The organism is Enterobacter sp. ENT03, assembly GCF_019218745.1.
Taxonomy (GTDB): Bacteria; Pseudomonadota; Gammaproteobacteria; order Enterobacterales; family Enterobacteriaceae; genus Enterobacter_D.
Genome location: NZ_JAHUXA010000001.1, coordinates 516,240 through 631,582 on the forward strand (window position 1 = coordinate 516,240; position 115,343 = coordinate 631,582).

A 115,343-nucleotide genomic window follows, 5' to 3' on the forward strand; every position below is an offset into this window, starting at 1 on the left:
GCGATGGCGCACCAGCGAAAAATCGCTACGCGGCAGAAAACACGCTTCGTGGGCCCAGTACTCCATGAGCTCACCCGCACGTAAGGCATCATCCAGCCAGTGCTGCGGATAGGTGCCGAGACGGCTGAACAGCACCAGATACGGGCTGCGCGCTACGATGTTAATGGTGTCAATTTGCAGCAGAGACATCTGCCGAATGGTGGGGAGAATGTCAGAGGGACGGGCGCGGCGGCGCGGTTTTTTCAGCAGGCCCTGCGCGGCGAGATGCAAACGGCGGGCGGCAGACAGCGAAAGGTGCGCAACGGACATGAGGATCCCTGAGGTAAGCAGCGCGTCCGGTTCAGGCCTGACCTTTCTGCGCCAGCGTAAGCAGTTCCCGGAGAAGATGTTCAGGCATCTCGCCTGACAACTGTGCATCTACCGGCAGATACCACCAGTGATCTTCAGCAAATGCACGACACTTCACCGCGTCTTTTTCGGTCATCACCAGCGTCTGACCGGGTGTAGTAAAAGCACTGACCTGAGCATGGCTCAGCGCCTGGTGATCGGCAAGCGCAATACGTTTTTCAGGCTCAACGCCGCAATCGACAAGGGTGGCAAAGAAACGCGGCGGATGGCCGATGCCCGCCATGGCGACAATATGCGGCAAATCGCGCACGTCCCGACGCTCACCGCTTTTCAGGTTAATCGCCTGGCCGGGCTGCAGGCGCATCGGAATTTCGCCCTCTCGTGCTTCACCGCCGTTGACGATCACTGCATCCACACTGCGCAGCCTCGATGCCCGCTCGCGCATTGGCCCGGCTGGCAGCCACCAGCCGTTGCCAAAACGACGCACACCGTCGATCACCACAATCTCTTTATCTCTGGCGAGGCGATAGTGCTGTAATCCATCGTCAGTGACGATCAGCTGCACCGGATAACGGGCGAGGATCGCCTGTACCGCATCGGATCGCACCGGGGATACGGCGACTGGCGCGCCGGTGCGCTGGAAAATCAACACCGGCTCATCGCCCGCTTCCTGTGTCCTGGTTTCCGGGGTCAGCAGCAGCGGATAGTGGGCGGCTTTTCCGCCGTAACCGCGCGAGACGACACCCACGCGCACGCCCCGCTGTTGCAGTTGCTCGACCAGCCAAATCACCACCGGCGTCTTGCCATTGCCGCCAGCGGTAAGGTTTCCCACCACCACCACCGGCACAGGTGCGCGCCAGGATTTTTTCAGCCCTGTACGATAGATCAGGCGGATGGCACCGCTCACCAGGCCATACAGCCAGGAGAGCGGCAGCAACAGTCGCCATAGCGGCGACTCACCTGACCAAAGGCGGGCAATCATTCGCCAAACTGCATCTTATGAAGCTGAGCATAGACGCCGCGCTGGGCAAGCAAATCGGCATGGCTGCCGCGCTCCACAATACGCCCGTCTTCCACCACCACAATTTCATCCGCCTTTTCGATAGTCGAGAGGCGGTGCGCGATAACCATTGAGGTGCGGTTTTTCTGCAGTTCATCGAGCGCCGCCTGGATCGCACGCTCAGATTCGGTATCCAGTGCCGATGTCGCTTCATCAAGGATAAGAACCGGGCTGTCGCGCAGCAGGGCTCGGGCGATGGCGATACGCTGACGCTGGCCGCCTGAAAGCAGGACGCCATTTTCACCAATGATGGTATCCAGACCGTTATCCATCTTATTGATAAAGTCCAGCGCATAGGCCATGCGAGCGGCGTTTTCAATCTGCTCACGGCTGTATTCTTCGGTACGCGCATAGGCAATATTGTTTGCCACAGTGTCGTTGAAGAGATGGACGTTCTGCGAGACCAGCGCCACCTGATTACGCAGCGAGGCCAGGGTGTATTCGCGCAGATCGTGTCCGTCGAGCAGAATCTCCCCTTCATCGATGTCGTAAAAACGGGTGAGCATACTTGCCATGGTCGATTTACCCGACCCGGAACGCCCTACCAGTGCCACAGTTTTACCTGCCGGAATAGTCAGGTTGATATTACGCAGCGCAGGGGTTTCGCGGCCCGGATAGGTGAAAGTGACGTTACGGAATTCAATGTCGCCTTTCGCGCGTTCGATCTGGCGCGTACCTTCATCTTTTTCCTGCTCGCTATCGAGAATAGAGAACAGCGTCTGGCAGGCGGCCATGCCGCGCTGGAACTGGGCGTTGACGTTGGTCAGGGATTTCAACGGACGCATCAGGGCGATCATGGAGGAAAACACCACGGTGATGGTACCGGCCGTGAGGGTTTCCATGACGCTCGGGAAGCTGGCTGCATAAAGCACAAATGCCAGCGCCAGTGAGGCGATGAGCTGAATAATCGGATCTGAAATTGACGAGGCAGAGACCATTTTCATGCCCTGCAGACGCATCTTGTTGCTGACCTTATCGAAGCGTTTGGCTTCCACGTCCTGACCACCAAAAATCAGCACTTCTTTATGCCCTTTCAGCATCTGTTCAGCGCTGGTGGTAACCTGCCCCATAGTGTTCTGCATGTTCTTACTGATATTACGAAAACGCTTTGACACGACGCGGATCGCAATGGAAACAACCGGTGCCAGCACGATCAAAATGATGGACAGCTGCCAGCTGTAATAAAACATCAGCACAAACAGGCCGATAATTGATGCGCCTTCACGTACAACGGTAATCAGCGCCCCGGAAGAAGAGGAGGCAACCTGTTCAGAGTCATAAGTAATACGAGACAGCAGCGTCCCGGTAGACTGCTTATCAAAGAAGGCAACCGGCATCCCCATCATGTGGCCGAACAAACGGCGACGCATGGTCATTACTACTTTGCCTGACACCCAGGAAATACAGTAACTCGACACATAACTGGTGAGTCCGCGTACGATCATCAGTCCAATGACCACCAGCGGCATCCACAGCAGCACCGAGCGATCTGTTTTACCAAAGCCTTCGTCCAGTAAAGGTTTGAGGAGCGATAGCATAAAGGTATCGCTGGCTGCGTTGAGGATTAACGCTACACCCGCCACGAGCAGCCCCGTTTTGAAAGGTGCAATCATTGGCCAGAGACGGCGGAATGTTTGCCACGTGGAGAGATCTTTGTCGTTATGCATTCAAAAAACCAGCACTTGTTGAAATAGCCGCATATTCTACCTGTTATCTACTGGGACGCCAAACCACTGATGATACCAACGCGGGAAAAGTTGATCCCGTAAGCCTAAGATTTCCCATCCTTCTGCGGAAAAATGGATGCTTATCTGCCCCTGATGAGGGGTATCGAACCATTCATATCCCTGATGCCTGTAACGACGAATTACCTTTTCAGAGGGCAGTCGCCAGGCATTAAAGCGTGAGGCGGAAGCCAGTGCCGCATGCCCTCCTGCCCGTTGTAACAACGGCAGCGAGGAAGAGGTACTGCTGCCGTGATGTGGCACCTGAATAATTGTCGCCTGCAGATGCTGCCAGTAATGGCTAAGCATAGATTGCTCTGCGGAAGCTTCAATGTCGCCGGTGAGCAAAATGCTGTTTTTGCCATCGTCCACTTTTACCACGCAGGAACGATTATTTCCGTGGGATGAGGTTCCCGACAAAGGCCAGTGAACGCTGAACGTCAGCCCTTGCCACTGCCAGCGCTCGCCGCGAAAGCATGGCAGATGCCCCGCCTCGTCCAGCGGGCTGCGGATCCATATCTCGGGCCACGTTTCGTGCAGGGTGTTCAGCCCGCCCCGGTGATCAAGATGCTCATGGCTAAGGATAATGCCTTCCGGTTTGAGATGGTGCCAGCGTAACCACGGCACAATCAACTGTTGGGCGCTGTCACCCCCAGGCCATGCCAGACCGGTGTCGTAGAGAATGGCCTTATCATGTCGGGCAATAACCATCGCCAGCCCCTGTCCGACATCCAGCATGTAAACTGACCAGTTATCCCGTGGCGTGCTTTTCCACAACGGTTGCGCCAGCAGCATGCCGGTCGCGGTACAAAGAAACGGAGCGGTTTTCCACAGCCCAAGACGCCAGATAACAATCAGCAGCCATGGCGCAAAGACCAGCCACTGCCAGCGCCAGTCAATGTTATACCAGCCTTCGGGTAAGGCGTTCAAAAACCCGAACAGCAGCGCTAGCGTGTCATCGGCTCGCGCCCAGATCCACCCTTCCAGGGCGTTAAACGCCGTCAGATGCAGTAGCATGGCCGCGAGGATCAGCGGAACGCTGACGAATGTCACCAGCGGAACCGCCACCAGATTGGCAATAATTGATGTCAGGCTGATACCGTGGAACAGCGCTACCTGTAAAGGCAGCAACAACATCATCATGCCGGTTTGCAGATAGATAAGGCTTATCGCAGCGCTCAGCATCTTTCCGCCGCGTAATACCGGCAGCGGAAGCCATTGATACCAGAAGATCAACGCCGCTACCGCGAACGCCGACAGCCACAGGCTTTGTGACAGCACGGCAATCGGATCGATAAAAAGGATCGCTGCGATACAACAGAGCCAGACCTGCCATGCCGACCACTGGCGGCCTGAAAGTCGCAGCGCTACCAGTACTCCCAACGATACTACCGTACGTAAAGCTGGCGGTTGCAAACCGGTCAACCATGCATAACCAGTGGCGCAGAAGAGTCCCACCAGCAGCGGCGCGCGCCAGTTGATCCAGCGTCCCGGCAGCCAGAATTGTACCCCCCGCGCCAGCAGCCAGCCCAGCGTGGCGGCAAGGGCAATATGCAGTCCGGATATGGCCATCAGATGTGCGGTACCGGTCTGGCGCATGACGGCTTTTACTTGCGCATCCAGAATCGTTCTCTCCCCCATGCCTAAAGCCAGCAATACCGATCGCCAGCGCAGGTTTTCAAGCATGTCGCTAAGGGACGCCAGATACTCAGCCCGCAGACTACAGCGGGCATGAATCACGCTCGCCCGGGAGAAACGACCGGTAAGCGGCTGATGTGTCGCAAGAGAATAGCGTTGGGTATCAAATCCGCCGTCATTAAGCTGGCCGTGAACCGGGCGTATCTTAAGTTCCATCTCCCATAATTGACCGGCACAGGCGGGCTGCGGCAGGTATTCACCGTAAAGCGTGATACCGGGCGCGGGCCAGAGACGTTTTCCGTTCAGCTGTTCAATGACGCCCCGGTGGGTGGTGATATTGTCGGTTTCGATCAACCGTATCTGCGCCTGCTGAATGCGCCCTGGCAGATGCTGTGTCGGCCAGACAGCTTCTTTCGCCGCGAGCATGCCCCACGCCATAAACAGTAACCATAAGCCGGTATAAGCTAAACGGCGATCGCGACAGCAGCCTGCTACACAACCGGCAACGATGATAACAATGACGGTCATCAAACCTGGCAATCGGGGCAACCACAGTAAGGGTGCCATGGCCGTCAAAAGACAAAGTGCAATTCCTGGCAGATGCATCCCCACCTCCTTGTTACAGGTAGTGTGCATAAAAAGGCATAAGATGTCGGGCAGAAGTTTGTGGATTTACGGTGCAGGCAGGAGAGGTTTTAGCGGTTTGCAGCAACGCTACTGCAAAAATGCGAGGCGGCTTCAGAAGCCATCAGGCAGATATGAAAAAAGCACCTCAGCGGGTGCTTTTCTCGTTCATTAAGTTCAGGCTTTAACAGCAGCGAAACTTAATTTTCATAAATGTTGGCGCGGTCACGTAATTCTTTACCTGGCTTAAAGTGCGGGACATATTTGCCTTCCAGATCCACTTTGTCGCCTGTCTTCGGGTTACGTCCGGTGCGGGGTGCACGATAGTGCAGAGAGAAACTGCCGAAACCGCGGATCTCAATGCGCTCGCCCTGTGCAAGAGTCGAGGCCATATGCTCCAGCATCTCTTTCACCGCATCTTCAACAGCTTTTGCCGGGATGTGCGATTGCTGGGTGGCAAGTCTTTCGATCAATTCTGACTTGGTCATGATTCCTCCGGTTTCCTTAAAAAGGAAAATTAGCTAACAGCATATTAAACAAGGGCGGCCGTAGCCGCCCTTTGTTATTGATTACAGGACGAATCCTGCAATCTGTCAAGCTACTCATCATCCTTCATGCGGTTACAGCACAAATGATATTGAGTACCTGATTACTCGCCTTTAGCTGCTTTGAACGCTTCAGCCATCGCGCTAGAGAAGTTGCTTTCTTCCTGTTTGTTGTTAACAGTAGCGATTGCATCTTTCTCGTCAGCTTCGTCTTTCGCACGAACAGACAGGCTAACTACGCGGTTCTTACGGTCAACGCCGGTGAATTTAGCTTCAACGTCATCGCCTACGTTCAGAACCAGAGTTGCATCTTCAACGCGGTCACGGGACGCTTCAGAAGCGCGCAGGTAACCTTCAACGCCGTCAGCCAGTTCTACGGTTGCGCCTTTAGCGTCAACTGCAGTGACTTTACCGTTTACGATTGCGCCTTTCTTGTTCAGAGCAACGTAGTTGTTGAACGGATCTTCCGCGAGCTGTTTAACGCCCAGGGAGATACGCTCACGCTCTGCGTCAACCTGCAGAACAACTGCAGCGATTTCGTCGCCTTTTTTGTATTCACGAACTGCTTCTTCGCCTGTAACGTTCCAGGAGATGTCAGACAGGTGAACCAGGCCGTCGATGCCGCCGTCCAGGCCGATGAAGATACCGAAGTCAGTGATAGACTTGATTTTACCTTCAACACGGTCGCCTTTGTTGTGCGTCTCAGCAAACAGCTGCCATGGGTTAGATTTACACTGCTTCAGACCCAGGGAGATACGACGACGTTCTTCGTCGATATCCAGAACCATAACTTCCACTACATCGCCAACGTTAACAACTTTGGACGGGTGGATGTTTTTGTTGGTCCAATCCATTTCGGAAACGTGAACCAGGCCTTCAACGCCTTCTTCGATTTCAACGAAGCAGCCGTAGTCGGTCAGGTTGGTCACGCGACCAGTCAGTTTGGTACCTTCCGGATAACGCTTAGCGATAGCAACCCACGGATCTTCGCCCAGCTGTTTCAGGCCCAGAGATACACGAGTACGCTCGCGGTCGAACTTCAGCACTTTAACAGTGATTTCGTCGCCAACGTTTACGATTTCGCTCGGATGCTTAACGCGTTTCCATGCCATGTCAGTGATGTGCAGCAGGCCGTCAACGCCACCCAGATCAACGAATGCACCGTAGTCAGTGAGGTTCTTAACGATACCTTTAACTTCCATGCCTTCTTGCAGGTTTTCAAGCAGCTGATCGCGCTCAGCGCTGTTCTCAGACTCGATAACCGCACGACGGGAAACAACCACGTTGTTGCGTTTCTGATCAAGCTTGATAACTTTGAACTCGAGCTCTTTGCCTTCGAGGTGCAGAGTATCGCGAACCGGACGCACGTCTACCAGGGAACCCGGCAGGAACGCACGAATACCGTTCAGCTCAACAGTGAAGCCACCTTTAACTTTGCCGTTGATAACACCAACAACAGTTTCAGCGTCTTCGTATGCTTTTTCCAGCGTGATCCAAGCTTCATGACGTTTAGCTTTCTCACGGGACAGCAGAGTTTCACCGAAGCCGTCTTCGACTGCGTCCAGCGCAACGTCAACTTCGTCACCAACCTGAATTTCCAGTTCGCCCTGGGCGTTCTTGAACTGCTCAGCCGGGATGGCGGACTCAGATTTCAGACCGGCATCAACCAGTACGATATCTTTATCGATAGCAACAACAACACCACGAACGATGGAACCCGGACGGGTTTCGATTGTTTTTAAGGATTCTTCAAATAGTTGAGCAAAAGATTCTGTCATATTGATAATCTTCAGGATTCTTCAATTTAACGTCCATCTGGCTTCATGCCGAATGGGGTTGTTTAACATGCCTGCTCACAATCCATTGCAGCAGGTACTTCGGAATTTGGTCGCTAATTAAGCGAGCGCCAGCTTTTCGCGGGCGTATTGTAGCGCTTTTTCAATCACTTGCTCAATGCTTAAACTGGTCGAATCCAGAACTAATGCATCAGCAGCCGGCACTAACGGCGCCACTGGCCGGTTACGGTCGCGATCGTCGCGTTCCTTTATCTCGGCCAAAAGGCGTTCAAAGTTAACACTAAAGCCATTCTCCTGCAACTGTAGCATACGGCGATGCGCACGTTCTTCCGAGGAAGCGTCGAGGAAAATCTTCACTGGCGCGTCGGGGAAAACCACCGTGCCCATGTCGCGGCCATCGGCGATAAGGCCTGGCGCATCGCGGAACGCGCGCTGACGACGCAGCAGGGCTTCACGCACACGTGGGAACGCGGCGATTTGCGAGGCGGCGCTGGCAACTTCCTGTGTACGGATCTCGCCACTCACGTCTTCACCTTCCAGAATCACTTCCAGGTTTCCGTCGGTCGAGACAAAACGCACGTCAAGGTGCGCCGCCAGCGGGACCAGAACATCTTCCGATGTCACATCAACGTGGTGATGTAATGCCGCCAATGCCAGCACACGATAGATTGCGCCTGAATCCAGCAGATGCCATTGCAATGTTTCCGCCATCGCTTTGCACAGCGTACCTTTACCTGCGCCGCTTGGCCCATCAATGGTGATTACCGGGGCAATTGCCGTCATCTTTTTCTCCTTAATAAAGGCATACCGTTAACGTGAACGCCGCGCATTATACGCTGCAACGCGGATGACCGTTACCCTCACGTGAAAATAACGACAAAGGTCATCAAGGTGTGGAGAAGAATGGCGCAAGTATAGAGGGCCGACAGGAAGTCGGCCCGGAAAGAGACAATTTTTTACTTTTTAGCCACGAGACCTGCCGTGTCGCCGCTTACGCCAGCGTGCTGATGCGTGCCAGTTGGTCGAAATAATCCGGGAACGTTTTCGCCGTACATTTCGGATCAAGAATAGTGACCGGCGTGTCGGACAGCGCCACCAGCGAGAAGCACATGGCCATACGGTGATCGTTATAGGTGCCGATCTCAGCCGCGGTGAGCGAGGCCGGCGGGGTGATGCGGATAAAATCTTCGCCCTCAACCACCTCGGCACCCACTTTGCGCAGCTCGGTTGCCATCGCAAACAGACGGTCGGTCTCTTTGACGCGCCAGTTATAGATGTTGCGTAGCGTCGTGGTGCCACGGGCAAATAATGCTGCCGTAGCAATCGTCATTGCCGCATCGGGGATGTGGTTCATATCCATATCCACCGCATTCAGCTCGCCATGCGTACAGGCAATATAGTCATCGCCCCACTCCACGTGCGCGCCCATTTTTTCCAGCACGTCTGCAAAACGAATATCACCCTGTACGCTATTGCGGCCAATACCGGTAACTTTTACCGTGCCACCTTTTATTGCGCCCGCCGCAAGGAAATAAGAAGCAGAAGACGCATCGCCTTCCACCAGGTAATGCCCTGGCGACTGGTAGTGCTGCGCGCCACGCACAACAAACCGCTGGTAATTCTGATTTTCTACCGCTACGCCAAAGGTTTTCATCAGATGCAACGTGATGTCGATGTAAGGCTTCGACACCAGATCGCCTTTGATGGTGATAAGAGTGTCCTGCGCGGCCAGCGGCGCAGTCATCAGCAGTGCCGTTAGAAACTGGCTGGACACGCTGCCGTCGACGTCAATCTCTCCGCCGGTGAAGCCGCCACGTAAACGCAGCGGAGGATAGTTTTCCTGCTCCAGATAATCGATATGCGCGCCCCCCTGACGCAGCGCGTCAACCAGATGGCCGATCGGACGCTCTTTCATTCGCGGCTCGCCGGTCAGCACCAGGTCGTTGTCGCCCAGACAAAGGGCCGCCGCCAGCGGACGCATCGCCGTACCGGCGTTACCTAAAAATAGCTCCAGCTTTTCAGCCGAACGTAACGGGCCACCCGCGCCGGTCACTTCACAGCGGGTGCGGTCGTCGGAAAGCGTGTACTGCACACCCAACGCACTCAGGGCATTCAGCATATGGCGAACGTCATCGCTGTCCAACAGGTTGGTCAGAACAGTGGTGCCGCGCGCCAGCGCTGCCAGCAGCAACGCACGGTTGGAGACACTTTTTGAACCAGGCAGATTAATGGTGCCATTAACACGCGCGATGGGTTGTAACGTCAGGGATTCCATGAAGCTTAACTCTCAACAAAACTGAATAAAAACCCCGCAGACCGGCTGCGGGGGTAGCGGTGGGAAGCGCGATTAACCGTGGCGGCGTTCGAAGTCCGTCATGAAATCGGTCAGCGCCTGCACGCCCTCCAGCGGCATCGCGTTATAGATCGAGGCACGCATACCGCCGACAACCCTGTGGCCTTTCAGCGCGTGCAGACCCGCGGCAAACGACTCGTCGAGGAACAGTTTATCAAGCTGGCTGTCGGCCAGTTGGAACGGCACGTTCATGCGCGAGCGGTTAGCGACGGCAACGTCATTACGGTAGAAGTCGCTGTTGTCGATCACGCCGTACAGCAGGCTGGCTTTTTGCTGATTGAGACGATCCATGGCCGTTACGCCGCCGTTCTTTTTCAGCCATTTGAAGACAAGACCTGACAGATACCAGGCAAAGGTCGGCGGGGTGTTAAACATAGAATCGTTGTCGTTTAATACGGTGTAATCGAGAATCGAAGGGCAGGCGACGTGCGCTTTGCCCAGCAGATCGTCACGCACGATCACCAGCGTCAGCCCGGCCGGGCCGATATTTTTTTGCGCACCGGCGTAGATCACACCAAAGCGGCTCACATCAAGCGGCGTGGAGAGAATGGTCGAGGATAAATCCGCCGTTACCACCACATCACTACCAAAATCCGGCGTTTCGTGAATGGCGATACCGTCGATGGTTTCGTTCGGGCAGTAGTGCAGATAGGCGGCATTGTCAGAGAGCTGCCAGTCGCGCATTGGCTTCACCGCGCGCAGGCCGTCAACGGTGGTTTTGGCATCAATCACGTTAGGGGTACAGTATTTTTTCGCTTCTTTTACCGCGCTCGCCGCCCAGTAACCGGCATCAACGTAATCAGCCGTGGTTTTATCGCCGAGCAGATTGAGCGGTATACCGGCGAACTGACCGCGACCACCGCCGTGGCAGAATAAAACTTTATAGTTTGAGGGGATGTTCAGCAGATCGCGAAAATCTTGTTCTGCCTCTTCAGCAACCTGAATAAACTCTTTTCCGCGATGACTGATTTCCATTACCGATGTGCCAAGACCGTTCCAGTCGCACAACTCCTGTTGCGCCTGTTTGAGCACCTCTGCCGGTAACATCGCCGGACCTGAACTAAAATTGTAGACCTGAGCCATTTCCCCTCACCACGCTGATAGCAATAAGTTATTCCTGTGACATCGGTTTTACCATTCAGTGACGGGTGTCGCAACGGGTAATGGCGGGCGGCCCGGAATTGTGGCCGTGATCACATAGCACAATGTCCGGGCTGGCTGACTGCTGATGGATAAAAACGCTGTCAGGTGATGCGCAGCGCGCGGCTCGCTTTTGACCATTCAGGATGCGCACATCGCGGGCACAGTAACCGCTGACCTGCTTTCAGCCTGACCACTTCGCTACAACGCACACAGGCGTAATCATTTTCATCAGGAATGGTAGTGAAGCGCGGGTTCCATTCCGGCGGCAGAATACACAAGCCAGGCCGCACTTCGTCGTCAGGATAATAATAAAGGCTGATCTGTCCGTTGGTTTCCATGATCGCCAGTTTAACCTGCCCCAGCTGTTCGACGCCGTTAACGCGCAGCTCCATAAAAAACTCGAATTCAGTAAGGTTTTCTTTTTGCAGTTTTTCCCACGCCAGCTCGCCCTCTTCGATGACAATCACCGCTTTGCCTTCCAGCAGATCCTCCAGCTTTTCGCTGTGCGCCATCAGCCACATCACCAGCCGGTAGAGCGCCGCCAGCGAAACAAAAACGATGAATACCGGCAGCATGGGGACGTCATCGTAAAACGCTACGTCCCCCGCCGCTGAGCCAAGCGTTAAAATAATGAGCACTTCAAACAGCGACATCTGCCTGACGCCACGTCGTCCGGTGAGTTTAAGAAACAGGAAAACCAGCACAAAGGTATAGAGGCTGCGCAGTGCCACTTCGCCCAGAAATTCCATCGGCACTTTGTCGAGCATCATGCGGTGAAGATCAAACGCTTTCATTTTATTCATCCTGAACAGCAAGTTACTGCTTATAAGCATAGTGGGGAGTTTTATTTTTGCCGCCCGGTCTACATAGATAGCGCCTGTCACGCAAAACCCGTATCATTGCGCGCTTTCCGTACGAATAAAGTGAAGACAATGACGCAAACATTTATCCCCGGCAAAGATGCCGCCCTGGAAGATTCCATCGCTCGCTTCCAGCAAAAACTGCTCGATCTCGGCTTCGATATTGAAGAAGCGTCCTGGCTGAATCCGGTTCCGAACGTCTGGTCTGTGCATATCCGGGATAAAGCCTGCTCACTGTGCTTTACCAACGGTAAAGGCGCGACTAAAAAGGCGGCGCTGGCTTCCGCGCTGGGCGAATATTTTGAACGTCTGTCCACCAACTATTTCTTTGCCGATTTCTGGCTTGGCGATGCTATCGCTAATGGCCCGTTCGTTCATTACCCTAACGAGAAATGGTTCCCGCTGCCGGAAGATGACGAATTGCCGGAAGGCATTCTTGATACCCGTCTGCGTGCCTTCTACGATCCGGAAAACGAACTGACGGCCAGCATGCTGATCGATTTGCAGTCCGGTAATGAAGAACGCGGTATCTGCGGTCTGCCGTTCACCCGTCAGTCCGATCAACAGACGGTTTATATTCCGATGAACATCGTCGGCAATCTGTACGTTTCTAACGGCATGTCCGCCGGTAACACTGCGAATGAAGCGCGCGTACAGGGTCTGTCCGAGGTGTTTGAGCGTCATATCAAGAACCGCATTATTGCGGAAAGTATCAGCCTGCCGGAAATTCCGGCTGAGGTGCTGGCACGCTATCCGGGCGTAGTGGCATCTATTGAAACGCTGGAAGCAGAAGGTTTCCCGATCTTTGCCTATGACGCCTCGCTGGGCGGTAAATACCCGGTGATCTGCGTGGTACTGTTTAACCCGGCTAACGGCACCTGCTTCGCCTCTTTCGGCGCGCATCCGGACTTTGGTGTCGCCCTGGAGCGTACCGTGACCGAACTGTTACAGGGCCGTGGCCTGAAGGATCTCGATGTCTTCACCCCGCCGACCTTCGATGATGAAGAAGTGGCTGAACATGCGAACCTCGAAACGCACTTTATTGATTCCAGCGGTCTGATCTCGTGGGATATGTTCAAGCAGGACGCGGATTATCCGTTCGTGGACTGGAGCTTTGCCGGCACCACCGAAGAAGAGTTTGCCACGCTGATGGCAATCTTTAAGGCGGAAGATAAAGAAGTGTATATCGCCGACTACGAGCACCTGAGCGTGTATGCCTGCCGCATCATCGTACCGGGGATGTCCGATATTTATCCGGCAGAAGATCTCTGGCTGGCGAATAACAGCATGGGCGCGCACCTGCGTGAAACTCTGCTGGCACTACCGGGCAGTGCATGGGGAAAAGAGGATTATCTGAATCTCATCGCCCAGCTGGATGAAGAAGGCCATGACGATTTTACCCGCGTGCGCGAACTGCTGGGCATTGCTACCGGAAAAGACAACGGCTGGTACACACTGCGTATCGGTGAGCTGAAAGCGATGCTGGCGCTGGCGGGTGGCGACATTGAGCAGGCGCTGATCTGGACGGAATGGACAATGGAGTTTAACGCCTCGATCTTTACCCCTGAGCGTGCCAACTACTACCGCTGTCTGCAGACGTTGCTGCTGCTGGCGCAGGAAGAAGAGCGCGAGCCGTTACAGTATCTGCACGCTTTTGTGCGTATGTACGGTGCCGAGGCCGTAGAAGCCGCCAGTGCGGCAATGAGCGGTGAAGCACCGTTCTATGGCTTGCAGGCCGCTGATGGCACGCTGACCGCCTTCCCGGCGCATCAGTCATTGCTGCAAGCGTATGAGAAATTGCAGCGCGCGAAAGCGGCGTACTGGTCAAAATAAGCGCAAATAACATCACAACCTGTAGGCGTATGCCCAGGTTCAGGCTATATTACGGGGCGATTTGATCGCCCTTTTTTTTATTATTTTGTCATACACATCAATTGTAATAATTAAGTTAACTGTGGGTGAATATAATTATGTTCACCCATGTTAAATTGTTACTTTTTGAGGTAATTACTCCATATTAATTAACTGTTCATCGGGAGCCAACATAAAATATTTCAACACTTTTTATAAACTTTAAACTTTATTTTTATTTGGATAATCAACAAGTTACTCCGTATTAGCTGAAAAACCATGCGCTTTACGGGCCTATAAGCCAGGCGAGATATGATCCATATCAATTTCTCTTCTATAATGCTTTGTTAGTATCTCGTCGCCGACTTAATAAAGAGAGAGTTAGTGTGAAAGCTGACAACCCTTTTGATCTATTGCTACCAGCTGCTATGGCGAAAGTTGCCGAAGAAGCCGGTGTCTATAAAGCAACGAAACATCCGCTGACCACCTTCTATCTGGCGATCACAGCGGGCGTATTTATCTCCATCGCTTTTGTGTTTTACATCACTGCTACTACTGGCACCGCGGGAGTTCCCTTCGGGATCGCCAAACTGATTGGTGGCATATGTTTCTCACTCGGGCTGATCCTCTGCGTCGTCTGCGGCGCTGACCTGTTTACGTCAACTGTTCTGATTGTTGTGGCGAAAGCCAGCGGACGCATTACCTGGGGCCAGCTTGCCCGTAACTGGGTAAACGTTTATGTCGGCAACCTGATTGGTGCGCTATTATTCGTACTGTTGATGTGGTTATCTGGTGAATATATGGTCGCAAACGGTGGCTGGGGATTGAACCTCCTGCAAACCGCCGATCATAAAATGCATCACACGTTTGTTGAAGCCGTGGCCCTTGGGATCCTGGCAAACCTGATGGTCTGTCTGGCGGTATGGATGAGTTACTCCGGCCGTAGTTTGATGGACAAAGCATTTATCATGGTTCTGCCCGTTGGCATGTTTGTCGCCAGCGGCTTCGAGCACAGTATTGCAAATATGTTTTTGATCCCGCTGGGTATCGTGATTCGTCATTTTGCAGCGCCGGAGTTCTGGACCGCGATCGGTTCCACTCCAGATAGTTTTTCTCACCTGACAGTGATGAACTTCATAACTGATAACCTGATCCCCGTAACAATCGGGAACATTATCGGTGGGGGTTTACTGGTTGGGTTGACATACTGGGTCATTTACCTGCGTGGCGACGACCATCATTAATGGTTGCCTCAGGCAGTTAACAAAAAATCCACTTAAGAAGGTAGGTATCATATGTCCGAGCTTAATGAAAAGTTAGCCACAGCCTGGGAAGGTTTTGCGAAAGGTGACTGGCAGAACGAAGTCAACGTACGCGACTTTATCCAGAAAAACTACACGCCTTACGAGGGTGACGAATCCTTCCTGGCCGGCGCCACTGACGCGACTACCACGCTTTGGGACAAAGTGATGGAAGGCGTGAAGCTGGAAAACCGCACCCACGCACCTGTTGATTTCGACACTTCTGTCGCTTCTACCATCACTTCTCATGATGCTGGCTACATCAACAAAAGCCTTGAGAAAATCGTTGGTCTGCAGACTGAAGCGCCTCTGAAACGTGCGATCATTCCGTTCGGCGGCATTAAAATGGTTGAAGGTTCCTGCAAAGCGTATAACCGCGAGCTGGACCCGATGCTGAAGAAAATCTTCACTGAATACCGTAAAACGCACAACCAGGGCGTGTTTGATGTTTACACCAAAGACATCCTGAACTGCCGTAAGTCTGGTGTTCTGACCGGTCTGCCAGATGCGTATGGCCGTGGCCGTATCATTGGTGACTACCGTCGCGTTGCGCTGTACGGCATCGACTTCCTGATGAAAGACAAATATGCCCAGTTCCTGTCCCTGCAAGACAAACTGGAAAACGGCATTGATCTGGAAGCGACTATCCGTCTGCGTGAAGAAATCGCTGAACAGCACCGTGCTCTGGGCCAGATCAAAGAGATGGCGGCTAAATACGGCTGCGATATTTCTGCTCCGGCGAAAAATGCGCAGGAAGCAGTACAGTGGACTTACTTCGGCTACCTGGCCGCTGTGAAATCTCAGAACGGCGCAGCAATGTCCTTCGGTCGTGTGTCTACCTTCCTCGACGTATACTTTGAGCGTGATCTGAAAGCAGGCAAAATCACCGAACAAGAAGCTCAGGAACTGATTGACCACCTGGTCATGAAACTGCGTATGGTGCGCTTCCTGCGTACTCCTGAGTATGACGAACTGTTCTCTGGTGACCCGATTTGGGCAACCGAATCTATCGGCGGTATGGGCGTTGATGGCCGTACGCTGGTCACCAAAAACAGCTTCCGTTTCCTGAACACCCTGTACACCATGGGTCCGTCTCCGGAACCAAACATCACCGTACTGTGGTCAGAAAAACTGCCGATGGGCTTCAAAAAATACGCAGCGAAAGTATCTATCGATACCTCCTCCCTGCAGTATGAAAACGATGACCTGATGCGTCCTGACTTCAACAACGACGACTATGCGATCGCATGTTGCGTAAGCCCGATGGTTGTTGGTAAGCAAATGCAGTTCTTCGGTGCTCGCGCTAACCTCGCGAAAACCATGCTGTACGCTATCAACGGCGGCGTTGATGAAAAAATGAAAATCCAGGTGGGTCCGAAGTCTGAACCGATCAAAGGCGATGTCCTGAACTTCGACGAAGTGCTGGAACGTATGGATCACTTCATGGACTGGCTGGCTAAACAGTACGTCACTGCACTGAACATCATCCATTACATGCACGACAAGTACAGCTACGAAGCCTCTCTGATGGCGCTGCACGACCGTGACGTTATCCGCACTATGGCGTGTGGTATCGCTGGTCTGTCCGTTGCTGCTGACTCCCTGTCTGCCATCAAATATGCGAAAGTCACTCCAGTTCGTGACGAAGACGGTCTGGCGATCGACTTCAAAATCGAAGGTGAATACCCGCAGTTTGGTAACAACGATGCGCGTGTAGATGACCTGGCAGTTGACCTGGTTGAACGTTTCATGAAGAAAATTCAGAAACTGACCACTTACCGTAATGCTATCCCGACGCAGTCTGTTCTGACCATCACCTCTAACGTTGTGTATGGTAAGAAAACCGGTAACACCCCTGATGGTCGTCGTGCTGGCGCACCGTTCGGACCAGGTGCTAACCCGATGCACGGCCGTGACCAGAAAGGTGCAGTTGCCTCTCTGACCTCCGTTGCAAAACTGCCGTTCGCTTACGCTAAAGATGGTATTTCTTACACCTTCTCTATCGTACCGAATGCGCTGGGTAAAGATGACGAAGTGCGTAAAACCAACCTGGCGGGCCTGATGGATGGTTACTTCCATCACGAGTCCACCATCGAAGGCGGTCAGCACCTGAACGTGAACGTCATGAACCGTGAAATGCTGCTCGACGCGATGGAAAACCCGGAAAAATATCCGCAGTTGACCATCCGTGTTTCCGGCTACGCGGTACGTTTTAACTCCCTGACGAAAGAACAGCAGCAGGACGTTATTACCCGTACCTTCACCCAGACCATGTAATTTCATGTCTGGCTGAAAAAGCGTACAATAAAGGCTCCACTTATGTGGGGCCTTTTTAACAGTATTCCCTCTCCCACGAGCCTGCTTTGCCAAACGTCTTCTCAGGCTATTGCCAAAACAGACTTAACACAGCCGGATTGAGCTGTGCAATACAAGCCCCGGATGGGCTACACCTGGAGATACATCGCAATGTCAGTGATCGGTCGAATTCACTCCTTTGAATCCTGTGGCACCGTAGATGGTCCCGGCATTCGCTTTATTACCTTCTTCCAGGGCTGCCTGATGCGCTGCCTGTACTGCCATAACCGTGATACCTGGGATACCCATGGCGGTAAAGAAGTGACGGTGGAAGAGCTGATGAAAGAAGTGGTGACCTATCGCCACTTTATGAACGCGTCCGGCGGCGGCGTTACCGCATCGGGTGGCGAGGCGATTCTCCAGGCTGAATTTGTTCGTGACTGGTTCCGAGCCTGTCACAAGGAAGGCATTCATACCTGCCTTGATACCAACGGTTTTGTACGTCGCTACGATCCTGTCATTGATGAACTGCTGGAAGTGACCGACCTGGTGATGCTCGATCTTAAACAGATGAATGATGAGATCCACCAGAACCTGGTCGGCGTCTCTAATCACCGTACGCTGGAGTTTGCGAAGTACCTTTCGAAGAAAAATATTAAGGTCTGGATCCGCTATGTGGTGGTGCCGGGCTGGTCAGATGATGATGATTCCGCACACCGTTTAGGTGAGTTCACGCGCGACATGGGCAACGTAGAAAAAATCGAACTGCTGCCCTATCACGAGCTGGGTAAACATAAGTGGGTGGCGATGGGCGAAGAGTACAAGCTTGATGGCGTACATCCGCCGAAAAAAGAGACCATGGAGCGCGTGAAAGGCATTCTTGAGCAGTATGGTCACAAGGTGATGTACTGATAGCTTAAGAGAAATAACCAGCCCGGTGCCGTAAAGCCACCGGGCTTTTTTGTTTATTCGAAAACACCGTTAATTACCGCCGTCACAACAGCTGTACTCAGCGCAATCAACACCAGATCGTCACCGGCAATACGCCATTCATAACCTGGGTAAGATGGCAGTTGCCCCAGCATAGAAGCCGGCACCATTTTTTTAGCAATGCCCGGCGGCAATGGCTTACCGCGCGCCAGATTTTTGGCGATGCCCGGCGGAAGTGAACCGTAGCCTGTCAGGCCATAATTAACCGCCAGTGAACGGGCGCGATCGTAACTCAGCCGAACAGAGACATCCTCGCTGACGTTTTTCTTGCCTGCCTTGCCCTGATTACCATGATTACCACTGTTGCCATGATTCCCCCCATGGTTACCATTTCCGGGGTTAGCCATAAGAGGCGCGGAAATAAAACTCAGGGATAACACGGCTGCCAGCGCGAATATATTAAAACGACCCAGGTACATAATTGCCGCCTTAGAAAGAAGTAAACTCAGCGTAATTATTGTCCGTTCCGCTTAACAAAAACAGTAAATAATTCCTGGAATAGACACACTTTTTGCTGCGCTATCAACGCTAGGACATAAAGTATTCCGAGAGTTTATTCGTTACGCTTTCAATGGAAAAAATACTTTTCTGGTGCGCCTGACGACAAGCTGCGTAGCGTTCATCCTGTTCTTCAAGTGCATTCAGCAAACGATCGGCGACCATCATCGCACCGGCTATCTCAGCAAACCCGTACTCACCCTCTCCTTTTAGCGCCACCGCCGCCTGTAAGTTCCAGTCAGAAAGACGATTCAGTGGCGCAGAAGAGCCGCGGGTTATGGACAGAATTCGTGAACCCTGCTGCTTCGCCAGCGCCAGGGCCTGCATCATATCTGCCGACGTTTGCTCAGTATGTACGACGATAATGCCCTGACTCTGTGGCTCAACCATCATGGAAGCAGGTGTGAGGTAAAAACGATCGACAAAGCTTGCCGCTTTACCCATTTTTATCAGGTTCATCTGTAAAAACAGGGCCACCGGCACCGCCGTCCCGACAGCATAGAGCGTGACGTTAGTCACCTTGTGAAGCCACGCCGCGGCTGCCTGCAACTCCTGCGTATTAATAATGGAATGGCTGTCACGAATACTCGCCACCACCGCGGCAATGTCCTCATTTCCCTGCACGGCTGGGCGCGCCGCCCCCTGCTCCAGCGCCAGGGCAGTTCTGAAATCCGAAAAGCCTTTGAATCCGAATGCCCGACAAAAGCGGGTGATGCTGCCTTCGCTGGTTTCAATGCAATCCGCCAACTCGGTGATCGTGTGGCGCATCACAAAGTCAGGATTCTCCGCAACAAAACGGCTGACTTTTTCAAGGATCGGGCTGAGGCCAGAAGCTTCATTTCTGATGTTTATCAGCAAGTTAGTATTAATTTGACTCATTTTTAGCCTATTTACTCAACATGCGAACACAATCACAGCTTTACGCTCATGAAGAGATAATAATTTTTTTTATTAAAAAACTTAAATAAATAATTATTTTCAAACCACAGGAGAAAATCAATGAAAGGTCTGATTGTTTGCCGTACCGGCATGGGTAGTTCCTTAATGCTCAAAATTAAAGCACAAAAAATCATCGACAAGAACGGATGGGATGTCGAACTCGAACATGACGTCTTGTCCGGGCTGGCGACCTGGCAAGGGATCGACTTCGTGATCACCATGCGTGATCTTACCGAGGAAGTCGAAGCCGCCGGATTCACCGCCATCGGCATCACCGACCTGATGAACAGCGACGAAATGGAATCTGCACTCACCCGCATTGTTCAGGGCAACTAACCCCTCCCGGAGGAAATATGGAACTCCTCAAGTTTATTGTATTCGACATTCTCGGTGTAACCCCACTATTAGTTGGCTTTATCGCGTTAATCGGTTTGCTGATCCAGCGTAAACCCATTGAAAAAGTGCTTTCTGGCACCTTTAAAACCATTGTGGGATTTTTGGTTTTTGCCGGTGGTGCCGGGCTAGCCGTAAGCTCACTGGGTAATTTCCAGACACTGTTCAGCGCGGGTTTCGGCCTGAAAGGCGTTATGCCGCTGGCCGAAGCGCTAACCGGGCTGGCGCAGACAAAGTTTGCCATGTGCGTGTCGTTAATTATGGTGATTGGCTTTGTCTGGAACCTGATTTTTGCCCGCATTACCCCGTTCAAATATATTTTTCTGACCGGCCAACATAACCTGTACTTGTCTGCCCTGCTCACCGTGACGTTAAAGGCGCTGGGCTATGGCGATGGCGTCACCATCCTTGTTGGATCAGTACTATTAGGACTGGCAGCCTGTATTTATCCGGCCATCGCGCAGCCCTGGATGCGCAAGATTACGGGTAATGATGAAATCGCTATGGGCCACTATGTCACGCTGGCCTATGCCGCATCTGGCTGGATTGGTTCTAAAGTTGGCGATCCAAAAGATTCAACGGAAAAGCTGAATTTGCCAGGCTGGCTGGGAATATTTAAAGATTACATTGTCTCGGTTTCTATATCAGTCAGCATTTTCTATTACATCGCCGCGCTGGCAGCCGGGAAGATGGCGGTGAGTGCCGTGGCAGGCGGCATGCACTGGCTGGTATATCCACTCTTTCAGTCGCTGACTTTTACGGCATCGCTCTACATCATCATTACCGGTGTACGCCTGCTGTTGTCTGAAATCGTGCCCGCCTTTCTCGGTATCTCGGAAAAATTTATTCCCAACGCAAAGCCGGCTCTGGATTGCCCGGTAGTCTTTCCCTATGCGCCAACGGCTACCGTGCTTGGGTTTATCTCATCCTTTGTCGGTGGTCTGCTGGTGATGGGGGTACTGGCGCTCGCGGGTCAGACGGTAATCATCCCTGTCGCTATCCCCTACTTCTTTATTGGTGCCACCGCAGCCGTTTTCGGTAACGCCTCTGGAGGCTGGAAAGGCGCCGTCGCTGGCAGCTTCATTACCGGCATTCTTATCGGCATCGGTCCGGCACTCATCTATCCCATCATGGAGTCGGTTGGCCTGTCTGGTACCAGCTTCCCGGAAACTGACTTCGTCGCCCTTGGGCTGGTGGTGTATTACATCGGCAAAATGCTGCCCTGATAAGGAATGAATATGAACATTGATGAACTGAAAGCCCATGCGCTAGCCGCCCGCCGCGATATTGTGAGCATGATTTACGAATCAGGTATCGGACATCCTGGCGGCGCATTATCCATTATCGACATCCTCACCTGGCTCTATCACACGGAGGTCGATCTGGAGACGTTTCCACGTGCCAAAGTGGTAATGAGCAAAGGTCATGCTGTGGCTGCGCAATACGTCATGCTGTATCAGAAAGGGAAAATCGCACGTAACGAATTCAGCACCTTTCGCCAGACAGGATCCCGATTGCAGGGGCATCCGAGCGTAAAATCGTTGCCTGATGTGGATGCAACCACCGGGTTACTGGGTCAGGGGCTGTCGATTGCGCTGGGTATGGCAGCCGCTAAAAAACACGTCCGCGATCCGCACCGGGTGTTTGCCATTATCGGCGACGGCGAAATGCATGAAGGACAAATATGGGAATCGTTGCAACAAGCCGCGCATATGAAAATGGATAATCTGGTGGCCATTATCGACGCGAACGGATTCTCCTCCCACGATCCGGTGGATCAGGTGATTAACCTGGAACCGCTGGCAGATAAAATCCGGGCTTTTGGCTGGCACGTGCTGGAGATCCCGGATGGCAACGACATGCATCAGGTTGCGGACACGCTGTTACTGTCATGTCATCTGAAAGGAAAACCGCTCGCTATCATAGCCCGTACCACGAAAGGCAGCGGCGTCAGTTATATGGAAAACAACGGGGAGTGGCATTCAAAAACTCCCAGCCCAGAACAGTATCAGCAGGCCATGGAGGAGTTACAGTGATGAAAGCACCCCGCGATGAAATCGGTAATGCGCTGCTTGCCCTGAAAGAAAAGGGCTACCCTGTTGTCGTTATCGACAGCGACCTGGCAAGTTCCACCCGCACCGATCAGTTCCAGCAAGCCTGGCCTGAGGCTTTTTTTGAAATGGGAATTGCCGAAGGTTCCGCGATGAGTTTTGCCACCGGCCAGGCACTGGAAGGCGCTATTCCTTTCTATGTTAACTTCGCCATGTTTGTGACCGGTACGGCGTGGACACAACTGCGTCAGGCATGCTATGCACGGGCGAACATTAAACTGGTAGGTAGCCATCCGGGTATGGATGACGGCCCGGACGGTGCCTCACATCATGCGCTCGAAGATCTGGCGCTCACTCGCGTGTTACCGGGGATCACTATCCTGACGCCTGCGGATGCAGAGGAAATCGACGCGGCGTTCGAACAGGCCGTCAACATTGACGGGCCGGTTTATATTCGTGTCGCCCGCGAGCCAATGCCGGTGCGGGATAAAAGCCGGGTGCCGCGGGTGAGCGATATTGCCGCCGTTGAGGATTCGGGCAGTGACTTCGCGATCCTCTATGAGGGAACGGTGCTGGAACAGGCTACCAACGGCTATCAGCAATTACTGGCAGCGGGCAAAACCGGCAAGCTGATCCATGTTGCTACCCTAAAACCCTTTAACCGCCGCGTGTTTCTTGAACTCATCGACGGATGTCCGCGCATTGTTACTATCGAAAACCATAGTATTAATAGCGGCCTCGGTGGTCAGGTGGCAGAAGTGCTGGCAGAGGAAGGACAAGGCGTACGTCTGACCCGTCTGGGTACGCAGGATACCTTTACCGAATCCGGCAACAGTCGACAGCTTAAAGAAAAATATGGCATTTCTGCTGCCGCACTGTACAACGCGCTTCGTTAATACGACTGGCAGGTCGATCACCGGCCTGCCCTTTCATAAAGGACATTATCGAAAAGGAGAGCCGCAATGGCACATTCCCTTTTTACCGCCAGTCAGTTCCGGGAAAACTGCGCCAGCTGGCAGGATGCCGTCAGGCTGGCATGTTCGCCGCTAGAAGAAAGACAGCTCATTAGCACCGCTTATGCGCAGGCGATTATTGATGCAACAGAGAAGCATGGCCCCTGGTATATTTTAAGCCCGACATTTGCGCTACCACACGCGAGGCCCCACGAAGGTGTTCTCAGCCAGCACACGCATTTATCGCTTCTCGCGCTGAAAGATCCCGTCGCGTTTCAGAACTATTCCAATGTACGGCTAATTATCGTGCTGGCAGCTGCAGACAGCCACCAGCATGTTGACACCATTCAGCGACTGATGTGCTGGCTGGATGAAGGGGATCGCTTGCATCTGCTATCAACCCTCCGCAGCGCCGGGCAACTTCACGCGGCGCTCTCTTCTCAGGCGTGAGCCACTGGCGTTGGATGATGACCTGCTTTGCGCAGCAGCATCAACAGGTAGATGAACGAGACGCTGGCGATCATGATAAACAGTAAGTTGTCGGAATAACTTTGCATCAGCATGGCGGTAAAGGTCGGGCCAAACAGACTGCCGACGGTGTAGCTAAGCAGAAGTGCCTGATTCATCGCCACCAGCTGATGATGTTCGACCTTTTCGCAGGCCCAGGCCATGGCAACCGGATAGAGTGTAAAACCCGCCGCGCCGAGAACGAACAGCGCCGGTGCCATCGCAGCATTGCTGAGCATGGCGAAACATCCCATGATCACCACAAAAACTTGTACGCGTAATACCAGCAGACGACCAAAACGATCCGCCAGCCGACCAATCGGCCACTGCCCGACGATACCGGCGCTAACCATCACAGCCATCCAGAAACCAATGCCCGCATCGCTCACGCCGCGATGGTTCAGCCAGAGCGGCATCAGACCATACAGCGAACCCAGTACAATGCCGGAAATAATGCAGCCGTTGACACCCAGACGCGCCTGACGCAGACGCAACATCGGCCAGACGCTGGTAGCTTCCTGATGTTCACTGTTCTGATCGACAATGCGGGTAAATACCAGTGGCAGGATCGCGGCCAGCACAATACCCGTCACCCACGGCAGTACATGCATCAGTTCGGTCGACAGTTTGCTGACCATCAACTGCCCCAGCACCGTACCGATGTAATAAACCATCATATAGGCGGCCAGCAGACGGCCACGGTTGCGTGACGTGCCGCTGCACATCAACGCACTTTCCACCACCACCCAGATCATGGCGCAGCCAATACCGGCGATGAATCGCCACAGCATCCAGTTCCAGAAGCCCACCATCAGACCGAGGCCGACACAGCCACTGGCGAACACCAGCGATGCAATGTAATAGCTACGGTTAAACCCCATGCGTTTAATCAGACGCCCGGTCAGCAGGGTACCGACAAGATTGCCGGTAAAAAAGGCGGAGCCGACCATACCAACCTGCCACACGGGAAGGTTTTCATGGGCGAGCCAAAGCGGGACGAGCGTATTCAGCGTTGCGATCGCCAGCGTCAGCAGTAACAGGCCGCAGAGCAGTAACAGCACCGGCCGGGTATAAGTAAACATGGATGAAAAACCGTGAGGGTGATCAGAATTCGAGCGCATCATGCCACCGGCAAAAACTTTGTCAATCTACCGAAAATGGCAAAGATGAGGTTTTTGAGCGCGTCGATTGAATTTACTCATCCAACGGAACGGGGAAAGCCTGGAAGAAGTGATTAGCGTGATGTTTTATATGATTTATTTCTGAAATCAGACAATACATTCAGTAGAAATATTTCATGGTAGAAATAAAGTGAAACCGGGTGAACATCCCCCGGCTTCACGGTGATTGACTCAGCCCGCTATCGCCATGCCGACCGTCATGTGTAAACCATAAAAAATGCCGCGGGCGATCATCTCGCCGGCCAGCACCAGCACAAACGCCAGCGACAGCAGCGGCACGGCAGGCTGACGGTTTTTAAGCTGTGGGATAATCCACATAACCAGCGCCACCAGCAATAATACAACGCGCCACGCCATCAGGGTGCCATACGCTGGCACCAGTGCCGCCGCCTGCTGTACAGAGCTGGAAATGCCTGCCAGTTCGTTGCCCTGTATCAGGCCAGCGACAAGGCTGATGATAAGCGCCACCAGCGTCACCATCGGTAAACCACGCATTGCGCAGACCTGAAAACCGACCGCGCGCAACAGCAGGTAGCCCAGCAGTGGACCGGCAATCAGCATCGTCAGGAAAAAACCCAGCGGCGTCCACAGACTAAACCAGGTAGGAACGGTGTCGATACTGTCGTACACCCGGCCCATCATCCAGACAAATACCAGCCCCAGCAACGCCGTCACCACCAGCCAGACGCGTAACAGTGCAGGCGGCATCTTTTTCACCATCGCCAGCAGCCAGCCCACGCCGCCCACCGCAAAGAACAGCGCACCGCTGGCGATTTCATTGCTGAGCGCCGAGTGACCAATGCGATTCAGCGCATTAAACGCGCGCAGCGGCGATCCGAGATGCAGGGTCGACGCCACAAAAGCCAGTCCCATTAATATCCACAGACCGACCATTGCGGTGATGATCCGTTGACGTTGTGTCGAGGTCATTTCACTACGCAGCAGCGCAATAGCGAGTACGATAAATCCCCCCACCACACACTGACCGAACACGGTAAAAATCATCAACGGCCATTCATGCCATCCGTTACCCATCTCACACCTCCTGCGGGTTAGCCAGAAAGCCGGTCTTGTCCCCGGTCGGGCGGCTGTTGGCATTGGGTTTGATCACAATATTCGGGCGGGTAAAACGCCCCGCAGGAAGCGGGGCCACCGCATCCAGCGTGCCGTACTTTTTACGCAGCTCGTCGATGGGCGCAAAATCCAGCGCGCGCAGCGGGCAGGACTCGACGCAGATCGGTTTTTTACCCTCCGCCACGCGCGCATGGCAGCCGTCACACTTGGTCATATGGCCTTTGGCGGCGTTGTACTGCGGCGCGCCGTATGGACAGGCCATGTGGCAGTAGCGGCAGCCGATACAGACCTCTTCGTTGACCACCACAAAGCCGTCGTCGCGCTTGTGCATCGCCCCGCTGGGGCAGACTTTGGTACAGGCCGGATCTTCGCAGTGGTTGCAGGCAATCGACAAGTAATACGCAAAGACGTTCTGTTGCCAGACGCCGTTGTCCTCCTGCCAGTCTCCCCCCGCGTATTCATAAATGCGCCGGAAACTGACGTCCGGGGTCAGATCTTTGTAATCTTTGCAGGCCAGCTCGCAGGTTTTGCACCCGGTGCAGCGGCTGGAATCAATATAAAAGCCGTACTGAGTTGTCATGGGTTACTCCTTAAACCTTCTCGACCTGGACGAGGTTGCTGTGCGATGGGTTACCTTTCGCCAGCGGTGACGGGCGCTGTGTGGTCAACACGTTGATGCAACCCCCTTTGTCGATGCCTTTTGCGTCCGGGTCATACCAGGCTCCCTCCCCTAGCGCCACGACGCCGGGAAGAATGCGTGGCGTGACTTTCGCTTCGATATGTACTTCACCGCGGCCATTGAAAATACGCACTTTGTCACCGCTGGCGATGCCACGCTGTGACGCATCGAGCGGATTGATCCACATCTCCTGGCGACATGCGGCTTTCAGCACATCAACGTTGCCGTAGGTGGAGTGCGTGCGGGCTTTGTAGTGGAAACCGGTAAGCTGCAACGGCCATTTTGCGCGTAGCGGATCGTCGTGATGTTCGAAGCCCGGGCTGTAAACCGGCAACGGATGGATCACATCCCCCTCCGCCAGCTCCCAGTTCGCGGCGATCTCAGCCAGTTGCGTGGAGTAAATCTCGATTTTACCCGACGGCGTCGTCAGCGGGTTCGCATGCGGATCGTTGCGGAAGGCCTGATAGGCCACGTGATGCCCCTCAGGATCGCGCTGTTTAAAGATGCCCTGCGCGCGGAATTCCTCAAAGGTGGGTAACGCGGGGATCGCCGCACGAGACTGCTCATAGAGATGGCGCAACCAGCCTTCCTGCGTGCGTCCTTCGGTAAACTGCGTCTCAACGCCCATGCGTTTTGCCAGTTCCGTTGTCATCTCATAAATAGTTTTGCATTCAAACAGCGGTGAGATGGCCTGATCGGCGAAGATCACATAGTCCATGTTGCCGCAGGAGGCGTCCAGCGCGAAGTCCATCTGCTCTGATGCCGTGCAGTCTGGCAGGATAATATCGGCATATTTCGCTGATGCGGTCATGTGACAGTCCACCACCACAATCAGCTCGCATTTTTTATCATCCTGCAGGATTTCATGCGTACGGTTAATTTCGGAGTGCTGATTGATCAGGCAGTTACCGGCATAGTTCCAGATCATTTTGATCGGCACATCAAGCTTATCCTTACCACGCACGCCGTCGCGGGTGGCGGTCATTTCCGGGCCGCGTTCAATGGCATCCGTCCACATGAACATGGAAATGCTGGTCTGTACCGGATTTTCCAGGGTCGGCATGCGTTCAAACGGCATTGAGTAAGCGCCTTCGCGCGCGCCGCTGTTGCCGCCGTTGATCCCCACGTTACCGGTCAATAGCGGCAGCATGGCAATGGCGCGGGACACCAGTTCGCCGTTTGAATGGCGCTGCGGCCCCCAGCCCTGCGAGATAAATGCCGGTTTCGCCATGGCAATTTCGCGCGCCAGCTTCACGATGCGGGCTGCCGGAATACCGGTGATAGCCGCCGCCCATTCCGGGGTTTTGGCAATGCCATCACTACCATTACCCAGGATGTAGGCTTTGTAATGGCCGTTTGCCGGAGCACCTTCCGGCAGCGTGGTTTCGTCGTAACCCACGCAGTATTTATCGAGGAAAGGCTTATCCACGAGGTTTTCGTTGATCATCACCCACGCCAGCGCCGAGACCAGTGCCGCATCGGTGCCCGGGCGGATGGGGATCCATTCATCTTCACGACCCGCTCCGGTGTCGGTATAGCGCGGATCGATGATAATCATGCGCGCATTGGATTTCTCACGCGCCTGCTCGACGTAGTAGGTCACCCCGCCGCCGCTCATGCGTGTCTCACCGGGGTTATTGCCAAACAGCACTACCAGTTGGCTGTTTTCAATATCGGACGGGCTGTTACCGTCGGCCCAGCCGCCATAGGTGTAATTCAGACCCGCCGCGATTTGCGCCGTGGAATAGTCGCCATAGTGATTCAGATAACCGCCACAGCAGTTCATCAGGCGGGCGATCAGCGTTTTACCTGGCGGCCATGAACGGGTCATCGTGCCGCCAAGCGTGCCGGTGCCATAGTTCAGGTAGATGGATTCATTGCCGTAATCTTTGATCAGGCGCTGCAGGGTGCCAGCGATGGTGTCAAAGGCTTCGTCCCAGCTGATGGGTTCGAACTTCCCTTCCCCGCGTTTGCCCACACGTTTCATCGGTTGTTTAAGGCGATCGGGATTGTAGACACGACGACGCATTGACCGGCCGCGCAGACAGGCACGCACCTGATGCAGCCCATCATAGTTGTCATCGCCGGTATTGTCGGTTTCGACATATTTGATTTTGCCGTCCACCACATGCATGCGTAACGGGCAGCGGCTACCGCAGTTGACGGTACAGGCGCTCCAGACGACTTTCTCAGCAGAAGCACCGGGCGCCAGGGCTTCAGCGGCGCGGGCGATACGGGAAAAAGGTAAGCTCAGGGCGCTGCTGGCAGCGGCAAGGCCGCCGATGGCTGAGGTTTTCATCAGGCTGCGTCGGCTCACCCCGGCATTGAGGAATGCCTCGGGAACAGATATTTTCATAAGGACTCACTTTGATTGCTCACGAAAAAAACAATCGCTATATATTTCATATAGCGAATTAACCTTTTTTGAGTTTTTTTATGCTGCGCTAATACAAAGTGAGTATTACCCTTTTAACTAAAAGGGTTATTGTTCGGTATCAATGAGGTAATAAAAAAGCGCCCGCAGGCGCTTTAAAACGTGATGAGTGACGCACCATCAGCCGATGTATTCAAGGCCATTCATGTACGGACGCAGCACTTCGGGTACTTCGATACGGCCATCAGCCTGCTGGTAGTTTTCCAGCACGGCAACCAGCGTACGACCAACCGCCAGACCCGAACCGTTTAACGTATGCACCAGACGGGTTTTCTTGTCGGTTTTACTGCGGCAGCGTGCCTGCATACGACGCGCCTGGAAATCGCCCACGTTTGAGCACGAGGAGATCTCACGATAGGTGTTCTGCGCCGGGATCCACACTTCCAGATCGTAGGTTTTGCAGGCACCAAAGCCCATATCACCGGTGCACAGTATGATCTTACGGTACGGCAGGCCGAGCAGCTGCAACACTTTTTCCGCGTGACCGGTCATCTCTTCCAGCGCGTCCATGGAGTCTTCCGGACGAACGATCTGTACCATTTCAACTTTATCGAACTGGTGCATACGGATCAGACCGCGGGTATCGCGACCATATGATCCGGCTTCAGAGCGGAAGCACGGCGTATGCGCGGTCATTTTGATCGGCAGCGCGTCTTCGTCGATGATCTCATCGCGAACCAGGTTAGTCAGCGGCACTTCTGCGGTCGGGATCAGTGCATAGTTGCTGCTGTCTGCTTCTTCGTCCAGTGGACGAGTATGGAACAGATCGCCGGCGAACTTAGGCAACTGGCCAGTACCGTACAGGGTGTCGTGGTTAACCAGATACGGCACGTAGTTTTCGCTGTAGCCGTGCTGTTCGGTATGCAAATCCAGCATGAACTGGGCAAGAGCACGGTGCATACGCGCGATCTGACCTTTCATCACCACAAAGCGCGAACCGGTCAGTTTAACCGCAGCGGCAAAATCCAGGCCGTTGTGCATTTCACCCAGCGTCACGTGATCGCGCACGTCGAAATCGAAGGTGCGCGGCGTACCCCAGCGGCTGACTTCGACGTTATCGTTCTCGTCGCGGCCATCAGGGGCATCGTCGTGGGGAATGTTCGGGATCGCCAGCGCAATATCACGGATTTCTGCCAGCAGGGTTTCCAGCTCGCCTTTCGCGGCATCCAGTTCTTCACCCAGCTTATTCACTTCCAGGCGTAATGGCTCGATGTCTTCCCCGCGCGCTTTCGCCTGGCCAATGGATTTCGATCGCGAGTTACGCTCCGCCTGCAGGTTTTCCGTATTGACCTGCAGAACTTTACGACGCTCTTCGAGAGCGCGCAGTTTATCAACATCCAGCTTAAAGCCCCGGCGTGCCAGTTTTTCTGCGACTGCGTCTGGCTCGGTACGCAGCAGATTGGGATCGAGCATGCTTATCCTGTGCTTATCGAATTGAAAATTAGAGGAAGTGGCCACAGCCTGCAGCCACCAGAATCATGAATAACCTTACCGCAACGTCTCAGTTAGCGATAGCGTTTTGTGGGGCTTTTATGATCCTGTTCAGCCAGCCAGGCGAGCTTTTCGCCAATCTTGCCTTCAAGACCTCTGTTTGTCGGGTGATAATAGCGCGTTTGTGTTATTTCTTCGGGGAAATAGACCTCGCCCGCCGCATAGCCATTGGCTTCGTCATGGGCATAACGATACTGCTGACCGTAGCCCAACTCTTTCATCAGTTTGGTCGGCGCATTACGCAGGTGATCGGGCACGTCGTAATCAGGACGTTCACGCGCATCGGCCATCGCTGCCTTAAACGCGGTATAAACGGCATTACTTTTTGGCGCGCAGGCCAGATACACGATCGCCTGGGCAATAGCGCGTTCCCCCTCGGCAGGGCCGACGCGGGTAAAGCAATCCCATGCAGAGAGCGCGACCTGCATCGCTCGCGGATCGGCGTTACCGACATCCTCAGACGCAATAGCCAGGCAGCGGCGGGCAACATAGAGCGGATCGCCACCGGCGGTAATAATACGGGCATACCAGTAAAGCGCCGCATCCGGCGCGCTACCACGCACCGACTTATGCAGCGCAGAAATCAGATCATAAAAGCGGTCGCCTTTATTATCGAAACGCGCGCTGCGCTCACCAGCAATTTCCGTCAGCAGCGCGGGTTTCAACACGCGGTTGCCGCTGGCGTCCACTTCGGCCATATCGGCCATCATTTCCAGCGTGTTCAGTGCCCGACGGGCATCGCCGTTGACCAGTTCAGCGATGGCTTTGCGGGTGTCGTCCGGTAACACAATATTCTGTCCGCCGTAGCCCCGTGCCTTATCCGTCATCGCCTGGTTTAAGACTTCTTCAATGTCTTCAACGGTCAAAGATTTAAGCAGATAAACACGCGCACGGGAAAGCAATGCGGAATTGAGTTCGAACGAAGGATTTTCGGTGGTGGCACCGATAAAGGTGATAGTGCCGTCTTCAATATGCGGCAGGAAAGCATCCTGCTGGCTTTTATTAAAACGGTGCACTTCGTCCACAAACAGGATTGTGCGACGCCCGGCATTGCGGCTCTGTCGCGCACGCTCGATCGCCTCACGGATCTCTTTCACGCCGGAGGTGACGGCAGAAATACGCTCGACGTCGGCATCGGCATAACGGCCAATAACTTCCGCCAGCGTCGTCTTACCGGTACCGGGTGGCCCCCACAGGATCATGGAGTGCAAATGCCCGGCTTCGATTGCGCGCGGCAGCGGTTTACCAGCAGCAAGAAGATGCTGCTGACCGATATACTGCGCTAAATTTTCTGGCCGCATACGGGCGGCCAGAGGTTGAAACGTATTATCGGAAAAATCGAGCGTCAGATTTCCCACTCATGCCTCTACTTACGTTGGTCATCCACCGTCACGCCCTGCGGCGGGGTAAAGGTGAATTTCGACGGATCGACGGCCCCGTTCTGCTGGGATTTCAGTTGATAGCTACTGCGCTGATCGTCCTGCTCCACGGCGCTGAACTGATTAATGGTGCCGTTCTGGCTGACGTTAATGGTGAACTGCTTCAGGTTGCCGTTATTGCCTTTTGGCACCAGCACGAAGTCGTCACCATTTTGTTTAATGTTGTACTGCTGCCAGTCGCTTGCCTGGTTACGGGCAATCAACATAAACGGCGTATTGCCGGTGGCAGAGCTGAGATTAGTGGCTGTCGCCTGCTCAACAAACGGGTTGTAGAACCACAATGTTTTACCGTCGGACACCAGAATACTTTCGTCCGGCTGCGTCATGTGCCAGTTGAACAGGTTCGGGCGTTTCACCCATAAATCCCCCTGTCCTTCCTGCACTGCCGCACCACTCCCATCGGTCACTTTCTGAGTAAAAGTGGCGTGGAAGCTGCCGACTTTGTCGAGACGGCTTTTCAGATCGCTCGCGGCGTCAGCCCAGACGCTGCTGGCGGCGAAAGAAGTCAGTAATGCACAGGTGATGGCAATTTTTTTCATTGTTATTCCTTAAGTACGTCACTCCCCATCCGGGAGACTCTTCTGTCACTCACTGTAGGCCTGACGGAACGGCAGTGACAGAGGAAAATACTGATTTTTCGTTCGTTTACCCAACTTTGCAATCAAGGGATTAATCAAACGGCGGCGGTGCCAGCACTTCACGGTTACCGTTATGGCCCTGCTCGCTGACGATGCCCTGTGCTTCCATTTGCTCAATGATACGTGCCGCGCGGTTATAGCCGATACGGAACTGACGCTGTACGCCCGAGATGGACGCTTTGCGTTTTTCAGTCACGAAATTGACCGCCTGATCGAACAGTGGATCCAGCTCTTCACCACCATCAAATCCACCCGCGCCGCCTTCGCTTTCCGCATCGGAGGTAATGCCTTCGATGTATTTCGGTCGGCCACGCGCTTTCCAGTCCTGCACAACCGCATGAACTTCTTCATCGCGTACAAATGCACCGTGGACACGCACCGGCGCTGACGAGGAGTTAGGCCCGGAATAGAGCATATCTCCCATGCCTAACAGTGACTCTGCGCCCGACTGATCCAGAATTGTACGGGAGTCAATTTTGCTCGAAACGGTAAAGGCGATACGCGTCGGAATGTTGGCTTTGATAAGGCCGGTGATCACGTCCACCGAAGGACGCTGGGTGGCCAGTACAAGGTGAATACCTGCCGCACGTGCTTTTTGCGCCAGACGGGCAATCAACTCTTCCACTTTTTTACCCACGGTCATCATCAGGTCAGCGAATTCATCCACCAGCACGACGATATACGGCAGTTTCTCCAGCACCGGATGCGTGGCGTCCATGCTGTCACCAGGCTTCCAGTACGGGTCCGGGATCGGACGGCCCATACGCGCGGCCTCGGCGATCTTCTCGTTATAACCGGCAAGGTTACGCACGCCGAGCGCCGACATCAGCTTGTAACGTTTTTCCATCTCATTAACGCTCCAGCGCAACGCGTTGGCGGCGTCCTTCATGTCCGTTACTACTTCGGTCAGCAGATGCGGGATACCTTCATAAACCGACAGTTCCAGCATCTTCGGATCGATCATGATGAATTTGACGTCTTCCGGCTGCGCTTTGTAGAGCATGCTGAGGATCATGGCGTTAACACCGACCGACTTACCGGAACCGGTAGTACCGGCCACCAGCAGGTGCGGCATTTTCGCCAGATCGGCAATCACTGGCTCGCCAGAAATATCTTTACCCAGCACCACCGTCAGCGGCGAGGCGTTGTCGCGGAATTTATCGCAGTCCAGCACTTCACGCAGGTAAACGGTCTGACGTTTTTTGTTCGGCAGTTCCAGACCGACATACGGTTTGCCAGGGATCACTTCCACCACACGCACTGCCACGGTAGACAGGGAGCGCGCCAGATCGCGGGACAGATTGGAAATACGCGCGGCTTTTACCCCAGGCGCAAGATTCAATTCAAAACGCGTGATTACCGGGCCTGGTGAGTAGTTCACCACATCGGCTTTGATACGGAAATCATTCAGACGCGCTTCCACGAGACGAGCCATTTGCTCCAGCGCAAAAGTATCTACCGGCTCCGTCTCGGTTGGCGGCGGCGTCAGCAGATCCAGCGACGGCAAGCGGGTGGTCGGTTTTACCACCGGACGGCTGTCACCGTTACGCATCAGCAACGGATGGATCAGGCTGTCCTGCGGGGCAGGCTGCCGCGGTTGCTGATACTGCGGCGTCGCCACAGGCTGCTGGTACTGCGGTGCGGCAGGCTGCTGATAAGGTTGCGGCGCAGGGGCGACGGGCTGCTGGTACTGGGGCGCGGCAGGCTGTTGGTATTGCTGTGGTGCAGGGTTAACAGGCTGCTGATACGGTTGTGGCGCAGGCGCAGCTGGCTGCGATTCTGGCATCACCCCAGGCGTGAACAATGGCTCACTCGGGCCGTCATCAACCAGCGCTTTCATTGGGGAGAAGTCGAAATCTGCTGGTGAGAAAGGCGTTGCCCCGGCAGGCTGCTCGCCCGCATAGCGCTGTTGCTGGGTGGCGGCAAACTGACGTGCCAGTTCCGCTTCTGCTACCTCGTCGTCATTGACATCATGACTATCCTGATCGTGCTGATAGTCGTCGCCATAGCGGCTCTGCTGCGTGGACGCAAACTGGCGGGCCAGTTCATCCTGCTGCATCGCATCGGCCTCGTCCTCATGATCGTAATCCGTTTCACGGGCGCGTTCTTCCGCCATCCGCTGGGAAGGCAGTTTGATCCCGTAAGACGCCAGTTCACGGCGCGTCGGTACACGCACGCGGTTAGGACGCGGCAGGTGCGGACCAATGCCCTCTTTAACTTGCGGGCGTGGCGCGCCGCTTCCGGCAAGGCTGAAGACCGGCGCGGCAGCAGCAGCGGCGGTTGTTGCCTCATTAACACCCGCCGCTGCAGGCGTAATTGCCGGTGCAGGATCGACTGCAGGCATTGCAGGTGCAGGTGACGGCGCTGGCTTAGGCGCAGGCTGTGCAGGTTCCGGAATCGGCTGATACCAGGCGGCAAGCTGCTCGCGTTCACGGGCGCGCTTCTCTTCTACTTCTTCGAAGTAGTAAAGCGGTGGACGCGCAGGTTTCACTTCTTCCGGTTCCGGTATTGGTTCCGGGGCAACGGCCTGAGGCTCCGGTTGCTGCCATGGCTGTTGCTGTGGCGGCTCCGGTTGCTGCCACTGGGGTTGAACCTGTGGCGCCGGCTGCGGTGTTACTGCCGCATACGTTTCTGGTTCAGGATAGACTGGCGCCTGGGTTGCGTAATGATCATAGTCGTTAACCGGCGGCTGAGGAGGCTGATAATACGACGGCTCGTCCGGCGCAGCATAGTGTGCGGCAACAGGCTCTGGAGCGGTAACATACGGCGGTTCAGCCACTGGCTGAGACGGTGCCTGCATCACAGGTTCAACGGGCGCAGTCCAGGCCTGAGTAGCGGTGGTGGCGACGGCAGCAGCGGCAAGCGGCTCGCTGATGCTGTGACCGCTCAGTAGCGGATCGTATTCATCCCACTGCGGCGCACCGGTGGCTTTGTTACTGGAGAACAGCACGTCATCGGCATCGGCGGCGACGCCACGCGCGCTGTACTGAATATCGTCTTCATCGTCCATCCGGCGACCAGAGAACAGCGCCTCATCGGTTTTACGCCCTAATGGATTAGCAAATTTTTCGGCTACACGTTTACGACGCGCAAGGGCACCGCGCATGATACGCGCCCGGCGGGATTCACGTTGCACTGGGGCAATATCATCGTCGTAGTCGTCTTCGTCGTACTCTTCTTCGTCAACCCAGGTGTCATCACGGCGGGTACGGTTGCTGGCGAACGTCAGGATATTCAGGATGACGCTGCCGATTTTTTCCGCAATGCTCACCCATGACCAGCCGGTAAACAGCGTCAGTCCGGCGCCCCAAATGAAGAGCAGCGCAATGGTTCCGCCGCTGCTGTGCAGTAACGGCATCATCGCCGTGCTGAGCAAGCTGCCAATCACGCCACCGGAGGCAAAATACCAGATGTCATCAGCATTGATTGCGGCCAGACCACAGGAGGTAAGCACCAGCGCCAGCACGCCAATCAGACGCAGGGAAACCGCGAAATAATCGATGTAGTCTTCTGTTGCCCGGTGACGATACGTAAACCAGCACGCCCCGATGATGATCACCGGAATGGTGTAGGCCATCACGCCGAAGATAAAGAACAGCGTATCGGCCAGCCATGCGCCAGGCACCCCACCCAGATTATGGATAGGTTCATGCCATGCGGTCTGTGACCAGCTGGGGTCGGAAGGATTAAAGCTGAGTAGTGCCGCCATCAACCAGACGGCAAACAGGGCAACCAGAATCAGCAGTGCTTCGAGTAGCCGACGCCCGCTGCTTAATCTGGTCAGTGTGACTTCTTTGTCTTCAGTATATTCCTGGCTCAAGTAAGGCTCTCCAGGTCCTTGATGCTAAAACGGAGAACAGCGCCAGGTTGCCCCGGCACTGTTGCTGTATGGATTAACAGGAGTGTAATCAAACTACGCCGATATTGCACCTGTTCCGTGTTAGCGCGTCTTAATAACCAGACGATTGCTCTGTTTGACTTCTTCCATAACAACATAGGTACGGGTGTCATTCACGCCTGGCAGACGCAGCAGGGTTTCCCCTAACAGTTTGCGATAGGCCGACATATCCGGCACGCGTGTTTTCAACAGATAGTCGAAATCACCGGACACTAGATGACACTCTTGAATTTCTTCAAGTTTTTGTACAGCGGAGTTGAACTGTTCGAACACATCCGGCGCGCCACGATTCAGAGTAATCTCAACAAAAACCAGAAGTGATGCATCCAGATAGTGCGGGTTTAACAGTGCTGTGTAGCCCTGAATAAAACCCTGTCTTTCAAGCCGGCGCACGCGCTCAAGGCACGGCGTTGGAGAAAGTCCTACTCGCTTTGAAAGCTCGACGTTAGAAATACGCCCATCCTTTTGCAGCTCGTTAAGAATGTTACGATCGATACGGTCGAGATCTTTCCCAGGGCGCTTCTTGCTATCTACCATTATTATTGTCTCTCTGTATTCCTTCCCTACTCCTGCCTTGACCCTGTGCACTTCACTGTTGAGAGTCTTTGCCCGTCGGTTTATGCATCGCTGGTTATTGTTAGTTGCGCTACATATACCCGGGTTCTGTATTGAGAAGACCGTTGCCAGCGGCAGTTATTAATATCACGCATGGCGTCTGTCCACGCCGTGCGTCGATTTCAATAACCCGGTAAAATGGCATTTGCATGCATGAACTTGCATCATGCGCGAAACACTGCTTTTTTTCTTCCTCGAATGTTTTCGCAAATGCGCAGGGGATTGTCAAAGCAAAACATCTTTTTTTAGTACAACATGCCAGATATTCATCAACACCTCCTGGCAAACCTCATTTTATCGCCTTATAACCGGCCGAATTTCAGTAGATTTTATTATGAATCACCCTGTTGCGGGCGCTTCATCGGCGACACAAATCGTTAACATAGTCGTTGCACCCTTTTTTTACGTCCGTAAATTCCCTACAATCCTGCGCATTGTCCGCTAACTATAATGAGGATCTCATGGGCACGGCTAAACACAGTAAGCTGCTTATCCTTGGTTCTGGCCCCGCGGGTTATACCGCTGCGGTCTACGCTGCACGCGCCAACCTGCACCCGGTACTGATCACCGGTATGGAAAAAGGCGGCCAGCTCACGACCACCACTGAAGTGGAAAACTGGCCTGGCGATCCGCATGATTTGACCGGACCGCTGCTGATGGAGCGCATGCATGAACATGCGGCAAAATTCGAAACGGAAATCCTGTTCGATCACATTAATAAAGTGGATCTGCAAAACCGTCCGTTCCGTCTGACGGGCGACAGCGGCGAATATACCTGTGACGCGCTGATCATAGCTACCGGTGCCTCTGCACGCTATCTCGGCCTGCCGTCAGAAGAAGCGTTTAAAGGTCGCGGCGTCTCTGCCTGCGCCACCTGCGACGGTTTCTTCTACCGCAACCAGAAAGTGGCGGTGATTGGCGGCGGAAACACGGCCGTTGAAGAAGCGCTGTATCTGGCGAACATCGCCTCGGAAGTGCATCTGATCCACCGTCGCGATACCTTCCGTGCGGAAAAAATTCTCATCAAACGTCTGATGGATAAAGTGGCAAGCGGCAATATCGTGCTGCACACCCACCGTACGCTGGAAGAAGTGACCGGCGACCAGATGGGCGTCAGCGGTCTGCGTCTGCGCGACACGCAAAACAGCGATAACGTCGAAACGCTTGAGGTTGCAGGTTTGTTCGTCGCCATCGGTCACAGCCCGAACACCGCCATTTTTGACGGGCAACTGGAGCTGGAAAATGGCTACATCAAAGTGCAGTCAGGTATTCATGGCAACGCGACCCAGACCAGCATTCCGGGCGTCTTTGCCGCGGGTGATGTGATGGACCATATCTATCGTCAGGCGATCACCTCTGCCGGAACCGGCTGTATGGCCGCGCTGGATGCAGAGCGTTATCTCGACGGTCTGGCTGAAAACTGTAAATAATTTCAGCGAGTAAGGCACTTAATGACAAAGTAAAGAAGGCGACTATCAGTCGCCTTTATTGTTTCCTCGTTGTAACATTGCCGTGCATAAATTTACGGTTACTTTACCTGCTAAGCGCGCAATGAATAAAACCCGTCAACAAGAATTAACTCGCTGGCTCAAACAGCAAAGCGTTATTTCCCGTCGCTGGCTGATGACCTCCCGTATTCTGGGACTGGTCAGCGGTGTGCTCATCGTGGCTCAGGCCTGGCTGCTGGCCAGCATCCTTAACCATATGATTATGGAAAATATCCCCCGCGAGGCACTGTTACTGCCCTTTGTACTGCTGGTGCTGGTGTTTATTCTCCGCGCCTGGGTGGTATGGCTGCGCGAGCGCGTCGGCTTCCACGCCGGACTGCACATTCGCTATGAAATCCGCCGCCTGGTGCTGGACCGTCTGCAACAGGCCGGTCCAGCCTGGATCCAGGGAAAACCGGCAGGCAGTTGGGCGACGCTCATTCTTGAGCAAATTGACGATATGCATGACTACTATGCGCGCTATTTGCCGCAGATGGCGCTCGCCGCCAGCGTACCGTTGCTGATTGTTTTGACTATTTTCCCGATCAACTGGGCCGCTGCGCTGATCCTGCTGGGTACCGCGCCGTTAATTCCCATGTTCATGGCGATGGTTGGTATGGGCGCAGCCGATGCGAACCGTCGTAACTTTAAAGCGCTGGCAAGATTAAGCGGGCATTTCCTTGATCGCCTGCGCGGGATGGAAACGCTGCGTATTTTTGGTCGCGGTGAGGCGGAAACCGATAACATCCGGCAGGCGTCGCAGGATTTTCGCAGCCGCACGATGGAAGTGCTGCGCATGGCCTTTTTATCCTCTGGCGTGCTGGAATTCTTTACCTCCCTTTCCATTGCGCTGGTCGCCGTTTATTTCGGTTTCTCATATCTGGGTGAACTGAATTTCGGTCACTACGGCGCGGGTGTCACGCTGTTCGCCGGTTTCCTGACGCTGATCCTCGCACCGGAGTTTTTCCAGCCGCTGCGCGATCTGGGTACCTTTTACCATGCGAAAGCCCAGGCGGTGGGTGCTGCTGACAGCCTGAAAACCTTTCTCGAAACGCCGCTGGCATGGCCGGAGCGCGGCGAACGTACGCTGAGTACCGATGAGCCGGTGAGCGTGGTGGCCCGCGGTGCGGTGATTAAATCGCCGGAAGGCGCAATCCTTGCCGGACCGCTTGATTTCACGCTTTCTGCCGGGCAGCGCGTGGTGCTGGTCGGGCAAAGCGGTTCCGGGAAAAGTTCGCTGATAAATGCATTATCGGGTTTTCTTAGCTACGAGGGATCGCTGCAAATTAACGGTGTTGAACTGCGAGAACTCGAGCCATTGGCCTGGCGTAAGCAGCTGAGCTGGGTCGGACAAAACCCACAGCTTCCGGCGAACACACTGCGCGATAACGTGCTACTGGCCCGTCCGGATGCCAGCGAAGACGAACTGAATGCCGTACTGGACGCAGCCTGGGTGAGCGAATTTCTGCCGCAGTTGCCGCAGGGCATCGATACCCCGGTGGGCGATCAGGCAGCACGGTTATCCGTCGGCCAGGCACAGCGTGTCGCCGTCGCCCGTGCGTTGCTCAACACCAGCCAGTTGATGCTGCTGGATGAGCCGTCTGCCAGTCTGGATGCGCACAGTGAACAGCGGGTGATGCAGGCGTTAACTGCGGCCTCGTTACGCCAGACCACATTAATGGTGACACATCAGCTGGAAGGGCTGACCGACTGGGACAGCATCTGGGTGATGGAGAATGGCAGGCTGGTAGAGCAAGGCGACTACGCCACTCTCGCCGCCGCAGGCGGGCCTTTTGCCGCCCTGCTCGCTCATCGCCAGGAGGAAATTTAAATGCGCGCGCTACTTCCCTATCTTGCATTGTATAAGCGCCATAAATGGCTGCTGACGCTGGGCGTGGTGCTCGCCATTGTGACCCTGCTCGCCAGCATTGGTCTGCTGACCCTCTCCGGCTGGTTCCTGTCGGCCTCAGCGGTAGTGGGCGTCGCGGGATTATACAGTTTCAACTATATGCTGCCAGCCGCTGGGGTGCGTGGCGCGGCCATCACCCGTACCGCGGGCCGCTATTTTGAACGACTGGTCAGCCACGACGCCACCTTCCGGGTGCTGTCCCATCTGCGCGTGGCAACCTTCAGTAAACTGCTGCCGTTATCACCCGCGGGATTGGCGCGTTTCCGTCAGGGCGATCTGCTAAACCGCGTAGTGGCGGATGTGGATACCCTGGATCACCTTTATCTGCGCGTGATCTCGCCGCTGGTGGGCGCGCTGGTGGTGATCATCGTGGTGACGCTGGGGCTTGGCGTACTGGATGTGACGCTGGCACTGACCCTCGGCGGCATTATGCTGCTGACTCTGTGCCTTTTACCGCCGTTGTTTTATCGCCTCGGAAAACCGACCGGGGAAAAACTGACCAGCCTGCGCGGGCAGTATCGTCAGCATCTGACTGCCTGGCTACAGGGTCAGGCTGAGCTGACCATTTTTGGTGCCAGTCAGCGCTACCGTGAGCAGATGGAAAATACCGAATTAAGCTGGCATGACGCCCAGCGTCGCCAGTCTGAACTCACCGCCCTCTCTCAGGCAGTGATGCTGTTGATCAGTGGTTTTGCGGTGATCGCCATGCTCTGGCTTGCGGCTGGTGGCGTGGGTGGCAACACGCAGCCCGGCGCGCTGATCGCGCTGTTCGTCTTCTGTGCGCTGGCAGCCTTTGAAGCGCTGGCCCCGGTGACGGGCGCGTTTCAGCATCTCGGCCAGGTGATCGCTTCTGCGTGCCGCATCACCGAGATCACTGACTGCCCGCCGGAAGTGACCTTCCCTGCGGGAGAGTCGGCGGTGCCGGCCCAGGGAGATCTGCGCCTGAGTGCGGTGTCCTTTACGTACCCGCAACAGGTTCAGCCCGCGCTCAATGCGGTATCGCTGAACGTGACAGCCGGGCAGCGCGTAGCCATTCTCGGTCGAACCGGCTGCGGGAAATCGACGTTGCTGCAAGTGCTGACGCGGGCCTGGGATCCCCAACAGGGCGAGATCCTGCTGAACGGGCAGCCGCTGGCAAGCTTCAGTGAAGCCGCACTGCGGGCCGCCATCAGCGTGGTGCCGCAACGCGTTCATCTGTTCAGCGCCACGCTGCGCGATAACCTGCTGTTAGCCTCCCCCGCGGCAACCGACGAGGCGCTGGCGACGGTGCTGTCTCAGGTCGGCCTCGAAAAACTGCTGGCAGATGACGGGCTGAACAGCTGGCTGGGGGAAGGCGGCAGGCAGCTCTCCGGCGGCGAACTGCGCCGTCTGGCGATCGCCCGTGCCTTGCTGCATGACGCGCCGCTGTTTTTACTGGACGAACCAACCGAAGGGCTGGACGCCACGACTGAAAGTCAAATACTTGATTTACTTATCGATGTGACCAAAGATAAAACCGTGCTGATGGTCACCCATCGCCTGCGCGGCCTGTCACAATGCGATCAAATAATAGTGATGGACAACGGTGAAATAATTGAGCAAGGTAATCACGCAGCGTTAATGGCAAAACAGGGTCGGTACTACCGGTTTAAGCAACGACTGTAAATTTGAATCATTCCTTGTTGCGTTGTGGAGCGTTGTTGTCATGCGCCTGGTTCAGTTATCTCGTCATTCTGTTGCTTTTCCTTCGCCCGAAGGGGCGTTGCGTGAACCTAATGGGCTGTTGGCGCTGGGTGGCGATCTCAGCCCGGCCCGCCTGCTGATGGCCTATCAGCGCGGTATTTTTCCCTGGTTTTCACCGGGCGATCCTATTTTGTGGTGGTCACCGGATCCCCGCGCCGTCCTGAGGCCAGAACAGTTTCACCTGAGCCGCAGCATGGCCCGCTTCCATAAACGCTCCCCTTATCGCGTGACGCTCAACCACGATTTTGGCCGGGTGATCGAAGGCTGCGCCCAGGATCGGGATGAAGGCACCTGGATCACGCCGGACGTGGTGCTGGCCTATCATCGTCTGCATGAACTGGGTTATGCCCACTCCGTTGAAGTCTGGGAAGGTGATGAGCTGGTCGGCGGTATGTATGGCGTATCGCAGGGCACGTTGTTTTGCGGCGAGTCAATGTTCAGCCGTCGGGTTAATGCCTCGAAAACAGCACTTCTGGTGCTGAGCGCCGATTTTCAACGTCAGGGTGGCAAGCTTATCGACTGCCAGGTATTAAATGACCATACCGCCTCACTGGGCGCAGTGGAAATTCCCCGTCGGGAATATTTGCAACACCTGAATGCAATGCGTCTGCAAAAGCTGCCGTCGCATTTTTGGGTGCCACGGACGTTATTTATGCCCGCACGGTGAATGTTTTCGGCACATTTCCTATCAGAGTGTTATAATGGACGCGCAGAGTAGCTTCTGCCTGTTGCCCCGCCACCGTTTGGGACTAGCTCGAATCAGGTAACGCCCTCGTTTATCTTGTCGCTCCCCTTTACGTTCGCGCTTTATGCGCCGGTTTATGATGTGGGCAATACGCCAAGGTTACTTTGCTGCGTAATTATCCGCGCAAATCTTTACTTAACAGATGAATTTCGGCATTATCTTGCCGGTTCAAAAAATTTTGGTAGTGATACCCCCGAGGACTAGATGGCCAAAGAAGACAATATTGAAATGCAGGGTACCGTACTTGATACGTTACCTAATACCATGTTCCGCGTTGAGCTGGAAAACGGTCACGTGGTAACTGCGCATATCTCCGGTAAAATGCGTAAAAACTATATCCGCATTCTGACGGGCGACAAAGTGACTGTTGAGTTGACCCCGTACGACCTGAGCAAAGGCCGCATTGTCTTCCGTAGTCGCTAATAGCAATCGCTGCTACGCCTTCACTGGCGTATAACAGATTAAAGGTCGGGCAATCCCGGCCTTTTTTATTTGCCGCGAAAAAGAGCAGGCATAAAAAAACCGGGTTTTCACCCGGTTTTGTTTTATTTAAACGCGATTAGTGCGCGGCTTCGGCTTTGTGCTTTTGCGCACTCTGGAAGCCGTAAGTCAGTTCATTTTTCTCTTTATCCAGCGCCACGGTGACCTGACCACCGTCCACCAGAGAACCAAACAGCAGTTCGTTGGCGAGCGGTTTTTTCAGGTTATCCTGGATAATACGCCCCATCGGACGCGCACCCATGGCACGGTCATAGCCTTTCTCGGCCAGCCAGTCACGCGCTTCCTGACTGACTTCCAGCGACACGCCTTTCTGATCCAGCTGCACCTGAAGTTCGACGATAAATTTGTCGACCACCTGATGGATAACCTCGGTAGAGAGGTGATCGAACCAGATAATATTGTCGAGACGGTTACGGAATTCCGGGGTAAAGATCTTCTTGATCTCGCCCATCGCATCGGTGCTGTTATCCTGATGGATAAGACCAATGGATTTGCGTTCGGTTTCACGTACCCCGGCGTTGGTAGTCATCACCATCACCACGTTACGGAAATCGGCTTTACGCCCGTTGTTATCGGTCAGCGTACCGTTGTCCATTACCTGCAGCAGCAGGTTAAAGACATCCGGGTGCGCCTTCTCGATTTCATCCAGTAACAGTACCGCATGCGGATGCTTGATCACCGCGTCGGTTAACAACCCGCCCTGATCGAAGCCGACATATCCCGGAGGCGCACCGATCAAACGACTGACGGTGTGACGTTCCATATACTCGGACATATCAAAACGCAGCAGCTCGATGCCCAGTGCTTTCGACAGCTGCACGGTCACCTCGGTTTTCCCGACCCCGGTTGGCCCGGCGAACAGGAAAGAACCAACAGGTTTATGATCTTGTCCCAGACCGGCACGGCTCATCTTGATCGCTTCGGTTAAGGCTTCAATCGCTTTATCCTGCCCAAAGACCAGCATTTTCAGGCGGTCGCCGAGGTTTTTCAGCGTATCGCGATCGCTTTGCGAGACGCTCTTCTCAGGAATACGTGCGATACGGGCAACAACCGATTCAATATCCGCCACGTTAACGGTTTTCTTACGTTTGCTGACCGGCATCAGACGCGCACGCGCGCCCGCTTCGTCAATCACGTCAATCGCTTTATCCGGCAGGTGACGGTCATTGATGTATTTCACAGCCAGTTCCACCGCCGCACGCACCGCTTTCGCGGTATAACGCACGTCGTGGTGCGCTTCATACTTCGGTTTCAGCCCGTTCAGGATCTGCACGGTTTCTTCAACAGACGGCTCGGTAACGTCGATTTTCTGGAAGCGACGCGCCAGCGCACGGTCTTTCTCGAAGATATTGCTAAATTCCTGATACGTAGTAGAGCCCATCACGCGGATTTTCCCGCTGGAGAGCAGTGGTTTGATCAGGTTTGCGGCATCCACCTGGCCACCCGACGCGGCACCCGCACCGATAATGGTGTGGATTTCGTCGATGAACAGAATGCTGTTGGTATCCTGCTCCAGCTGTTTTAACAGCGCCTTAAAGCGTTTCTCGAAGTCGCCACGGTATTTGGTGCCGGCCAGCAGCGAACCAATATCCAGCGAGTAGACGGTACAGTCGGCCATAATTTCCGGCACGTCGCCCTGCACGATCCGCCAGGCGAGGCCTTCCGCAATGGCGGTTTTCCCCACACCGGACTCACCCACCAGCAGTGGGTTATTTTTGCGACGACGGCACAGAACCTGAATGGTGCGCTCCAGCTCTTTATCGCGGCCGATCAGCGGGTCAATTCCGCCAACACGAGCAAGCTGATTAAGATTGGTGGTGAAGTTTTCCATACGTTCCTCCCCCCCTGCCTGCTCTTCAGTATTAGGTTGGTTGCCGGGTTCGGACGACTGGCCTGGCTCATCTTTACGCGTACCATGTGAAATGAAATTCACAATATCAAGACGGCTGACTTCATGTTTGCGCAGCAGATAGGCTGCCTGCGACTCTTGTTCGCTGAAAATAGCGACAAGCACGTTCGCACCGGTAACTTCATTGCGACCGGATGACTGAACGTGAAAGACCGCGCGCTGCAACACACGCTGGAAACTGAGCGTCGGTTGGGTATCACGCTCCTCTTCGCTGAGCGGCAGCACGGGTGTGGTTTGTTCGATGAAGGCTTCAAGTTCCTGACGCAGTGCGACCAGGTCCACGGAGCACGCTTCAAGTGCTTCGCGAGCTGATGGGTTACTGAGCAACGCCAGTAACAAGTGCTCTACGGTCATAAACTCATGTCGGTGCTCACGCGCTCTGGCGAAAGCCATATTTAAACTGAGTTCCAGTTCCTGGTTGAGCATTGGGCACCCCCTCAATAGTTTGCCTTAATCAGGCTTTTTCTAGCGTACACAACAACGGATGTTCGTTCTCCCGGGCGTACTCATTCACCATCGCCACCTTTGTCTCCGCAACTTCTGCGGTAAAAACGCCACAGATGGCTTTCCCGTGATAGTGAACGGTGAGCATCAATTGTGTTGCGCGTTCTACATCATAAGAAAAGAACTTTTGTAGCACGTCAATAACAAATTCCATCGGCGTGTAATCATCGTTCATTAACATTACTTTATACATGGATGGCGGTTTTAGCGCTTCGCGCTGTTTATCTGCCGCCAGCTGGTCAAAATCCAGCCAGGTATTGGTCTTGCCCATCGCTCGTATTCATCTTGGGTTGAAGTTTCTAACAAAGCCCGCTCTGTTATTAACTTGAGTCTAGATGCATTTTGAATCTACATCATAAGTGAGATAACTATCATCTATCATTGCCATCCGCGATGGCTGTCACAAACTACGGCAATTGCGTTAACTGCTTCAAATTTTTGACTGAATCATGCTGCCCTGCACACCCTAACGCTTGACCCAAAGGCCGAAATATCTAAATTGTACAGGTCGGGAGTTGGCGACGTTTTGAACAACTGCCCTCTCTGCCACCGGTTCATTCCATCTTACTTAAATAAGATTTACGAAGGATGTCGAAGCATGGAAACGGGTACTGTTAAGTGGTTCAACAACGCCAAAGGGTTCGGCTTTATTTGCCCTGAAGGCGGCGGCGAAGACATTTTCGCTCATTATTCCACCATCCAGATGGATGGATACAGAACGCTCAAAGCCGGACAGCTCGTCCGGTTTGATGTACATCAGGGACCGAAAGGCAATCATGCCAGCCTAATTGTCCCCTTTGAAACCGAAGCCGTTGCAATCGCCGAAGCCGTTGCGTAGTCCTGCTCCGTTTCATTGTGTACAGCCTGTCAGTAAAATGCCAGCCCCACGGGCTGGCATTTTTATTTACTCGCGCGCCAGCGCATCCACCGGATCCAGCCGCGCCGCATTACGCGCGGGCAACCAGCCAAAAAGCACACCGGTAAAGGTTGAACAAATAAACGCCGTCAACAGCGCCACCGGTGAAAAACCGATCTCCCAGCCGGGGAGGAATATTTGCAGCGTAAAGGCAATCAGCATGGATAAACTCACGCCGAGCGCCCCGCCCACCAGACACACCAGCACCGCCTCAATCAAAAACTGTGACAGCACGTCACTGGCTCGCGCCCCGACCGCCATCCTGATGCCGATTTCACGGGTCCGCTCCGTCACCGACACCAGCATGATATTCATCACGCCAATACCGCCAACCAACAGCGAGATCACCGCCACCAGCGTCAGAAACAGCTGTAGAGTACGTGTGGTCTTTTCGGCCGTTTTCAAGATGCCGTCCATATTCCAGGTGAAGAAATCTTTTTTACCGTGGCGCAACGTGAGCAGCCGCGTCAGTTGCTGATCCGCCTGTTCGCTGCTGTAACCCTCTTTCACCCGCACGGTGATCGAGTTCAGCCACGACTGGCCCATGATGCGCCCTGACATCGTGGTATAGGGCAACCAGACGCGCAGAATTTTGCTGCTGCCAAACATTGACTGCTTCTCTTCCGCCACACCAATCACCGTCGCAGGCATATTGCCGACGAGGATCACCTCGCCCACCACTTTCGCTTTATTGGGAAAAAGTTGCCGCCGGGTATTGGCATCCAGCACCACCACCTGTGCGCGCCCTTTCAGCTGTTCGTCGTTGAAGGTCGCGCCTTCGCTGAAGGTCATGCCGTAGACATTAAAATATTGCCCGCTGACGCCGTTTGCGCTGGAGGCGACATCAATGCCGCCGTAGCGTAAACGCAGGCTTTGTGACACCGCAGGCGTCGCGGAGCTGACCCACGGCTGTTTCTGGATAGCGGTCAGATCGTCATATTTCAGCGACTGCTGATACTGAGGATCGTCATCGCCAAAATCCTTACCGGGATAGACATCAATGGTATTGGTGCCGATGGCGCGAATATCCGCCAGCACCAGCTGTTTGGCCGCATCGCCCACCACCACAATCGACACCACCGAGGCGATACCGATGATAATCCCCAGCATCGTCAGCAGAGTACGCATTTTGTTGGCGGCCATCGCGCGCCACGCCATGGTCAACGCTTCGCGAAAGCCGCTGCTGAACTGCCGCCAGCCGCTTTCAGGCGGGGTGTGCAGGTGCAGCTCGGCGTTTGCTGCCGGACGGGGGCGCGGGGGCGGATTGCTGATGATCTCCCCGTCGCGGATCTCAATAATGCGCTCGGCCTGGGCTGCCACCAGCGGATCGTGGGTGACGATGATCACCGTGTGGCCGTTATCACGCAACTGGTGGAGGATCGCCATCACCTCTTCACCCGAACGGGTGTCCAGCGCGCCGGTGGGTTCATCGGCGAGGATCACCTGGCCGCCGTTCATCAGCGCCCGGGCAATACTGACGCGCTGCTGCTGGCCGCCGGAGAGCTGGGAAGGCTGATAACTTTCACGCTCGCCCAGGCCTAACCGTTGCAGTAACTCATGCGCCCGCTGTAAGCGCGCTTTACGCTCGGTGCCCGCGTAGACCGCAGGCACTTCAACGTTCTGCGCCGCCGTCAGGTGCGACAGCAAATGGTAGCGCTGAAAGATAAATCCAAAATGCTCGCGGCGTAGCCGGGCCAGCGCGTCTTTATCCAGCAAGGCGACATCGCTGCCCGCCACGCGATAAGTGCCGCTGGAGGGCTTGTCCAGACAACCCAGAATATTCATCAGCGTCGATTTGCCGGAGCCGGACGCGCCGACAATCGCCACCATTTCACCCGCTTCAATGCTGAGCGTGATGCCCTTTAGCACCTCCACCTGGCCTTCACCGGAGGGATAGCTGCGGCGAATATCACGCAGTTCGAGCAACGCCGTCATGGCGTCACTCCGGGCGTGGTGGTGCCCGTCACCACTTCATCGCCCGCTTCCAGGCCTTTGGTCACTTCCACATCGGTGTCATTACGCGCACCGATAGTCACTTCACGCTCGCGGGTTTCGCCATTACGTAACAATGTGACCTTGTAACGGTTATCGCCAATGGGATCGCCCAGCGCCGACAGCGGCACAGTGAGCACGTTTTTCACGCCGGAGAGCTGAATATGCACCTGCGCGGTCATCTCCAGACGCAGCACGCCTTTCGGATTCGGGACTTCAAAACGGGCATGATAGAAAATCGCATCGTTCACCTTTTCTGGCGTTGGCAGAATATCTTTCAGCACACCTTCGTAGCGGGTCAGCGGATCGCCCAATACGGTAAACCAGGCCTTTTGCCCCGGCTTCAGATGGATCACGTCGGCTTCTGAAACCTGCGCTTTCACCAGCATCGTGCTCATATCCGCCAGCGTCAGAATGTTCGGCGCCTGTTGCGCGGCGATCACCGTCTGGCCCTGCAGAGTGGTGATTTGCGTCACTTCACCGGCCATTGGCGCGACAATGCGCGTGTAATCAAGGTTGGTTTTAGCGGTATCGAGTGTCGCCTGGTTGCGCTTGATTTGCGCGTCGATGGTGCCGATCTGCGCCTCTTTTACCGCCAGTTCCGTGATGGCTTTATCCAGATCCTGACGTGATACCGCCTGGGTTTTCGCCAGCTGCTGCTGCCGGGTCAGCGTCACCTGCGCCAGCCGTCTTTCGGCATCGGCCTGACGGCGCTGCGCGCGCAGCTCCATCAGCGTCGCTTCTACCTCTTTGATCTGGTTCTGCGCCTGTTCAGGATCGATAACGCCCAATAACTGATCTTTCTTCACCTTGTCGCCGATATTCACCGACAAGGTTTTCAACTGACCGCTCACCTGCGCGCCGACGTCCACTTTACGCAGCGCATCCAGTTTGCCGGTCGCCAGCACGCTTTGCTGTAAATCAGCAGGCCGGACAATCAGCGTCTGGTACTGCGGCAGCGGTGCGTTAAGCTGTCGCCACAGCCAGAATCCGGCCACCAGCACCAGCACGGTCAGCAACAATAGAATCTTCCTGCGTTTTCCCTTGAGCTTCATTATTCATTCCAGTAATTGAGCTGACTTCAGTAAAGACCAATTCTACCTAAACGGTGAATCAACGGCACCCCACCTTTATTTTATCTCGCGATCCCATTGAGGTGGCGTTGATACTGCCCTTGCTGAAATGAAAACCCGGTTATCACGCGCAGGTTTATCATGTCCACGTTCGTTGCCACACCGCCGTCCTCATTGCCGCAACCCAAAACAGGCTGGCAGCTTTTTCGCCATTTAGCCACCGGCAGGCTGACGCCGGGTCTGGCCTGGCAGGATCCGGCCTACCGGCGGAAGTTTATGCTTCGCTCGCTGGCGGCCCCCTTTGCAACTGCAAAGTGGCTGTCCATCCTGGTCAGACAACCGCGCCTGTTGTCGCTGCTGGACGTGCAACCGGGTTTACCCTGTCGTCTGCATCGCCCGTGGTTATCCGTGACGACCACACGCCAGACGGCGATTGACGCGCTGAGCTGGCATTATCAGAGCCTGATGCAGCAGTTACCTGCGGCGGTGCTTAACGGCTATCTTTCCCGTCAGGGCGTAACGCTGGCCACCCTCACCGGTAAAGACGAGCAGCACTATCAACTGCGGCTGTGCGCGGATGCCATGGTGGATAAAGAGGGTGAAGCGACGCTGGTATTTTGCAATGCAGAGCAGACGGTGCTGGCGGGGCTGACCTTTACCCTCTGCCGCCTCAATGACCGCCATACGCTCTACATTGGCGGCTTACAGGGGGCAAAGGCGCATGTCGATCATCAACAGATCCAGCTCGCCACCAAAGCCTGTCACGGTCTGTTTCCGAAGCGTCTGCTGGTGGAAGCGGCGATGGCCATGTGTGAAAAGCTGGCGGTGCAGCAGATCCTCGCGGTCAGTAATAACACGCATATTTATCGCAACTGGCGTTACCGCCAGAAAAAGCAGGACAAACTGCACGCCGATTACGACAGCTTCTGGCTGTCGCTGGGCGGGGAGCCGACCTCCGCGGGCGATTATCAGATGCCGCTGACCCTGCCGCGCAAGCCGATGGCGGAGATCGCCAGTAAAAAGCGCGCCGAGTATCGCCGCCGTTACGACCTGCTGGACAGTTTGCTGGTGCAGGTGCAGCAAGTGATGCGTTAGTCTGCCCGCCCGCGTGCCAGCCACAACACGCGGGAAAACATCTTGCGCAGCAGGCCGGGCACGGCGTCCACGCCGCGACGCCCCGCCTCCATCGCCACTTCTATCGCCAGATCCGGTTTCGATGAGCGGTGAATGGCTTTAATGATCACCCGCCGCATATTCATCGGCACGTTTTCCGGTAGCTGCGCCACCCGGTGATAAACGTCAGCAAAGCCCTCGCGATACATAAAATGTTCCATGTCCATTGCCGGTAACGCCGTCAAATGATCGCGCTCCTGATCGCCATCCAGCATACTGCGGGCGGTAGCGGCATATTTTTTCCCCGCCTCGTCACCGTCCACCAGCACGTGCCACTCGATGCCCATCCGGCGGGCAAATTTAATCAGCGGCTTAAGGCCAGACTGCGCAAACTCGATCACTTTGATGCCTTCGGCGTCAAAGTGGTGACCACACTGGCGTGCCAGTTCGCTAATCACCCAGGTTTCGGTTTCCCCCTCCACCAGCAGCCAGCAGCGGGCAAACAGCGAGGAAGGCCGGTTGGCGCGGATATGAAAGGCAATGCGGCGGCTGTCTTCTGCGTTCATGCCACCTGGCCCCAGTCGCCAGGCGGCGATGCGTGAGGAGCCGCGCACCAGCCGACAGACATGCTCCACCGGCGTCAGCGACAGCAGCTCGCCGGAGTTGGTCGTGGTGATACGCTGCAACGGCAGCAGGTTCAGCAATTGCCAGGCCACCGACAGCATAATCGGGTGCAGGCGGGTTTCGGGATCTTCAATCAGCAGCAGCGGCCTCGCATCTTTGTCGAGGTGGACGGTGCCTTTCGCCTGCAAAAGCGTGGAAAACAGGCCAAGTAAAATGACCCGATGGCTGCGTCCGCCGGGTTTGTCGATCATGCGGTTGATGATGTCGAGATAGCGCCAGCTGCGCTGTTCATCATGTGAGTGACGGCGCATCAGCCGATACCGCGCCTGGCTACTCCCCTGCTCGGCAAAATAGTGCTCCAGCAGTTGCACCATCGCCGTCAGGCCGTGGCGGATCTGACCGTCACTGAGATTCTGGGGGCGCGACACCAGTTCGCGGGCAAGGAAATCAAGCTGGCGGGCGGTGACATCCACATCCGGGACGTCCGGCACCGTGCCGTTGCGAATGCGGCGCATAAAGCGGGCGTCACGCAGGCGCAGCACCGGCATCAGGCGCACCAGATGCCGCGCCTGCTCGTCGATGTCAGTCAGCGGCAGCAATTGCCCTTTGGCATCCAGAAAGCCGCGTAACGTCATCACGCTGCCGTCTTCCGCCAGCTCGCCTTCCAGCCGGTAAAAAATACGGTAATGCCCGTCGTCACCGGCGGCCCAGCACCCGGAAAGCGGCCGATAGCGGCGGCCATGCCGGTGCCCCGGTTCGCTTTCGCGGAAGGTCAAAATAATATGCAGATGGTGCTCCCGCCCCAGCACATCCCCCGGCGGAAACCAAAAATCATCGCGCGTGAAATGGTAAAGCGTGGCATCGGGAGAGAGTAGCAGCGTCAGCGCATCCAGCAGACTGGATTTGCCCCAGGCATTTTCGCCGATCAGCACGTTATTTTGTTCCAGCAGCAGGGATAATCGATTAATGCCGCGAAATCCGGTTATTTCAACGCGTTCCAGAAACATCATTTCTCCCGCAAAATAGCGCTCCATGATGTGAAACAGTATAGCGGGACGGCAGCAAGTAAACTGTGGCGCTGTCCGGGAGAATAACCGCGCCATGCAATTGCATAATTTTTCTTTATTTTTGCTTCTTTACTCACTTAAGCGGATTGAGTAGTGTGTTACGGCGCGCTTTCATTTCAATGCAAAGGATCCAGGCTGTTCATGTTATCAGGACTACTCATCATACTTATCCCGCTGATTGTGGGTTATCTCATTCCCCTGCACCACACCGCCGCCCTTAAGCTGATTAATCGCTTATTAAGCTGGATCGTTTACGTCATTCTGTTTTTTATGGGGATAAGCCTGGCCTTTCTCGATAATCTGGCGACCAATCTGCTGGCGATATTGCATTATTCCGCGGTCAGTATGGTGGTTATTTTGCTGTGTAATATTGCGGCCCTGTTATGGCTTGAGCGCGCCCTGCCCTGGCGTCATCAGCACCAGCAGGAGAAATTACCCTCGCGCCTTGCCATGGCGCTGGAATCGCTCAAGCTGTGCGGCGTGGTACTGCTCGGTTTTATTATTGGCCTCAGCGGGCTGGCATTTTTGCAGCACGCCACCGAAGCCAGCGAATATACGCTGATTTTCCTGCTGTTCCTGATTGGTATTCAGCTGCGTAATAACGGCATGACGTTAAAACAGATTGTCCTTAATCGCCGCGGAATGATTGTTGCGGTGGTGGTGCTGTTAAGCTCACTGGCGGGCGGCATTATTAATGCGCTGATCCTCGGGCTGCCGCTGAAAACCGGTTTAGCGATGGCCTCCGGCTTCGGCTGGTATTCACTCTCCGGGATCCTGCTGACCGAATCCTTTGGCCCGGTGATTGGCAGCGCCGCCTTTTTTAACGACCTGGGCCGTGAGCTGATTGCCATTATGCTGATCCCGGCGCTGGTCGGCCGCAGTCGCTCTACCGCGCTGGGGTTATGCGGCGCCACCTCAATGGACTTTACGCTGCCGGTGCTGCAACGCAGCGGCGGTGTGGAGATGGTGCCCGCCGCCATTGTGCATGGTTTTGTGCTCAGCCTGCTCGTCCCGCTGTTAATGGCCTTTTTCTCCGCCTGATACCCCTTCGGCGGTAGTTCGCTACCGCCTGAAATTGCGTTAAATCAATCTCTGTGCAAGTAGTCCTACAAATCGCTTTAAACCCCTGCGCTCGCGGCATAACCTTAAACATGCATTTTAAATATAACTTATAAAGGTGTGATCATGTTTTGTGTGCAATGTGAGCAAACTATCCGTACTCCGGCTGGCAACGGCTGTTCTTACGCGCAGGGGATGTGCGGTAAAACCGCAGAAACCTCTGATCTCCAGGATCTCCTGATTGCGGCGCTGCAAGGGTTATCCGCCTGGGCCGTAAAAGCCCGCGATTACGACATTATCGACCATGAGATCGATAACTTTGCCCCGCGCGCTTTCTTCTCGACCTTAACCAACGTTAACTTCGACTCGCCGCGCATTGTTGGCTATGCCCGCGACGCCATCGCCCGACGCGAGGCGTTAAAAGCGCTGTGTCTGAGCATCGATCCGGCGGCCCGCGTGGATAACCCGATGGCCGACCTGCAACTGGTGAGCGACGATCTCGGTGATTTACAGCGCCAGGCAGAAGCCTTCACCCCGAACAAAGACAAAGCCGACATCGGCGACAATATTCTTGGGCTGCGCCTGCTGTGCCTGTACGGCCTGAAAGGGGCGGCGGCCTATATGGAACATGCTCACGTGCTGGGTCAGTACGACAACGCCATCTACGCGCAGTACCATAAAATCATGGCGTGGCTTGGCACCTGGCCTGCGGATATGAACGCCCTGCTGGAATGTTCGATGGAAATCGGCCAGATGAACTTCAAAGTGATGAGCATCCTCGACGCCGGTGAAACCGAAACCTACGGCCATCCGACGCCGACCCAGGTGAACGTCAAAGCCACCGCCGGTAAATGTATTTTGATCTCCGGCCATGACCTGAAAGATCTCTATAACCTGCTGCAACAAACCGAAGGCACCGGCGTGAACGTCTACACCCACGGCGAAATGCTGCCGGCGCACGGTTACCCGGAACTGCGTAAATTTAAACATCTGGTGGGTAACTACGGCAGCGGCTGGCAGAATCAGCAGGTGGAATTCGCCCGCTTCCCTGGTCCCATCGTGATGACCTCTAACTGCATCATCGACCCGACGGTCGGTGCTTATGACGATCGTATCTGGACGCGCAGCATCGTCGGCTGGCCAGGCGTGAGTCACCTCGAAGGTGATAATTTCGCACCGGTGATCGCCCAGGCACAGCAGATGGCGGGCTTCCCGTTCAGTGAAATTGAACACCTGATCACCGTAGGTTTTGGCCGTCAGACGCTGCTTGGCGCGGCGGATACGCTGATCGACCTGGTGAGCCGCGAAAAACTGCGTCACATCTTCCTGGTCGGCGGCTGCGACGGCGCGCGCGGCGAACGTAACTACTTCACCGATTTTGCCACCAGCGTGCCGGAAGATTGCCTGATCCTCACCCTCGCCTGCGGGAAATACCGTTTCAACAAGCTGGACTTTGGCAACATCGAAGGGCTGCCGCGTCTGGTGGATGCGGGTCAGTGTAACGACGCTTACTCGGCGATCATTCTGGCAGTAACGCTGGCAGAAAAACTGGGCTGTGGCGTGAACGATCTGCCGCTGTCGCTGGTGCTCTCCTGGTTTGAACAAAAAGCGATTGTCATTCTGCTGACGCTGCTGTCACTCGGCGTCACCAATATCGTCACCGGCCCGACCGCGCCAGGCTTCCTGACGCCGGATCTGCTGGCGGTACTGAATGAGAAGTTTGGTCTGCGTTCTGTCACCACCGTGGAGCAGGACCTTCAGCAACTGCTGAGCGCGTAAGGAGAAGGATATGACGATGCCCGTAGCCCAATGCCCATGGCGTATGCAGGTTCACCACATCACCCAGGAAACGCCGGATGTGTGGACGCTTTCGTTGTTATGCCATGACTACTACCCGTACCGTGCGGGCCAGTATGCGCTGGTCAGCATCCGTAATTCCGCCGATACGCTGCGCGCCTATACGCTCTCCTCAACGCCTGGGGTCAGCGAATACATCACGCTGACCATCCGTCGTCTGGAGGGCGGTACAGGTTCAGAGTGGCTGACTCGCGACGTGAAGCGCGGCGACTATCTGTGGCTCTCCGACGCGCAGGGGGAGTTTACCTGCGATAACGAACCTAACGATCGTCTGCTGTTGCTGGCCGCGGGCTGCGGGGTGACGCCCATTATGTCGATGCGTCGCTGGCTGGCGAAGCATCGCCCTGACGCCGATGTGCAGGTGATTTTCAACGTTCGCTCACCGGAAGATGTCATTTTTGCCGACGAGTGGCGTCATTATCCGGTGACGCTGGTCGCGGAAAACAACGCCACCCACGGTTTTGTGTCCGGACGCCTGACCACGGAGCTGCTGAAATCTGTGCCGGATCTTGCCTCGCGCACCGTTATGACTTGCGGTCCGGCACCGTACATGGATCTGGTGGAAAAAGAGGTGAAAGCGCTGGGCGTGACCCGCTTCTTTAAAGAGCAGTTCTTCGTTCCAGCGGCCGCCGCCGCGACGGGCGGGCTTAAAATCAGCAAGCTGCAACCGGCACGGGATTTTTATGCGCCGGTCGGCAGCACGCTGCTGGAAGCGATGGAAAGCAACAATGTGCCGGTTAATGCCGCTTGTCGTGCAGGCGTATGCGGCAGCTGTAAAACGCGGGTTATTTCGGGGGAGTACAGCGTGACCAGCAGCATGACGCTGAGCGATGCGGAAGTGGCAGAAGGCTATGTGCTGGCCTGCTCCTGTCATCCGCAGAGTGATGTAGTGCTCGCCTGATAAAAAGAGCCGGGTGGCGGCTTACACCGTACCCGGCTTGCATGTGGTTGCCGGTAGGCCCGGCAAGCCTGCGCCGCCGGGCACTTCTATTAACGCCATTCCGGGGTCGGCGCGACGGAATACCGCCCTGCGCCTAACATCGCGACGGCAATGGATGCCACAAAGAAATAGACCAGGCTTTCGATCGCCCACGCGCCGGTCACATCCAGCGCGCCGGTTTTGTTAATGCCGACCATCAGCCACGCCACCACCATCGTTAAAGCAATGCCCAGCGCCGCCGGACGGGTCAGTACGCCGAGGATGATCAGCAGCGGACACAACACCTCTCCCAACAGCACGCCGTAGGCGATAAAACCCGGCAATCCCTTCGCCACCAGCATCCCGCTGATGCCATCAATCCCGTCGAACAGCTTGTGCAGTCCATGAAACAACATTAGCCCGCCCACCGTCAGACGCAGTAAAAACTTGCCACCATCTTCATGCGCAAACATTCTGTTAACTACATTTAACATTGATTTAACCATCTGAAATGATTCCTGTTTTCGTTGTGTCAATTGCAGACTATTCTTAAAAACCCTGGAAATAAACCCCCATTTCAGATGGGGTTGATAAAAGTGTGACGGCCATTTTCATCTACGCTTGTTAACGAGACTTTTTAACAAGGACACCAGACATTATGAAACAGACCGTAGCCGCATTTGTCGCCAAAACCCTCGAACAGGTAGGCGTAAAACGTATCTGGGGCGTTACCGGCGATTCCCTGAACGGCTTAAGTGACAGCCTCAACCGCATGGGCACCATTGAATGGATGCCGACCCGTCATGAAGAGGTTGCGGCCTTTGCTGCCGGAGCCGAGGCGCAACTGACCGGCGAGCTGGCGGTCTGTGCCGGTTCCTGCGGGCCGGGCAACCTGCATCTGATCAACGGCCTGTTTGACTGCCATCGCAACCGCGTGCCGGTGCTGGCGATTGCCGCGCATATCCCTTCCAGCGAAATCGGCAGCGGCTATTTCCAGGAAACTCACCCGCAAGAGCTGTTCCGTGAGTGCAGCCACTATTGCGAACTGGTTTCCAGCCCGGAACAGATCCCGCAGGTGCTGGCCATCGCCATGCGCAAAGCCATTCTCAACCGTGGTGTGTCGGTGGTGGTCCTGCCGGGCGACGTCGCGCTACAGGCTGCGCCTGAAAGCGCCAGTACTCACTGGTACCACGCGCCGCAGCCGGTGATCACGCCAACCCTGGAAGAGTTGAAAAAGCTGGCGCAGCTGTTACGTTACTCCAGCAATATCGCCCTGATGTGCGGCAGCGGGTGTGCCGGGGCGCACCCGCCGCTGATTGAATTCGCCGCAAAACTAAAAGCGCCAATTATCCACGCCCTGCGCGGCAAAGAGCATGTGGAGTACGACAACCCGTATGACGTCGGTATGACCGGTCTGATCGGTTTCTCCTCCGGCTTCCACGCGATGATGAACGCCGACACGCTGATCCTGCTCGGCACCCAGTTCCCTTACCGCGCGTTCTATCCGACCGACGCCAAAATCATTCAGATCGATATTAATCCCGCCAGCATCGGCGCACACAGCAAAGTGGACATGGCGCTGATCGGCGACATCAACGCCACGCTCACCGCCCTGCTGCCGCTGCTGGAGGAGAAAACCGACCGCCGCTTCCTCGACAAAGCGCTGGACGATTATCGCGATGCGCGTAAAGGCCTCGACGATCTGGCAAAACCGAGCGAAAAAGCGGTGCATCCGCAATACCTCGCACAGCAGATCAGCCACTACGCCGATGACGACGCCATTTTCACCTGCGACGTCGGCACGCCAACCGTGTGGGCAGCGCGTTATCTGAAGATGAACGGCAAACGCCGTCTGCTCGGCTCCTTTAACCACGGCTCAATGGCGAACGCCATGCCACAGGCGCTGGGTGCAAAAGCGACAGCGCCGGACCGTCAGGTGGTGGCGATGTGCGGCGACGGCGGCTTCAGTATGTTGATGGGCGATTTCCTGTCGGTGGTACAGATGAAGCTGCCGGTAAAAATCATCGTCTTTAACAACAGCGTGCTCGGTTTTGTGGCGATGGAGATGAAAGCGGGGGGGTATCTGACGGACGGCACCGCGTTGCAGGATACCAATTTCGCCCGTATTGCCGAAGCCTGCGGCATTACCGGTATTCGCGTCGAGAAATCCTCGGAAGTGGACGACGCCCTGCAGCGCGCTTTCGCCATTGACGGCCCGGTGCTGATCGATGTGGTGGTCGCAAAAGAAGAACTGGCGATGCCGCCGCAAATCAAACTGGAGCAGGCCAAAGGCTTCAGCCTGTATATGCTGCGCGCGATCATTAACGGGCGCGGCGACGAGGTCATGGAACTGGCGAAAACCAACTGGCTCAGGTAAAACAGAAGGACAATTCTGAGTCAAAATAAGGAAATGCCGTGATCGACTTACGCAGTGATACCGTCACCCGTCCAGGGCGCGCCATGCGTCGTTATATGATGGCCGCCCCGGTCGGGGATGATGTGTACGGGGATGACCCCACCGTGAACGAACTTCAGCGCTACGCGGCGGAACTCAGTGGCAAGGACGCTGCGCTGTTTTTACCTACCGGCACCCAGGCCAATCTGGTGGCGTTGTTAAGCCACTGCGAGCGCGGCGATGAGTATATCGTCGGCCAGGGCGCGCATAATTATCTGTATGAAGCCGGCGGTGCTGCGGTGCTCGGCAGTATTCAGCCGCAGCCCATTGATGCCGCACCCGACGGCACCCTGCCGCTGGATAAGGTGGAGGCCAAAATCAAAGCCGATGATATTCACTTCGCCCGTACGCGTTTACTGAGCCTGGAAAATACCCACAACGGCAAAGTGCTGCCGCGTGAGTATTTGCAGCAGGCCTGGGAATTTACCCGCGAAAAAGGTCTGGCGCTGCATGTGGATGGCGCACGTATTTTTAACGCCGTGGTGGAGTACGACTGCGCGCTTAAAGACATCACGCAATATTGTGACTCGTTCACCATTTGCCTGTCGAAAGGCCTCGGCGCGCCGGTGGGCTCGCTGCTGGTGGGGAGTCATGAATACATCCAACGTGCCGTGCGCTGGCGCAAAATGACCGGCGGTGGCATGCGTCAGGCAGGCTTGCTGGCGGCAGCCGGTCTGTATGCGCTGAAAAATAACGTCCAGCGCCTGAAGGAGGATCACGAGAACGCGGCCTGGCTGGCGGCGCAGTTGCGTGACATCGGCGCGGACGTCAGCCGTCAGGAAACCAATATGCTGTTTGTGCGGGTCGGCGACAACGATGCCGCGGCGCTGGGCGAGTTCATGCAGGCGCGCGGCGTGTTGCTGAACGCCTCGCCGGTGACGCGTCTGGTGACGCATCTTGACGTTAGCCGTGAACAGCTGACGACGCTGGTCGCGCACTGGCAGGCCTTTCTACAACGCTAAGGAGCAGGACGTGCCGCAACGTATTCTGGTGCTCGGCGCCAGTGGCTATATCGGCCAGCATCTGGTCCATGCGTTAAGCCAGCAGGGGCATCAGATTGTGGCGGCGGCACGTCATATCTCACGGCTGCACAAACAGCAGTTGCCCGGTGTAAGTTGTCATACGGTCGATTTATGCTGGCCGCAGGATCTCCCTGCCCTGCTGAACGGCATTGATACGCTGTACTACCTGGTCCACAGCATGGGCGAAGGCGGGGATTTTATCGCCCATGAGCGGCAGGTGGCGCTTAACGTGCGTGATGCCCTGCGCGACACGCCCGTAAAACAGATCATTTTCCTTAGCTCGCTCCAGGCCCCGGAGGATCAGCAGTCCGATCACCTGCGGGCGCGGCAGCTGACCGGCGAGATCCTGCGTGACGCGGGGATCCCGGTCACTGAACTGCGCGCCGGGATCATCGTCGGCGCAGGCTCGGCCGCCTTCGAAGTGATGCGCGATATGGTTTATAACCTGCCGGTGCTGACCCCGCCGCGCTGGGTGCGCTCGCGTACCATGCCCATTGCGCTGGAAAATTTGCTGCATTATCTGCTGGCGCTGCTGGAGAATCCTGCCGCCGGACACCGGGTGCTGGAAGCCGCCGGGCCGGAGGTGCTCAGTTATCAGCAACAGTTTGCGCGCTTTATGGCGGTCAGTGGCCGTCACCGCCCGTTAATCCCCATTCCCTTGCCGACACGCTGGATCTCGGTGTGGTTTTTAAACGTGATCACCTCCGTTCCACCCAGCACGGCGAAAGCGCTCATCCAGGGCCTGAAGCACGATCTGCTGGCAGACGACCGCGAACTGCGCGCGCTGATCCCGCAGACCTTGATCCCGTTCGATGAGGCCGTTCGCCAGACGCTGAAAGAAGAAGCGAAACTGGTGAACTCCGCCGACTGGGGCTACGATCCGCAGGCCTTCGCCCGCTGGCGTCCGGAGTATGGCTATTTTGCGAAGCAGGCCGGGCACCGGGTGAAAACTGCCGCCAGCCTCGCGGCGCTGTGGGAAGTGGTCAACAGCATCGGCGGCACAGAGCGCTATTTCTTTGGCAACGCCCTGTGGCAAACCCGCGCCGCGCTGGATCGTCTGGTCGGGCATAAACTGGCTAAAGGTCGGCCCGCGGCAAAATATTTAGCGCCGGGCGATGCGGTGGACAGCTGGAAGGTGATCGTCGTTGAACCCCAGCATCAGCTGACGCTGCTGTTCGGCATGAAAGCGCCGGGGCTGGGACGCCTTAGCTTTACGCTGACAGATAAAGGCACTCATCGTGAGCTGGACGTGCGCGCATGGTGGCACCCGCATGGTATGCCGGGGCTGATTTACTGGCTGCTGATGATCCCTGCGCATCTGTTTATCTTTCGCGGCATGGCGGCGCGGATCGCGCGGCTGGCAGAATAAAATAGAGAGGAAGTCTGAATGGAAGCGGTAATCTTTCACCTTTCCCATTGCAACCTTCCGTTTTTCACGGAAGAATGCGCACGAAATTCTTTTCAACACAGTGGATTGCTATGAAGGTTCTGGTCACGGGCGCAACCAGCGGTTTAGGCCGAAACGCGGTCGAGTTTCTCCGGCAGAAAGGCGTCAGCGTCAGGGCTACGGGTCGCAATGCGGCGATGGGCAAGCTGCTGCAAAAAATGGGCGCGGAGTTTGTTCAGGCGGATCTGACGGAGCTGGTGTCATCGCAGGCCAAAGTGATGCTGGCAGGCGTCGACACGCTGTGGCACTGCTCAAGTTTTACCTCGCCGTGGGGAACCCAGGAAGCCTTCGATCTGGCTAACGTTCGCGCCACCCGCCGTCTGGGTGAATGGGCGGTGGCGTGGGGCGTGCGCAACTTTATCCATGTGTCCTCGCCGTCCGTCTATTTTGATTACCACCATCATCGGCATATTCAGGAAGATTTCCGTCCTGTGCGCTACGCCAACGAATTCGCCCGCAGTAAAGCCGCGGCGGAAGAGGTGGTGCATCTGCTGGCACAGGCGAACCCCAATACCCGTTTTACGGTGCTGCGCCCGCAGAGCCTGTTTGGGCCGCATGATAAAGTGTTTATCCCGCGTCTCGCCCAGATGATGCACCACTATCGTAGCGTGCTGTTACCGCGCGGCGGTGATGCACTCGTGGATATGACCTACTTCGAGAATGCCGTGCATGCGATGTGGCTGGCCAGTCAGGAGGTGTGCGATGCGCTGCCGTCGGGCCGGGCGTATAACATCACTAACGGCGAACCGGTGAAGCTGCGGACTATCGTGCAGCGGTTAATTGACGAACTGGATATTGATTGCCGTATCCGCTCCGTACCCTGGCCGATGCTGGATATGATCGCCCGCAGTCTGGAGCGCTTTGGCGACAAAACAGCCAAAGAACCTGCCCTGACCCATTATGGCGTGGCGAAGCTGAACTTTGATTTCACGCTGGATACGGCGCGCGCGCAGTCAGAGCTGGGCTATCAGCCGCAGGTTACCCTCGATGAAGGCATTCGCCGCACGGCGCTGTGGCTGAAAGATCACGGTAAGTTACATCGTTAATCCCTCAGCCCTGCCCGTACTTTTCCAGCAGCGCTTCGGCAATCGCCAGGCTCTGCGCGTCTGCCACACCGTCCCAGCGCGCCGGGCGGAAATGCATCTGGAATGCCACGATCACCCGCTTTTTCTGCGCGGGTGTCATCTCCGGTTTCACCTCATAGCCATACCGCGACAGCAAATCCAGCAGTTGCGCCGGGTCGACCGGTGTCGCGGGATCGCGCCCGTTTAAGTAAAACGCTACGCGGTTCTCGTCCGGCCACGCGCCTATCCCCTGCTGTGCCAGCGCCTGCCACGGGAATAACGGACCGGGGTCGTCCTTACGTTGTGGCGCGATGTCCGAGTGTGCCACCACGTTCTGCGGGAGTATGTTGTAACTATGAATGATGTTTTTCGCCAGCGGCACCAGCGCGGCAATCTGTTGCGCTTCAAACGGCGTAAAGCGTTTGCTGCCAGCGATCTTCTGCCAGCCGCGGTTTTCCAGCTCAATGCCAATCGAGGTGTCATTGATGCGCGTAGCCCCGCGCCAGAAGCTGACGCCCGCATGCCAGGCCAGATCCTGCTCAGGCACCAGTTGCCAGATACGCGGCTTACCCTGATGCAGCGGTGGACGCGCCGGGATGAGATAGTGCGAGCTGACGTGTTTGTCGGTGAGCGTGGCGAGGGAGGCGTCAAAATCGTCGGCGGTGTAGTGGATCACCAGCACTTTGATGCGCGGATACGCGGCCTGCGCCTGATGGCGCGTATCCAGTTGATACCCGGCTTTGTCCACCACGCCTTTTTCGCTGGCGCAGCCGGTGAGCAGCAGCGCCAGCGCAATCAGTCTGAACAAGCCTTTCATCAGCGGGTTTTCACCGCCGTGCCGCTGATGCTCACCATCAGCATACTGCTGTCTTTGCCGACGGTTTCATAGTCGATGTCAATGCCGACCACCGCGTCGGCACCCAGCGCTTTCGCCTGCTCTTCCAGTTCACGAAAGGCGATTTCACGGGCTTTGCGCAACTCTTTTTCATAGGCGCCAGAACGTCCGCCGACGATGTCGCGGATCCCGGCAAAGAAATCGCGGAAGATATTCGCGCCGAGGATCGCCTCGCCGGTGACCACGCCGCAGTATTTCACAATTGGCTGGCCTTCAAGCGTAGGGGTCGTTGAAAATTGCATGTTGCTTCTCCTTTTAACGTTCAGTGCCTAAACCGCGCATAATCAAACCGATACGCTATCATTGAACAGACAGTACCAATGTAGTCGGTTAATAAGGAAATCATTATGCGCTACTCATTTTTATCCGTCATTGTACCCTGCGCGCTGGCGTTAAGCGCCTGTACAACGGTAACGCCCGCATTTAAGGATATTGGCACACGCAGCGGCCCTTGCGTTGAAGGCGGCCCGGACAGTGTGGCACAACAGTTCTACGATTTTCGCATTCAGAACCGCAGCACCGATGCCACCGCGCTGCGCCCATACCTGAGCGACGATCTGGCGAAACTGCTGGCTGATGCCGGCCGTGATAACAAAAATACCGCGTTCTTGCGCAGCGATCCGTTCTCCAGCCGTACCACTCAGCCAGAGAAAGCCAGCGTCAGCAGCGCCTCAACCATCCCTAATACCGACGCCCGCAACATTCCGCTGCGCGTGACCCTCACCCAGGGCAGCCAGACGTGGCAGGATGAAGTGCTGATGATCCGTGAAGGTCAGTGCTGGGCGGTGGATGACGTGCGTTATCTGGGTGGCAATGCCCATGCCCCTGCCGGGTCGCTGCGTCAGTCTGTCGAGCATCGCTGATAAATTATGCATCATTAACGGGTTAATACTGTTAACCCCCGTAAATTGTCTGGCATTCCGCCGTGAATGCCGACATTTCTACCTGCATCACACCACGTCCAGGGGTTTGTGCTAACTTTATCACTGGATGCGCTTTATATTTACCTTTTCACGCAGAAATATTGCATAACTATTCTGTCAACGTTACTATTTGCGGCCTCAATAGCTATTAGATTGCCTCGATGAGTATTCAATTAAACGGCATTAACTGTTTCTACGGCGCCCATCAGGCGCTGTTCGATATCAACCTGGATTGCCCTGAGGGCGAAACGCTGGTGCTGCTTGGCCCAAGCGGTGCAGGCAAAAGCTCCCTGCTGCGCGTACTCAATCTGCTGGAGATGCCGCGCTCCGGCACGCTCGCCATTGCCGGCAATCAGTTTGATTTTTCCAAAGCGCCGTCTGACAAGGCGATCCGTAGCCTGCGTCAGAACGTCGGCATGGTGTTCCAGCAATATAATCTGTGGCCGCACCTGACCGTGGTGCAAAACCTGATCGAAGCCCCCTGCCGTGTGCTGGGTCTGAGCAAAGATCAGGCGCTGGCGCGCGCCGATAAGCTCCTTGAGCGTCTGCGTCTTAAACCTTACAGCGATCGCTTTCCGTTGCACCTCTCCGGTGGTCAGCAGCAGCGCGTGGCCATTGCCCGTGCGCTGATGATGGAGCCGCAGGTGCTGCTGTTTGATGAGCCGACCGCCGCGCTGGATCCGGAAATCACCGCGCAGATCGTGAGCATCATCCGTGAGCTGGCGGAAACCCACATTACCCAGGTGATCGTCACCCACGAAGTAGAAGTGGCGCGCAAGACCGCCAGCCGGGTGGTGTACATGGAAAATGGTCATATTATCGAGCAAGGGGATGCCAGCCGCTTTGCCGCGCCGCAGACCGATGCTTTTAAACACTACTTATCTCACTGATCTTTTCGGGACCATGACAATGAAAAAAGTACTGATTGCCGCCCTGCTCGCCAGTGTCAGCCTCTCTGCTGGTGCTGCCCAGACTATTCGTTTCGCTACCGAAGCCAGCTACCCTCCGTTTGAATCCACGGATGCGAACAACAAGATCGTTGGCTTTGACGTCGACCTGGCCAATGCGCTGTGTAAAGAGATCGATGCGACCTGCACCTTTACCAATCAGGCCTTTGACAGCCTGATCCCGAGCCTGAAATTCCGTCGTTTCGACGCGGTAATGGCCGGAATGGACATCACCCCGGAGCGTGAAAAACAGGTGCTGTTCACCAACGCCTACTACGACAACTCGGCGCTGTTTATTGGTCAGAAAGGCAAATTCGCCAGCATTGATGCCCTGAAAGGCAAAAAAGTCGGCGTGCAGAATGGCACCACGCACCAGAAATTCATTACGGATAAGCACCCGGAAATCACCACCGTGCCTTACGACAGCTATCAGAATGCGAAGCTGGATCTGCAAAATGGGCGTATTGATGCGGTATTCGGTGACACCGCCGTGGTAACCGAGTGGCTGAAAGCCAGTGACAAGCTGGCCGCGGTAGGCGACAAAGTCACCGATAAAGATTACTTCGGTACCGGTCTGGGTATCGCGGTTCGTCAGGGCAACACTGAGCTCCAGCAGAAATTTAACGCTGCGCTGGATAAAGTGAAGAAAGATGGCACCTACGAGAACATCTATAACAAATGGTTCCAGAAGTAATCCTTGATGAATGACATGTTCCCTTTAGCAAGCGCCGCCGGGATGACCGTCGGCCTTGCCGTTTGTGCGCTGATCATTGGCCTCGCGCTGGCGATGCTTTTTGCGGTATGGGAGTCCGTTAAATGGCGTCCTGTCGCATGGGCGGGATCGGCGCTGGTCACGATCCTGCGCGGCCTGCCGGAAATTCTGGTGGTGCTGTTTGTCTATTTTGGCTCATCACAGCTGCTGTTAATGTTGTCTGACGGCTTCACGCTCAATCTGGGCGTGGTGCAAATCCCGCTGCAAATGCAGATCGAAAACTTCGATGTCAGCCCGTTCCTTTGCGGTGTCATTGCGCTGTCGCTGCTGTACGCGGCCTATGCGTCGCAGACGCTGCGCGGCGCGCTGAAAGCCGTTCCGCTGGGCCAGTGGGAATCCGGCCAGGCGTTGGGCCTGTCGAAAAGCGCGATTTTCTTCCGCCTGGTGATGCCGCAGATGTGGCGTCATGCGCTGCCGGGGCTGGGCAATCAGTGGCTGGTGCTGCTGAAGGATACGGCGCTGGTGTCGCTGATCAGCGTAAACGATTTGATGTTGCAGACCCGCAGTATCGCCACCCGAACCCAGGAGCCTTTTACCTGGTATATCGTGGCGGCGGCCATTTATCTGGTCATTACCCTGCTCAGTCAGTACATCCTCAACCGCATTGATCTGCGCGCGACACGTTTTGAGCGGAGAGCTGACTGATGCTTGAGTATTTACCTGAACTGATGAAGGGGCTGCACACCAGCCTGACGCTCACCGTGGCGTCCATTCTGGTGGCGCTGGTGCTGGCGCTGATCTTTACCATTGTGCTGACGCTGAAAACGCCGGTGCTGGTGTGGATCGTGCGCGGTTACATCACGCTGTTTACCGGTACGCCGCTGCTGGTGCAGATCTTCCTGATTTACTACGGCCCGGGGCAGTTCCCGACGCTACAGGAATATCCGCTGATCTGGCATCTGCTGTCGGAACCCTGGCTGTGCGCGCTGATTGCCCTGTCACTTAACAGCGCCGCCTATACCACGCAACTGTTTTACGGGGCGATCCGCGCCATCCCGGACGGCCAGTGGCAGTCCTGCGGCGCGCTGGGCATGAGTAAAAAAGATACGCTGGCGATCCTGCTGCCGTACGCTTTTAAACGCGCCCTCTCCTCCTATTCCAACGAAGTGGTATTAGTATTCAAAAGCACCTCATTGGCCTATACCATCACGTTGATGGAAGTCATGGGCCACGGGCAGCTGCTGTATGGCCGGACGTATGATGTGATGGTATTCGGCGCAGCCGGCCTTATCTATCTGATAGTTAATGGCTTGCTGACGCTGATGATGCGTTTGATCGAGCGTCGGGCGCTGGCCTTTGAACGGCGTAATTAAGTCGTAAAATCAGGCGGGGCAACCCGCCTTTTTTACATCCGTGAAAATATAATTAATCATAAATATTGCATATAAATTCATTAACTGGCATTGTTAGCCCCATGCCGCAGACACGGTAAAAACAATAAGACTGACAGACAGGAGCTCCACCATGAAAAAGTTAGTTCTGGCCGCTATCCTTGCCACCTTTGCAGCCGGTGCCGCTGCCGCCGACAAAATCAGCTTCGGCGTTTCCGCTACTTATCCGCCGTTTGAGTCCCTGGATGCCAGCAATCAGATCGTCGGTTTTGATCTCGATTTAGCGAAAGCGCTGTGTAAACAGATGCAGGCCGAATGCACCTTCACAAACCATGCCTTTGACAGCCTGATCCCGGCGCTGAAGTTTAAAAAATATGACGCGGTGATTTCCGGTATGGACATTACGCCGGATCGCAGCAAGCAGGTGGCCTTTACCGAGCCGTACTACGCCAACTCAGCGGTGGTGATCGCCAAAAAAGGCGCGTTTAACTCTTTTGAAGAGCTGAAAGGGAAACGCATCGGCATGGAAAACGGCACCACGCACCAGAAATATCTGCAGGATCAGCATCCGGAAGTGAAAACCGTAGCCTATGACAGCTACCAGAATGCGATTATCGATCTGAAAAATGGCCGTATCGATGGCGTGTTTGGTGATACCGCGGTGGTAAACGAGTGGCTTAAAACCAACCCGCAACTGGGTACCGCCACGCCGAAAGTGACCGATCCGCAGTACTTCGGCACCGGCCTTGGCATTGCTGTACGTCCGGATAACAAGGCGTTGCTGGAAAAACTGAATGCCGCGCTGAAAGCCATCAAATCCGACGGCACTTATCAGAAAATCAGCGATCAGTGGTTCCCGCAGTAATACGCCCTTCCCGCCCGGCGGCGCGTCGCTTGCCGGGCCTACAGATGTGGATCGCCTTTACACGTCACGTAGGCCGGGTAAGCGCCAGCGCCACCCGGCATTTAGCGCGCCCCCGGCATTACTCCCGTACTAACAACGTCAGCACTTCGTAATGCGCGGTATGCGGGAACATATCAAACAACTGCACACGACTGATGCGGTAACCCGGCAGTTCACGCAAATCCTTCGCCATACTCTGCGCATTACAGCTGGAATAGATGATAAATGGCGGAGCCATGCGCGCCAGATACTCACACAGCGCCTTGCCGATACCACGGCGCGGCGGGTTGACCAGCACCAGTTCCGGCACTTCCCCCTGGGCGGTGGCGAAATGTGTAGAATCCAGCGCCTGAAACTGTAAGTTATCCAGGCCGAGCACCTGTGCCGACGCTCTGGCGCAGGCAATGGCTTCCGGGGCGATCTCAATACCCGTCAGCTTCATCTGCGGCGTGGCGCAATGTAGCCCGAAGCCGCCGACGCCACAAAACAGATCCCACATATGCGTGACCGGCAGCGCCCGCACCCAGTCCCGCGCCGTGGCGTACAGGCGGCTCGCCACCTGCGGGTTGGTCTGGAAAAAGCTCTGCGGGCGGATCCACAGCGGCACGCCGTTGAAATTCTCCGCCAGCGCCTGCTGCCCGGTGAGATAAATCTCCTGCTCCCCTTCCATGATCGCCATATGCACCGGCTGAATATTCGCGGTGATCACCTTCAGCTGCGGCAGTTGCGCCTGTAATTCCGGCAGCGCCGCACGCAGTTGCGCCAGTTTGGCATCCGAACGCAGAACAAAACGCAGCATCATGCCGCCATCCTGCTGGCTTTCGGTGAGTAACAGGTATTTGAGTTCGCCGCGCTTTCGCGCCACGTTGTAGGGCGTCAGGCCCGCGCGGGCGATAAAGGGTTTCAGCGCCGCAAAGACCGGGTAAAACGAGGCGGGATAGAGCGGGCAGCCGGTCAGATCTTCCGGCGTACCATCGCGATGCAGCATGCCGAGCAGCGGTTTTTCGACGCTGCCGCTGACCACCATTTTCGCTTTGTTGCGAAAGCCCTGCTCCGGGCCGCTCACCGGTGCGCACCACTCGGCTACCGGCATTCCCTCCAGCAAGGTACGGAGATCGGCCATTTTGGCGTCAAGCTGACGGGCGACGGGCTGTTCGATCCACTGACAGGATCGGCAACGACCCGCGTCATAGAGTGCGCACTGCATGATGAAAACCTTAATTTTTGCGGGGCGGGGATTGTACCACCGTTAACGCAGATGGAAAAAGCGTCGGCTGGGCGAGGGCACGAACAGCAGAAAAAGGATCAGCAAATCAGGCAGTTTTTGCATAAACAGGGAGTGGAGGATCTCGCGTTTGGATTCGCCAGCGATACTGAAAAGCTCCGGATAACCGTAGCCCAGCGAGGCCGCCCATAAATAGCCGGTCGCCACGATTTGCGAAGCAAGATAGAGCCAGCGCGCCCAGTTACGCCCTTTGCCCATGGAAAACGCACAGTAAAATTCGACAAACAGCAGCACCAGGCTGCCGAGAAAAATCAGCGTCAGATCCCAGGTCTGCGCACTACGATGGACAAAGTCCACCACGCCGCGCACACCCAGCAGGTCGAAGAGCATGATCAGATCAACGCAGCGCGTGGTAATGATGGCGATAGCCGCCACCTGAACCAGCGCCGGGACGTTGAGCCGGGCATGCATCCCTGGTCTCTTGCTCATTAAATCCAATGCGTTCTCTTCCCTGCGAAAAAAATGCCGCGACAGGCGCGGCATTGCGATCTTAACGAGATTTTAGTGCCATCAGCCGCGTCTTGCACGCTGGATGTCACGCACTCGCTGCTTTTCTGCGCGCGCCATAATATACCAGGCGATAAAACCAACAATTCCCACGACGCCAAGGATGATCGACGCCAGCGCGTTGATTTCCGGGTTCACGCCCATACGCACGCTGGAGAAGACCAGCATCGGCAACGTGGTCGCCCCCGGCCCGGACACAAAGCTGGCGATCACCAGATCGTCCAGCGAAAGCGTAAACGCCAGCAGCCAGCCAGAAATAATTGCTGGCATGATCATCGGCAGCGTAATGATAAAGAACACTTTCAGCGGTGTTGCCCCCAGATCCATCGCCGCTTCTTCAATGGATTGATCCAGTTCGCGTAATCGTGCAGAGATCACCACCGCCACATAAGCGGTACAGAAAGTGACGTGCGCAAGCCAGATGGTCAGCATTCCGCGATCCGCAGGCCAGCCAATGGCATGGGCGAGCGCAACAAACAGCAGCAGCAGCGACAGCCCGGTGATGACATCCGGCATAACCAGCGGCGCGGTGATCATAAAAGCAAAGCCGTTGGAGCCGCGAAAGCGCCCGAAACGCACCATGACGACCGCCGCGATAGTCCCGAGAAATACCGCCATCGTGGCCGCGCAGGCGGCAATCGTCAGGCTTAATCCGACGGCGCTCATCATCGCGTCATCACGGAATAGCTCGCCGTACCAGCGGGTCGACCACCCTGCCCATACCGTCACCAGCTTGGAGCTGTTGAAGGAGTACACCACCAGCATCAGCATCGGCGCATACAGGAAGGTGAAGCTTAGCACGAGGATCAAAATACGCCATGGCGAGCGCACTACCGGTAAGTTGTTCATGCGTGGTCCCCCGTGCCTTTACTCTGGTGTTTGTGGAACCACATGATCGGCACAATCAGCAGCAACAGCATGATGATCGCCACCGACGAGGCCACCGGCCAGTCGCGGTTATTAAAGAACTCCTGCCACAGTACGCGGCCAATCATAATGCTGTCCGGGCCGCCCAACAGTTCCGGGATCACAAACTCCCCTACCGCCGGAATAAATACCAGCATGGAACCGGCAATAATGCCGCCCTTGGTCAGAGGCACAATCACGCTGAAGAAGGTTTTCAGCGGACGCGCGCCGAGATCGAGCGAGGCTTCGACCAGCGAGTAATCAATGCGTGTTAAGGCGGTGTAGATCGGCAGCACCATAAACGGCAGATAGGCATACACGATGCCGATATAGACCGCGAGATTGGTGTGCAGGATCGTCAGCGGCTGATCGATTACCCCAAGCCACAGCAAAAAGTTATTCAGAATACCGTTATTTTTCAGGATCCCCATCCAGGCGTATACGCGGATCAAAAACGAGGTCCACGACGGCAAAATTACCAGCAACAGCAGGATGTTACGCGTCGAAGGTTTACTGTGCGCCACCGCCCACGCCAGCGGATAACCCATCGCCAGACAGCAGAGCGTAGAGACTGCCGCCACCTGCAAAGACTGAAGATAGGCTTCGAAATAGAGCGGATCGTCGGTCAGTTGCAGGAAGTTATTGATGTTCAGCGTCAGACTGAGCTGCCCGTCTTCCCAGGACATCAGATCGGTATACGGCGGGATCGCGCGCGCCATTTCTGCAAGGCTTATCTTAAAGACGATCAAAAATGGCAGCAGAAACAGCAGGCACAGCCAGATATAGGGCAGCGCGATGACAACTTTGCGCCCGTGCTTCATCTGCATACGCGCCAGCCACAGCGTAAACCCGCCCGTTTTTTGCGCGCGGGCCGGTAATTCAGGTGTACTCATCGCCGCTCCTTAAACCGTCAGTACCACACAACTGTCGGCATCCCAGCACAGACGCACTTCGTCGCCCCATGTTGGTAAGCCTTTGCGGTAGCGGTGCGCATTCTGTAACTGCGCGCTGATCATCTGCCCGCTGTGCAGGCGCACGTGATAAATCGACAGATCGCCCAGATACGCAATGTGCACCACTTCGCCTAAGGCAAAGTTGTAGCCATCCGCAGGCGGATCTTCGCAGAGCATGATTTTTTCCGGGCGCAGCGCGATGTAGACCGGCACGTTGTCCACCACCGAGGCGTCGGGATCGACCTTCAGCGGATGCACCAGCCCCGGAGACTCGATCACCAGACCATCTTCCTCGCGCGCTTTCAGCAGCCCTTCGAAGACGTTCACCGACCCGATAAATTCGGCGCTGTAGCGGGTGGTCGGATGCTCGTAGATCTCTTCCGGCTCGCCGATTTGTACGAACTTACCGCGGTTCATGATGGCGATACGTCCGGCCATGGTCATCGCTTCTTCCTGATCGTGGGTGACCATCACGCAGGTCACGCCGACGCGCTCCAGAATATCCACCACTTCCAGCTGCATGCGGTCGCGCAGTTTTTTATCCAGCGCGCCCATTGGCTCATCGAGCAGCAGCAGCTTGGGGCGTTTCGCCAGGCTGCGCGCCAGCGCCACACGCTGACGCTGGCCGCCGGAAAGCTGATGCGGTTTGCGTTTGGCAAACTCCGACATATGCACCAGGTTGAGCATTTCGGCGACGCGGCTGGTGATTTCCGCTTTCGGCAGCTTGTCCTGCTTCAGACCGAAGGCGATATTCTGCTCCACCGTCATGTGCGGAAACAGCGCGTAGGACTGAAACATCATATTGATCGGGCGCAGATAAGGCGGTACATGGGCGAGATCGACACCGTCGAGCATAATCTGCCCGGTGGTCGGCTGCTCAAACCCGGCCAGCATCCGCAGTAGTGTGGATTTACCGCAGCCGGACGCGCCCAGCAGGGCAAAAATCTCGCCTTTGTAGATGGTGAGGCTGACATCATCGACAGCGTGCTGACCATCAAAGGATTTGGTCAGATTTCGGATTTCCAGCAGCGGCGTTAACGCCTTGCGGGACTTCGCTTGTGGGCGGGGGGTAGCCTCATTCACGGGGTGCTCTCCGGCATAGAACAAATATGAGTGCAAACGCACCGGCATGGTGCGAATTACCCGGTGGCGCTGACGCCTGCCGGGTTAGTGGCATTTGCCCGGTGGCGCTGTGCTTACCAGGCCTACACGATCGCAGGACCGTAGGCCGGGCAAGCAAAGCGCCGCCCGGTGACAGTTTCAAATGACGTTATTTACCGCTTTTCACTTTGGTCCACGCACGCGTTCTGACGCGGTCAATTTTTGGATCCTGAACTTTCAGCGTATAGAGCTTGGCGAAAACATCTGCCGGTGGGTAAATCGCCGGGTTGTCACGCACTTCTGCGCTCACCAGCGGCGTGGAAGCTTTGTTGCCGTTGGCGTAGAACACATGATCGCTGACGTGGGCAATCACATCCGGACGCATCAGGTAATTCAGGAACTGATAGGCTTCGTCTTTGTTTTTCGCATCCGTCGGCATCGCGAAGACGTCAAAGAACGCCAGCGCGCCCTCTTTCGGAATGATGTAGGAAACATTGACGCCATTTTTCGCTTCTTTCGCGCGGTTAGCCGCCTGCCAGACATCCCCTGCCCAGCCGATGGCGACGCAAATATCACCGTTCGCCAGGTCATTAATGTACTGGGATGAGTGGAAGTAACGAATGTTCGGACGCAGTTTCAGCAGCAGATCGGTGGCGGCACCGCTGTAATCCGAGGCGTTAGTGCTGTTCGGATCTTTACCGAGATAGTTCAGCACAGTGGCGAAAATCTCTTCCGGGGCATCAAGGAAAGCGACGCCACAGCTTTTCAGTTTTTCGAGGTTCTCCGGCTTCATCACCAGATCCCAGCTATCGATAGGCACATCTTTGCCCAGCGCCGCTTTGACTTTATCGACGTTATAGCCAATGCCGGTGGTCGCCCACAGGTACGGCATCGCATATTTGTTTTCCGGATCGTGCTTTGCCACCAGCTTCAGCACTTCTGGATCCATGTTTTTCCAGTTCGGCAGCTTGCTCTTATCAAGCGGCTGGAATACGCCGGCGGTCAGCTGGCGCTCAAGGAAGCTGGCAGAGGGCACCACCAGATCAAAACCGGTGCTGCCGGCCATTAATTTGCCTTCCAGCACTTCGTTGGAATCGAACACGTCATAGACGACTTTAATGCCCGTCTCTTTTTCAAAATTCGCTACGGTGTCCGGCGCAATATAGTCAGACCAGTTATAAACATGCAGCGTTTTTTGTTCAGCGGCGAAGGTGCTGGCAGTGACCGCCATCAGTGCACCCGCTACCAGACCAGACAGCCATTTTTTATTCAGGGTGGTCATATTTCATTCCTTCTGGAAAGTTCGTTAACATTCGAACTAAATCGTCGCCTGTAAGCTATGCAAGAATCGTGCATAGTTTGTCACTCACCACTGCATCAGGTAATGCAAATTACCCGGCAGACGCTGCATGCTATTGAAGCCCCGCAAGAATAACTGTAGCCAGGGTTCGAGGCTATAGGACAGATTAAAAAACGCCTTTTATCAATTTTTTATGCAAGATCAGTCTATGTGATAAGCCAAAATGGCCTTAAGGGAGGTGAAATATTCTTTAAATAAAGGTTAAAAACAGAATAAAAAGAGGAATTATGCAGCCGCCGTGGCAGCGACTGCCTTTTAATCAGGGGCGCTTAGTGAAGAAAATTGTGCGGCGTGGCGTCGGGGCCAGGCTCTTCTTCTTCGCTGGTAAACAGCAGCTGCTGGGCGTTAGCCTCAAGGATCACCATGGAAATCTGTTCTTCGCTCTGGCGCATAAACCAGGAGAACTGCTTAAAGTTCACCCCAGGCGCGGCGAATAAAGACTGGCAAACCACCAGCTTTGGCAGATTATCATCCTGAATATCAAGGAAGGCTTTTACCGTCAGTGAACTGGCGTTGATGGCCGACAGATCAGAGGCCAGCGGCAGCAGCGCCGTGGGCCTTACTTCCGCCATCGCAGAGAAGAGAATGATGTCGTCAACCAGATCGACTTTGGCATCATAAATACCCTCGAAATTCTGCATGTGCGGCAGATGTAAAGCCTGGCAGGTATCACACTCATAAAAACTGATGCCCAGCTCGTCAAGCCACTGACGTAAAGTGTCCAGACCGGGAACGACGAGTGAATCCATAGAATGTGCTACCTCTTAAAAAATTACGCGGCCACTAGCTTACGCAAAAATGCCGATCCATTCCATTATCCGTGGCGATAAACCACTCAGCCGCCGGTTTTCAGGCAAAAATCGGCGGTAGCCTGGCGCTCGATCCAGGCGATCATGCGGTCTGCAATATCCACGCCGGTGGTTTTCTCGATGCCTTCCAGCCCCGGCGAGGCGTTAACCTCCATCACCAGCGGCCCACGATCGGCGCGCAGAATATCGACGCCCGCCACGTCCAGTCCGAGGGTTTTAGCCGCCAGAATGGCAATGTCACGCTCGCGCAGAGTGATATTCGCTACCGTCGCCACGCCGCCGCGATGCAGGTTGGAACGGAAATCCCCTGGCTTGGCCCGCCGTTGGATCGCCGCGACCACTTCATCCCCCACCACCAGACAGCGTATGTCGCAGCCTTTCGCTTCTTTGATGTATTCCTGCACGAGGATATGCGCATTCAGCCCGCGAAAAGCATCAATGACGCTTTCCGCCGCCTGCCGCGTTTCCGCCAGTACCACGCCGATCCCCTGCGTGCCCTCCACCAGCTTCACCACCAGCGGCGCGCCGCCTACCATGTCGATCAGATCGCTGGTGTCGTCCGGCGAATGCGCAATGCCGGTGACCGGCAGGTCGATCCCCTGGCGCGCCAGCAGTTGCAGCGAACGCAGTTTGTCCCTGGCGCGGGTGATGGCCACGGATTCGTTCAGGGGATAGCTGCCGAGAATTTCAAACTGGCGCAGCGCGGCGGTACCATAAAAGGTAATCGCCGAACCAATGCGCGGGATAACGGCATCAAAAAAAGGCAACTGACGGCCTTTATAGTGAATAGATGACGCCGCGGGGCTGATGTTCATATAACAGGACAACGGATCGAGGATCTCGACGAGATGGCCGCGTCGTATCGCCGCTTCGCGCAGGCGTTTGCACGACCAGAGCGTTCCATCCCGGGACAATATGGCTATTTTCACCCTGCACCTCTCTGTGACAAGACCTGGAAAAGCCTGCGTATGATACACGCAGGCAGTCGCCGGATGAACGTTTTCACGCGGTTTGACGAAACATAGCCTTACGGTATCAAACCAACAGGTAAAACCTGCTTTTCATAACCCACTGTTATCGGCATGATGGTGTCATTCGCCGTCTGGCCTGAAGCATTAAGGAGAGAATATGTTCGCTGTAATTTTTGGTCGTCCGGGTTGCCCGTATTGTGTACGCGCTAAAGAACTGGCAGAGAAGTTAACCGCTGAGCGTGATGATTTTAACTATCGCTACGTGGATATTCATGCGGAAGGCATCACCAAAGCCGATCTGGAAAAAACGGTGGGTAAGCCGGTTGAGACGGTGCCGCAGATTTTCCTCGATCAGAAACACATTGGCGGCTGCACCGATTTCGAAGCCTACGCCAAAGACCATCTGGGTCTATTTGCTGAGCAGTAAGCGTAGTAACAGCATTGATAAAGCGGGGCGTGATTAACGCCCCCATTTGCTCAGCGCACTGCTGACAAACAAATAACACAGCGCACCCAGCGCACACCAGAATACCGCACTGAACAACCACGCCAGTTCCTGCCAGAACGACCGGTTCTGGGTGAAAAACAAACGCATCAATATAAAGCACAGCGGCGCCGCCAGCATCGCACCCATCAGCGGCAGTAATACCTGACGCTTACGAGACACAAAGCTCGCCACCGCGCCTGGGATCACAAAAAACAGCAAACCCAGCTCCGGGTGGCCTGATGCGCGAAACGCGCCCTTCATATTTAGCGCCACTGACAGGCACACGACAATAAACAGTAAAAAGCAGCAAAATGCGCTGGCCCAACCATGTTTAGATTTCAAACCATCCTCCTGACACTGCCTCTATCAAATGCCTCGGTCATTCCAGCGGAATGTCCGGTCAGATAAAGCTATGCAGCAATCCTTGCCAAATTACGCACCCACTTACATGCATGATTCTTACTAGCCGTGGTTTGCTAATACGACTAAACTACGGCCTGATTATGGTTGCAGGCTATTTTGGTCAGTGAATTTGTTTTAATGGATGTCTGGCCACAAGCAAAACATTAGCGCAATTTATTATTTCTTTCAACAACTTACAAGTAAACAAGAAGTTAGACTCCGTGAATATAAACGTCGCAGATTTGTTAAATGGGAATTACATACTGTTATTATTCGTGGTGCTCGCGCTCGGGCTCTGCCTCGGAAAATTGCGCCTCGGCTCCATTCAACTGGGTAATTCCATTGGCGTTTTAGTCGTTTCTTTATTAGTGGGCCAGCAGCATTTTGCGATTAACACCGACGCGCTTAATTTAGGCTTTATGTTGTTTATTTTTTGTGTCGGTGTGGAAGCAGGACCCAACTTTTTTTCCATTTTCTTCCGCGACGGCAAAAATTACCTGATGCTGGCGCTGGTGATGGTTGGCAGTGCGCTGCTCATCGCGCTTGGGCTGGGTAAACTATTCGGCTGGGATATAGGTCTGACGGCCGGGATGCTCGCCGGATCGATGACCTCGACACCGGTGCTGGTCGGCGCTGGCGATACGCTGCGCCACTCGGGGATGGACAGCGGGCAGCTGTCATCTGCGCTCGATCATTTAAGCCTTGGCTATGCTCTGACCTACCTGATTGGTCTGGTCAGTCTGATTGTCGGCGCACGCTACCTGCCAAAACTGCAACATCAGGATCTGCAAACCAGCGCCCAGCAAATCGCCCGTGAGCGCGGTCTGGATACCGACGCCAGCCGCAAAGTCTATCTGCCGGTGATCCGCGCCTATCGCGTTGGCCCGGAGCTGGTGGCCTGGGCCGATGGCAAAAACCTGCGCGAGCTGGGCATTTATCGCCAGACCGGCTGCTATATCGAGCGTATCCGCCGTAACGGTATTCTTGCCGCGCCGGATGGCGATGCGGTATTGCAGATGGGTGATGAGATCGCGCTGGTCGGTTACCCGGATGCCCATGCGCGTCTCGATCCGAGCTTCCGCAACGGTAAAGAGGTATTTGACCGCGACCTGCTGGACATGCGCATCGTCACTGAAGAGATCGTGGTGAAAAACCACAACGTGGTGGGCCGTCGTCTGGCACAGTTAAAACTGACCGATCATGGCTGCTTCCTTAACCGCGTGATCCGCAGCCAGATTGAAATGCCTATCGACGACAACATTCTGCTGAACAAGGGTGATGTGTTGCAGGTAAGCGGCGACGCTCGACGGGTCAAAACCATTGCCGACCGCATCGGCTTTATCTCCATTCACAGCCAGGTTACCGATCTGCTGGCGTTCTGCGCCTTCTTTATCGTCGGCCTGATGATCGGCATGATCACCTTCCAGTTCAGTAATTTCAGCTTTGGCATCGGTAATGCGGCGGGTCTGCTGTTTGCCGGCATCATGCTGGGCTTTCTGCGCGCCAACCACCCGACCTTTGGATACATTCCCCAGGGCGCACTAAATATGGTGAAAGAGTTCGGCCTGATGGTGTTTATGGCGGGCGTCGGCCTGAGCGCCGGGAGCGGCATCGGGCACGGACTGGGCGCTGTCGGCGGTCAGATGCTGGTCGCCGGTCTGCTGGTCAGTCTGGTGCCGGTGGTGATCTGTTTCCTGTTTGGCGCTTATGTGCTGCGCATGAACCGCGCCCTGCTGTTCGGCGCAATTATGGGTGCGCGCACCTGCGCCCCGGCAATGGAGATCATCAGCGACACCGCACGCAGTAACATCCCGGCGCTGGGCTACGCTGGCACCTATGCCATCGCCAACGTACTGCTGACGCTTGCCGGTACGTTGATCATCATCATCTGGCCGGGGTTAGGATAAGTCTCAACTTGAACGCACTGGCAAATAATTTATGACACGTCGAGAACTTTTCAGCAAAGCGCCAGTCATAACTATTGCCACTGCTTTTCTTTGATGTCCCCAATTTGTGGAGCCCATCAACCCCGCCATCTTTGGTTCAAGGTTGATGGGTTTTTTGTTGCCTGAAATTTACTAGTCTTGAAATCAGTCATTTATAGCACCTCATTCCCCTGTATGGCGACAAAATGGCGGCAGCGATAAATCCAGTCGCAAAAGCCTGAGTTCACTTATCCTGATTTTTCGCCCTTCTCACTTCCAAAAACCATCGAATCCTGGCTGCAAATGAATAAAATCAGAAAAAAAGTCAGCAAGGAGAGCCAAATGTTCGAATTTTACCCCGAGAAAACCTACAGCAGAACGGAAGTCATGAGTAAGCCAACGCCAGTTCCCGCAGTGAATGGTGTCTATTTTTGGTGTTCAAGGAAATCCCCCCGGGCGTACCGGCAGATAATTGCATTACCTGTGATGGCTACACACTGCTGTACATCGGGATTTCGCCAGATCAGCGTGGGAAACCGAATAGTCGCTCAAATCTGAGAAAGCGTATTAAAACCCACTATAGCGGCAATGCTGCAGGTTCAACGCTCAGGCGCACACTTGGCGTGTTACTAAGCGGTGTAAGCAGCTTTTCCCTGCGCCGGGTTGGATCTGGCTCCAGAATGACATTCACACACCCAGGCGAGCAGTGGCTTGATGTCTGGATGGAAAAGAATGCCAAAGTACACTGGATACCTGTCGAAGCGCCATGGGAACTTGAGGACACGCTGATCGCATCGATTCCCCTACCATTAAACATTCAGGGAAATGCCCATTACTTCAAAGTGAAGCTTTCAGGATTGCGCAGCCAAGCTGCAGCAGAGGCAAGATTAATGGAGATTGCAGATGAGCGGGCTTTCAAAAGGAGATTAGCAGCGCAGTGACTGATGGTGTAACACTGCGCCAGCTGGCCTGAATCAGTAAGCTAATTGTTCCTGCATTCCTTTCGGATGAGGCGGCGCGGCGCTGATTTTTCGCGGGCAGATCCCAGAACACATCATCGGACAGCCCGGTGACTCCGTTCACGCCGACGTTAGACAGGGTTTTGTGCCAGCCGGTCTGCTCGTCGATTTTGGCGCGCAGGCCAAGCGCACGGGCGGAGGCGGAGGCCGTCGCGTCGGCATTCAGCACGGTGTCAAAGTTGATGAAGTCAGGCCAGATCAGCATCCCCTCGCGCTGGCTGAAATTAGCGCGATAGGCAATAGCATCTTCCACGGTTTTACAGCCGTAGGCAGACAGATAAGCAAACCCGCGCAGACTCTGCGCCACGCTCAGCAACTCAATGGCAACCGCCTGCGTATCATGCCCCGGCACGCCGAGGATGCGCGGCTTCACGCCGAACTGTGACTGCGCTGAGAGCAGCGCTTTCATACCTGTTTTTTTGCCGTCAGCGGTGACGCCGCCGATGATGTTGGAGGTGGTTTCCGCTTCGGTTTCGCCCTGAGCCACGCGCACCACAATGGTGACGGGTTTGGCCTGGTCGGCAATTGCATCCAGCGAACGGGCCAGCGTGCCGGACTCGCCCGCTTTGCCGCTGGCGGTCAGGACGTCGGTCAGCAGAACCGGTTTATTGAGAGGGAACATAGCCGCATCGGCATCATCGCCGGTGCAGACCATGCCCACGATGGCTGTGCTCACAGTGGTAATCGGTCGGGTGCCTTCGTTGATTTCGACAACGCGCACCCCGTGGTGGTAATCCTGAGCCATAAGGCAGTCACTCCGGTGTAGAGGGGGTGTGACTATGTTCCGGCAAGATTGTGCGTGGCGCACATGATGAGGTTTGTTTAGATATTGGTACAATAATTCATATCGAGTGGCGCTACTTTAAACAAATGATGTTTACTCATCTCGTCTACCTAACAATTTGCGATAAGACAGCCAAAATAGTGAAATGATCCATTGACTACAACCATTCAGCTTCGAAGATGTAAAGGTAAGTCAAAATCTCTTTGTTTAGTGTTGCAGCCTCTCCAGGTGGGACTTTATCCTTCCACCCTAGAAACCGCTTTCTCTTCAATTGGTTGTATATAAACAATTCAATTTTAATAATTGCATTTCATCTTAAATAGTATTATTTTCCTCATCCAAATGACATCCTATTTCAACGAGATAAATTAAAGGAATTTAAATTGAAACGAGTAAATACAAGCCTAGCCATATTTATACTATTATTCGTTATCGCTTTAGCAATTACCTATTTTTATTTCAGCGCCAAAAACCACATAGTCATAATACCATCACAAACAGGGGATCTTAAATACACTGATGAGATGGCTACATTTGGAACATTAGGTGATTACTTTGGCGGTGTTTTAAACCCGATATTGGGTTTCATAACCTTTTCAGCTTTATTATTCACCATTCACCTCCAATTAAAACAAAATGAAGAAGCTAAAAAACAGTATTTTGAGAATAGATTTTATAATTTGCTAAACATACATAATAATCTTATCGACAATTTAAATTTTAAGAACAAAACACAAAGAAGCAGTTTTTCAGAATTAATAAACACCATACTAATACCTACTGCAGAAACAAACCCCATATTCAATGCAAAAACCAGTACCGGCTCCCCTGTGGTGATTAGTCGCACAAAACGAAAATACAGGAACTTCAATAAGAATGAAAATGGTTATTTTGGTCATTATTTTCGAAATTTGTACAGAATATTAATAATCATTGATAAATCTTCCCTTGATGCAGAGGATAAAAATGATTACGCCAGAATTGTTCGTGCCCAACTATCATCCGATGAGTTAATTGTATTATATTTCAATTGCTTACCGGCTGTATGTGATAAAGGGCAATTCCGAAAACTAGTCATAAAATATAATCTATTGGAACATTTATCAATTGAAAAAGACAAAAGAAACAAAACAGTAGTAAATGAAAAAAATTATCGCGAACAAATATTCACGTTAGGCCACAAAGTTATGACGATCGGTCAAGAAGTTTCGACTTACATGCCTAAAACAGATAGCGACACTTTAGGAGCTTTTGGCAAAAGCGGTTCAGTAGGACTATCAGAACTTAAAGACGCAATTCAAAAACATAAAAATAGCCATAGTCATTACAAAAAGTCACTAACAAATAATAAGATAATTAGTAAACCATTTTCACAATAGAATCCGCATCAGGATATGTGGCGGCAAATGTTTTATGGCACTTGAAAACACAGTGGAAATTATCAGGTGAAGTAAGTAACTCAATTATAGAATATCCCCGCTGATGCGGGGATAGGTTACTCTTGAGGCGAAACGGGCCAACTTATATTCATGTTTGCAATCGTATCCACAGCCTCAAGCGCATCCAGATAATCCAGCCAGCGGTTGTAATCCGCCAACTCATCGCCAGCGAGCCGACCAATGGTTGCCTTGCCCGGCCACTGCCTGCTGTTTATGTATCCATTCGCCTGATTAATCAGTGCCTGACGTTTGATTTTGGCGGCCTGCTCCCGTTCCTCCGACGAGAGCGGCGATGCATCTTTCCAGGCTGTCTGGCGCTGTGAGCTGGTGTGGTTGCTCAGGGTTAAGCTTATTACGCAGGGTTTGAACGTTCATGCCTGCACGTTCTGCCAGCTTCGCCATATTGTGGCGCAGCGCGAAGGTCCGGCATGCTTCATTGAAGTGAGGATGTTTTGATATGCGATAGTCAAACATAGTCAGTTGCTCCGTGAAGTCTCAAAATAGAACTAGCTGATAGTCACATTGCAATCAGAAAGGGCGTCGACAGTCATCGCAGCGATGTTAATCATCACTTTTTCACGCTTTTTATCCTTGCGTAGGCGATGACGAAGCAATCGACCATTTGCAAGCATGTCATTGATGGTGTCGATAGATAACCCAGTGAGTTCACTATATCTTTCAATAGTGACGTGGGGGGTAATGAGAGTGATTGAAATGTTAGGTCTCATGATGCAACATTCCTCGTTTAGCAATGATTAATCAGGATGAATACTGATCGTTTGTATTTTGTGAACACGATAAACATACGATCACATCATGAAATCGTAAAGGTAAAAGTTCACCTGGAGTGACCATGAATTTGGAAAAAGGCGGCCGTGGTGCCATAGAGCGTATGGTTGAAGCTTATGGTTTTAAGACAAGACAAGCTTTGTGCGACCATTTGAGGATTTCGAAAAGTACCTTGGCAACACGCTATATGCGGGACTCTTTTCCGGCTGAATGGGTGATTCAGTGCGCCTTAGAGACTGGTACGTCATTGAGTTGGCTGACTAATGGTTACGGAATCAAAGATGGTTCACAAAATACAAACATTAAAGAACTTCCGCTGAAAACTCTTTATAGTGGTGAACTTTGTCTTGAAGGGTCCTATGTTTTTGATGAAAAATTTCTTCCTAAAACTTTAAAAAACCCAATAGTTGTTGTTGTTGATAGTTCCAAATACATTTGTGATATTAATAATGATGATGTACGTGACGGAAAATGGATTGTTAATATTGATGGTGAAGTATTAATGAGAACAATTACACGTCTACCCGGCAGGCGCCTTCATGTGGAAGGTGGTATATCTCCTTTCGAATGCGCATTAGAAGATATAACGATTGTAGCAAAAATCGTTATGGCATGTATTGAATACAATTCACTATAAATAAAAAATAGGCCTTAGCCAAAATCAACCACCTGAACAAGGAACTATCTAATGGATGAATGTATAGTTGAAATGTTACTAATAGTGAATAAAGATACCTCCTTTGGTCGCTCTCCGTCAGCCTATAAAAAAATAATTGAGGCCAGTGAGGAAGTCACATTTTCACCAAAAAAGTTAAACTTCAAAGAGCAGTTATTCAATTGTGAAATATCAGAATATGGAAACAACAAAGAATCTTTATTTGTAAAGCTAACACTTTGCGATGTCAATGAACACAATTTAATTACTTTTTCAAAATTAATAAGACTATTCAAAAAAATTTCTAGCGAAAGTAAATTGGGCAGCACTCAAATCATTTGGGATGATATAAGCAAGTATTACTCAATTCAGGCTTACCCATTAATTCATGAAATTGAAAATCTCATGAGGAAATTAATAACAAAATTCATGATACATAATGTTGGATTATCCTGGACAGAAGACTCAGTGCCGAAGGAATTTTCAGGAGCATTAAAAAAATCGGAAAAAAACACTGATTACAATGAACACAATTTAATGTATCAAGTTGATTTCATTGAATTATCAGACTTCTTATTCAAATCCTACCGAGAGCTTGAAATGGCAGATTTGATTCGAACATTAGCTCCACTTGAATTTAAAGACTTTAACAGTGACATATTCTCAGAATTGAAAAAAATAGTTCCCAGAACAAACTGGGAAAAATTCTTTGAGTCAAATGTCGACGCAAAATCTGACACTATAATAAAAAATTGGAGTATATTGTATCGACTCAGATGCAAAGTTGCTCATAATAGAGATTTCACAAAACAGAATCTTGATGAAGTAATTCGCTTAACGGAAATATTGAAACCAGTTCTAAAAAAAGCAATTGATAAAACTGAGACTCTAACTATTGATCCGAAGGAAAAAGAAGAATTAACATCCCAGTTCGAGAATGAGTTTTCTAACAATTCTAAAAGTGATGAAGAACTTTTCAAAGATAGAGTGCTTGAATTATATCTACAAATAAGAAATTTATATCAACTTACACATCCAGATGATGAAAACTTCAATAGCTATTACAAAATAATACAAACAACGTTCCAAAATGTTTTGCATGATGAAAAATTCAAGGCAGAAGATGTGATGCATTTAATTAATATCTCTACAAATGACGATACTCTAAGTAAATGCGATAACTTCGAGATACATGATTTAATGAATTTGTGTCATTCTATTAAAGAACTTGTTAACTTCAAGATATCAAGTATTGAGGCTGAGTTAGATGAAGCAGATAAAAATGAATGATATTGTTTTATCTAATAGTTATCAAACATTGATCACTGTTCAAATATACAGTTGAATTTAGCCCTTAGACATGAGGGATTTTTTTATGGCAATACGAAAACTCGACACAGGAAAATGGATTTGCGAATGCTACCGCGCAGGGCGCAGCGGACGCCGCGTGCGTAAACAGTTCGCCACCAAAGGCTAAACGATGGCTTTTGATCGTCACACGATGGATGAGGTAGAGGTTAAGCCCTGGCTCGGTGAATCGATAGACCGTCGGACTCTCAAAGACGTCGTTGAACTCTGGTTCAAACTGCACGGCAAATCCCTTACCGCTGGCGAGCATGGTTAAGACAAGCTGGTCCTGATGGTAGCTGCACTCGGAAACCCTCTTGCTACAGATCTCAGCTCGAAATTGTTCGCGCATTATCGTGACAAACGCCTGACGGGTGAAATCTATTTCAGTGAGAAGTGGAAGAATGGAAGAATGGAAGAAGAGTGCCAGCCCGGTAGTAACCATCAATCTTGAGCAAAGCTATTGAGCGGTGTGCTTAGCGAGCTGGTCCGTCTGGGAGAATGGGCAGCACCGAACCCATTGGAGAACATGCGTAAGTTCACTATTGCCAAAAAAGAAATGGCCTGGCTGATGCATGAACAAATCACAGAGCTTCTGTACGACTGCCAACGCCAAAGCGGCCCTCGCTCTGGTTGTTAAGATCTGCCTGAGCGCCGGTACACGCTGGCGCGAAGCAGTGACCTCACGCGCGCTCAGGTTACAAAGTACCGAATCACGTTCGTCAGGACCAAAGGCAAAAAGAACCGAAGCATTCCGATTAGCAAAGAGCTTTACGAGGAAATCATTGCCCTGGACGGCTTCAAGTTCTTTACGGATTGCTACTTCCAATTTTTGTCTGTGATGGACAAAACCTCCATCGTGCTTCCTCGTGGCCAGCTTACCCACGTTCTGCGCCACACGTTCGCAGCACACTTTATGATGTCGGGCGGCAATATCCTTGCCCTGCTGAAAATCATCGGCCATCACGACATAAAAATGACCATGCGCTATGCTCACCTGGCCCCTGATCACCTTGAAACCGTGTTGCGCTTTAACCCTTGAGCAACCTTGAGTGCATAAGTCATTTGCCTGGGTAATATAACGTCACCAGCAAAATCGCCACATTGATGTACTGTGCCAACTTGTAGATGCACCGATCAATTCTTTCCGTAAGAGTGTTACCCTTGTATGTCTGGATATTCCAGCCACCTCGCCCTAATGTAACTGTTAGTGCAATGTATGCAGACTCTGCTTTAACGCAATTGATAAATGTCGGCTCTATCCGCCATTCATACCAGATGCCAACCATGACAACAGCGAAAAATACAAAATTGGTCGCTGCAGCCGAGTGGAGTTTTTTCCGTAATCCTTGAGACGAATCACTAAAATTAGGGTTGTCGTACTCATCAGGTAGAAATTTCTTAACGTAGCACTCAAAACCCTTGCTAGGGCCAAACAACAATAACATAGAGGCTATTAACAGCTTCATGGCTTATCCGGGGTAAACTAATCATTGGAGCGAAGTATAAACTTTCGCTTATAGTCAGAAATAAGCAATGAATGCCAGTGGCGACAAAATGGCGGCAGCGGTTGGCATTGCCCCGTAATCGCCACTCCTTACCACTAACCTAACTTATTGCTTATTACGCAAATCATTGTTTTCACTAACCAATTTACATAATTTTTTTTTGTTGCCTGAAATTTGTGACAAGATGATATGGATCTGAGGTGCGCGGGTTTCCTCACCCGGATGTCCTGTTTTCTTTAGCAAGGAAGCATCATGAAAAGTTTTGATTCTGTGGCAGATATTATCACCAATGAATTCCTCACCTCGCCGCTGGGTACGTTAACCAGTATCTTTAGCGTGATTGGTGGTATTTACGCAGCTTTCCTGCTGGTTAAAAAATTCCTTAATACGCCGATAAAAGGCAAATCGGAATTTCTTTCGCAAGCGGGTGTACCGGCGTGGCCGCTGCGACTTTTCTATGTCAGCCTGCCGCTGAATACTGTTCCCAGAAATACCCGCACCGATCTCTTCTTTGGTTTTCTGCTGATTTTCGTAGGCCTGGGTGGCGCGTCTTTCCTCTCCATTATGCACATCAAAACCCTGCGCACGCCGCCGGACTCGACGTTGCTGGTGTATAAACCTACTGATGAATTCTTTTATTTGACCCATGGCAGAGCTAAAACGGCGTCTCTGCTTCCTCGTCACACCTTAACCCTGACGAGCGAGCAGTGTGACAAGATGCCGGTTGACATACTGGCGCAAAAAAGCAGGCTGTCTGCAGATCTGACGGGGTTTATTTGCGACATGTTCCAGAAAAAAGAACATACCCACTCTATATCGAATGAAATTACCCACTTCAGGAAAACCAAAGGCACGCTTTATTCCGTGCTAAGCCTCTTCGAAACAGGTTTATTCTGGCTGGCTGTCAGCACGCTATTAACGCTCTATTACCGTAATGTTGTCAGGAAACATATTATCGAGCAGCATAAAAAAGCCGAAAGTTATCTGACGTAATCATAAATAACGTTACTCCTCTGACGTTATGCCCCATTGTCTGCCCGCATCCCCCATAACCGACTAAGGTTAACAGACCCTAATCTGTCTGACGGAGCTGACATGAAATTCCCCCTGTACCTTCTTACCGCCGTTATTCTTTCTGGCTGCGGCGGCAACAGTTCCCCCTCGAAAGTCACTGCGCCGGGGGCGGAAACCTCCGGCACGTTACAGCTGCTGGATTCCGGCGCAGGCGTGATGCAGTCCCGGCCGCCAATTGATGCCATCAATACTTATCTCGACGGTTTCCACTTTTATAACGGCGATCAGAATGGTCAGATGGAAGCGCACCATTACGTCAGCGTATTAAATGAAGACGTGATGCAGGCGGTGATTTATGACGGTAATACCCGCGACGCCAAACTGATGGGCGTGGAATACATCATCAGCGAACGGCTGTTCAATACCCTGCCACCGGACGAGAAAAAACTCTGGCACAGCCACCGGCATGAAGTGATGTCCGGCAGCCTGATTGGCCCTGGTCTGCCCAAACCTGCCGAAAAGGCGCTGATGAATAAGATCGTCAACACTTACGGCAAAACCTGGCACACCTGGCACACCGACCGGGACAAAACCCTGCCACTGGGCATCCCGGCGCTGATGATGGGCTTCACGGCTGACGGTCAGCTCGATCCCGCGCTGCTTGCCGAACGCGACCGCCTTTTCGATGTGGATACCAACGCCATCCGCGAGTCGCGCCGCGATCTGGATGCGCATCCTGTCGCACCGGGCGCTGATGCCTGGCAGCACGGAGAGGTGATCCAGTTAAAACGTGGACAGGGCGGCGGTGAGCACGCGCACGGCAAAACGCGCTTTGCGCCAGCGGAAAACCCCCCGGCGACTGTTCAATAATAATTAACATTGCGGGTTTACCCTCTTTTGCAGAATGCCGTACACTTTTGCCTCACAACGGAGATTTTGCATGAACGCACTGACGCATTCGCCGCGCAAGGCACTGCAACGCCGCACCTGGGCGTTATTTATGTTTTTCTTTATTCCTGGGCTGTTAATGGCGTCATGGGCGACGCGCACCCCGGCGATCCGCGACACCCTGTCCGTCTCCACGGCGGGAATGGGCGTGGTGCTGTTCGGGCTGTCCGTCGGTTCAATGAGCGGCGTCCTCTCCTCTGGCTGGCTGGTCAAGCGCTTCGGTACCCGCAGCGTGATCCGCACCGCCATGTCCTTTAGCGTTGTCGGCATGGTTATCTTAAGCGTGGCGCTGTGGTTCGCGTCGCCGCTGCTGTTCGCCTGTGGACTGGCGGTATTTGGCGCGAGCCTCGGCTCGGCCGAAGTGGCGATTAACGTCGAAGGTGCGGCAGTGGAACAGGCGCTGGATAAAACCGTGCTGCCGATGATGCATGGCTTTTACAGCCTCGGCACGCTGGCGGGCGCGGGGGTCGGCATGGGGCTGACGGCGCTGGGCGTGAGCGCAAACCTGCACATTTTGCTGGCGGCGCTGGCGACCATTATGCCGATTATTATTTCCATCACCGCGATCCCCGACGGCACCGGTAAAGGCTCCGGCGAGGAAAACGGTCATGGCGCGAAAGGCGTGCCTTTTTATCGCGACGGGCAACTGATGCTGATCGGCGTGGTGGTGCTGGCGATGGCCTTTGCGGAAGGTTCCGCCAATGACTGGCTGCCGCTGCTGATGGTGGACGGACACGGCTTTAGCCCGACATCCGGATCGCTGATTTATACCGGCTTTACGCTGGGGATGACCGTCGGACGCTTTACCGGCGGCTGGTTTATCGATCGCTACAGCCGTGTCGCGGTGGTGCGCGCCAGTGCGCTGATGGGCGCGCTGGGCATTGCGTTGATCATCTTTGTGGACAGCGCCTGGGTGGCGGGCGTGTCGGTGATTTTGTGGGGGCTGGGCGCCTCGCTGGGCTTCCCGCTGACGATTTCAGCTGCCAGCGATACCGGCCCGGATGCACCGACGCGCGTCAGCGTGGTCGCCACCACCGGCTATCTGGCCTTTCTGGTGGGACCGCCGCTGCTGGGCTTCCTCGGCGAGCACTACGGCCTGCGCAGCGCGATGATGGTGGTGCTGGGGCTGGTGATTGTTGCCGCGCTGGTGGCCCGTGCGGTGGCGAAACCTGAGCCGCAAAACCAGCCGTGTGAGAATTAGTACTGATTTGCCCGGCGGCGCAAGCTTGCCGGGCCTGCGGGTTTGTATCGATAGATTAAGACAACGCATTACCGACGGTTTTATCCTTCAGAAACACCACCATCAGCGCCAGCCAGATCAACCCGTTCGCCAGATTAAACAGGCTGAACAGGCCATTGCCGCCCGCCAGAAACGCATGTTTACTGACTTCGATGCCGACGGTGAAAATCGCCATTTGCAGCATACCCATCGCGGCAGACACTGTCCCTTTACTCATGTCGCTGGCGAACAGCGTCAGGCGCACCAGCCCGGCGTTGGCAAGGCCAATACCAAAGGCATAAATACTCAGTCCGGCGGTCATCCACAAATAGGCATGGGATGACGCCACAGTTGCCACCGCGGCCACCAGCAGCCCCGCCACAATCGGCCCGCCGCCCATGATAATCAGCGAGCGCACGGTACGGCGTGAGGTCAAACGCGCCAGCACCAGGTTACCGATAATCAGCGCGCCAAAAATCGGCACCTGCAACAGGCCGTACTCATAGCTGGACATGCCTTCCGCGCTGATGATGATGATCGGCGACTGAGCGATCCACGCCAGCAGCGGCAGGCTGACAAAGCCCGTCGCCAGCGCGCCCGCCACGAAGCGGCCATTTTTCAGCACGGCTTTGTAATCCCGTCCCAGCGCGTTAAGGGATAACGGCTCCCCCAGTCGCGTGGCGGTTTCCGGCATCGCGCGATACAGGCCGAAAAAGGCAATCGCCGCCAGTACCGCGAACAACACAAACATGCCTTCCCAGGGCGCAGCATGCACCCAGGCCGCGCCCACCAGCGGACCCAGCAAGGGGGCGATCAGCGCCACGTTCGCCATTAATGCGGTGATCTTGATACAGGTCGCCTCGTCAAAAGACTCCTGAATAGCGGCATAGCCCACGGCACCGATAAAGCACAGGCTCACCCCCTGTAAAAAGCGCAGCAAGGTGAACTGTTCGATGTCCTGGGCCAGCAGCGTCGCCAGACAGGTGACGATAAACCACACCACGCCGGTTAACATCACCGGGCGGCGGCCAATACGGTCCGACAGCGGCCCCAGCAGCCACTGTAAAAACATGCCGCCCGCCAGATAGGCGGTCATAGAGGTCGGTACCCACTCGATGCCGGCGTTGTACTGCTCAACGACCGCCAGCATGCCCGGCTGGATCATGTCGTTGGCGATATAAGTTGAGAATTCGTACAGGACCAGACAGAGCGGAAACAATAACGCCTGGCGTCCTAAACGGCGGCCAGGTAAAGCATGGTTTTGCATGAAATTTTTTATCCTGAAAAATCGCGCAAAGTGTAATGAATGCACCGTCCCTGTGACAGCGAATTTTGCGATGCAGACAAAATTTCGCACATTTTACCCTGTTAACCACCGCCGTAACGCCGGCCATTTTGCCGCGGTTTAACCTGGCTGCGTCATCCTCACAAGGCAACGTTTTCATTCCGGTTGCCCACAAGCCCCGGACAACTAAGACAAAACTGGTTTACCCGCGCGGACGGTGCTTTTAAGGTGATCCCTTTTTTACCGTTCCCATGCAGGTAGCCTGCGGCAAAAGAGTGACAAGACGATGCTGGAAGATCTGAATTATACCCTGTTCGCCTGGATGAACGCGACGCCGGATTCCCCCGGCTGGCTAATCCAGGCCGCCATTCTTATTGCCCGCGATCTGATTAACATCGTGCCGCTGCTGGCGGTGGTGCTGTGGCTGTGGGGGCCGCGCGGCCAGGTCTGCGCCCAGCGACAGCTGGTGATCAAAATAGCGCTGGCGATTGTCGTCAGCCTGACCGTCTCCTGGGTGATGGGCCACCTCTTCCCGCACGATCGCCCGTTTGTCGACGGCGTTGGCTATAACTTCCTGCATCATGCGCCGGATGACTCCTATCCGAGCGATCACGGCACCGTGGCTTTTACCTTTGCGCTGGCGTTTTTGTTCTGGCATCGCCTCTGGTCAGGCACCGTGCTGATGGGCGTGGCGCTGCTGGTCGCCTGGTCGCGCGTCTATCTGGGCGTGCACTGGCCGCTGGATATGCTGGGCGGTCTGCTGGTGGGCATCAGCGGTTGCCTGAGTGCGCAGATGCTGTGGCACGCCTTCGGTCAGCCGCTGTACGCCGCTCTGCAACGCGCTTATCGCGTCTGCTTCGCCATTCCGATCCGCAAAGGCTGGGTGCGTGACTAAGCCTGCCGGCACAGGTAAGATTGAGCACCCCGCAGCGAGCGGGGTTTTCATTATGCCAGGGGATTTATGGAAACGAAACGTGACGAGCGGTTGGGCCTGCTGTTACAGGCGCTGAAGCGTACCGACAAGCTGCACCTGAAAGAGGCGGCGGCGCTTTTAGGCGTTTCAGAGATGACCATTCGTCGCGATCTCAGTGCCCGTAATGCGCCCGTTGTCCTGCTCGGCGGTTATATCGTGCTGGAGCCGCGTACCGCCAGCCACTACCTGTTAAGCGATCAGAAAACCCGGCTGGTGGATGAAAAGCGGCAGGCCGCACAGTACGCCGCCAAGCTGGTGCAGGCGCATCAGCTGGTCTTTTTCGACTGCGGCACCACGACCCCGTGGATCATCGATGCCATTCCTCATGACCTGCCCTTTACCGCTATTTGTTACTCCCTCAACACCTTTATGGCGTTACAGGAAAAACCGCTGTGCCGGGCGATCCTCTGCGGCGGTGAGTTTCACGCCAGCAATGCCATTTTTAAACCGCTGAACTTCAAAGAGACGCTGAATAATTTATGCCCGGATCTGGCGTTCTATTCGGCGGCGGGCGTGCACCCGGTTCAGGGCGCGACCTGTTTCAATCTGGAAGAGTTGCCGGTGAAGCACTGGGCGATGGCCCACGCGCAGTATCATGTGCTGGTGGTCGATCACAGTAAGTTTGATAAGGTGCGCCCGGCGCGGATGGGTGAGCTGACCGCGTTTGACGCCATCGTCAGCGACCGTCGTCCCGACGAGGCATTATGTGCCGTGGCGAAAGCCGAACAGATAACGTTGATTTGTTCCGACGCCGGATAGATCACGTAGGCCGGGTAAGTGCAAGCGCCACCCGGCAATCCCCGATCCGGTTCCGAGAACCAGTTCCGTAGGCCGGGTAAGCGTGAGCGCCACCCGGCAACAATACCGAAAAACCCGCTCCGGTTACGAGAACCAGCTGCCGAACCACTCGTGGAACTTCATTAATACAAAGTCCCACATACGGCTGACGAAACCGCCCTCTTCCACCGCTTCCATTACCAGCAATGGCCGTTTTTCAATCACCTTGCCGTTAAGCTGGAAATCGATCGTGCCCACCACCTGGCCCTTTTTCAACGGCGCGGTCAGCTGCGGCTCGGTCAGCGTCCAGGTCGCTTTCAGGTTCTTTAACTGACCTTTCGGAATGGTGATCGACCCCGCTTCCCCGGCCCCCAGCTTCACCTCTTTACTGTCGCCAAACCACACGCGGGTGCTGACAAAGGTTGCATCCGGCTTGATCGGCGTAACGGTTTCAAAGAAACGGAAGCCCCAGGTCAGCAGCTTTTCGGATTCGTTAAAGCGGATGCGATCCGTTTTACTGCCGAGCACCACCGAGATCAGACGCATATCGCCCTGGGTGGCAGACGCCACCAGGTTGTAGCCCGCCCCTTCTGTGGTGCCGGTTTTCATGCCGTCAACGTTCAGATTGGTGCTCCACAACAGACGGTTGCGGTTCGGCTGGCGAATATTATTGAAGGTGAACTCTTTCTCTTTGTGGATGGCGTACTCTTCCGGCACATCATGGATCAGCGCCTTGCCGAGCAGCGCCATGTCACGGGCGGTACTGAATTGCCCCGGCGCATCCAGACCGTGCACCGTTTTAAAGGTGGTATTGGTCAGCCCCAGTCGTTTTGCATAGTTGTTCATCAGGCTGACGAAGGAGTCCTGGCTGCCCGCCACGTAATCGGCAATGGCGATACTGGCATCGTTGCCGGACTGAATGATCACGCCCTTGTTCAGCTCGGAAACCGGCACCTGATCGCCAGGCTTGAGGAACATCAGCGAAGAACCGCGCAGCGCCGGATTACCGGTCGCCCAGGCGTCTTTGCCGACAGTCACCATATCGGTGAGATGAATTTTGCCGGCTTTCAGCGCCTGCCCGACCACGTAGCTGGTCATCAGCTTGGTGAGGCTGGCCGGATCGAGCTTCTCGTCGGCGTTGCCCTCCGCCAGCACCTTGCCGCTGGCGTAATCCATCAGCACCCACGCGCGGGCGTCCACAGCGGGCGCCGCCGGCACCTGCTCAACCGCATACAGCGAAGGAGAGAAAAGAAATAACAGCGCAGAGCCCGCCGCCAGGCCGCGCAGGGATAAAGAGAAATGCGTCATAAATGCCACCCGTGTATCCATTCAAAAAAAATCGCGTTGCAACACCGCTTCGCAATAAACGGTGAGTAATAACGTACTCAGGCGAGGAAGGAAACCAACAGCCGGTAAAGTTTTATAAAGTTTATGCAATTTACGGGATCGGTGCTGCACGCGGAGGCTTTTTTTTCTTATTCGTTGCCTGAATGTTAACTTTATCTCAACATAGACCACGTTGTGTGCCTGGCGCACGTTCCTGCTGACCACCGAGAAGGAATTTATATGATTACCCTGTGGGGCCGAAATAATTCCACCAACGTCAAAAAAGTTCGCCTGACGCTGGAAGAGCTTGAACTTCCTTACACGCAAATTATGGCCGGCTTAGAGTACGGTCTGAATCATGATGCGGAATACCTGGCGATGAACCCGAACGGTCTGGTGCCGTTACTGCGTGATGACGAAACCAACAGCGTGCTGTGGGAATCTAACACTATCGTGCGTTTTCTGGCCGCGCAGTATGGCCTGGGACGCCTGTGGATCGACAATCCGGCTGCCCGTGCGCAGGCGGAAAAGTGGATGGACTGGTCAGCCACCACGCTGGCTCCCCGCCACAGCGTGATCCTCAAAGGGCTGGTCAGAACGCCGCCGGAACAGCGTAATCAGGCGGCCATCGATGAAGCGATTATTGATTGCGACGCTCTGCTTAAGATCCTCGATGACGCGCTGGCAACCACACCGTGGTTCTCAGGTGAAGAATTTGGTCTGGGGGATATTGCGCTGGTGCCCTTTATTTACAGCCTGTTCAACGTGCATTCCGCCTGGACGCCGCGCCCTGAGCTGATGCGCTGGTATCAGCAGATTTGCGCGCGTCCGACGGTGCAAAGCGTCGTGATGATCCCGGTTACCTGATGCGCTGGCTGCTGGCGCGGATCTGTAATTTCCCCACCAGCTTAACGTGCGTCGCGGCATCTTCCCCGGCGCACAGATAGTCCACCGCCATCCTGCCCAGCTCGTTATAAGCCAGCTGAATACTGGTAAGCAGTGGCGTCAACTGATGCGAGATGCGCTGATCGTCATAGCCGCACACCAGCACATCCTCTGGAATACGTTTTCCCAGCGTGGCGAGTGCCTGATAACAGCCGAGCGTCATCCAGTCGCTGGCGCAAAAGATCGCCTGCGGCGGTTCCGGCAGCTGCATCAGCGCCAGGGTGGCGTCAAACGTGGCGTTCAGCGACCAGTCGGTTTTATGCACCAGCGCCGCATCCGGGGCGATCCCGGCATGGCGCAGCGTTTGTTCATACCCGTCGAGTCGTTCCTTGCTGGCATCCATCCATTCGTCACCGGAAATATGCGCAATGCGGGTCACGCCCTGATCCAGCAGATGCTGCGTGATCTGGCAGGCGTTGGCGCGATCGTCAGGTAAAAAGGTGGGCAACAACGGGCGCTGGGCGTCGTACTGATTCAGCAGCACCACCGGAAAATCACACAGATCGGCAAAGGGCGAGAAATCAAACGGTCGCGTCACCGGGCTGGCAAAAATAACGCCAGCACAACGACGGCTGGCCAGCTGACGCAGGATATGCCGCGCCAGCTCCGTGTCGTCGCCGTAATCGTAGACCGACAGCAGCGTATCGTGCTGCCATGCACGGGCGCTGGCGTCGCTGAGCGCATCGCCAAAGGGATCGTAGGCGGGCATCGTGCTCACCAGCATCGCCACTTCTTCCTGCCCTTCCGGACGGTGCTGTACCGCCAGCTTCTGATACCCGAGCGTTCTCGCGGCATCAAACACGCGCTGCCGGGTGGTTTCGCTCAGGCGGATTGTGCGGCTGTTATTGAGCACCAGCGATACTGTCGCCTGGGATACCCCCGCCAGCCGGGCAATATCGCCCATCGTGATTTTATTTTTCTTCTGCATTTTTCATCCTTATGCCCCGGCTGACTATATCACAGCCCTCCCCGCTCACCGGATCGCTGATTCTGTGAATAGATCTGCAAAACAGCCGTTTGATCCTTGCGTGCATCTCCTTACTAATAAATATTAGCTAATAATTATTAACCAAGGAGGATGTGATGAGAACACGCTGGAGTATTGAACAGGCAAGAAGCTGGTATCAGCAGCACGGCTGGGCTTGCGGATTTAATTATCTGCCGCGCACGGCGGTGAACTGGACGGAGATGTGGCAGGAAGACACCTTCGATCCCGTGACTATCGACGAGGAACTGGGCTGGGCGGAGCGCTATGGCTATAACAGTCTGCGTACCAACCTGCCGTTTATCGTCTGGGAAACCGACCGCGATGGCCTGCTGTCACGTATTGATACGTTTCTCTGCCTCGCCGCCCGTCACGGCATCAAAGTCATGTTGACGCTGATGGATGACTGCGCCTTTTCAGGAGACGAGCCGTTTGCCGGGCCGCAAAAGCCCCCCAGAACGGGCGTACACAACAGCCAGGCGGCGGCCAGCCCAGGACGTAAAATCGTTATGGATCCGAACCAGTGGCCGCGCGTTGAAGCCTATGTGCGTGACGTGATCGGCAGCTTTGGCGACGATGAGCGCATCAGCATCTGGGATCTTTATAACGAGCCAGGCAACCGCGGGCTGTTTGTCTCGGCGGTAGAGTTCGCCGAATACGACGAGGCGCTGGAGGGTTTTGCGCTGGATCTGGTGTATCGGGTGTTTGACTGGGCGCGGGATGTCGATCCGGTTCAGCCGCTGACAATCGGCGCGTGGCATGCAGACGTGGCGGCGAATAAAGCGTTTTTGCACCCTATCGACATCGCGGCGCTGGAACAGTCGGACATCATCACCTATCACGCCTATGCGCCCACCATGATGCAACTGGAGATCCTGCATTCGCTCGGTCAGTACGACCGGCCCGTGCTGTGCACCGAGTGGCTTTCCCGCCATACCGGCTGCGTGTTCAGCGAACAGTTGCCGCTGTTCAGTCTCTATCAGACCGGCTGTTATCACTGGGGGCTGGTGCAGGGAAAAACCCAGACCTGGCTGCCCTGGCCGGGGGTCAATAAAAGCCATCCGGATCCACAGTCAATGTGGTTTCACGATGTGCTGACGCCGGAAGGCGAACCCTGGCGCGAGCAGGAGATGCATCTGGTGAAACGCCTGACCGCCCGTCAGCAGCAGACCCATCAGTACGCCACAGGTGATGAGGAATAAATCATGAAAATTATCTTACCTCTCCTTATTGCCTGTTGCTGCGCCAGCGCAGTGGCCCCGGCCTTCAGCGCCGATCCCGTTACGTTGCGCTTCTCGTGGTGGGGCGGCAAAGCCCGTCACCAGGCGACGCTTGAGGCGCTGAAAGCCTTTGAAGCGAAATACCCGAACATTAAGGTTAAAGCGGAATACACCGGCTGGGATGGTTCGTACTCACGGCTGACCACGCAAATTAACAGCGGCACCGAAGCCGATGTGATCCAGACCAACTGGAACTGGCTGACGCTGTTATCAAAAAAAGGGGACGGTTTTTACGATCTGAACAGGCTCACCGGGCAACTGGATCTTAGCCAGTATTCCGCCGCCTCGCTGGCGACTACCACCATCGACGGCAAACTGAATGCCCTGCCGCTTTCTACCAACGTGATGGCATTTTTTTATAACAAAGTGACCTGGCAGAAAGCGGGCCTGGCATTCCCCACCACCTGGGATGGTCTGCTGGAGGCCGGAAAGGTATTTAAAGAGAAGCTCGGCGATAAATATTACCCGATCTATGTCGGCGAGCAGGACAGCATGCTGCTGGTCTTTTCGTGGATGTACCAGCAGGACCAGAAGCCGATGCTGGATCTCGAAAAGCGCAAACTGGCCTGGGATCATGAGCAGATCGTCAAAGCGCTGGGGTTTTATAAGCAGCTCACCGACGCTCACGTGCTGCCCAACATGAAAGTGCTCGGCTCTTATGGCAAAGGCACGGCGCTGTATGAAATGATGCCGTGGATCAATGGCGAATGGGCGGGCAGTTATAACTGGAACGCGCTCTACCCGGCACAAAGCCATTCGCTGCCTGTTGACTCCGACCTGGTGCTCGGCCCTTATCTGATGCTGCCGGAGGCCAAAGACGCCGGACAGTTCCAGAAAACGGCCATGATGTACTCCATTGGCCGCACCACTAAGCACCCGAAGGAGGCGGCGATGCTGCTGAACTTCATGGTGAATGAACCTGGCGGCGTGATCCCGGTTGGCATGGAGCGCGGTGCGCCGCTGAGCAAGGTGGCGGACACCATCCTGCGCGAAAAAGGCATTTTGACCGACAGCGATCCGGTCATTGCCCCCCTCTTACAATCCTTTGCGCTGCCGAACAAATTCGTCGCCACGCCGTATATGGAAGACTCTCAGTTCGGCGCGCAATTTACCGCCGCGCGGGAAAGTATCGATTACGGCAAGAAAACGGTGGAGCAGGCGGCCACCGATTTCGAGCAGCAGGCTAATCGCATCCTGAAACGTGTGATGCGCTAAGCCTGCCGCGACCAGCCCTGGCGCAGCGTTACGCGCCGGGGCTGACCCGTAACAGCTCGCCGTCAGATTCATCGGTCAGCACATAGAGATAGCCGTCCGGCCCGATGCGCACATCGCGGATGCGCTGATCGCGATCGCCAAGAATTCGTCCGTCTTCGCTAACCTTATTGCCGTTCACGCTCATCACGATCACGTCTTTATCTTTCAGCGCGCCGATAAAAAGTTTGTTTTTCCACTGCGGGAACGTCGTGCTGTTGTAAAACGCCATGCCGCTTACCGCCGGGGATTGCTTCCAGTAAAACACCGGCGGCTCGGTGCCTTCCACGATCTCGCCCTTCGCTTCCGGAATTTTCAACCCGCTGTAGTTGATGCCGTGGGTCGCCAGCGGCCAGCCGTAATTTTTACCGCGCTCAGGAATATTAATTTCATCTCCCCCGCGCGGGCCGTGCTCGTTAAGCCACAGGGCATCGCTCCAGGGATTCATCGCCATGCCCTGCGGATTACGAATGCCATATGACCAGATCTCCGCCCGCGCACCGGCTTTTCCGGCCCACGGGTTATCCGGCGGCACCTTGCCGTCCTCGGTTAAGCGCACCAGTTTGCCCTGCAATTTGTCCAGATCCTGCGCGGTGGCGCGCTGGTTATTCTCGCCCAGCGCGATGTACAAATAGCCTTTGCCATCAAACACCAGTCGCCCGCCAAAGTGATTGCCGGTGGAGAGCTTCGGCGTCTGGCGGAAAACGGTGTGGAAATTCTCCAGCCGCGTCTGATCCTCGCTAAGCGTACCGTAACCTACCGCCGTCCCGGCTTTTCCGTCGCTGTCAGCTTCCGCGTAGCTCAGCCACACGCGGCGCGACGTGGCGAAATCCGGTGCCAGCGCCACGTCCAGTAACCCGCCCTGGCCGTTAGCCCAGACGCGGGGCACACCCACAATCGGATCCGACAGGCCGCTTTTTTCGTCCCAGTGGCGCAACTGCCCGCCGCGCAGGGTGATCAGCATGCCTTGATCATCCGGCAAAAACGCCAGCGCCCAGGGGTGATCGAGTTTGGTTTGCAGAACATCAACCTTTACCGGCGCAGGAGCGGCAAACAGTGACGTGCTTAATAACAGGGCAGGAATAACCAGCAGGGGGGAACGGCGCATAGTGCTCTCCTTTAGTCGCAGTGAATAAAGGTTAGCCAGTCAGGACGACAGCGCGGTTACTTTTACAAAAGCTTTAATTTCAGGCAACTGCAGGGGGAGTCGCCTCCCCCAGGATCAGGCCTCTTCGAGGGGCGTTTGCTCATCCAGGCCATCAATACAGGTGTTTAACGCATTCAGACAGCGTTCAAGTTTATCCGCATTGACCGCGATATAGCTTGGGCTGTCGTGGTGCCCGCTCATCAGGCAGACCGCCGCAGAGGACAACGCCCCCTCCGCAACACGCAGGGCTTCCCATTCCTGGCGTGACCAGGGGGCAGAAGGTTGCTCCGCAAGGCCACGTATTTCGGTCGACAGCTTAAAGAAGTTATCGCGCAATTGATTACTTTCGCTGACCGACATATAGCCTTTCGCCTTCAGTAGCTGGACGTAGGCTGCCAGTTCAAGTCTGGCGTGGGTCAGTTGCTCCATCAGATGGAGTTGAAGCCTGTCAACGTTCATCGCCTCCTCCTCTCATTCATCGAATAAGGTGCAAATTTATCTTAAGTTCAATTTTTAGACTGATACATGCACCAGATCAATAATTGTCGCTTGCTTAACATTTTTTACAGTGCGATAACGCGCCAAAAAATTCACCGTGCCGAATCATCTGTAGAGTGCCGCCCAAAAGCCGTGTAAAATCGCCCGGTTTTTATTTTCCTGTTTACTTTGTGAGCGTATGAGCATGCAACAACCCCGTATTGGCTTCGTCTCCCTCGGCTGCCCGAAAAACCTGGTGGATTCCGAACGCATCCTGACTGAGTTGCGCACCGAAGGTTACGATGTGGTGCCAAACTATGACGACGCCGATATGGTGATCGTTAATACCTGTGGCTTTATCGACAGCGCGGTCCAGGAGTCTCTGGAGGCGATTGGCGAAGCCCTGACTGAAAACGGCAAAGTGATTGTCACCGGCTGCCTGGGCGCAAAAGTGGATCAGATCCGCGAAGTGCATCCGAAGGTGCTGGAAATCACCGGACCGCACAGCTACGAGCAGGTACTGGAACACGTTCACCACTATGTGCCGAAGCCGAAGCACAACCCGTTCTTAAGCCTGGTGCCGGAACAGGGCGTGAAGCTGACGCCGCGCCATTACGCTTATCTGAAAATTTCCGAAGGCTGTAATCACCGTTGCACCTTCTGCATTATTCCATCCATGCGTGGCGATCTGGACAGCCGTCCGATTGGCGACGTGCTGGCGGAAGCAAAACGTCTGGTGGATGCCGGGGTGAAAGAGCTGCTGGTGATCTCCCAGGACACCTCCGCCTATGGCGTTGACGTTAAACACCGTACTGGTTTTTATAACGGCGAGCCGGTGAAAACCAGCATGGTCAGTCTGTGCGAGCAGCTGTCGAAGCTGGGCGTCTGGACCCGTCTGCACTATGTGTATCCGTACCCACATGTGGACGATGTGATCCCGCTGATGGCGGAAGGCAAAATCCTGCCGTACCTCGATATTCCGTTGCAGCACGCCAGCCCGCGCATTCTGAAACTGATGAAGCGTCCAGGCTCTGTTGATCGCCAGCTGGCGCGCATCAAACAGTGGCGTGAAATCTGCCCGGATCTGACCCTGCGCTCGACCTTTATCGTCGGCTTCCCGGGCGAAACGGAAGAAGATTTCCAGATGCTGCTGGATTTCCTGACCGAAGCGCGTCTGGATCGCGTCGGCTGCTTCAAATACAGCCCGGTTGAAGGCGCGACCGCTAACGAACTGCCGGACCAGGTGCCGGAAGAGATCAAAGAAGCGCGCTGGAACCGCTTTATGCAGCTGCAACAGCAGATCTCGGCTGAACGTCTGCAGGAGAAAGTGGGCCGCGAAATCATGGTGATCATCGACGAAGTGGACGAAGAAGGCGCGATTGGCCGCAGCATGGCGGACGCCCCGGAAATCGACGGCGCGGTGTACCTGAACGGCGAAACCAACGTGAAACCGGGCGATGTGATCCGCGTGAAAGTGGAAAACGCCGACGAGTATGATCTGTGGGGAACGCGGGTTTAATACCTGCGGACTCAATCTCAATGTAGGCCGGATAAGGCATTTATGCCGCCATCCGGCAAAACGCCTGATGGCGCTTCGCTTATCAGGCCTGGAAAATCCGTAGGCCGGATAAGGCATTTATGCCGCCATCCGGCATAACGCCTGATGGCGCTTCGCTTATCAGGCCTACAAAATCCGTAGGCCGGATAAGGCATTTATGCCGCCATCCGGCAAAACGCCTGATGGCGCTTCGCTTATCAGGCCTGGAAAAACACCCTACCCTTTTATCTTCGGATCCAGCGCATCCCGCAGGCCGTCGCCTAACAGATTAAACGCCAGCACCGTCAGAAAAATCGCCAGGCTCGGGAAGATCGCCACATGCGGTGCGATCACCATATCTGCCCGCGCTTCGTTGAGCATGGCGCCCCACTCCGGCGTCGGCGGCTGCGCGCCGAGTCCCAGAAACGACAAGCTCGCCGCCGAGATAATCGACGTGCCGATGCGCATCGTAAAATAGACCACAATCGACGAAATCGTACCGGGCAGAATGTGACTGAACAGAATAGTGGCATCGCTGGCACCGATACTGCGCGCCGACTCGATAAAGGTCTGCTGTTTTAGCACCAGCGTGTTACCGCGCACCAGACGGGCAAAGGCCGGAATGGAGAATACCGCCACGGCGATGATGACGTTCGCCATCCCGCTGCCCATCACCGCGACTACCGCGATAGCCAGCAAAATCCCCGGAAAGGCAAAGAGCACATCGCACAGACGCATGATCAGCCGATCCCACCAGCCTTCGTAGTAGCCCGCCAGCAGACCTAACACGGTGCCAATCGCCGCGCCAATCAGCACGGCGAAAACGCCCGCCGCCAGCGAGATCTGCGCCCCGGTCAGCACGCGGCTGAAAATGTCACGCCCCAGCGAATCCACGCCAAACCAGTGCAGCATGGACGGTCCGTCGTTCAGGCGGTCATAGTCGAAATAGTTTTCCGCATCAAACGGCGCGATCCACGGCGCAATCGCCGCCACCACAATCAGTAACACCACAAACAGCCCTGCCGCCATGGCCACCGGTTGCCGACGAAAACGCCGCCAGAATTCATGCCAGGGGGTACGCACATGATCCGGTTTCAGGCCGGGCATGGCCTTTAATATCGCCTGACGACGCCAGTTTAAAAGTCGCATCCTTACTTGTACCTGATAGCCGGGTTAATGGCGGCGTAAAGCATATCCACCACTAAGTTGATAAGAATAAATTCCAGTGAGAACAGCAGCACTTCTGCCTGGATCACCGGGTAATCGCGCATTTCCACCGAGTCCACCAGCAAACGCCCCAGACCCGGCCAGTTAAAGACTTTTTCCACCACAATCGAGCCGCCGAGCAGAAAGCCAAACTGTAAGCCCATCATGGTGACCACCGGGATCATGGCGTTACGCAGACCATGTTTGAGGATGATCCACGTCTCGCTCACCCCTTTGGCGCGGGCGGTGCGCATGTAATCTTCATTCAGCACGTCGACAAAAGAGGCGCGGGTAAAGCGCGCCATCACCGCCGCCACCGCTGCGCCGAGCGTAATAGACGGTAAAATATAGTGCCGCCAGCTATCAGCGCCGACCGTCGGCAACCAGCCCAGCTCAACGGAGAACACCTGCATCAACAGCATACCGAGGGCAAACGCCGGAAAAGAGATCCCGGTGACGGCGATGGCCATGCCGAGACGATCCGGCCAGCGGTTACGCCAGACAGCAGCCGAAATGCCTGCCGCCAGGCCAAACAGCATCGCCCAGCTCATGCTGGCGAGCGTCAGCCACAGCGTCGGCATAAAGCGGCTGGCGATCTCATCGGCAACCGGACGGCGCGACACCATCGAGATGCCAAAATCACCCCGTAACACGTCGGTAATGTAGTGCCAGAACTGCACATACAGCGGCTGATCGAGGCCGAGCTGCTGGCGCACCAGCGCCACAACCTGCGCATCCGCTTCCGGCCCGGCCATCAGTCGCGCCGGATCGCCTGGCAACAAATGGACAAATAAAAACACCAGCACCGCCACGATCAGAAGCGTCGGGATCAGGCCCAGCAGGCGTTTCAGAAAATAGTTAAGCATGTTCTACCCTGAATCCGGCCCCCCTCACCCGGTTTCTCCCTGCGGAGAGGATCGGCGTGAGGGGAAATCCCATTATTTCAAATCCGCATCATCAAAACTAAAGCCCGTATCCGGCATGATGTAGAACCCGGTCAGATCCTTGTTATGCGCTGACACCAGCTTTTCGACCACCAGTGGCACCCAGGGAGCGTCTTTCCAGATCGTATCCTGCGCGGCTTTATACAGGCGGGCTTTCTCTTGCGGGCTGGTGGTTTTCAGCGCGGCGGCCAGGTCGTTATCCACCTGCGGATTGCTGTAGAACGCAGTGTTGAACTGGGTTGGCGGCCAGTTCTGGGTGGTAAACAGCGGTGACAGCGCCCAGTCGGCTTCGCCGGTGGAGGCGGTCCAGCCGGTGTAGAACATTCTCACCCCGCTCTCTTTCTGCCCCTTGCCTTCCACTTCTGAGGCTCGTTGCCCGGCATCCATCGCCGTTACCTGCGCTTTGATACCTACCTGCGCCAGCTGCTGCTGGGTGAACTGCAACACTTTCTGCGCGGTGCTGTGATTGTGCGACGACCAGAGCGTAGTGCTAAAGCCGTTCGGGTAGCCAGCTTCTTTCAGCAGTTCACGCGCTTTGGCAGGATCGTAGGGCCAGGGCTGATACGTTTGCGCGTTCGCCAGCGTCGGCGGGATCACACCGGTCGCCGGCGTGGCGTACCCGGCAAAGGCCACTTTCACCAGCGCCTGGCGGTTAATCGCGTAGTTGAGCGCTTCCCGCACTTTCGGGTTGTCGAACGGTTTTTGCGTCACGTTCATGCTGATGTAGCGCTGCATGATGGACGGGCTTGCCACCAGTTCCAGCTTGCTGTTTTTTTGCAGCACCGTCGCCTGCTCGTACGGGATCGGGAAAGCGAACTGCGCCTCGCCGGTTTGCAGCATTGCCGCGCGGGTGTTGTTATCCACCACCGGGCGCCAGGTGATGCTGTCGAGTTTCGGCAATCCCTGTTGCCAGTAACCGGCAAACTTCTTCACCTTCACAAAATCGGTCTGGTTCCAGGTATCAAGCTGATACGGCCCGCTGCCGACCGGATGGAAACCGATCTCTTTGCCGTATTTGGCGAGCGCCGCCGGTGAAATCATCGCCGTCGCCGGGTGCGCGAGAATATTAATAAATGCCGAGAACGGCTGTTTCAGCGTAATTTTAACGGTCGTCGGATCGACCGCCTCGGTCTGCGCAATATTTTTATACAGGTTATAGCGTTTCAGGCTGCTGGCCGGATTGCTGGCGCGATCGAGGTTCACCTTTACCGCTTGCGCGTTAAAATCGGTGCCATCCTGGAACTTCACGCCCTGCCGCAGCGTAATGGTGTAGACCAGACCATCGTCCGACACGGTGTAACTTTCCGCGAGGACGTTTTTCAGCTTCATCTCTTTATCCAGCCCGAACAGCCCCTGATAGAAAGACTTTGCCACCGCCTGGGAGAGCGTGTCGTTCGCGTCATAGGGATCGAGGGTGGTGAAATTGGAGGCTACCGCCACCACGACGTCTTTCGCGGCGAAGGCCGGGATCGCCGCAAGCGCAGCGGTCACGCCGAGCGCGACCTGCCATTTCCGCGCAACAAATTGTGTCATGTTACTCTCCTGGTTTCCCTGTCTGTCGTGGGGAATTTTATTGTCATTAAAATGCAGATGAAGTATTGCCTGGCATGGTGCGTGCGACCAGGTGATCCGGTCCGACATTGTGCAACTGCACGCGGCGCGGCGGATCGCCGAGCTTACGGATATTGCTCGGCATCTCGTCCGAAAGCAGCACCCGCTGCGGCCGCTGATGGCCCGGATCCGCCACCGGCACCGCCGCCATTAATTTGCGCGTATAAGGATGCTGCGGATTTTCAAACACCGCGCGACGCGGGCCAATTTCCACGATTTGCCCCATATACATCACCGCCACGCGATGACTGATGCGCTCCACCACCGCCATGTCGTGGGAGATAAACAGATAAGCGATGCCCATTTCGCGCTGCAAATCGAGCAGCAAATTGATGATTTGCGCACGAATTGACACGTCCAGCGCCGAGACAGATTCATCGGCGATCACCACTTTCGGGTTGAGGGCCAGCGCACGCGCAATGCAGATGCGCTGGCGCTGACCGCCGGAAAACTCATGGGGATAGCGCCAGGCGTGCTCCGGCTTTAAGCCGACGCGCTCCAGCAACCACGCCAGACGCCGCTCGGTAGCCTCTTCGTCCAGCAGTCCGTGCACGCGCAACGGTTCCATAATGGAGTAGCCGATGGTTTTGCGCGGATCGAGGGAGGCGAAAGGATCCTGGAAAATATACTGAATATCCCGGCGCAGCGGCTGGAGCTGGCTGTCGGGCAGCGTGTCGATGCGCTGACCGTTAAAATTGATCGTGCCACCCTGAGACGCCACCAGGCGCAGCAGCGCGCGTCCGGTGGTGGATTTCCCGCAGCCGGACTCCCCCACCAGCGACAGGGTTTCCCCCGGCCACAAATCGAAGCTGACGCCTTCCACGGCGTGCACTTCGCGGGTCACGCGGTTAAGAATGCCGCTGCGTAACGGATAACGCGCCACCAGATCGCGCACCTGCAAAATCGGCTCACCCTCCACCACCGTGTCCTGACCTGGGGTGGTATCGGGCAATACCGACGGGGTCTGCGACGGCAGCGGGAAACGCCGCGGTAAATCGCTGCCGCGCATCGCGCCAAGGCGCGGCACCGCCGCCAGCAGCGTGCGGGTATAGGGATGCTGCGGCGCGCCAAAAATTTGCGCCACGGTGCCGGTTTCCACGGCTTCGCCCTGGTACATCACCAGCACCCGATCGGCAATATCCGCCACCACGCCCATATCGTGAGTGATAAAAATCACCCCCATCGCCATCTCTTTTTGCAGCACGCTGATCAGTTGCAGGATCTGCGCCTGAATAGTCACATCCAGCGCGGTCGTGGGTTCGTCGGCGATCAGCACCGCCGGACGACAGGAGAGCGCCATGGCGATCATCACCCGCTGACGCATACCGCCGGACAGCTGATGCGGAAAGCGCGCTAAAATCGCGTCGGCTTCGGGAATACGCACCTGTTCCAGCATGCGCCGCGCTTCTTTCAGGGCAGCATCGTGCCCCAGTCCCTGATGCAGGCGGATCGACTCGGCGATCTGCTCGCCGACGGTGAAGACCGGGTTCAGGGAGGTCATCGGCTCCTGAAAAATCATCGCCATGTCGGCCCCGCGCACGCCGCGCATCTGCGCATTGCTCAGCGTATTCAGGTCGACCACCTGACGGCTGCGGCGTTGCAGACGAAGTGCTTCGCTGCTGACAATACCGCCGGACTGCGCCAGCAGACGCATCAGCGCCAGCGCGGTAACTGATTTGCCGGATCCGGATTCGCCGACGATGGCCAGCGTTTCGCCCCGTTGAAGGGTAAAAGAGAGATCCCGTACGACGTGCGACGTGCCGCCTTCGTCCGGAAAACGAATATTCAGTTTACTGACCCGCAGCACTTCACTGGCGTCTGACTCAAGCACGTGCGCCCACCCTTTGACCTCTTACGGTTTAGTGCCTGAAACAGGCATGAATTTTGACTATAGAAAGTCAAATCAACGAAGTAAAGCAACCTGACCGGTAAGGCACATATTGATTACATTCAGCGGGCGCGGGTTTTCTGCCATAATAGGCGTTTTGTATGCACGTTCAGGTTGCCAGTCAGGAGCGACACATGGAGTTTTCCGCAGGCCTTATCCCGCTGGAGACAGCGCTGTCTCAGATGCTGTCCGTAATTACCCCGATCACCGCGCACGATACGCTGCCGCTGCTGGCCTGTTTCGGGCGCGTCACGGCGCATGACATTGTGTCGCCGATCAATGTCCCTGGTTTTGATAACTCCGCGATGGACGGGTATGCCGTGCGGATCACCGATCTGGCGACGGGCGCCCCCTTGCCGGTGGCAGGAAAAGCCTTTGCCGGGCAGCCGTTTAACGAGGTGTGGCCTGTCGGCACCTGCGTGCGCATTATGACCGGCGCGCCCGTTCCCGCAGGCTGCGATGCGGTAGTGATGCAGGAAGAAACCGAACAGACTGACGCTGGCGTGCGTTTTACCCGCGAGGTGCGCGCCGGGCAAAATATCCGTCGCCTTGGCGAAGACATCCGCGCCGGTGGCGTAGTATTTAAGGCCGGGCAGAAGCTGACGGTGGCCGAACTGCCGGTGCTGGCATCGCTGGGCATCGCCACTATCGACGTGGTGCGCAAAGTGCGCGTGGCGCTGTTCTCCACCGGCGATGAGCTGCAACTGCCGGGCCAGCCGCTGGGCGACGGGCAGATCTACGATACCAACCGGCTGGCGGTGCATTTGATGCTCGAACAGCTCGGCTGCACGGTGATCAACCTCGGCATTATTCCTGACGATCCCGCCCAATTACGCGACGCCTTTATCGCCGCCGACAGCCAGGCCGACGTGGTGATCACCTCCGGCGGCGTCTCGGTGGGCGAAGCAGACTACACCAAAACGCTGCTTGAGGAGCTGGGGGAAATTGGCTTCTGGAAGCTGGCGATCAAGCCGGGCAAACCTTTTGCTTTCGGCAAGCTGAGCCAGAGCTGGTTCTGCGGGCTGCCGGGCAACCCGGTGTCAGCCGCAGTCACCTTCTATCAACTGGTGATCCCGCTGCTGGCGAAACTGGGCGGTATAACGGCCAGCCCGCTGCCGACGCGCCTGCGCGTGCGCACCGCTACCCGTCTGAAAAAATCACCGGGTCGCCTCGATTTCCAGCGCGGCCTGTTAACCCGCGATGCGCAGGGCGACTTAACCGTCAGCACCACCGGGCATCAGGGTTCGCATATTTTCAGCTCCTTCAGCCAGGGCAACTGTTTTATCGTACTGGAAGCCGAGCGGCAGAACGTGGAAGCGGGCGAATGGGTTGAGGTGGAGCCGTTTAATCATCTGTTCGGAGGCCTGTAATGGCCGTGGAACTGAGCGATGGCGAAATGATGCGCTACAACCGGCAGATCGTGCTGCGCGGTTTTGATTTTGACGGTCAGGAGCGGCTGAAAGCTTCGCGCGTGCTGGTGGTAGGGCTTGGCGGGCTGGGCTGCGCGGCGGCGCAGTACCTGGCGGCGGCGGGGGTTGGCCATCTGACGTTACTGGATTTTGACACCGTGTCGCTCTCGAATCTGCAACGGCAGACGCTGCACAGCGACGCCACCCTCGGCATGCCGAAAGTCGAGTCGGCCCGCGCGACGCTGGCGCGTATCAATCCGCATATTTCCTTTACCCTTCTCAATGCGCAGCTGGACGACGACGCACTGCACGCGCAGATTGCGGCACACGATCTGGTGCTGGACTGCACCGACAACGTGGCGGTGCGCAATCAGCTTAATGCCGGCTGTTTTCAGGCGACAGTCCCGCTGGTGTCTGGCGCGGCAATTCGTATGGAAGGCCAGATCAGCGTCTTCACGTATCAGCCAGGTGAGCCGTGTTACCGCTGCCTGAGCCGTCTGTTTGGCGAGAATGCGCTGACCTGCGTGGAAGCGGGGGTGATGGCGCCGCTGGTGGGGGTGATCGGCTCGTTACAGGCGATGGAAGCCATCAAACTGCTGAGCCGTTACGGCACCCCCGCCGCCGGAAAAATCGTCATGTACGACGCCATGATCTGCCAGTTCCGCGAGATGAAACTGATGCGCCATGCCGGGTGCGAGGTGTGCGGGCAGTCGTAGCCCCCTGCCCGGCGGCGCTACGCTTGCCGGGCCTGGATAAATTCGTCGCAAACGAAGCAAACGCAGGCCGGGTAAGCACAGCCGCCACCCGGCATAAAAAACAGCGCATTAAATCTTATTTACTGAGCGGCGGGCACCACATCAGTTGTTCTTTCAGGCTTAGCGTGTCCTGCGGCAACGTGGCGAGCACACGTCGGTACTCTGCGCCCTCTTTCGCATAACCGCGCATCGCTTGCAGTAATACCCGCGTGGCGCTTTCCCATGAAATACCCTGTAAGTCGCTGTAAGGCCACAGTTCCGGCTCACAAATAAAAGGCACCAGATAATCAATACCCTGCTTTACGCCACGCCCATCGCGAATGTGATTCCAGCGATCAAATTCTACATGTTCGGCATAGCGGTTTAATAACAGATGGGCTTCAAGATTGAACAGGGAATAGTGGAACGGGATAGTGCGCTCCAGCTCCATGGTTTGCTTACCATCTTGCGCGATCTGCGCCGCCATGCGCTGGGTAATGCCCTGCTCGATAATACGTGCCGCCAGCCCTTTATCACCATAAAACAGGGCATTTACGGTACGCTGAACATCGTACCAGGTGCCGTGATTATTGTGCCAGACATATTCAGAATGACCGATGTCGCTGTAATACATCCAGTGATTGAAATCGCGAAACCACTGGTGCAGACCAATAATATCGTCAGTGTCCAGCACCTGTGCTGCTTTTATCAGGCCAATGGTATCAATGACCATCCATAATAATCGGGTATCAACAAGACCGGTGCCTCTGCCCGACACAATACCTGGGATCGCCTGACCGTAATTCAGATGCGGATTCATCCGGGTTTCAGCATCTAAAAACCAGCAGCGGATTTGTGTAGCCGCCGCCTGAGCATAATGGCGATGGCCGGTAAAATACCAGGCAAGACCCAGAATAAGGCAGCGTTCACACATGCGAATAATTCGGCTGGTGTCAGTATCGTTATTTTCACACTGCGGATTCGTATGGCCGTCACGCCGTATATAGGGCAGCCCGTTGGGGCGGCGGGGATTTGGCCACCAGTAGGTACCCAGACTATAATAATCGTGCGCATCGCCGCTGACCGGTCGCAGTTTTTTATGCACCACGCTTTCCGGCGGCGTGCGGCGTACTTTATCCGCTTCGCTGATTAAATGGCCTAACGCCAGTTGCAGCGGTGAAAAAGGCTGCTTCAGGCTAAGCCGCGCATTTTCCAGACAGGTTTCGTCGAGGGTGTATAACTTCATCGCCACGGTAATTACGCCTCCCTGCCGCTGATACGTTTACCGCTGTCTGCGTCAAAAACATGGATTCCGTTGAGTTTGGGTTGCAGCCAGACTTTCTCGCCTTCCTTTACCGCCAGGCGTTGTTTAAACACGGAGGTAAAGGCCCCGCCTCCGGTATCGCAAAACAGCTGCATATCGGAACCGGTATTTTCGATGGCGGTGATCACCGCCGCCAGCGCATCTTCCTGTGGCGCGTTCACCACATTCACCTGCTCCGGACGGATGGCATACACCACGCGCTGACCGTGGCTGACCTGCAACCCCGCCGGCAAGCGCAGCAGTGAACCATCGCGCAGGCGTAATTGCGCGCGCTGATTGTCCAGCACAATTTCACCGTTGAGCTGGTTAATTTCCGGCGAACCGATAAACCCGGCGACGAATAAATTGGCGGGTTGGTCATACAGTTCTAACGGCGTACCCGCCTGCTCTATTTGCCCCTCACGTAATACGACGATCATCTGCCCCATGGTCATCGCCTCAATTTGATCGTGGGTGACATACACCGAGGTGGTTTTTAAACGCCGGTGCAGATCGCGGATCTCGCCGCGCACCTGCGTCCGTAATTTCGCGTCGAGGTTTGACAGCGGTTCATCAAACAGAAAGACCTGCGGCTTGCGCACAATCGCCCGCCCCATCGCCACGCGCTGACGCTGCCCGCCGGAGAGATCTTTCGGCAACCGCTCCAGCAGCGGCGTCAGGTTAAGCAGTTCTGCGGCGTCTTCAACCTTGCGGTTAATTTCCGTTTTTGCCAGCCTGGCCATTTTCAGGGCAAAGCCCATGTTTTCGCGCACCGTCATTTGCGGATAAAGCGCATAGCTTTGAAACACCATCGCAATGTCGCGCAGCTTGGGTTCCACCTCAGTAACATTGCGCTCGTTGATATGGACCTCGCCGCCGGAAATCTCCTCCAGGCCTGCGATCATGCGCAGCAACGTCGATTTTCCACAGCCGCTTGGCCCTACCAGCACGCAAAATTCACCGTCGGGAATGGTCAGCGAGACATTTTTTATGACGTGCACGTCACCATAAGATTTGCGGACATTATTAAGCACTACCGATCCCATATCAGACTCCTTACCCTTTGACCGCGCCGGACATGATCCCGCGGTTGAAATGTTTTTGCAGACCCAGATAAACGATGATGCTTGGCAGCATCGCCAGCAGCGTAATGGCGATAAAAATATTGGGCGTGATGCTTTCGTCAGTTCGCAAGGTGCCTAAGATCACCGGGATGGTGTTCAGGCTGTCCTGATTCACCACAATCAGCGGCAGCAGATACTGATCCCAAATCATGATAAAGCCGAAGGTGACGACCGTTCCCAGCGCCGGTTTAACCAGCGGGAGAATGACATGAAAGAAAATCTGCCATTCATTCGCACCATCAATGCGCCCGGCCTCCTCCAGCTCTTTCGGGATCGCCGCCATAAATTCCGTCAACACAAAAATGGAAAAGGCCCAGCCCACCACCGGTAAAATCATCCCCAGATAGCTGTTATAGAGTGAGGCGTCGATAAACGGCAGTCGCCAGTTGATGATCATGTACAGCGGTATGGCGATCACCTCCTCCGGCAGCATCATGGTCGAGAGGATCAGCAAACTCACCAGCGCCACGCCACGAAACTTTTTACGGGCGAGAGCGTAGGCCGCCAGCGCGCTCACCGAAACCTGCAAAATCGTGCCGAAAAACACCACCAGCACCGAATTAAGCAGATATTGCCAGACGCCAATGTCCTGCCAGGCAAAGATAAAGTTGTCGAACGAGAATGACGCAGGCCAGGCCAGCAGTTCGCCCGGCTTTACCGGCGCGGCGCTAAAGGCCGTGGCGACGATGCCCCAGAAGGGGCCGACAAAAACAATCAGTAACAGCAGATACAGGCACCAGCGACCTGCCCGCTCCCAGCTTTTACTTAACATGGCGGCTCCTTAGTAACGCGCGATGCGCTTTTTCAGCGAGAGATGGCACAGGGTGAGCACCACGGTGAAGGCAAACAGCAGGAACGACACCGCCGAGGCATAGCCATAATCGAACTGCTCAAAGCCAAGCTTATAGATGTGCGTCATGATCATTTCCGTGGCCCCTGACGGGCCGCCGCCGGTGGTGGCATACACTTCAGCAAATACGCGAAAACCACGGATAAACGACAGCATCAGCACCACCGACAGCGCCGGGATCATCCCCGGCAGGGTGACGTAACGCAGACGACTCCACCAGCTTGCTCCGTCAACGTTGGCGGCGTCATACAGATCGCGGCTGATGCCCGCCAGCCCGGCGATAAAAATCACCATGTTGTACGGCACCGCTTTCCAGATGTGCAGCAGCATGATGACCCACAGCGCCTGGTCGCTACTGGCGAGAAACCCCTGCTCTGCCACGCCAAACCAACTTAAGACATGGTTCACCACGCCATTGGGCGTGGGGTTAAACAGAATGCGCCACATCTCCGCCACGATAGCCGCGCTGGTGACGGCGGGCAGGAAAATCGCGGTACGGATAATACGCAAGTGGCGCGCCGGGCCTTCCAGCAGCATCGCCAGAAAAAATGCCAGCACGGCGGCGACGAACATCGTGATCACCACATACAGCAGGGTATTCACCACGGCGCTGTGCAGGGCCGTGTCGGCGAAGGCGCGGGTAAAGTTATTCAGCCCCACCCATTCATCAGGCTGGTTGAAGTTGATTTTATAAAAGCTCATCACCATCCCCTGGATCATCGGGATGAATTTGAACCAGCTAAAAATCACCAGCGCCGGGGCCAGAAACAGCCAGGGAAGCAAGGCCCGCTTGCGCGAGGGCGTAAGCCAGCGGGCACGGTTTCCCTTTTCAGCCATCAGTTTGGTTGCATGAAGAGTCATCAGCTCACGCCTCACAATGCCAGCACGTTTTGCTTAGCCAGTTCCTGGTTAAGCTTGTCATTCATCACCTTCAGCTCCTGTTCAATGTTGCTGTCACAGTGCGAGAAGATGCGGTTGAAGCCTTCGGCGGTAAGCTGGCGCACTGGTGTCCAGTTGGGGATCTGCGGAACATAGCGGCCATTGTTTTTGTACAGCGCCACAAAAGTGGCCCAGCGGTCATCCTGATAGACAGCCTGGGCATCGACGTCTTTATTTACGGGCAGGCGCACGACCGGAATATTGTTACTGCCTTTGCCCATACCGATTTCCTGACCCTCGCGGGAGATCATGAACTCGATGAACTGACGAGCGGCCTCTTTTTGCTGGCTGGTTTTCATCAGGAAAACGGTTGTGCCCTCAGCAAGAGCCGCCTGAGATTTAGGTCCCTGAACAGGCACGACTTCGTATTTGTCTTTGCCGGGATCTTTATCAAACAGCGCGATATGGTATGGCCCGGTAAAAAACATGCCTGCCTGTCCTGCCCGGAACGAGGGGATGACATCAGCGGTGGTGGCGTTAATTGCCCCCGGTTGCACCACTTTTTCACACAGTAATGTGCGAACAAAGTCGGTGGCCTGCGCCACTTCCGGCGTGGCGAGCGAGCCGGTGAATTTCCCCTCTTTCTCAGTCACATAGTCCCCGCCCGCCTGCCAGATAAAGCTGCTCATAAACCAGCTGGCATAACCGCGAGTCGTGGAGCCGGGAACGATAAAACCATAGGTATCGTTTTTGCCGTTGCCATCGGGATCTTGCGTGGTGAACGCGCGGGCCAGCGTCAAAATATCGTCCCAGCTTTTCGGCTGCGGCAAGCCGGTTTTTTCCCGCCAGTCTTTACGGATAAATAAGGCGAACGTTTGGGCGGAGGTGGGCACGCCATAAAACTTGCCGTCGTGATAGCGCGTACTTTCCCATGCGGTGGGGTAGAGATTTTCTGCGCCAGCGAGGGAGTCAGGCACGATTTCCTCGGCAATCCCCAACTGAATAAATTGCCCCAGCGCGACGGCGTCGTTGAAAATCAGATCCGGCAGAGCCTGTCCCGCCGCCGCACGTGCCAGCCGCTGTTCGAAATCGGTGGTCGCATTGAAGTATTCAATTTTGATGCCCGTTTTCTTCTCGAAGGTTTCAGCCTCTTTTTTATAGATATTTTTTGAATCATTACTCGCCCGGATCCACACCTTAAGCGTCGTTTCGGCACAGACTGAGCCTGCCCCCATTCCTAAAACAGTAAGCAAGAGCAGTGAACGTAATTTATTTCCAGTCATCTTTTCTATCCTTTATCGGAAGGGTACAAAGCCAATAGCCATTAAATTAATGTGGTGATGTTTTTATATTCACTTCCATTTAATAGAAAGGATTTTTGAAATACAACCGCACGAAATAAAAACATTATTTCATAATTTGAAAATCGGCGTTCGATCACACTAAAAATCGATTAAAAAATAAACAATAAAAATTAGTTATTATTTATCAGCATGATAGTAAATTAAA

Annotated in this window: 100 protein-coding genes and 4 pseudogenes (1 of these 104 only partly in view); 47 read left to right on the forward strand and 57 right to left on the reverse strand. The window is 54.9% G+C overall.

The genetic code is table 11. The features are described 5' to 3' along the window. From KW828_RS02515 to KW828_RS02560, 10 genes are all read right to left on the reverse strand, one after another. Positions 1–309: the beginning of a winged helix-turn-helix domain-containing protein gene (locus KW828_RS02515; RefSeq protein WP_218334844.1), read on the reverse strand. It extends 921 nt beyond the left edge of the window; the window shows 309 of its 1,230 coding nt (coding positions 1–309); it begins with the start codon at positions 307–309; its stop codon lies off the left edge, out of view. A gap of 31 nt (positions 310–340) precedes the next feature. After that, positions 341–1,330 carry a tetraacyldisaccharide 4'-kinase gene (lpxK, locus tag KW828_RS02520; RefSeq protein ID WP_218334845.1) on the reverse strand — a complete coding sequence of 330 codons (990 nt, stop codon included), beginning with the start codon at positions 1,328–1,330 and terminating at the stop codon, positions 341–343. Further along, the gene (msbA, locus tag KW828_RS02525) at positions 1,327–3,075 is read right to left on the reverse strand and encodes a lipid A ABC transporter ATP-binding protein/permease MsbA (protein ID WP_218334846.1); all 1,749 of its coding nucleotides are present in this window, start codon (positions 3,073–3,075) and stop codon (positions 1,327–1,329) included. The genes lpxK and msbA overlap by 4 nt, the downstream gene beginning before the upstream one ends. Before the next feature lie 36 nt (positions 3,076–3,111). Then, positions 3,112–5,376, reverse strand: a complete 2,265-nt coding sequence (locus tag KW828_RS02530; RefSeq protein WP_218334847.1) for a ComEC family protein — start codon at positions 5,374–5,376, stop codon at positions 3,112–3,114. 218 nt (positions 5,377–5,594) lie between these two features. Continuing rightward, positions 5,595–5,882, reverse strand: a complete 288-nt coding sequence (gene ihfB, locus KW828_RS02535; RefSeq protein WP_072568031.1) for an integration host factor subunit beta — start codon at positions 5,880–5,882, stop codon at positions 5,595–5,597. 161 nt (positions 5,883–6,043) lie between these two features. Continuing rightward, the gene (rpsA, locus tag KW828_RS02540; protein WP_088219762.1) at positions 6,044–7,717 is read right to left on the reverse strand and encodes a 30S ribosomal protein S1; all 1,674 of its coding nucleotides are present in this window, start codon (positions 7,715–7,717) and stop codon (positions 6,044–6,046) included. A 117-nt stretch (positions 7,718–7,834) separates the two neighbouring features. Continuing rightward, positions 7,835–8,518: a (d)CMP kinase gene (gene cmk / locus KW828_RS02545; RefSeq protein ID WP_088219763.1), complete on the reverse strand. Its 684-nt coding sequence runs from the start codon at positions 8,516–8,518 to the stop codon at positions 7,835–7,837. 208 nt (positions 8,519–8,726) lie between these two features. Continuing rightward, positions 8,727–10,010 carry a 3-phosphoshikimate 1-carboxyvinyltransferase gene (aroA, locus tag KW828_RS02550; protein ID WP_218334848.1) on the reverse strand — a complete coding sequence of 428 codons (1,284 nt, stop codon included), beginning with the start codon at positions 10,008–10,010 and terminating at the stop codon, positions 8,727–8,729. Positions 10,011–10,082: 72 nt separating this feature from the next. Further along, complete coding sequence (gene serC / locus KW828_RS02555) at positions 10,083–11,171, reverse strand: 3-phosphoserine/phosphohydroxythreonine transaminase (protein ID WP_218334849.1); 1,089 nt, start codon at positions 11,169–11,171, stop codon at positions 10,083–10,085. 161 nt (positions 11,172–11,332) lie between these two features. Then, a complete protein-coding gene (locus KW828_RS02560) occupies positions 11,333–12,025 on the reverse strand; it encodes a DUF421 domain-containing protein (RefSeq protein WP_218334850.1) in 693 nt (230 codons plus the stop codon). A gap of 138 nt (positions 12,026–12,163) precedes the next feature. Between KW828_RS02560 and ycaO the strand changes: the two genes are divergently transcribed. From ycaO to pflA, 4 genes are all read left to right on the forward strand, one after another. After that, entirely contained in the window at positions 12,164–13,924 is a 1,761-nt protein-coding gene (ycaO, locus tag KW828_RS02565; RefSeq protein WP_218334851.1) for a 30S ribosomal protein S12 methylthiotransferase accessory factor YcaO, read from the forward strand. A gap of 404 nt (positions 13,925–14,328) precedes the next feature. Continuing rightward, positions 14,329–15,186: a formate transporter FocA gene (gene focA, locus KW828_RS02570; protein ID WP_218334852.1), complete on the forward strand. Its 858-nt coding sequence runs from the start codon at positions 14,329–14,331 to the stop codon at positions 15,184–15,186. A gap of 51 nt (positions 15,187–15,237) precedes the next feature. Next, the gene (gene pflB, locus KW828_RS02575; RefSeq protein ID WP_218334853.1) at positions 15,238–17,520 is read left to right on the forward strand and encodes a formate C-acetyltransferase; all 2,283 of its coding nucleotides are present in this window, start codon (positions 15,238–15,240) and stop codon (positions 17,518–17,520) included. A gap of 189 nt (positions 17,521–17,709) precedes the next feature. After that, positions 17,710–18,450: a pyruvate formate lyase 1-activating protein gene (pflA, locus tag KW828_RS02580; RefSeq protein WP_218334854.1), complete on the forward strand. Its 741-nt coding sequence runs from the start codon at positions 17,710–17,712 to the stop codon at positions 18,448–18,450. A 53-nt stretch (positions 18,451–18,503) separates the two neighbouring features. Here the strand turns inward: pflA and KW828_RS02585 are convergent, their stop codons facing one another. Together KW828_RS02585 and KW828_RS02590 are read right to left on the reverse strand one after the other, a co-directional pair. Then, a complete protein-coding gene (locus tag KW828_RS02585; RefSeq protein ID WP_218334855.1) occupies positions 18,504–18,947 on the reverse strand; it encodes an anti-virulence regulator CigR family protein in 444 nt (147 codons plus the stop codon). A gap of 109 nt (positions 18,948–19,056) precedes the next feature. Then, complete coding sequence (locus tag KW828_RS02590) at positions 19,057–19,905, reverse strand: MurR/RpiR family transcriptional regulator (protein WP_218334856.1); 849 nt, start codon at positions 19,903–19,905, stop codon at positions 19,057–19,059. 120 nt (positions 19,906–20,025) lie between these two features. On the opposite strand from KW828_RS02590, the gene KW828_RS02595 reads away from it, so the two are divergent. The 5 genes from KW828_RS02595 to KW828_RS02615 all read left to right on the forward strand — a co-directional run bounded on the left by KW828_RS02595 (position 20,026) and on the right by KW828_RS02615 (position 23,812). Further along, positions 20,026–20,301, forward strand: coding sequence for a PTS sugar transporter subunit IIB (locus KW828_RS02595; protein WP_218334857.1), 276 nt, complete (start codon positions 20,026–20,028; stop codon positions 20,299–20,301). A gap of 17 nt (positions 20,302–20,318) precedes the next feature. Further along, entirely contained in the window at positions 20,319–21,584 is a 1,266-nt protein-coding gene (locus tag KW828_RS02600; RefSeq protein ID WP_218334858.1) for a PTS ascorbate transporter subunit IIC, read from the forward strand. 12 nt (positions 21,585–21,596) lie between these two features. Beyond that, positions 21,597–22,394 carry a transketolase gene (locus KW828_RS02605; protein ID WP_218334859.1) on the forward strand — a complete coding sequence of 266 codons (798 nt, stop codon included), beginning with the start codon at positions 21,597–21,599 and terminating at the stop codon, positions 22,392–22,394. Further along, complete coding sequence (locus tag KW828_RS02610; protein WP_218334860.1) at positions 22,394–23,305, forward strand: transketolase family protein; 912 nt, start codon at positions 22,394–22,396, stop codon at positions 23,303–23,305. The genes KW828_RS02605 and KW828_RS02610 overlap by 1 nt, the downstream gene beginning before the upstream one ends. Before the next feature lie 66 nt (positions 23,306–23,371). Continuing rightward, on the forward strand, positions 23,372–23,812 hold the full coding sequence (locus KW828_RS02615; RefSeq protein ID WP_218334861.1) for a PTS sugar transporter subunit IIA: 441 nt from the start codon (positions 23,372–23,374) through the stop codon (positions 23,810–23,812). Here the strand turns inward: KW828_RS02615 and KW828_RS02620 are convergent. From KW828_RS02620 to lrp, 9 genes are all read right to left on the reverse strand, one after another. Further along, positions 23,803–24,951, reverse strand: a complete 1,149-nt coding sequence (locus tag KW828_RS02620; RefSeq protein WP_218334862.1) for an MFS transporter — start codon at positions 24,949–24,951, stop codon at positions 23,803–23,805. The genes KW828_RS02615 and KW828_RS02620 overlap by 10 nt on opposite strands. Before the next feature lie 270 nt (positions 24,952–25,221). Further along, positions 25,222–26,085, reverse strand: coding sequence for a dimethyl sulfoxide reductase anchor subunit family protein (locus KW828_RS02625; RefSeq protein WP_218334863.1), 864 nt, complete (start codon positions 26,083–26,085; stop codon positions 25,222–25,224). A 1-nt stretch (position 26,086) separates the two neighbouring features. Next, on the reverse strand, positions 26,087–26,704 hold the full coding sequence (locus tag KW828_RS02630; protein ID WP_218334528.1) for a DMSO/selenate family reductase complex B subunit: 618 nt from the start codon (positions 26,702–26,704) through the stop codon (positions 26,087–26,089). A gap of 10 nt (positions 26,705–26,714) precedes the next feature. Next, on the reverse strand, positions 26,715–29,159 hold the full coding sequence (gene dmsA / locus KW828_RS02635) for a dimethylsulfoxide reductase subunit A (protein WP_218334864.1): 2,445 nt from the start codon (positions 29,157–29,159) through the stop codon (positions 26,715–26,717). Positions 29,160–29,357: 198 nt separating this feature from the next. Continuing rightward, positions 29,358–30,650 (reverse strand): serine--tRNA ligase, encoded by a 1,293-nt coding sequence (serS, locus tag KW828_RS02640; RefSeq protein WP_218334865.1) that lies wholly within the window; start codon positions 30,648–30,650, stop codon positions 29,358–29,360. Positions 30,651–30,742: 92 nt separating this feature from the next. After that, positions 30,743–32,086, reverse strand: coding sequence for a replication-associated recombination protein A (locus KW828_RS02645; protein ID WP_218334866.1), 1,344 nt, complete (start codon positions 32,084–32,086; stop codon positions 30,743–30,745). Between the two features lie 8 nt (positions 32,087–32,094). Next, a complete protein-coding gene (gene lolA, locus KW828_RS02650) occupies positions 32,095–32,706 on the reverse strand; it encodes an outer membrane lipoprotein chaperone LolA (RefSeq protein ID WP_218334867.1) in 612 nt (203 codons plus the stop codon). Between the two features lie 130 nt (positions 32,707–32,836). Beyond that, positions 32,837–36,625: a DNA translocase FtsK gene (ftsK, locus tag KW828_RS02655; protein WP_218334868.1), complete on the reverse strand. Its 3,789-nt coding sequence runs from the start codon at positions 36,623–36,625 to the stop codon at positions 32,837–32,839. Positions 36,626–36,745: 120 nt separating this feature from the next. After that, positions 36,746–37,240 carry a leucine-responsive transcriptional regulator Lrp gene (gene lrp / locus KW828_RS02660; protein ID WP_002439523.1) on the reverse strand — a complete coding sequence of 165 codons (495 nt, stop codon included), beginning with the start codon at positions 37,238–37,240 and terminating at the stop codon, positions 36,746–36,748. Positions 37,241–37,779: 539 nt separating this feature from the next. On the opposite strand from lrp, the gene trxB reads away from it, so the two are divergent. The 5 genes from trxB (at position 37,780) to infA (ending at position 43,604) form a co-directional block, all read left to right on the forward strand. Continuing rightward, positions 37,780–38,748: a thioredoxin-disulfide reductase gene (gene trxB, locus KW828_RS02665; protein ID WP_218334869.1), complete on the forward strand. Its 969-nt coding sequence runs from the start codon at positions 37,780–37,782 to the stop codon at positions 38,746–38,748. 121 nt (positions 38,749–38,869) lie between these two features. Further along, positions 38,870–40,636: a cysteine/glutathione ABC transporter permease/ATP-binding protein CydD gene (gene cydD / locus KW828_RS02670; RefSeq protein ID WP_218334870.1), complete on the forward strand. Its 1,767-nt coding sequence runs from the start codon at positions 38,870–38,872 to the stop codon at positions 40,634–40,636. Next, positions 40,637–42,358 carry a cysteine/glutathione ABC transporter ATP-binding protein/permease CydC gene (gene cydC / locus KW828_RS02675; RefSeq protein ID WP_218334871.1) on the forward strand — a complete coding sequence of 574 codons (1,722 nt, stop codon included), beginning with the start codon at positions 40,637–40,639 and terminating at the stop codon, positions 42,356–42,358. A gap of 40 nt (positions 42,359–42,398) precedes the next feature. Then, a complete protein-coding gene (gene aat / locus KW828_RS02680) occupies positions 42,399–43,103 on the forward strand; it encodes a leucyl/phenylalanyl-tRNA--protein transferase (RefSeq protein WP_218334872.1) in 705 nt (234 codons plus the stop codon). A gap of 282 nt (positions 43,104–43,385) precedes the next feature. Beyond that, entirely contained in the window at positions 43,386–43,604 is a 219-nt protein-coding gene (infA, locus tag KW828_RS02690; RefSeq protein WP_002211347.1) for a translation initiation factor IF-1, read from the forward strand. A 136-nt stretch (positions 43,605–43,740) separates the two neighbouring features. Here infA and clpA read toward each other — a convergent pair whose 3' ends face one another. Further along, positions 43,741–46,017 carry an ATP-dependent Clp protease ATP-binding subunit ClpA gene (clpA, locus tag KW828_RS02695; RefSeq protein WP_218334873.1) on the reverse strand — a complete coding sequence of 759 codons (2,277 nt, stop codon included), beginning with the start codon at positions 46,015–46,017 and terminating at the stop codon, positions 43,741–43,743. A 28-nt stretch (positions 46,018–46,045) separates the two neighbouring features. Further along, on the reverse strand, positions 46,046–46,366 hold the full coding sequence (clpS, locus tag KW828_RS02700) for an ATP-dependent Clp protease adapter ClpS (protein ID WP_072568010.1): 321 nt from the start codon (positions 46,364–46,366) through the stop codon (positions 46,046–46,048). 327 nt (positions 46,367–46,693) lie between these two features. On the opposite strand from clpS, the gene cspD reads away from it, so the two are divergent. Then, positions 46,694–46,933: a cold shock-like protein CspD gene (gene cspD / locus KW828_RS02705; protein WP_218334874.1), complete on the forward strand. Its 240-nt coding sequence runs from the start codon at positions 46,694–46,696 to the stop codon at positions 46,931–46,933. A 66-nt stretch (positions 46,934–46,999) separates the two neighbouring features. Here the strand turns inward: cspD and macB are convergent, their stop codons facing one another. After that, on the reverse strand, positions 47,000–48,946 hold the full coding sequence (gene macB, locus KW828_RS02710; RefSeq protein WP_218334875.1) for a macrolide ABC transporter ATP-binding protein/permease MacB: 1,947 nt from the start codon (positions 48,944–48,946) through the stop codon (positions 47,000–47,002). Continuing rightward, the gene (gene macA / locus KW828_RS02715) at positions 48,943–50,058 is read right to left on the reverse strand and encodes a macrolide transporter subunit MacA (protein WP_218334876.1); all 1,116 of its coding nucleotides are present in this window, start codon (positions 50,056–50,058) and stop codon (positions 48,943–48,945) included. Before macA ends, macB begins: the two co-directional genes overlap by 4 nt. A gap of 159 nt (positions 50,059–50,217) precedes the next feature. Between macA and KW828_RS02720 the strand changes: the two genes are divergently transcribed. Then, a complete protein-coding gene (locus KW828_RS02720) occupies positions 50,218–51,171 on the forward strand; it encodes a VirK/YbjX family protein (RefSeq protein WP_218334877.1) in 954 nt (317 codons plus the stop codon). Here KW828_RS02720 and KW828_RS02725 read toward each other — a convergent pair. Further along, positions 51,168–52,820 carry an ATP-dependent endonuclease gene (locus KW828_RS02725; protein ID WP_218335358.1) on the reverse strand — a complete coding sequence of 551 codons (1,653 nt, stop codon included), beginning with the start codon at positions 52,818–52,820 and terminating at the stop codon, positions 51,168–51,170. The genes KW828_RS02720 and KW828_RS02725 overlap by 4 nt on opposite strands. 201 nt (positions 52,821–53,021) lie before the next feature. Between KW828_RS02725 and KW828_RS02730 the strand changes: the two genes are divergently transcribed. From KW828_RS02730 to hcr, 3 genes are all read left to right on the forward strand, one after another. Continuing rightward, entirely contained in the window at positions 53,022–53,921 is a 900-nt protein-coding gene (locus KW828_RS02730; RefSeq protein WP_218334878.1) for a lysine exporter LysO family protein, read from the forward strand. A 144-nt stretch (positions 53,922–54,065) separates the two neighbouring features. Next, on the forward strand, positions 54,066–55,718 hold the full coding sequence (hcp, locus tag KW828_RS02735; RefSeq protein ID WP_218334879.1) for a hydroxylamine reductase: 1,653 nt from the start codon (positions 54,066–54,068) through the stop codon (positions 55,716–55,718). A 10-nt stretch (positions 55,719–55,728) separates the two neighbouring features. Further along, positions 55,729–56,697 (forward strand): NADH oxidoreductase, encoded by a 969-nt coding sequence (gene hcr / locus KW828_RS02740; RefSeq protein ID WP_218334880.1) that lies wholly within the window; start codon positions 55,729–55,731, stop codon positions 56,695–56,697. 89 nt (positions 56,698–56,786) lie between these two features. On the opposite strand, the gene KW828_RS02745 is transcribed toward hcr, so the two are convergent. After that, on the reverse strand, positions 56,787–57,221 hold the full coding sequence (locus KW828_RS02745; RefSeq protein ID WP_218334881.1) for a DoxX family protein: 435 nt from the start codon (positions 57,219–57,221) through the stop codon (positions 56,787–56,789). 152 nt (positions 57,222–57,373) lie between these two features. On the opposite strand from KW828_RS02745, the gene poxB reads away from it, so the two are divergent. The 4 genes from poxB to KW828_RS02765 all read left to right on the forward strand — a co-directional run bounded on the left by poxB (position 57,374) and on the right by KW828_RS02765 (position 62,685). Beyond that, entirely contained in the window at positions 57,374–59,092 is a 1,719-nt protein-coding gene (poxB, locus tag KW828_RS02750; RefSeq protein ID WP_218334882.1) for a ubiquinone-dependent pyruvate dehydrogenase, read from the forward strand. Between the two features lie 38 nt (positions 59,093–59,130). Beyond that, on the forward strand, positions 59,131–60,132 hold the full coding sequence (gene ltaE / locus KW828_RS02755) for a low-specificity L-threonine aldolase (RefSeq protein ID WP_218334883.1): 1,002 nt from the start codon (positions 59,131–59,133) through the stop codon (positions 60,130–60,132). Between the two features lie 10 nt (positions 60,133–60,142). Next, on the forward strand, positions 60,143–61,561 hold the full coding sequence (locus KW828_RS02760) for an SDR family oxidoreductase (protein WP_218334884.1): 1,419 nt from the start codon (positions 60,143–60,145) through the stop codon (positions 61,559–61,561). 110 nt (positions 61,562–61,671) lie between these two features. After that, a complete protein-coding gene (locus KW828_RS02765) occupies positions 61,672–62,685 on the forward strand; it encodes an NAD(P)-dependent oxidoreductase (RefSeq protein WP_218334885.1) in 1,014 nt (337 codons plus the stop codon). Positions 62,686–62,689: 4 nt separating this feature from the next. On the opposite strand, the gene KW828_RS02770 is transcribed toward KW828_RS02765, so the two are convergent. Together KW828_RS02770 and KW828_RS02775 are read right to left on the reverse strand one after the other, a co-directional pair. Then, positions 62,690–63,520: an N-acetylmuramoyl-L-alanine amidase gene (locus tag KW828_RS02770; RefSeq protein ID WP_218334886.1), complete on the reverse strand. Its 831-nt coding sequence runs from the start codon at positions 63,518–63,520 to the stop codon at positions 62,690–62,692. Then, on the reverse strand, positions 63,520–63,840 hold the full coding sequence (locus KW828_RS02775; RefSeq protein WP_072567997.1) for a heavy metal-binding domain-containing protein: 321 nt from the start codon (positions 63,838–63,840) through the stop codon (positions 63,520–63,522). Before KW828_RS02775 ends, KW828_RS02770 begins: the two co-directional genes overlap by 1 nt. Positions 63,841–63,945: 105 nt before the next feature. On the opposite strand from KW828_RS02775, the gene KW828_RS02780 reads away from it, so the two are divergent. From KW828_RS02780 to artJ, 6 genes are all read left to right on the forward strand, one after another. Further along, positions 63,946–64,461: a lipoprotein gene (locus KW828_RS02780; RefSeq protein WP_218334887.1), complete on the forward strand. Its 516-nt coding sequence runs from the start codon at positions 63,946–63,948 to the stop codon at positions 64,459–64,461. Positions 64,462–64,682: 221 nt separating this feature from the next. Continuing rightward, positions 64,683–65,411 carry an arginine ABC transporter ATP-binding protein ArtP gene (artP, locus tag KW828_RS02785; protein WP_218334888.1) on the forward strand — a complete coding sequence of 243 codons (729 nt, stop codon included), beginning with the start codon at positions 64,683–64,685 and terminating at the stop codon, positions 65,409–65,411. Positions 65,412–65,430: 19 nt separating this feature from the next. Then, positions 65,431–66,162: an arginine ABC transporter substrate-binding protein ArtI gene (gene artI / locus KW828_RS02790; RefSeq protein ID WP_088219801.1), complete on the forward strand. Its 732-nt coding sequence runs from the start codon at positions 65,431–65,433 to the stop codon at positions 66,160–66,162. Positions 66,163–66,168: 6 nt separating this feature from the next. Continuing rightward, positions 66,169–66,885, forward strand: coding sequence for an arginine ABC transporter permease ArtQ (gene artQ / locus KW828_RS02795; protein ID WP_088219802.1), 717 nt, complete (start codon positions 66,169–66,171; stop codon positions 66,883–66,885). Next, positions 66,885–67,553: an arginine ABC transporter permease ArtM gene (gene artM / locus KW828_RS02800; protein WP_218334889.1), complete on the forward strand. Its 669-nt coding sequence runs from the start codon at positions 66,885–66,887 to the stop codon at positions 67,551–67,553. Before artQ ends, artM begins: the two co-directional genes overlap by 1 nt. 151 nt (positions 67,554–67,704) lie before the next feature. Then, the gene (gene artJ, locus KW828_RS02805) at positions 67,705–68,436 is read left to right on the forward strand and encodes an arginine ABC transporter substrate-binding protein ArtJ (protein ID WP_218334890.1); all 732 of its coding nucleotides are present in this window, start codon (positions 67,705–67,707) and stop codon (positions 68,434–68,436) included. A gap of 118 nt (positions 68,437–68,554) precedes the next feature. On the opposite strand, the gene rlmC is transcribed toward artJ, so the two are convergent. The 8 genes from rlmC to rimK form a co-directional block, all read right to left on the reverse strand. Continuing rightward, positions 68,555–69,682: a 23S rRNA (uracil(747)-C(5))-methyltransferase RlmC gene (gene rlmC / locus KW828_RS02810; RefSeq protein WP_218334891.1), complete on the reverse strand. Its 1,128-nt coding sequence runs from the start codon at positions 69,680–69,682 to the stop codon at positions 68,555–68,557. A gap of 42 nt (positions 69,683–69,724) precedes the next feature. After that, positions 69,725–70,189 (reverse strand): YbjO family protein, encoded by a 465-nt coding sequence (locus tag KW828_RS02815; protein ID WP_218334892.1) that lies wholly within the window; start codon positions 70,187–70,189, stop codon positions 69,725–69,727. An 81-nt stretch (positions 70,190–70,270) separates the two neighbouring features. Next, on the reverse strand, positions 70,271–71,116 hold the full coding sequence (potI, locus tag KW828_RS02820) for a putrescine ABC transporter permease PotI (protein ID WP_218334893.1): 846 nt from the start codon (positions 71,114–71,116) through the stop codon (positions 70,271–70,273). Then, a complete protein-coding gene (gene potH, locus KW828_RS02825) occupies positions 71,113–72,066 on the reverse strand; it encodes a putrescine ABC transporter permease PotH (protein WP_218334894.1) in 954 nt (317 codons plus the stop codon). Before potH ends, potI begins: the two co-directional genes overlap by 4 nt. Positions 72,067–72,075: 9 nt before the next feature. Then, the gene (gene potG, locus KW828_RS02830) at positions 72,076–73,209 is read right to left on the reverse strand and encodes a putrescine ABC transporter ATP-binding subunit PotG (RefSeq protein ID WP_218334895.1); all 1,134 of its coding nucleotides are present in this window, start codon (positions 73,207–73,209) and stop codon (positions 72,076–72,078) included. A 187-nt stretch (positions 73,210–73,396) separates the two neighbouring features. Further along, complete coding sequence (potF, locus tag KW828_RS02835; RefSeq protein ID WP_218334896.1) at positions 73,397–74,509, reverse strand: spermidine/putrescine ABC transporter substrate-binding protein PotF; 1,113 nt, start codon at positions 74,507–74,509, stop codon at positions 73,397–73,399. A gap of 347 nt (positions 74,510–74,856) precedes the next feature. Next, a complete protein-coding gene (locus KW828_RS02840) occupies positions 74,857–75,336 on the reverse strand; it encodes a YbjN domain-containing protein (protein ID WP_218334897.1) in 480 nt (159 codons plus the stop codon). Positions 75,337–75,422: 86 nt separating this feature from the next. Next, positions 75,423–76,325 carry a 30S ribosomal protein S6--L-glutamate ligase gene (gene rimK / locus KW828_RS02845; protein ID WP_218334898.1) on the reverse strand — a complete coding sequence of 301 codons (903 nt, stop codon included), beginning with the start codon at positions 76,323–76,325 and terminating at the stop codon, positions 75,423–75,425. Between the two features lie 199 nt (positions 76,326–76,524). Here rimK and KW828_RS02850 point away from each other — a divergent pair, with 199 nt between their 5' ends. Beyond that, on the forward strand, positions 76,525–76,794 hold the full coding sequence (locus tag KW828_RS02850) for a GrxA family glutaredoxin (RefSeq protein ID WP_088219814.1): 270 nt from the start codon (positions 76,525–76,527) through the stop codon (positions 76,792–76,794). 33 nt (positions 76,795–76,827) lie between these two features. Here KW828_RS02850 and KW828_RS02855 read toward each other — a convergent pair whose 3' ends face one another. Further along, positions 76,828–77,196, reverse strand: coding sequence for an inner membrane protein YbjM (locus KW828_RS02855; RefSeq protein WP_218334899.1), 369 nt, complete (start codon positions 77,194–77,196; stop codon positions 76,828–76,830). Positions 77,197–77,477: 281 nt separating this feature from the next. Here KW828_RS02855 and KW828_RS02860 point away from each other — a divergent pair, with 281 nt between their 5' ends. Further along, a complete protein-coding gene (locus KW828_RS02860) occupies positions 77,478–79,163 on the forward strand; it encodes an aspartate:alanine antiporter (RefSeq protein WP_218334900.1) in 1,686 nt (561 codons plus the stop codon). Between the two features lie 452 nt (positions 79,164–79,615). Continuing rightward, a complete protein-coding gene (locus KW828_RS21835) occupies positions 79,616–80,122 on the forward strand; it encodes a GIY-YIG nuclease family protein (RefSeq protein WP_256349957.1) in 507 nt (168 codons plus the stop codon). Between the two features lie 97 nt (positions 80,123–80,219). Here the strand turns inward: KW828_RS21835 and KW828_RS02870 are convergent. Next, positions 80,220–80,945, reverse strand: a pseudogene (locus KW828_RS02870) (phage tail sheath subtilisin-like domain-containing protein); the annotation flags it as partial. 422 nt (positions 80,946–81,367) lie between these two features. Between KW828_RS02870 and KW828_RS02875 the strand changes: the two are divergent. Next, positions 81,368–82,363: a putative phage abortive infection protein gene (locus KW828_RS02875; RefSeq protein WP_218334901.1), complete on the forward strand. Its 996-nt coding sequence runs from the start codon at positions 81,368–81,370 to the stop codon at positions 82,361–82,363. A gap of 116 nt (positions 82,364–82,479) precedes the next feature. On the opposite strand, the pseudogene KW828_RS02880 reads toward KW828_RS02875, so the two are convergent. From KW828_RS02880 to KW828_RS02890, 3 genes and pseudogenes are all read right to left on the reverse strand, one after another. Next, positions 82,480–82,731 (reverse strand): annotated as a pseudogene (locus KW828_RS02880) (tail fiber assembly protein); the annotation flags it as partial. Between the two features lie 10 nt (positions 82,732–82,741). Beyond that, positions 82,742–82,897, reverse strand: a pseudogene (locus tag KW828_RS02885) (phage regulatory CII family protein); the annotation flags it as partial. Positions 82,898–82,929: 32 nt separating this feature from the next. Continuing rightward, positions 82,930–83,151, reverse strand: coding sequence for a regulator (locus tag KW828_RS02890; RefSeq protein ID WP_218334902.1), 222 nt, complete (start codon positions 83,149–83,151; stop codon positions 82,930–82,932). Positions 83,152–83,276: 125 nt separating this feature from the next. Here KW828_RS02890 and KW828_RS02895 point away from each other — a divergent pair, with 125 nt between their 5' ends. The 3 genes and pseudogenes from KW828_RS02895 to KW828_RS02905 all read left to right on the forward strand — a co-directional run bounded on the left by KW828_RS02895 (position 83,277) and on the right by KW828_RS02905 (position 86,256). Further along, complete coding sequence (locus tag KW828_RS02895; RefSeq protein ID WP_218334903.1) at positions 83,277–83,849, forward strand: phage repressor protein CI; 573 nt, start codon at positions 83,277–83,279, stop codon at positions 83,847–83,849. A 51-nt stretch (positions 83,850–83,900) separates the two neighbouring features. Beyond that, the gene (locus KW828_RS02900) at positions 83,901–85,157 is read left to right on the forward strand and encodes a HEPN domain-containing protein (protein WP_218334904.1); all 1,257 of its coding nucleotides are present in this window, start codon (positions 83,901–83,903) and stop codon (positions 85,155–85,157) included. Positions 85,158–85,242: 85 nt separating this feature from the next. After that, a pseudogene (locus KW828_RS02905) lies at positions 85,243–86,256 on the forward strand (tyrosine-type recombinase/integrase). Positions 86,257–86,275: 19 nt separating this feature from the next. Here KW828_RS02905 and KW828_RS02910 read toward each other — a convergent pair. After that, positions 86,276–86,683 carry a hypothetical protein gene (locus KW828_RS02910; RefSeq protein WP_218334905.1) on the reverse strand — a complete coding sequence of 136 codons (408 nt, stop codon included), beginning with the start codon at positions 86,681–86,683 and terminating at the stop codon, positions 86,276–86,278. 291 nt (positions 86,684–86,974) lie between these two features. Between KW828_RS02910 and KW828_RS02915 the strand changes: the two genes are divergently transcribed. The 3 genes from KW828_RS02915 (at position 86,975) to KW828_RS02925 (ending at position 89,885) form a co-directional block, all read left to right on the forward strand. After that, positions 86,975–87,715, forward strand: a complete 741-nt coding sequence (locus tag KW828_RS02915; RefSeq protein WP_218334906.1) for a DUF6216 family protein — start codon at positions 86,975–86,977, stop codon at positions 87,713–87,715. A 102-nt stretch (positions 87,716–87,817) separates the two neighbouring features. Beyond that, positions 87,818–88,606, forward strand: coding sequence for an OBAP family protein (locus KW828_RS02920; protein ID WP_218334907.1), 789 nt, complete (start codon positions 87,818–87,820; stop codon positions 88,604–88,606). A gap of 70 nt (positions 88,607–88,676) precedes the next feature. Next, positions 88,677–89,885, forward strand: coding sequence for an MFS transporter (locus KW828_RS02925; RefSeq protein ID WP_218334908.1), 1,209 nt, complete (start codon positions 88,677–88,679; stop codon positions 89,883–89,885). A 55-nt stretch (positions 89,886–89,940) separates the two neighbouring features. On the opposite strand, the gene KW828_RS02930 is transcribed toward KW828_RS02925, so the two are convergent. Continuing rightward, on the reverse strand, positions 89,941–91,170 hold the full coding sequence (locus KW828_RS02930; RefSeq protein WP_218334909.1) for an MFS transporter: 1,230 nt from the start codon (positions 91,168–91,170) through the stop codon (positions 89,941–89,943). A gap of 304 nt (positions 91,171–91,474) precedes the next feature. Here KW828_RS02930 and ybjG point away from each other — a divergent pair, with 304 nt between their 5' ends. Together ybjG and deoR are read left to right on the forward strand one after the other, a co-directional pair. Next, entirely contained in the window at positions 91,475–92,083 is a 609-nt protein-coding gene (gene ybjG, locus KW828_RS02935; protein WP_218334910.1) for an undecaprenyl-diphosphate phosphatase, read from the forward strand. Between the two features lie 66 nt (positions 92,084–92,149). Beyond that, positions 92,150–92,920 carry a DNA-binding transcriptional repressor DeoR gene (deoR, locus tag KW828_RS02940; RefSeq protein WP_218334911.1) on the forward strand — a complete coding sequence of 257 codons (771 nt, stop codon included), beginning with the start codon at positions 92,150–92,152 and terminating at the stop codon, positions 92,918–92,920. 123 nt (positions 92,921–93,043) lie between these two features. Here deoR and dacC read toward each other — a convergent pair whose 3' ends face one another. After that, entirely contained in the window at positions 93,044–94,246 is a 1,203-nt protein-coding gene (gene dacC, locus KW828_RS02945) for a serine-type D-Ala-D-Ala carboxypeptidase (protein WP_218334912.1), read from the reverse strand. A gap of 258 nt (positions 94,247–94,504) precedes the next feature. Here dacC and KW828_RS02950 point away from each other — a divergent pair, with 258 nt between their 5' ends. Then, a complete protein-coding gene (locus KW828_RS02950; RefSeq protein WP_218334913.1) occupies positions 94,505–95,131 on the forward strand; it encodes a glutathione S-transferase family protein in 627 nt (208 codons plus the stop codon). Here KW828_RS02950 and KW828_RS02955 read toward each other — a convergent pair. Next, positions 95,124–96,137 (reverse strand): LacI family DNA-binding transcriptional regulator, encoded by a 1,014-nt coding sequence (locus KW828_RS02955; RefSeq protein WP_218334914.1) that lies wholly within the window; start codon positions 96,135–96,137, stop codon positions 95,124–95,126. The genes KW828_RS02950 and KW828_RS02955 overlap by 8 nt on opposite strands. 155 nt (positions 96,138–96,292) lie before the next feature. Here KW828_RS02955 and KW828_RS02960 point away from each other — a divergent pair, with 155 nt between their 5' ends. Next, positions 96,293–97,396 carry a cellulase family glycosylhydrolase gene (locus KW828_RS02960; RefSeq protein ID WP_218334915.1) on the forward strand — a complete coding sequence of 368 codons (1,104 nt, stop codon included), beginning with the start codon at positions 96,293–96,295 and terminating at the stop codon, positions 97,394–97,396. Beyond that, complete coding sequence (locus KW828_RS02965; RefSeq protein ID WP_371316083.1) at positions 97,397–98,689, forward strand: ABC transporter substrate-binding protein; 1,293 nt, start codon at positions 97,397–97,399, stop codon at positions 98,687–98,689. A gap of 28 nt (positions 98,690–98,717) precedes the next feature. Here KW828_RS02965 and KW828_RS02970 read toward each other — a convergent pair whose 3' ends face one another. Both KW828_RS02970 and KW828_RS02975 read right to left on the reverse strand, forming a co-directional pair. After that, positions 98,718–99,833 carry a PQQ-dependent sugar dehydrogenase gene (locus KW828_RS02970; RefSeq protein WP_218334917.1) on the reverse strand — a complete coding sequence of 372 codons (1,116 nt, stop codon included), beginning with the start codon at positions 99,831–99,833 and terminating at the stop codon, positions 98,718–98,720. Positions 99,834–99,947: 114 nt separating this feature from the next. Further along, on the reverse strand, positions 99,948–100,331 hold the full coding sequence (locus tag KW828_RS02975) for a biofilm formation regulator BssR (protein WP_218334918.1): 384 nt from the start codon (positions 100,329–100,331) through the stop codon (positions 99,948–99,950). Between the two features lie 217 nt (positions 100,332–100,548). Between KW828_RS02975 and rimO the strand changes: the two genes are divergently transcribed. Then, positions 100,549–101,868 carry a 30S ribosomal protein S12 methylthiotransferase RimO gene (gene rimO / locus KW828_RS02980; RefSeq protein WP_218334919.1) on the forward strand — a complete coding sequence of 440 codons (1,320 nt, stop codon included), beginning with the start codon at positions 100,549–100,551 and terminating at the stop codon, positions 101,866–101,868. 255 nt (positions 101,869–102,123) lie between these two features. On the opposite strand, the gene gsiD is transcribed toward rimO, so the two are convergent. The 4 genes from gsiD to gsiA all read right to left on the reverse strand — a co-directional run bounded on the left by gsiD (position 102,124) and on the right by gsiA (position 107,478). After that, a complete protein-coding gene (gene gsiD, locus KW828_RS02985; RefSeq protein WP_218334920.1) occupies positions 102,124–103,035 on the reverse strand; it encodes a glutathione ABC transporter permease GsiD in 912 nt (303 codons plus the stop codon). Positions 103,036–103,037: 2 nt separating this feature from the next. Then, the gene (gene gsiC, locus KW828_RS02990) at positions 103,038–103,958 is read right to left on the reverse strand and encodes a glutathione ABC transporter permease GsiC (protein WP_218334921.1); all 921 of its coding nucleotides are present in this window, start codon (positions 103,956–103,958) and stop codon (positions 103,038–103,040) included. Positions 103,959–104,030: 72 nt separating this feature from the next. Continuing rightward, a complete protein-coding gene (gene gsiB, locus KW828_RS02995; protein ID WP_218334922.1) occupies positions 104,031–105,569 on the reverse strand; it encodes a glutathione ABC transporter substrate-binding protein GsiB in 1,539 nt (512 codons plus the stop codon). A gap of 46 nt (positions 105,570–105,615) precedes the next feature. Continuing rightward, positions 105,616–107,478: a glutathione ABC transporter ATP-binding protein GsiA gene (gsiA, locus tag KW828_RS03000; protein ID WP_218334923.1), complete on the reverse strand. Its 1,863-nt coding sequence runs from the start codon at positions 107,476–107,478 to the stop codon at positions 105,616–105,618. Positions 107,479–107,669: 191 nt separating this feature from the next. Here gsiA and moeA point away from each other — a divergent pair, with 191 nt between their 5' ends. Beyond that, positions 107,670–108,905, forward strand: a complete 1,236-nt coding sequence (moeA, locus tag KW828_RS03005) for a molybdopterin molybdotransferase MoeA (RefSeq protein ID WP_218334924.1) — start codon at positions 107,670–107,672, stop codon at positions 108,903–108,905. Further along, the gene (gene moeB / locus KW828_RS03010; RefSeq protein ID WP_218334925.1) at positions 108,905–109,660 is read left to right on the forward strand and encodes a molybdopterin-synthase adenylyltransferase MoeB; all 756 of its coding nucleotides are present in this window, start codon (positions 108,905–108,907) and stop codon (positions 109,658–109,660) included. Before moeA ends, moeB begins: the two co-directional genes overlap by 1 nt. 115 nt (positions 109,661–109,775) lie before the next feature. Here moeB and KW828_RS03015 read toward each other — a convergent pair whose 3' ends face one another. Genes KW828_RS03015 through KW828_RS03035 form a run of 5 tightly spaced genes read right to left on the reverse strand, consistent with a single transcriptional unit; the run spans position 109,776 to position 115,117 of the window. Next, positions 109,776–110,924 (reverse strand): alginate lyase family protein, encoded by a 1,149-nt coding sequence (locus KW828_RS03015; RefSeq protein ID WP_218335361.1) that lies wholly within the window; start codon positions 110,922–110,924, stop codon positions 109,776–109,778. An 11-nt stretch (positions 110,925–110,935) separates the two neighbouring features. Continuing rightward, a complete protein-coding gene (locus KW828_RS03020; protein WP_218334926.1) occupies positions 110,936–112,027 on the reverse strand; it encodes an ABC transporter ATP-binding protein in 1,092 nt (363 codons plus the stop codon). Between the two features lie 10 nt (positions 112,028–112,037). Then, positions 112,038–112,877, reverse strand: coding sequence for a carbohydrate ABC transporter permease (locus KW828_RS03025; protein WP_218334927.1), 840 nt, complete (start codon positions 112,875–112,877; stop codon positions 112,038–112,040). Between the two features lie 9 nt (positions 112,878–112,886). Further along, on the reverse strand, positions 112,887–113,816 hold the full coding sequence (locus KW828_RS03030) for a carbohydrate ABC transporter permease (protein WP_371316076.1): 930 nt from the start codon (positions 113,814–113,816) through the stop codon (positions 112,887–112,889). Positions 113,817–113,827: 11 nt separating this feature from the next. After that, entirely contained in the window at positions 113,828–115,117 is a 1,290-nt protein-coding gene (locus KW828_RS03035) for a sugar ABC transporter substrate-binding protein (RefSeq protein WP_218334928.1), read from the reverse strand. Positions 115,118–115,343 lie beyond the last annotated feature (226 nt).

Coding starts and splice junctions, on each gene's coding strand:
- KW828_RS02915 (WP_218334906.1), top strand. CDS start 86,975: ATGAAAAGTTTTGATTCTGTGGCAGATATTATCACCAATGAATTCCTC.
- aat (WP_218334872.1), top strand. CDS start 42,399: ATGCGCCTGGTTCAGTTATCTCGTCATTCTGTTGCTTTTCCTTCGCCC.
- cmk (WP_088219763.1), bottom strand. CDS start 8,518: ATGACGGCAATTGCCCCGGTAATCACCATTGATGGGCCAAGCGGCGCA.
- serC (WP_218334849.1), bottom strand. CDS start 11,171: ATGGCTCAGGTCTACAATTTTAGTTCAGGTCCGGCGATGTTACCGGCA.
- KW828_RS02720 (WP_218334877.1), top strand. CDS start 50,218: ATGTCCACGTTCGTTGCCACACCGCCGTCCTCATTGCCGCAACCCAAA.
- KW828_RS02605 (WP_218334859.1), top strand. CDS start 21,597: ATGAACATTGATGAACTGAAAGCCCATGCGCTAGCCGCCCGCCGCGAT.
- KW828_RS02955 (WP_218334914.1), bottom strand. CDS start 96,137: ATGCAGAAGAAAAATAAAATCACGATGGGCGATATTGCCCGGCTGGCG.
- rimO (WP_218334919.1), top strand. CDS start 100,549: ATGAGCATGCAACAACCCCGTATTGGCTTCGTCTCCCTCGGCTGCCCG.
- cydC (WP_218334871.1), top strand. CDS start 40,637: ATGCGCGCGCTACTTCCCTATCTTGCATTGTATAAGCGCCATAAATGG.
- gsiD (WP_218334920.1), bottom strand. CDS start 103,035: ATGCGACTTTTAAACTGGCGTCGTCAGGCGATATTAAAGGCCATGCCC.
- lrp (WP_002439523.1), bottom strand. CDS start 37,240: ATGGTAGATAGCAAGAAGCGCCCTGGGAAAGATCTCGACCGTATCGAT.
- KW828_RS02895 (WP_218334903.1), top strand. CDS start 83,277: ATGAATTTGGAAAAAGGCGGCCGTGGTGCCATAGAGCGTATGGTTGAA.
- rpsA (WP_088219762.1), bottom strand. CDS start 7,717: ATGACAGAATCTTTTGCTCAACTATTTGAAGAATCCTTAAAAACAATC.
- KW828_RS02925 (WP_218334908.1), top strand. CDS start 88,677: ATGAACGCACTGACGCATTCGCCGCGCAAGGCACTGCAACGCCGCACC.
- KW828_RS02890 (WP_218334902.1), bottom strand. CDS start 83,151: ATGAGACCTAACATTTCAATCACTCTCATTACCCCCCACGTCACTATT.
- dacC (WP_218334912.1), bottom strand. CDS start 94,246: ATGACGCATTTCTCTTTATCCCTGCGCGGCCTGGCGGCGGGCTCTGCG.
- KW828_RS03035 (WP_218334928.1), bottom strand. CDS start 115,117: ATGACTGGAAATAAATTACGTTCACTGCTCTTGCTTACTGTTTTAGGA.
- KW828_RS02960 (WP_218334915.1), top strand. CDS start 96,293: ATGAGAACACGCTGGAGTATTGAACAGGCAAGAAGCTGGTATCAGCAG.
- KW828_RS02780 (WP_218334887.1), top strand. CDS start 63,946: ATGCGCTACTCATTTTTATCCGTCATTGTACCCTGCGCGCTGGCGTTA.
- KW828_RS02850 (WP_088219814.1), top strand. CDS start 76,525: ATGTTCGCTGTAATTTTTGGTCGTCCGGGTTGCCCGTATTGTGTACGC.
- KW828_RS02625 (WP_218334863.1), bottom strand. CDS start 26,085: ATGGGTAACGGATGGCATGAATGGCCGTTGATGATTTTTACCGTGTTC.
- KW828_RS02910 (WP_218334905.1), bottom strand. CDS start 86,683: ATGAAGCTGTTAATAGCCTCTATGTTATTGTTGTTTGGCCCTAGCAAG.
- KW828_RS02590 (WP_218334856.1), bottom strand. CDS start 19,905: ATGAGTCAAATTAATACTAACTTGCTGATAAACATCAGAAATGAAGCT.
- macA (WP_218334876.1), bottom strand. CDS start 50,058: ATGAAGCTCAAGGGAAAACGCAGGAAGATTCTATTGTTGCTGACCGTG.
- gsiB (WP_218334922.1), bottom strand. CDS start 105,569: ATGACACAATTTGTTGCGCGGAAATGGCAGGTCGCGCTCGGCGTGACC.
- macB (WP_218334875.1), bottom strand. CDS start 48,946: ATGACGGCGTTGCTCGAACTGCGTGATATTCGCCGCAGCTATCCCTCC.
- pflA (WP_218334854.1), top strand. CDS start 17,710: ATGTCAGTGATCGGTCGAATTCACTCCTTTGAATCCTGTGGCACCGTA.
- poxB (WP_218334882.1), top strand. CDS start 57,374: ATGAAACAGACCGTAGCCGCATTTGTCGCCAAAACCCTCGAACAGGTA.
- rlmC (WP_218334891.1), bottom strand. CDS start 69,682: ATGCAGTGCGCACTCTATGACGCGGGTCGTTGCCGATCCTGTCAGTGG.
- KW828_RS02950 (WP_218334913.1), top strand. CDS start 94,505: ATGATTACCCTGTGGGGCCGAAATAATTCCACCAACGTCAAAAAAGTT.
- artJ (WP_218334890.1), top strand. CDS start 67,705: ATGAAAAAGTTAGTTCTGGCCGCTATCCTTGCCACCTTTGCAGCCGGT.
- KW828_RS02595 (WP_218334857.1), top strand. CDS start 20,026: ATGAAAGGTCTGATTGTTTGCCGTACCGGCATGGGTAGTTCCTTAATG.
- lolA (WP_218334867.1), bottom strand. CDS start 32,706: ATGAAAAAAATTGCCATCACCTGTGCATTACTGACTTCTTTCGCCGCC.
- serS (WP_218334865.1), bottom strand. CDS start 30,650: ATGCTCGATCCCAATCTGCTGCGTACCGAGCCAGACGCAGTCGCAGAA.
- KW828_RS02725 (WP_218335358.1), bottom strand. CDS start 52,820: ATGTTTCTGGAACGCGTTGAAATAACCGGATTTCGCGGCATTAATCGA.
- KW828_RS03020 (WP_218334926.1), bottom strand. CDS start 112,027: ATGGGATCGGTAGTGCTTAATAATGTCCGCAAATCTTATGGTGACGTG.
- KW828_RS02815 (WP_218334892.1), bottom strand. CDS start 70,189: ATGAGCAAGAGACCAGGGATGCATGCCCGGCTCAACGTCCCGGCGCTG.
- gsiC (WP_218334921.1), bottom strand. CDS start 103,958: ATGCTTAACTATTTTCTGAAACGCCTGCTGGGCCTGATCCCGACGCTT.
- aroA (WP_218334848.1), bottom strand. CDS start 10,010: ATGGAATCCCTGACGTTACAACCCATCGCGCGTGTTAATGGCACCATT.
- KW828_RS03025 (WP_218334927.1), bottom strand. CDS start 112,877: ATGTTAAGTAAAAGCTGGGAGCGGGCAGGTCGCTGGTGCCTGTATCTG.
- KW828_RS03030 (WP_371316076.1), bottom strand. CDS start 113,816: ATGACTCTTCATGCAACCAAACTGATGGCTGAAAAGGGAAACCGTGCC.
- KW828_RS02975 (WP_218334918.1), bottom strand. CDS start 100,331: ATGAACGTTGACAGGCTTCAACTCCATCTGATGGAGCAACTGACCCAC.
- KW828_RS02600 (WP_218334858.1), top strand. CDS start 20,319: ATGGAACTCCTCAAGTTTATTGTATTCGACATTCTCGGTGTAACCCCA.
- infA (WP_002211347.1), top strand. CDS start 43,386: ATGGCCAAAGAAGACAATATTGAAATGCAGGGTACCGTACTTGATACG.
- ybjG (WP_218334910.1), top strand. CDS start 91,475: ATGCTGGAAGATCTGAATTATACCCTGTTCGCCTGGATGAACGCGACG.
- artM (WP_218334889.1), top strand. CDS start 66,885: ATGCTTGAGTATTTACCTGAACTGATGAAGGGGCTGCACACCAGCCTG.
- ycaO (WP_218334851.1), top strand. CDS start 12,164: ATGACGCAAACATTTATCCCCGGCAAAGATGCCGCCCTGGAAGATTCC.
- cspD (WP_218334874.1), top strand. CDS start 46,694: ATGGAAACGGGTACTGTTAAGTGGTTCAACAACGCCAAAGGGTTCGGC.
- pflB (WP_218334853.1), top strand. CDS start 15,238: ATGTCCGAGCTTAATGAAAAGTTAGCCACAGCCTGGGAAGGTTTTGCG.
- KW828_RS02620 (WP_218334862.1), bottom strand. CDS start 24,951: ATGTTTACTTATACCCGGCCGGTGCTGTTACTGCTCTGCGGCCTGTTA.
- KW828_RS02745 (WP_218334881.1), bottom strand. CDS start 57,221: ATGGTTAAATCAATGTTAAATGTAGTTAACAGAATGTTTGCGCATGAA.
- KW828_RS02615 (WP_218334861.1), top strand. CDS start 23,372: ATGGCACATTCCCTTTTTACCGCCAGTCAGTTCCGGGAAAACTGCGCC.
- potH (WP_218334894.1), bottom strand. CDS start 72,066: ATGAGTACACCTGAATTACCGGCCCGCGCGCAAAAAACGGGCGGGTTT.
- hcr (WP_218334880.1), top strand. CDS start 55,729: ATGACGATGCCCGTAGCCCAATGCCCATGGCGTATGCAGGTTCACCAC.
- KW828_RS02610 (WP_218334860.1), top strand. CDS start 22,394: ATGAAAGCACCCCGCGATGAAATCGGTAATGCGCTGCTTGCCCTGAAA.
- KW828_RS02530 (WP_218334847.1), bottom strand. CDS start 5,376: ATGCATCTGCCAGGAATTGCACTTTGTCTTTTGACGGCCATGGCACCC.
- KW828_RS02770 (WP_218334886.1), bottom strand. CDS start 63,520: ATGAAAGGCTTGTTCAGACTGATTGCGCTGGCGCTGCTGCTCACCGGC.
- KW828_RS02920 (WP_218334907.1), top strand. CDS start 87,818: ATGAAATTCCCCCTGTACCTTCTTACCGCCGTTATTCTTTCTGGCTGC.
- lpxK (WP_218334845.1), bottom strand. CDS start 1,330: ATGATTGCCCGCCTTTGGTCAGGTGAGTCGCCGCTATGGCGACTGTTG.
- dmsA (WP_218334864.1), bottom strand. CDS start 29,159: ATGAAAATATCTGTTCCCGAGGCATTCCTCAATGCCGGGGTGAGCCGA.
- cydD (WP_218334870.1), top strand. CDS start 38,870: ATGAATAAAACCCGTCAACAAGAATTAACTCGCTGGCTCAAACAGCAA.
- clpS (WP_072568010.1), bottom strand. CDS start 46,366: ATGGGCAAGACCAATACCTGGCTGGATTTTGACCAGCTGGCGGCAGAT.
- KW828_RS02585 (WP_218334855.1), bottom strand. CDS start 18,947: ATGTACCTGGGTCGTTTTAATATATTCGCGCTGGCAGCCGTGTTATCC.
- ihfB (WP_072568031.1), bottom strand. CDS start 5,882: ATGACCAAGTCAGAATTGATCGAAAGACTTGCCACCCAGCAATCGCAC.
- KW828_RS02930 (WP_218334909.1), bottom strand. CDS start 91,170: ATGCAAAACCATGCTTTACCTGGCCGCCGTTTAGGACGCCAGGCGTTA.
- hcp (WP_218334879.1), top strand. CDS start 54,066: ATGTTTTGTGTGCAATGTGAGCAAACTATCCGTACTCCGGCTGGCAAC.
- moeA (WP_218334924.1), top strand. CDS start 107,670: ATGGAGTTTTCCGCAGGCCTTATCCCGCTGGAGACAGCGCTGTCTCAG.
- KW828_RS02900 (WP_218334904.1), top strand. CDS start 83,901: ATGGATGAATGTATAGTTGAAATGTTACTAATAGTGAATAAAGATACC.
- KW828_RS02840 (WP_218334897.1), bottom strand. CDS start 75,336: ATGGATTCACTCGTCGTTCCCGGTCTGGACACTTTACGTCAGTGGCTT.
- deoR (WP_218334911.1), top strand. CDS start 92,150: ATGGAAACGAAACGTGACGAGCGGTTGGGCCTGCTGTTACAGGCGCTG.
- KW828_RS02730 (WP_218334878.1), top strand. CDS start 53,022: ATGTTATCAGGACTACTCATCATACTTATCCCGCTGATTGTGGGTTAT.
- trxB (WP_218334869.1), top strand. CDS start 37,780: ATGGGCACGGCTAAACACAGTAAGCTGCTTATCCTTGGTTCTGGCCCC.
- KW828_RS02630 (WP_218334528.1), bottom strand. CDS start 26,704: ATGACAACTCAGTACGGCTTTTATATTGATTCCAGCCGCTGCACCGGG.
- KW828_RS02560 (WP_218334850.1), bottom strand. CDS start 12,025: ATGAAAGCGTTTGATCTTCACCGCATGATGCTCGACAAAGTGCCGATG.
- potF (WP_218334896.1), bottom strand. CDS start 74,509: ATGACCACCCTGAATAAAAAATGGCTGTCTGGTCTGGTAGCGGGTGCA.
- clpA (WP_218334873.1), bottom strand. CDS start 46,017: ATGCTCAACCAGGAACTGGAACTCAGTTTAAATATGGCTTTCGCCAGA.
- KW828_RS02970 (WP_218334917.1), bottom strand. CDS start 99,833: ATGCGCCGTTCCCCCCTGCTGGTTATTCCTGCCCTGTTATTAAGCACG.
- KW828_RS02775 (WP_072567997.1), bottom strand. CDS start 63,840: ATGCAATTTTCAACGACCCCTACGCTTGAAGGCCAGCCAATTGTGAAA.
- KW828_RS03015 (WP_218335361.1), bottom strand. CDS start 110,924: ATGAAGTTATACACCCTCGACGAAACCTGTCTGGAAAATGCGCGGCTT.
- KW828_RS02765 (WP_218334885.1), top strand. CDS start 61,672: ATGAAGGTTCTGGTCACGGGCGCAACCAGCGGTTTAGGCCGAAACGCG.
- artI (WP_088219801.1), top strand. CDS start 65,431: ATGAAAAAAGTACTGATTGCCGCCCTGCTCGCCAGTGTCAGCCTCTCT.
- msbA (WP_218334846.1), bottom strand. CDS start 3,075: ATGCATAACGACAAAGATCTCTCCACGTGGCAAACATTCCGCCGTCTC.
- moeB (WP_218334925.1), top strand. CDS start 108,905: ATGGCCGTGGAACTGAGCGATGGCGAAATGATGCGCTACAACCGGCAG.
- potI (WP_218334893.1), bottom strand. CDS start 71,116: ATGAACAACTTACCGGTAGTGCGCTCGCCATGGCGTATTTTGATCCTC.
- artQ (WP_088219802.1), top strand. CDS start 66,169: ATGAATGACATGTTCCCTTTAGCAAGCGCCGCCGGGATGACCGTCGGC.
- artP (WP_218334888.1), top strand. CDS start 64,683: ATGAGTATTCAATTAAACGGCATTAACTGTTTCTACGGCGCCCATCAG.